The following is a 91,802-nucleotide window of genomic DNA, read 5'->3' as shown; positions in this document are numbered from 1 at the left end:
GGTGCGCAGGGCACTGGCGATCTTACGCGGCGAGAAAAGCCCGCCATCGGCATATTGGGCGAGACCCATCTCAAAAACCTCCGTTCGATCCACCAAGCATTATGACGCAATATAGCGTCAGAACTCGCGGATATCAATGAGGAGAACAGGGGAAGAGGAGATAAGAATCGGAGAATGATGCTGCTCGCAGATCGGGCGAACTGCTGATACAGGCGCTCAACCGTGCCTCGTACTCCCTGTTGTCGTCCTGCGCAGCGCTGTAAGCTCTGCTGGGCGGGCCAGGCAGGGGAGGCTCGGCCGCACTTGCGCCATCCCGTCCGCTCGGCGGCGGCGGTCTCGATAACAGTAGGAGTTTGCGTTGAAGTTAAGCTTCAGATCGTGGATCGTCGGTTCGGTTCCTTTCAAGAGCGCTTTTCAGGCGCAACATTTAGAACTGGTTGTTGCCGGGCCGCAGCAGGAATTTGTTGCTGCAGTCTTCTCGACTAGCCACCGATCACGGGGTTTGCAGCTTGCCGGTCTTGCGGCCAATGTCACCTCGATTTTGTCCTCTGCCATGCGCGGCGACGATGCGCAGTAGAGGGCCATCGGTCGATTTCCGTCACTAACTTCAAAGGTCAGCTTGGCCGCTGGATCGAGTCGAACGTGATCAGAAACCTTGCGGATGATGGCGGAGAACTTGCCCGCCGGCATATGGCTCCGGCCGTCCTCGTCGATATCCCAGAGCTGGATGAACATCTCCGACCAAGCTTCCGGGTTGGCGCCACAGTCGAGTGCCGAGAACGCGCCCGCCTTGACCTCGGTGACGTGGTAGCCCGCCTTCACTGGCTGCCCTTCGTACAGAAACACCAGCCGCGCTTCCGGCGCGGCCGCCAATCCATCGAGAAGCTGGCCAAGCGTGATATCGGAGGAAACGGCCTTGTCGATTGCGGTCATGTGCGCTACTCCTATTTTTCAATGATTCAAGGATTATTGAAATATGGATGAGCGTCAAGCCCTCACGTCATTCGCGGCCCTGTCGCAGGAAACGCGTCTCGCCATCGTCCGCACACTGGTCGCCGCCGGACCGGAAGGGCTGGCTGCCGGGCTGATCGCCGAGCGCATGGGCGTGTCGCCCTCGAATGTGTCTTTCCATCTGAAGGAACTAGAACGGTCGGGCCTGATCACGCAGCGACGAGAATCCCGTTCGATCGTCTATAGCGCCAGCTATGACGCGCTAGCCGACCTCGTGAAGTTCTTGATGGAGGATTGCTGCGCCGGTCATCCGATGATCCGCGAGGGTGTGCAGCGGCCCGATGGTTGCTGCAAGACAGATGCTGCCCGGAGCGAGGGCGACATCGTTGCGTAATCCAAACGTTCCCGTCGGCATCGTTGCCGCGCTCGGCCTGACCCAGATCATTGGCTACGGCACCCTCTACTACAGCTTTAGCATCCTGGCCCCCGGCATGGCGGCGGATCTCGGCATCACGGTCGCGCAGGTGTTTGCCATCTTCTCCGCGTCACTCTTCGTTGGCGGTTTGTCGGCACCCTATATCGGTCGGCAGATGGATGGCGTCGGCGCATCGACCGTCATGGCTATTGGCTCGGTGCTGTCCGCCTTGACCTTGATCCTCTGCGCGTGGTCGCCATCGGTGGCGATCTTTGCGCTGGCTATCGTCCTGTTGGAGATATCGTCCGGCATGGTCCAGTACCAAGCCGCGTTCGCGGCACTGGTCGAGGCCGATCCCCGGTCAGCGTCACGCAGCATCACTTATCTCACCCTGATCGCGGGATTTGCCTCGACGATCTTCTGGCCGATTGCCACGGCGCTGCTCGACTATCTCTCGTGGCGGGAAATCTACCTCGTCTATGCCGTGCTCAATCTTGCTGTCTGCATGCCGTTCCACGTCTGGATCATGCGGAAGGGTAAGGTGGCTGCGGCTGGCGGACTAAGGCCGATGCGCGAGCCTGTCGTCGGCGCCATTCCGCGCGAGCGTCGGCGCAGTGCGGTGATCATCGTGTCGGCTGCATTCGCGCTGATCAGCTTCACCCTTGGCGCGATGCTGGCGCATATGGTGCCGATGCTCGGTTCGCTCGGCTTCGGAGGCGCCGCCGTCGTCATCGGCTCCCTGTTCGGCCCAGCGCAGGTTCTTAGCCGCCTGATCAACATGATCTTTGGAACGCGCCTCGCACCGCCGGGCCTTGCGGTTCTCTCCGCGGTCTTCATGGTGCTGAGCGTCGTCATTCTGGCGCTGTCCGGCAACTGGCTCCCCGGCGCGGTCGCCTTCTCGATCTGCCTCGGTCTCGGATCGGGCATCAACAGCATCGCACAGGGCAGCTTGCCGCTCTACCTGTTCGGTTCGGATGGGTATGGTGCGCTCACCGGCAAGATGGCGGCGGCGAGACTGGTTGCCGGCGCTGCGGCCCCTTTCGCCTTCGCCGCGACGATGGAGCAGTTCGGTATAGGCGCATCACTTGTGCTAAGCGCGGCCCTTGGCTCAATCGGTATCGTAGCGTTTGTCGCGGTGGCAATGGCGACGAAGCGGAACCTCGTCGCCAGCATAAGCCTGTCAGATTGACCGCAGCGACACGCGCTTCTCAAGCTCGGCCGCCTGTTCTTTCCGCTCGCTGTAGCGGTCGGTGAGATAGGCGGAGGCATCGCGTGTAAGAATGGTGAACTTCACCAACTCCTCGCACACATCCACCACCCGGTCGTAATAGGACGAGGGCTTCATCCGGCCATCGGCGTCGAACTCCTGATAGGCTTTGGCGACCGAGGATTGGTTCGGGATGGTGATCATCCGCATCCAGCGGCCGAGAATGCGCATCTGGTTCACGGCATTGAAGGACTGGCTACCGCCTGAGACCTCCATGACGGCGAGCGTTTTGCCCTGCGTCGGCCGGACCGATCCGACCGAGAGTGGAATCCAGTCGATCTGGGACTTCATGATGCCGGTCATCGCGCCGTGGCGTTCCGGGCTCACCCAGACCTGCCCTTCCGACCATTGCGAAAGATCGCGCAATTCTTGCACCTTCGGGTGGCTCACCGGCGCTTCGTCAGGCAGCGGCAGACCCCTTGGATCAAACATGCGAACCTCACATCCGAGCCGTTCGAGCAGCCGGCGGGCCTCGAATGCGAGCAGGCGGCTATAAGACACTTCGCGCAACGAACCGTAGAGGATCAGGATGCGCGGCTTATGCGTCGAGAATGCCGGACGCAGGGCGTCGAGATCGGTCGAGTGCAGGTGATCGCCCTGCAATGCGGGAAATGTGTCAGGCAATGCGCTTTCCTTCCTGATCGAGAACCTGTTCACCGTCCTCCTTGAAGAACGGCCCCATGAAGGTGTCGGGCAGGATGTCGAGCACCGCTTCGGAAGGGCGGGCGAGCCGGGTGCCAAGGGGAGTCACGACAAAGGGGCGATTGATAAGGATCGGCGTTGCGATCATCGCGTCGAGCAACTGCTCGTCAGTCAGGTCTGGGTTGTCCAGACCGAGTTCGGCATAAGGCGTGCCTTTCTCGCGAATGGCTTCCCGAACGTTCAAGCCAGCGTCCGCGATCATCGTCGCAAGCTGCTCGCGCGTCGGCGGGTGCTGCAAATACTCGATGACAACAGGTTCGATCCCGGCAGCGCGGATCAGCGCCAGCGTGTTGCGGGACGTCCCGCAGGCGGGGTTGTGATAGATGGTCGCGTCCATGGTCAGTGCCTTTCGGTGGCGGTGGTTCTGGAGACGGCGGGGGCGGCCTCGTACCAGTCCTTCGAGCGGTTCACGATCCAGACGACCGACAGCATGACCGGAACCTCGATGAGCACGCCGACGACAGTGGCGAGTGCCGCGCCGGACTGGAAGCCGAACAGGCTGATGGCGGCGGCGACCGCAAGCTCGAAGAAATTGCTGGCACCGATCAGGGCTGATGGACCGGCAACGCAATGCCGCTCGCCGGTCATCCGATTGAGCAGATAAGCGAGCCCTGAGTTCAAATAGACTTGGATCAGGATCGGCACGGCGAGCAAGCCGATGACGGCGGGCTGGGCGATGATCTGTTCACCCTGAAAGGCGAAGAGAAGAACCAGCGTCGCGAGCAGCGCCACCAGTGAGATCGGCTGCAACCTCGCCAGCACGCCATCCAGTGCCCGCGTCGTACCGCCAACCGTGAGGCGGCGGCGGATGACCTGCGCGATAATGACGGGCACGATGATATAGAGGGCGACGGAGAGAACGAGCGTATCCCAAGGCACGGTGATGGCGGACAGGCCGAGCAGCAAGCCAACGATCGGAGCGAACGCGACGACCATGATGGCATCGTTCAGCGCGACCTGCGACAGCGTGAACAATGGCTCCCCGCGCGTCAGGTTGCTCCAGACGAACACCATAGCCGTGCAGGGAGCCGCAGCGAGAATGATTAGTCCCGCAATGTAGGAGTCGATCTGGTCGGCAGGCAGGTAGGGGCGGAACAACCAGCCGATGAACAGCCAGCCGAGCAGCGCCATGGAGAACGGCTTGACCGCCCAGTTGATGAACAAGGTCACGCCGATACCGCGCCAGTAGGTGCCGACCTGCGCCAGAGACCGGAAATCGATCTTGAGCAGCATCGGAATGATCATCAGCCAGATCAGGATCGCGACGGGAATGTTCACCTTGGCGATCTCGGCCGCGCCGATGATCTGGAAGAGGCCGGGCATGAGATGGCCAAGCGCCACGCCTACCACGATGCAGAGGAAGACCCAGATGGTCAGATAGCGCTCGAACGTGGACATCAGGCGGACTTTCCTTCGAGGCTAGTCGTGCCCTCCATCGCACCGATCTGGCGAAGCTTCGTCTCCAGCGCCATGCGGTCAATGGATTCCAGCGGCAGGCTGACGAAGGCCGCGATCCGGTTCTTGAGGAAACGCGCGGCCTGAGCGAAGGCGCGCTGGATCTCGATGTCCGAGCCAGCGACGGCGGCGGGGTCTTCGACACCCGAATGGGCGGTCATCGGATGGCCGATCCAGACTGGGCAGGCTTCGCCGGCGGCGCTGTCGCAGACGGTGAAGATGAAATCCATCTGCGGCGCGCCGGGGTCTGCGAATACGTCCCAGCTCTTCGACGAGAAACCCGTCGATGGATAGCCCAACGCTTCCAGTTCTTTCAGGGCATGCGGATTGACTTCGCCCTTCGGCTGGCTGCCGGCGGAGAAGGCTTTAAATCGTCCGCCACCTTCCCTATTGAGAATGGCTTCGGCAAGAATAGAACGAGCGGAATTGCCCGTGCAGAGGAACAGCACGTTATAGGTCTTATCGGTCATGGTCGTGGTCCGTGGTTAGGTCGGCGGCCGGGTAAGCCTCATGATGGTCGCTGACGATGGGCAGATGGAGGAAAGCTGGCGGGTCGCCAGCACGGCTGCGGGAACGCTGTCTCGCTGGACTTCAGAAAATCCGATGCGCGTGAAGAACGGTGCTGCACTCGTCGCGGCAAGGAAGACGTCGCCGGCATGGTCGAGACCCGCCACCACCCGTTCGACCAAAACGCCGCCCAGTCCTTGCCCCCGATGATCGGGAAGCACGACAACCGAACGGAGGAGAAAGTCATCACCGCAGCGCTCGACACCGAGGAAACCGATAGCCCGGCCATCCGATGACTGCGCCCTGAAGAAGGTGCGACCATGATCCTTGATGTCATCCGTTGGCAGATGCGCTTCCGTCAAGGCTGCCTTGAGGCCAGCGTCGTTGCCCTCAATTTGCTCCAACTTGATCGCGCTCATGACCGCTTCGCCTCCGGGGTGCAGCAGGGCGTCAACTCGGCGATGAGCGGGGCGCAAAGCTCCGTCGATCCACCGCAGCAGTCTTTCAGGAGGAACAGGGTCAATTCCCTCAGGCCGTTGAGGTCCGCCCGGTAGATGATCGACCGGCTCTGCCGCTCGCTCGTGACCAAGCCTGCTCGCGACAGCGTCGCGAGATGCGACGACATCGTGTTCTGTGGCACGTCGATGAGGCGGGCCAGTTCGCCTGCCGGGATACCGTCAGGCTCATGCCGAACGAGAAGCCGGAAGGTCTCCAGCCGCGTGGCCTGGGCCAAGGCGCCCAGCGCCGAGATTGCTGCGATGCTTTCCATACATCCAGATTATAGGATATATGGAGATTGTCAACTGAAGCGAGCCGAAAAGTCTGATCGGGCTGACCCACGCTTGGGTCCGCAAATGTCCGAACACTAGATGGCCGCATTTCTGATTTCGTCGCGAGAGCAGACTGTCAGCTGCTAACTCGGCGGTTCCCGAGGGCAAGTAGTAGGCCAAAAACTAGGCTTGAGTAAAACGACTAAGCAACGGGGTCGGCGGTTCGAGTCCTTTCAAGAGCTGGAAACTCAAGTTCCAGGCGCATGCGAATGAAGTGGCGGGGTTCATCGTTGTTCCGCTGGCGTCTCCACGGTACCCGCTCCTGCAAGAGGGGCACCGCATTGTCATGGCAGTTGCTGCGTCGATGCCTGAGGAACGAGGCCCATTCCATGCTGGTGAACTGCGAGCCCTGATCCGAATGGATCAGCACCTTATCCTTCGGTTTGCGTCGCCACACCGCCATGAGCAGGGCCTGCAATACGACGCCCGTGGTTTGGCGGCTCTGCATCGCCAGCCGATGACCCAGCAGGAATAGAGGTCGATGACGACGGCCAAATAGGCAAAGCCTTCGCAGGTCCGGATGTAGGTGATATCCGCGACCCAGGCCTTGTCCGGAGCGGCTACGTCAAACTGCCGGTCGAGCGTGTTGTCGATGGCGACCGCAGGCCTGGCTATGCTCGAATTGTGATCGAATGGTGCTCGTCGTAGACGAACTGCCGCACACCGTAATCGTAGACGAACTGCCGCACACCGTAATAGGCAAACTCATGAAAACGGCCATCGCCGACGTGGTGATAATGCGGCTTGCGGCCATCTACTAATGGAACAATCACGGAGCGCGGTTTCATCTCCCGACGCGACCGCTGGTTTCGAATAGGCGGGTCACGATCATGTCCGCAATCGGGATCGCCGAGGTCGCTGCGGGCGAAGGCGCATTGCAGACGTGGAGCATGCGGTCGGTTTGGGCGAAGAGGAAATCGTGGATGAGGGTGCCGTCGCGATGGACGGCCTGGGCGCGGATGCCGGCCTCGTGCGGCAGCAGGTCGGAAAGGGTTAGGCTTGGGCAGTATTTCCGGCATTCCTCCAGGTAGCAGCGTTTCCAGAGCGAGTTTCTGAGCTCGGTCATGGCGGATTTGCGGTGGGCGAGGACGGTTTTCCAGAAGCCGGGAAACCGGGCATAGTCGGCTATGTCGGACAGATTGACGGAGAGGCGGGGATAGCCCTCGCGGGCAAAGCCGATCACGGCGTTCGGGCCGACCGTCGGGCTGCCGTCGATCATGCGCGTCAGGTGGACGCCGAGGAAGGGCAGGTCGGGGTCGGGGATCGGGTAGATGAGGTGGCGCACGATCCGGTTCTTGTCCGCCGGCAGGCGGTAATATTCGCCGCGGAAGGGGACGATGCGGTGCTCGATCGCAAGGCCGGCAAGGAGCGCCAGCCGGTCCGATTGCAGCCCGGCGCAGGCCACCAGCTTTTTCGCGTGCCAACTGTCACCGTCTGTCGCGATGTCGACGGTATCGACCGTTTCGCGAAGGCCGGTGACGCGCGTCGAGAGGCGGATCTCGCCGCCGAGCGCCGCGATGCGCCGCCCCATGGCCCGGCAGACCTCTGCATAGCTGACGATGCCGGTGAACGGAACGAAGAGCGCGCCGTGGCCGCGGATATTCGGCTCCCGCTCCTTCAGGTCCCCTTCATTGATGCGATGGACCTCGATCGTATTCTGCTTTGAGCGTTCGTAGAGGGCATCCATGCGCTGCATCTCAAGATCGGACGTGGCAACGAGCAGCTTGCCGCAGACCTCGAAGCGGATGTTATTTTCCGCGCAGAACGCCTTGGTGGCCTCTGCGCCCTTGCGGCATAGCTCCGCCTTCAGGCTGCCGGGCGGATAATAGATGCCGGCATGGATGACGCCGCTGTTGTGGCCCGTCTGGTGCCGGCCGAGCGCGTCTTCCTTTTCCAGAAGGAGGAGGCTGCTGCCGGGATAGGTTTCGAGCAACCGCATGGCCGTTGCCAGGCCCACGATACCGCCGCCGATGACGCAATGGTCGTAAATCATGCCGAACTCTGGTTGCCGCGATTGGGTGCTGTGCGCGAGGAAGGCGACGGTAACCTTCTCGTGTGCCGAAAGCCACGTTGCCACCTTCGGCCAAAGGGAGGAGAGGGAGGTGGAAAGGGGGTAGACGAGGGTGGGCAGTCCGATGAATTTCGCCTTTCGCGCCAGTCGCTTCGGCCTTTTGCCCAAATGGTCGGAGCGGCGAATCAAACGCTATGCTTGCATCGTCGCCCATGCAGCCTGACCGCTGACGGTAAGGGTATCGGTGCGATTGCAGGGGCGTCAGATGATCTTCTTGCTGCTCGAAAGCTCGGCGTCTCTCGCGCTGAGCGCCTTTTTCGTCGTCCTGTTGCGCTGGCTGTCGGTGCCGCTTCATCTCCTCGATCTGCCGGATCACCGGAAGATTCATGAGGGCGCCGTTCCGCTGTGCGGCGGGATCGCGATCTTCATGGCCTTTTCCGGCATGAGCCTGCTCACCGCGAACGCGATGGATGTCGGGCCGGGCTTCTGGTCGGCGACGCTGCTCGTCGTCACGCTCGGGGTCGTCGACGATCGCTTTGCCCTGCCCGCACGCTTCCGTTTCGCCGCCCAGGTGCTGATCGCCGTGGCGCTGATCGCCGCGGAGGGCCTCGGGCCGATTTCGCTCGGGGACATGCTGCCGGTCGCGGGTATCGGCGGCCATGCCGTCCTCCTCGTCGTCTCAGTCGCCTTCGTCGTCGGGCTGATCAACGCCTGGAACATGGTGGACGGCGTCGACGGCCTTGCCGGAGGTAGTGCGGCGGCCACGCTCGTCTGGATCCTTCTGCTGGTGCTCCATGCGGGCGAGGACGGGCTCGTCTTTCCGGTTGCCGCACTGCTGGCGGCGGTCGGCGGCTTCCTCCTCTTCAACCTGCGCAGTCCCTGGCGCGCCCGTGCCTCCGTCTATCTCGGCGATGCCGGCAGCACGGCGCTGGGCGCGATCATCGCCTATCTGATCCTACGCCTGTCGGATGGCGCAGAAGGCCTGCCTTTCCCGTCCCTGCTGTGGCTGGTGATCCTTCCGGTTATCGATACGTTGAGCCTCATGGTGCGCCGCCTGCTCGATCATCGCAGCCCCATGTCGGCGGACCGCCGGCATTTGCACCATCTGCTGATCGATTCCGGCCTCTCGCCGGCGGCCACCTGCTACGTCATCGTCCTCATTTCCTTTCTGTGCGGCGGCATCGGCTATCTCGGGCTGCTGTTCTACGTGCCGGCGCCGGTGATGGTGGTCGGCCTGCTGCTCGTCGCCGCTGCCCACAGCGCCTTCGTGCTTGCCGTCGAAAGCGCCACGCACCGGTGGGGCCATCGGGCTGCACGTCCGTCCGTCAAGTTACAGGTGTAGGGAGGACCGCGATGTCGATTTCCGTACTGATCATGACGTTGAACGAGGAGAGGAACCTTCCCGCCTGCCTTGCCTCGCTGGACTGGTGCGATGATATCGTGGTGCTCGATTCCTATTCCACCGACGCGACGGTCGAGATCGCGCGGGCGGCCGGCGCGCGGGTCTACCAGCGGGTGCACGACACGGAATCGCACCAGCGCACCTACGGGCTGAAGGAGATCGAATACAAATACGCCTGGGTCTACACGCCCGATGCCGACGAGATTACACCGCCCGACCTGCGCGACGAGATGCTGGCGATCGCCCGCGATCACACGCGGCCCGAAAGCGCCTTCCGCATCCGCTACAAGAATATGTTCATGGGCCGCTGGATCAAGCACTCGAGCCTCTACCCGACCTGGATCACGCGGCTGGTGCGGCCCGATCGCGTGCGCTACGAGCGCGACGCCCATTCGCGATGCCTGACCGAGGGCCCGGAAGGCCGGCTAGAGGCGCATTTCATCCACTACAGTTTCAACAAGGGCATAAACGCCTGGTACGAGAAGCACAACCGTTACTCCTTGTCGGAGGCGCGCGAGACAGTAGTAAGCCTGCGCGAGAGGCGCGTGCCGTGGCGCGACGTCCTGAGCGGCGTGCCGGAGGTGCGCCGACGGGCGCTGAAGGAACTGTCCATGCGCCTGCCGTTCCGGCCGGCCGCGCGCTTCCTCTACATGTATGTGCTGCGCGGCGGGTTCCTCGACGGGAAGGAAGGCTACCACTACTGCCGGCTGCTCGCGGCCTACGAATACATGATCGTCATCAAGACCGAGGAACTGCGCCGCCGCGAGGAAGGCTTGCCGGTCTGATCGTTCGTCGCGGGCGGCAATCGCCTTCCTGCGACCGCCGTCGGGAGCGGGGAGACACGAGGCTCTCCCTTCCGGCGGTTGATCTTTTCGCACCCCCGCTTTCGGAAAGGAGGCCCGCCCGTGAACCTGCTGTTGACCTGCCTCCTCTGCCTGACGGTCGCGCTCCTTCTGCTGTGGGGCATGCTGGCGCCGGGGCGGATCTACCAGCTGCCCTTCCTCGTCGGCGTCATGGCCGTGAGCTTTCTGCTACCGCAGCTTCCCGGCCTGATGGACGACCGGTTCCTGCCGCGCGGCGCCTACGAGCGGATGGCCGCGTTCACGATCCTGTGCCTTGCGGCGGCCTGGCTCGGCTGGTCCTCCACGCAAAAGCCGGTCGCCTTCCTGCGCCGGAATTTCGGCGAGCGGCGGCTGTTGATCGTCTCCGCCGTGCTGTCGGTCATCGGCGCCTATTTCTATTTCAAGCTGAGCCGCCTGCCGGGCGACATGGTCGTCGGCGTGCAGATGAGCGGCGTGCCGGTGATCTACCTCTTCGTCGCGCGGCTCATGACCTATGGGCTTGCGCTCGGCGTTCTCTGCCTTGCGAGACGGACGTCGCTCTTCGCATTCTCTATCGTCGCCTTCGATCTCGTCTTCTATCTCGACCGCATCGTCGTCACCGGCAAGCGGGCGGAAGCCATCGAGCTTGTCGCCATCTTCGCCGTCGCCTTCTGGTTCCATAGGGGATGGCTGGCGCCCCGGACGATCGCGCTCGCCGGCGTGTTGCTCGGCACGTTCCTCATGAACAGCATGGGCGACTACCGGGCGATCACGCGGGCGAATTCCGGCCCGATCTGGCAGGACATCGGCCAGATCGACGTCTCCGCGAATTTCCGGGCGACGCTGCAGGAGGGCGGGCTGGAGGTGCGCAATGCGATCCTGCGCATCGACCATGCCGCGACCTCGCTGGAATTCGACTACGGCAAGTTCCACTGGAATCGGCTGGTGTTCAACTACGTCCCCTCCCAGCTCGTCGGCGAGGCGGCGAAGCGGTCGTTGATGCTGAAGACGCCGCCCATGGCGCGCGACTACAACGCGCTCACCGGGACGACGGAGACCGGCATGGCCGACGCGTTCCAGTCCTTCTGGTATTTCGGCGCGGCGAAATTCTTCCTGATCGCCTACCTGCTAGCGCGGCTCTGGGCGAGCGCCAAGGAGGGGCAAGCGGCGGGCCAGCTCGTCTACATGCTGTCCGCTGTGCCGGCGATGCATGTCGTCTCGCATCAGACCGACTGGGTGATCATGGCCTGGGTGCACATGGTGCTGTTCCTCGTGCCGTCGCTGGCGCTGGCGGTCGTCCCCGTCAGGCGCCCCCATGCCGATCCGCTTGCGCCAGGGAGGCTCGTCCATTCATGAAATCGCGCTATGACGATCCCGCTTTCAATGCTGCCGGCGTTGCGACGCCGCTTCTTGGCGGTCCGACCTTCGCGCTGCGGCTCCGGCTGATGCGGCTTGCCTGGCTCGTTACCTGGCGGTGCCTTGCGGCCTGGACGCCGTCGCCTTTCCATCCCTGGCGCAACCGTCTGCTGCGCCTGTTCGGTGCGAAACTCGATCCGACCGCCATCGTGCATGGCAGCACGGTCATCTGGTGGCCGGGCAATCTCGTGATGGGGCGCAATGCCTCGATGGGGCCGGGCGTGATCTGCTACAATGTGGCGCCGGTGACGCTCGAAGCTCTGGCCATCGTCTCGCAGCGCGCGCATCTGTGCACCGGCACGCACGACATCCAGCAGGCATCCTTTCCGCTGGTTGCGCGGCCGATCGTGCTGCGCCGCAAGGCCTGGGTCGCGGCGGAAGCCTTCGTCGGGCCGGGAACGGAGGTGGGGGAAGGCGCGGTGCTCGGCGCGCGGGGCGTGGCGGTCAAGGCGCTGGAGCCCTGGACGGTCTATGCCGGCAATCCGGCGCGCGCTGTCGCCAGCCGCCGGCCGGGCGATACCTGACCGGTTCAGGGGCAGCTATCGTTGGCGGCGGTCAAGCCGATGCTCGCGGCCGCCGGTCGATAGGCCTCGTAGAGGCCGACCGTCAGATGGGCGATGCGCGGCCAGGTGTAGTTCTCGAACACCAGCCGGCGGCCGTTAAATCCCATGGCCGTGGCTGCGAGAGGATGCAGAAGCACGTCGATCATGGCCGTGGCGATGTCCATCGGATCGAGGCTCACGACCGCACCCGCGCCGGCGGTCGCGACTTCCGGAAAATGGCAGGCATCGCTGATGACGACGGGCGTGCCGCAGGCAAGCGCCTCGGTGATCGCGATGCTGAACCCTTCCTGCCGGCTGGGCAGGCAGAAGCAGGCGGCCGCCGCGAAGGCCTGCAGCTTGGTCTCGCCATAGATCGGACCGACCATGAACACCCGCCTTTCGAGGCCGAAGCGGCGCACGAGATCGCGGAAATCGTCCTCCGCCCCGCCATCCGGCCCCGCGACGACGAGATCGACGTCGGGGCACTGCCGCGCCACCAGCTGGAAGGCATTCGCCAGCAGGTCGAGCCCCTTCTTGTAGTGCAGCCGCGACAGGAAGAGCACGAAGCGCCGCTCCACCGGCAGGCCGATCAGCGCTGGAAAATCCGCGGTGGACGGAAGGTGTTCGAATTCCTCGACGAAGATGCCGTTGGGGATGATCTCGGCTGGCGCCTTCAGGTGAAGCGGGCGCATCAGTTTCACCTCATCATGGTTGAGCGTGTGGAGGAAGGCCGCGCCGTCGAGCATCCGGCGGCAACCCAGGGCCAGCGCGAGGCGTTTTTTCCAGGGTTTTTGCGCGAGGCTCCAAGTGTCGAGCATGCCGGCGGGGCAGACGCAATAGGGCACGCCGCTGCGCGCCGCGATGGCCGCCGCGCAGGCAAGGATCGGTTCCCACACGCCGTGCAGATGCACATGCTGGGTGTCGGCGAGAATCCGCGTGAGGAAAGGGCGTGCCTTGAGGCACAGGATGGCCTCGACCGCGCCCGGCGGCGGCAGGATGTGCCAGACGACCTGCGGGAAGCCGGGGATCGCCGCGCCGAGCCGGGCGACGCGGGCAAGTGTGCGGTCGTCGGCTTGGCTCACCACGCGGACATCGTGGCCAAGGCTCGCCTGCGCGGCGGCAAGGCGCATGACCACGGCCTGCGGCCCGCCGCTGTCCGGGTCGATGGAGGTGATGACGTGGACGATCTTCATGGCATGGATCCATGCAGTCCCGAGAGAACGCCGAGGAGGCGGGCGCCGTATTTGTCGACGGTGTATTCCCTCGCCCGCAGCCGGGCATTCGCCGCCATGGTCGCCCGCAGATATTCGTTCTCCGCAAGGTAGCGCACCGCATCGACGATCGCCTGCGGATCGCGCTCCGGCACGATCAGGCCTTCCAAGCCGTCGCGCACGACGCTTCCCGTGCTGTGGGTGGTGATGATCGGAAGCCCCGAGGCCAGCGCCTCGTAAACGACGGTCGCCGATCCCTCGCAGAGCGACGGCAGCAAAAATACGTCCGCCCAGCGGTATTCCTCGGCAATCGCCGCGCGTGGCACGATGCCCCGAAGCTCGATCGCGCGGCTCAGCCGACGATGGACCGACGGGGGAAGCCGGTCGGGACCGGCCATACGCATGCGCACGGCGGTGCCGAGGCGTTCGGCGGCTTGCAGCACATAGGGCGAGCCCTTGCGCAGGCCGATCTCGCCGATCGTCAAGATGCGCAGCGGCCCCGGTGCGCGAAGCGTCGCGCTGGACCGGTCCTTCGCATCGACGCCGTAGGGGACGACGACGCAACGCTCCGCCGGCCCGCCTTCCGCGATGACATGGTCGCGCACAAACTCGGACGGGCAGACGATGCAGTCGGCCAATGCCCATTCGGCGCGCTCGCGGTCTGCGAAGGTCTCGGCATGCGGGTTGGGCAACGGCGGGCCGGCCCAATCGGGAAAGCGCCGCATCTCCTCGGCGAGAATGGCCTCCACGACGGCGCGCGGCGCGATCATCTGCTCGACGGCGACCCACAGGCCCTGCCGCTTTGCCGCCCACATCTGCTCCAGCGCATCGCCGCTATAGGCGTAGAGGCCGGCGGCATCGTGGAAGCCGCGCGCGGCGACGAGCGTCGAGAACTGGCTGCCGGCCCAGACGGCGTGAGACGTCTCTTCCGCGGCATCCCCGATGCGCAGGCGCCGGATGGCGGAACGGACGCCGAAAAGCGGAAAATCCGTGATCAGCTCCGGCGGCACGCCGCTCGGAACCCGCCCGACCAGCCGCTGCACCGGACGCGGCAGCAGGGTCGGGGGCAGCCTGCGCAGCAGTGCGGGCCAGCTCTTCGTGCCGCAGATATCGGTGAAGAAATGGCTGAGCCTTCCTTCCTTTGCCAGGATGCGCGCGACGGCGTAGTGCATGCGGGCGCCGAGTTGGCTGACGATGATGGTCCCGGTCATGACGGTCGCTGCTCCAGTATGACGGCCCCTGCGGGAGCGCGGCCGCGTTCGGCAAGCTCGGCGAGAAGGGTGCTCCAGGTGGTGAGCGCGCGGTCATAGGCATAGTCGGCTTCGAGCGCCGCCCTTGCGGCCACCCCCATCGCCGCGACCCGTTCGGGGGCGGCGGCGAGATCCGATATCGTGCGGGCAAGCGTCTCCGCTTGCCCGATCTCGATGGTCACGCCGCATTGCTCGGCGACGACGACCGCCGCGACGCTGCCTTTGGGATCGCCGATGAAAAGCGTGGGTTTTCCGGCGGCGAGGATGCCGTAGAACTTGCTCGGGATGATGCAATGCTCAAGGCAGGGCAGCAGGGAGACGACGTGCAGGTCCGGCACACCGAGGCTTTCGGCAAGATTCCTTGCCGGTTGCAGCGGCTTGAAGGCGACATTGGCAAGGCCGCGCTCCCGCACCGCGCTTTTGACGGACTGAAGCTTGTAGCCGCCTCCGACCATGAGGAAGCGGATATCCGGGTGGTCCTTCAAGAGGGTCGCCGCCTCGATCAGCGTGGCGAATTCGTGGGCGCGGCCGAAATTGCCGGAATAGCCGACGACGAACTTGCCCACATAGCCCCAGGCGGCGCGCAGAGGGTTTTCGTCCTTCGGGACGGGGCGGATTTCGGCGGCGTCGGACCAGTGATGCAGCACGCGGACGCACGCCGCCGGAACGCCCCGCGCCGTCAGATACTCCGCCATCCGTTCCGTCGGGCAGACGGTGAGCCGTGACCGCGCAATCGACCGGTCGCGCAACCACGCGGCAAGCCGCCCGAGAAACGGCGCCTTGCCGAGGAACCCGAGTTCGACCGCGGTCTCGGGAAACAGGTCCATGATCCAGTTGATCATCCGCCCGCCGCGCAGCCGGATCGGCAGTGCGCAGGTAAGCGAGATCAGCGGCGGATCGGTACACACGACGACGACATCGCCGCGCCGGATGTTCCGGGAGAGCCAGCCAAAGGCCGCGAGATGGAAGGACAGGTAATCGGCGGCGCGGCCGGACAGGGTGCCCCGGCCGAAACGCGAGGTGGAAAGCCGCACGACCTCCACACCGGAACAGGTTTCGCGGCCGGCGAGTATGGAGTCGCTGCCGTCGTGGAGGGTGCGGCTGGCGAGGACAGTGACCGCCCCTCCCTGCCGGACGAGGCCGAAAGCCAGCGCCGACACCATGCGGCTCGTCGCCGACTGGTCGGGATGGAAATACCGGTTGACAAAGATCGTCCTCATGGAGCCGCCCCGCATCGTTGGTCTTCAACGTGCGATCCTGCCAGCCGGCGAGCGGGCGGCAAGCTCTCCAAAGGCGCTAGGAGGAATGCCGCCTGCGCACCCTGCCTACGCCTTCCGCCCGAACGGCATGGACCTTCGGCGTAGGGGACGACGGCGTTGCCCAGCCGGCCGGCGACGGATCGCCTCCTGTCCCCCGAACGGCCACCTTGTCGGTCCACCCGTCCCATCGCTAACTCTCGGGCCGACGGGGTACGAAGCGTCGTGCCCGGCGTCTCCTCGTGCGAAAGCGGACCCATGTCTGATAAAACTGCCTTGATCATCGGCGTGACGGGCCAGGATGGCTCCTACCTGACGGAGCTGCTGCTCGCCAAGGGATACCGGGTGCATGGCCTAAAGCGTCGCTCGTCATCCTTCAATACCGCCCGCGTCGACCACCTCTATGTCGATCCGCGTTCGCCGGATGTGCGGTTCCACATGCATTTCGGCGACCTGACGGACGGCACGAATCTTTGCCGGGTGATCCAGGAGGTCTGCCCGGACGAGATTTACAATCTCGGCGCCCAGAGCCATGTGCAGGTGAGCTTCGAAACGCCGGAATATACCGCCAATACCGACGCGCTCGGCACGTTGCGACTGCTGGAGGCTATGCGTCTCCTGAAGGTGGGCGATCGCTGCCGCTTCTACCAGGCATCAACCTCGGAGCTGTTCGGCGGCATCGGCGAGACGCCGCAGCGGGAGGGAACGCCCTTTCATCCCCGCAGCCCCTACGCCGCCGCCAAGCTCTACGCCTACTGGATGACGGTCAACTATCGCGAGGCTTACGGCTTCCACGCCTCCAACGGCATCCTCTTCAACCACGAAAGCCCGCGTCGCGGGGAAACCTTCGTCACGCGCAAGATCACGCGGGCGGTGGCGGCGATCGAATGGGGGCTTCAGGACAAGCTTTTCCTCGGCAATCTCGACGCCCGGCGCGATTGGGGCCATGCGCGCGACTATGTCGAGGGCATGTGGCGGATCCTTCAGCAGGAGGTGCCGGACGACTATGTGCTGGCCACGGGTGAGGCTCATACCGTCCGCGAATTCGTCGAGCGCGCCTTCGATGTCGTCGGCAAGTCCATCGAATGGGACGGTACAGGCGTCGACGAGATTGGCTACGAGCGCAAGAGCGGCCGCGCGCTGATCCAGATCGATCCACGCTATTTCCGTCCGGCGGAAGTGGACATCCTGCTCGGCGACGCGCGCAAGGCACGAGACCGGCTCGGCTGGCGCCAGACCGTGTCCTTCGAGGACCTCGTCTCGGAAATGGTAGAATCGGACCTGCGCGTCATCACGAGGGAGGAAGGCCGCAATGATCTCCACGGCTGAAAAGGCCACGGTATCGTACGACCTGCGCGGCAAGCGCGTCTGGGTCGCCGGACATTCGGGCATGGTCGGTTCGGCGCTGCTGCGCCGGCTGAAACGGGAGCGTTGCGACATACAGGCGGTCTCGCACGGGGAGGTCGACCTGACGCGCCAGTTCGATACCGAGAACTGGATGCGCAAGGCGCGGCCGGAGGCGATCTTCATCGCCGCCGCGCGGGTCGGCGGCATCGGGGCGAATGCGCGCTATCCGGCGGAATTCCTGTCCGAGAACATGCTGATCCTCGTCAATGTCATCAAGACCGCGTCGGAACTCGGTGTCGAGAAGCTGATGTGCCTGGGGTCGAGCTGCATCTACCCCAAGCATGCCGAGCAGCCCATCCATGAGGACGCCCTGCTGACGGGCAGCCTGGAGCCGACCAACGAAGCCTACGCGCTCGCCAAGATCGCCGGGATCAAGCTCGCCGCCGCCTATGCGGAGCAGCACGGGCGCCGTTTCATCTCCGTCATGCCGACGAACCTCTACGGCCAAAACGACAATTTCGACCTCGACCATTCCCATGTCATCCCGGCGCTGATCCGCAAGATGCACGATGCCAGGGTCACCCATCGCGACAGCGTCGTCGTCTGGGGAACGGGCACGCCGAAACGGGAATTCCTGCATGTCGACGACCTTGCCGACGCCTGCGTGTTCCTGATGAAGGAATATGAGAGCCCCAAACCGATCAATGTCGGCTCGGGAGAGGAGATCTCCATCGGCGAGCTCGCCTTCCTGATCGCCGATATCGTCGATTTTCGCGGCCATATCGTCTTCGACGCCTTCAAGCCGGACGGCACGCCCCGCAAGCTGCTGGACAGTTCCCGTCTGCGCGCGCTCGGATGGTCGCACGAGACCGAGCTTCGCACGGGAATCCGGGATCTGTATCACCGGTGGCGGGACAGCGACCGCAAGCCGACCGGGCAGCAGGACTATCCCTGAACGTCCGCCGTATCGTTTTCAGCCAGCACCACCAGCCGCGCGAGCGCCGGCAGGGAGCCGACCTGCATCCGCCGCATGATCGCGGCGCGGTGCGCCTCGACCGTGCGCTGGCTGACATCGAGGTCCTGCGCGATCACCTTGCTGGGCTGGCCGGCGAGCACCCGGTCGAGGATTTCCCGCTGGCGTCCCGTCAGGCGCGCCAGCCGCGCCCTTGCCTCCCGCTGCCTTGTGCCCTGCATGTCCGTATTACGGCTGTGCGCCAGGGCCTTGGAAACGCACGCCAGCAAATCGGACGGCCCTATCGGTTTTTCGATGAAATCGGATGCTCCCGCCTTCATCGCCAGCACGGCCGTCGCGACATCGCCGGCGCCCGTGATCATGACGATGGGCAGCCTGACCCCGCGTCTGCGCAGGGTTAGCAGCACGTCCAGGCCGCTTATCCCCGGCAGCTTGACGTCCATGACGAGGCATCCGACCGACGCGTCGTCGAAGGCGGCGAGAAAGGTTTCCCCATCTGAAAACGCCTTCACGCGGCGTCCGTCGGCCTCGAAGGTTTCCTGCAAGGCTTCGCGGATCGAGCGGTCGTCGTCGATAACGAAGATCGCAGGCTCGGCGGATGGCGATGCCTGCGGCTCTTGCCGCGTGCCTTCGGGTTCTATCCCGCTGGCGTGCAGCAGAAGCTGGATTGCCTTCAGGAGATCGCCGAGGCTCACGGGTTTGGGCATGTGCAGGCAGTCTTCGGCCGAAAGGATACGCAATGTCTCCGCCGTGATATCTCCCGTCAGGATGATCGCGGGTATGTTGCGGCCGAGGATCGAGCGAAGTTCCTTGGTAACATCGATACCGTTGGCCTCGTTCGGCAAATTGTAATCGGCGAGGATGAGTGTGGGGACCAGGGTTCCGCTGGAGACGAGGTCGATCGCGGCGGAGCCGTTGTCCGCGGCATAGACCAGATGCTGTTCGTCGCGCAGCGCGATCTCGATCAGGCTGCGGACCTTCTGGTCGTCTTCCACGACGAGCACCGTGCCGCGCACCGGCGGGGCCTCCAGATTTTTCTCGACCGGCGTCCGTTCCTGCCGCGGATCCTCCTTGCCGAGCGCGACATGGATCGAGAAGACCGAGCCCTTGCCGGGGATGGAGCGGACCTGGATCTGGTGGCCGAGCAATGCGCTGAGGCGTTTGACGATGGACAGGCCGAGGCCAAGGCCGAGTTCGGCCTCTGCCCCGTCATTGGCCGCCTGATGGTATTCATCGAAGATAGCCTGGAGTTCGTGGGCCGCGATGCCGATGCCGCTGTCCCAGACTTCGATGGTGAGCGCATCCTTGTGGCGCCGGCACCCCAGCAGGATCTTGCCTTCCCGCGTGTATTTGAGCGCATTGGCCAGAAGGTTGCGGATCATCTGCTCCAAAAGGCGGGGGTCGGTGCGCACCAGCTGGCTCGATGGGACGAAGCGGAGGGAAACGCCTTTCTCCAGGGCGCTGTAGCCGAACTCATCGTTCAGGCGTTGCAGCACGTCGTTGATTTTGCAGGTTACGATGCGCGGATAGACCGTGCCCGCCTCTATCTGGTTGATATCGAGGAGGGCATTGAGCATTTCGGACATGGAGCCGAGCGTATCGCGGAAGCTCCTGACCAGTTTCTGGGGCTTCTCGCCGTCCACCGATTTCTCCAGCAGGCCCTGGAGCAGCACCAGCGATTGCAGGGGTTGGCGCAGATCGTGGCTTGCCGTGGCGAGGAAGCGGGATTTTGCCGCATTGGCGCGTTCAGCTGCCCGTTTCGCCCGGTCGAGCGCTTCATGGGCACGGTGCTGGGTGGACACGTCGGCAAAGGTGATGACCACGCCCTCCGTGCCGCCCTCCTGGGTTCGGTACGGCATGACGCGGCGCATGTACCAGGTGCCGTTCCCGGTCCTGACTTCCCGCTCCTTGGTGGTGCTGCCTTTCAGGACGGCGGCGGCGTCGCCGAGCAGCGTCGGATCGGGCACGCGCGCATTGAGGTCCGCCAGCGGCCTGCCGATATCGCCCATGATGACGTTGAAGATCGAGCGTGTCGCCGGTGTGAAATAGCGGATGTTCAATCCCGGATCGAGGAAGATCGTGGCGACATCGGTGCTGTATAACACGTTCTCGAGATCGTTCGCCGTCGCGCGCTGGCGTTCCAGCGCCTCCTGAAGCTGGGCGTTGAGCGCGGTCAGCTCTTCGTTCAGCGATTGAAGCTCTTCCTTGGAAGTCAGCAGCTCCTCGTTGGCGGATTGATATTCCTCATTGAGCGATAGGGTCTCCGAATTGATCGCCTTCTGCTCTTCCGCTGCATTCTCCAGGTCCCGGATAGCGGCCTGGAGTTCGGTGCGGGTGGTTGCCAATTCCCGCTCCAGCGTGCCCGACCGGTCGTCATGGCTGGGCTCCGGGAGATCACCCGCCTGGGAGGGCTGGGCGACGTCGAGGAAGCTGACGAGAAACAGCTCCTCGCCTTCGCTTGTGACCGGCTGCACCGCGATCTCGTAGCGCGAAAGGGTATCGGCTGCATCGTGGTAGAGACCGATCGCCAAGGTGCGGACCTTCTCCTGCTGGGCGCGGTGGAGCGCCGAGCGGAGCTTGGTGTGCACGCTGCGCGGCGTCATCGTGAAGAGGTCCTGCGTCGGATAGCCGGGCGCGATGCGCAGGTAGCGCTGCACGGGGCCGAGCGAATAAAGATACTCGTATTTCCGGTTGATCAGCACCGTGGCCGGGGCGTAGCTATCCAAGATCGTTCGGCGGGTGAGCTCGGCGAGCGCGGCCTGCCGTCCTGGGACTTGCCCCTGCTGCATAGGCACCCGGACATTGTCCGATGCATTGACGGCAAAGCCGTAGCGGCCGCGCTGGCCCTTCCGGCGGAAGATTCGTGCGGACTTGTCGATCACGTCGAAGCGGTTGGTTGCCGCCCCCACCGTTTCCGTATTGCCGAGCAGCAGGATACCGTTGTCGTTGAGGGCGAAATGGCAAAGCCCGATGACCTTCGCCTGCGCTTCCGGCCCGAGATAGATCAGGAGATTGCGACAGGAGATGAGGTCGATATTGGAGAAGGGCGGATCGCTGAGCACGTTCTGGACCGCGAAGATGATCGACGACCGAAGTTCCGAGGCAATTCGGTAGCCGTGCTCTTCCTGGGTGAAGAAGCGTTGCAGCCGCTCGGGCGACACGTCCGTCTTGATCGTCAGCGGATAGAAGCCGTCGCGCGCAAACGCGACCGCTTCCTCATCCGCATCGGATGCGAAGATCTGCATCCGGATATCGCGCCTGGTCTGTGAAATGCATTCCTGGACGAGCATGCCCAGCGAATAGGCTTCCTCGCCGGTGCTGCATCCCGCGACCCACAAGCGCAGCGTCCGCCCCGACGGATGGTTCGCGACAAGCTCCGGCACGACCTTCGTGCGCAGTCGCTCGAAAACCTCGGTGTCGCGGAAGAAATTCGTGACGTTGATCAGGATATCCGTCGCAAGCTGTGACAGTTCCAGCGGATTTTCCTCAAGCAGGCCGAGGTAGCGTGCCGCGTCGGAAGAAGCGATGCCGGCCATGGCCATACGCCGTTCCAGCCGACGATAGAGCGTTCCCTGCTTGTAGAGGGCGAAATCCTTGCCTGCCGATACGCGCAGCATGGTAAGGATCCTGTCCACGACCGCCTGTTTCGAGAGTGGGCCGGTGTCGGCGGTTGCGGACGCCGGCCTGTGCAGGGCCTGCGCGATGGCCGCAAGCGGCATGATATGTTCGGCCATTCCGGAATCGATCGCGCTCTTTGGCATCCCGTCATAGCCGGCTTCATCGGGATCCTGCACATAGACCCGCCCGCCCGCCTCGCGGATAAGCCGGATGCCGATGCTTCCATCGGTCCCGGTGCCGGACAGGACGACGGCCGTCGCGCGCGCGCCGTACTCCGCGGCGAGCGAGTTCAGCAGGAAATCATAGGGCATGCGCATGCCATGGCGGACGGGCGGTACGGTGAGACGGATCGTGTCGGCATGTACCGCGATGTAGCAGCCGGGCGGAATGATGAAGAGGTGATCCGGCTCCAGTCGTCGGCCGTCCTCGGCCTGCGCGACCGTCATGGTCGTGTGGCTGGAGAGGAGTTCCGCCAGCAGGCTCTCATGAACGGGATCGAGATGCTGGACGAGGATGAAGGTGTTGCCGCCGCCCGACGGCATGGCCTCGAGAAGGACGCGGCAGGCATCGAGCCCGCCAGCCGATGCGCCGATCGCAATGACGCGACCGACAGCGCTGCCGGAGCTATTATCAAAACCCGACGAAGCGCGTGAAAAGGGATGGCTCGAACTCATGGATGCAATCTCGGGGATTCTGCACACATTTTGAGCGGTCAATATGCATGTGTGGTGTTTGGGCACAGTATAGGCATCCCCGTCACGATTGCATACCCTCGGCTGTACGTATTTTCCGAGTCTGTTCGCGGGCAAATTTTTTGATATAGATTTACAGTGTGAAAAGTATCGATTGCAAAAATGACTGTTATTTTTGAACTCTCTATAATTGATACCGTGATGTGAAGTATTTTTATGCGGAAGTATTCGTTTCGGCGGAAATACGCTTTCTTGTTGTGAATCGTCAATTCTAGGGATTCCTGCTGTGGTTGAGGTCAGAGGAATAAATGGGTTGAGCCATGGGAAGGTCTTGAACGGGACCGCGCGGCTGCCGGCTTTCAAACGCGTCAATCCGGCGAAGACTGCCTTGGCAAATACGCGGGTCCTGGACATGATCGACGAACGGACACTCGATCGCGAGTGCCTTTCTCAAAGCCTTGTGTCGCACGGCCTCGACATGACGATCGTGCTCTTCAACTCCATTGACGCCTGGATGTCGAAATATGCCGAGGCATCGAGCGGTGTGCTGATCAATGTCGGCAGCCGCGACTGCACCGAGCCGCGCATCGAAAACGACATCCGCATGCTCGTTTCGCGGTTCCCGGATCTGCCGGTCATCATCCTTTCCGACAACCATGACCTGCGGCAGGTCCTCACGGCGCTGGATTTTGGCGTCAGGGGGTTCATTCCCTCGGCCGTGGGCATTTCCGTCTGCGTGAAAGCAATCTCGCTGGCGCTTTCCGGCGGCGTTTTCATTTCGACGGAGAGCTTGCCCGAACTGCGCAGGCTGATGTCGGCCGCCGACCAGCAGGAGCGCAAGCGAGCCGAAATCTTCACCTGCCGGGAAGAGGACGTCATCGCGATGCTCAAGCTCGGCAAGGCCAACAAGATCATCGCTTACGAGCTCGACCTGCGCGAAAGCACGGTCAAGGTTCACATCCGCAACATCATGAAGAAGCTCAAGGTCCGCAACCGGACGGAAGTGATCTTCAAGCTCAACGACCTCTACGACTGACCCCCTACGCCTATCGGTCATACTCCATCCACCAAGAGCGCGGATGCGCGCGCCGCGGAGCGGGCGATAGTGCCCAAAAGGCCGGAATGCAGAGGAGATTGCGATGGACGCCTTCATTCAGGACTTCGAGAACTCCGACAGGCTGCGCCGGCGTGCGCACCAGATCATCCCGGGCGGCGCGCATACCTATGCCAAGGGCGACGACCAATATCCGGTCCTGTCGCCGGGCTTCATCGTCAATGGCTACGGCTGTCATGTGTGGGACGTCGACGGCAATGCCTATATCGAATACGGCATGGGCAACCGGTCGGTCGGTCTCGGACACGCCTATCGTCATGTCGTGGAGGCCGTCGCGCGCCAGCTGGAATTCGGTTGCAACTTCACGCGGCCCGCGCGCATCGAGATCGAATGCGCCGCGACCTTCCTCCAGATGGTTGCGGGCGCCGACATGGTCAAGTTCTGCAAGGACGGCTCGGACGCGACCTCGGCGGCGGTGCGTCTTGCGCGGGCGGCGACGGGCAGGGACCTTGTCGCGCGCTGCCGGGACCACCCGTTTTTTTCGACCGATGATTGGTTCATCGGCACCACCGAGATGAATGCCGGCATTCCCGAGGCTGTCCGCGACCTGACACTTGGCTTCCGTTACAACGACCTCGACGACGCGCGCGATCTCTTCGCCCGCCATCCGGGAAGGATCGCCGCCCTCATTCTCGAGGCCTCGCGCGGGGACGAGCCGGCTGAGGGCTATCTGCAGGATTTGCAGGCGCTTTGCCACCGCAACGGCGCGCTGTTCATTCTCGACGAGATGATTACCGGCTTCCGCTGGGCGCGGGGCGGCGCGCAGGACTATTACGGGCTGCGGCCGGACCTCTCGTGCTTCGGCAAGGCGCTCGGCAACGGCTTCGCCATCTCGGCGCTCGCTGGCAAGCGTGAATTCATGGCGCTCGGCGGCATCGAGCAGACCGAGAAGCCCCGCGTCTTCCTGCTGTCGACCACCCATGGCGCCGAAACCCATGCCATGGCGGCGGCGATCGCGACCATGCATGTCTATGCGCAGGAGCCGGTCATCCCGCATCTGCGTAGCCAGGGGCTAAGGCTCAAGGCCGGCATCGAGCAGGCGATCGCCCGGCACGGCCTCCAGCGCTTCGTCGGTGTCACGGGCCATCCCGCCTGCCTCTCCTATTTCGCGAAGGACAGGACCGGCACGCCCTCGCAGGCGTTCCGGACGCTGCTATTGCAGGAAACCATCCGCCGCGGCGTGCTCGCGCCGTCGCTCGTGGTGAGCTACACGCACGGCAACGACGAGATCGACCAGACGGTGGAGGCCTTCGACGGCGCGCTCGGCGTCTATCGCCTCGCCCTCGACCGCGGCATCGAGTCCTACCTGGTCGGACGCCCCTCCGGCGTCGTCTTCCGCCGCTACAACACCGCGCCCGAGCCTTGCACCGGCGAGCCGGTGGCGAAGGCGAAGACCGCCTGACCTGTCCGAAAGCGGTAGGGCGGGCCGTCGATACGCCTTTCGGGTAAGTGCCGCCGTCTTTGTCGTCAATCGTGGTCCGCCCTGCCGCGCCGTAGCATCTCTTTCAGCAACGAAGCCGGGAGATGCGGACATGAAGGTGCTTGTGACGGGACACCAGGGTTATATCGGCGCCGTGATGGTGCCGATCCTCCTTCGGGCTGGGCATGAGGTGCACGGTTACGACAGCAAGCTTTACCGGCGCTGCGCCTATGCGCCGGGCGGGCCGATGACCGAGGTTCCCTCAAACCTGAAGGATGTCAGGGACATCACGCCCCAGGACCTCGAAGGCTTCGATGCCGTCATCCATCTCGCGGCGCTGTCGAACGATCCGCTGAGCAATCTCGATCCCGACGTCACCTACGACATCAACCACAAGGGTAGCGTGCGCGTCGCGCGGGCGGCGAAGGAGGCGGGCGTCGCCCGCTTCCTCTTCGCCTCCTCCTGCAGCAACTATGGCCTCGCCGGCGAAGACCTCGTCGCCGAGGACGCGCCGCTCAATCCGGTATCGGCCTATGGCCGCTCCAAGGTGATGGCGGAAGCCGATATTGCCGGGCTGGCGGATGCCGGCTTCTGCCCGGTGTTCCTGCGGCCGGCGACGGCCTACGGCCTGTCGCCCATGTTGCGCTTCGACATCGTGCTGAACAACCTTGTCGCCTGGGCCGTCACGCGGGGCGTCATCCTCTTGAAGTCGGACGGTACGCCCTGGCGGCCGATCGTCCATGTCGCGGACATTTCCGGCGCCTTCCTGGCAGCCCTCGAAGCGCCGTCGGAAGCGGTCTTCGCCGAGGCGTTCAATGTCGGCCGCACGGAACACAACTACCAGGTCCGCGACATCGCCGACGTCGTGGCGCGCACCGTGCCGGGCTGCCGGCTGGAATATGCCAGCGAGGCCGGGCCGGATGCGCGCTCCTACCGCGTCGATTTCGGCAAGATCGCGCGGGTCCTGCCGGCCTTCCGCCCGAAATGGGATGTGGTGGCCGGGGCCGAGCAGCTCCATGACGCCTATCGCGGCGCCGGCCTCACGCTTCAAGAATTCGAAGGCCCACGCTACCAGCGCATCGGCCATATTCGCGCGCTTCTCGCCAGCAACACGATCGATCGGAGTCTCAGATGGCGCCCGGCGGCCAAGGCTCCGGCGGATCTGCTGGCGGCGCGCGCCTGAGGGGTGGTGATGAACGAGGCGGCCCGGATTTATCCATCGGTGGGCGGCGCGGCCGACATCGGCGACGAACTCCACGCGCTCGTCTCCCGGCTCTTTCCGATCGGCCGCAGCATCACGGGCGAAGGCGTGCGCCGCACGCTCGCGATCCTGTCGGATGCTATCGACCTCGCGGTCCGCGAGGTGCCCACGGGCACGGAGATCTTCGACTGGACGGTGCCGCAGGAGTGGACGGTGCGCGATGCCTATGTCCGTGCGGCGAATGGTAAGGTTGTGGTCGATCTCGCCGCATCCAACCTGCATCTCGTCGGCTACAGCGAGCCGGTGGCGCGCCGCATGCCGCTTTCCGAGCTTCGCAGCCATATCCATACGCTGCCGGACCAGCCGGACCTCATTCCCTACCGGACCAGTTACTACAGCCGGAGCTGGGGATTCTGCATGGCGCACCACGATTATCTGGCACTGGAAGAGGGGGACTACGACGTCTTCATCGACACGACGCTCGCCGACGGCGCGCTCAGCTATGGCGAGGTCTTCCTGCCGGGCGAAACCGAGCGCGAGGTGCTGCTGACCGCCCATATCTGCCACCCGTCACTCGCCAACGACAATTGTTCCGGTCTTGCGGTGCTCGCGCTCGTCGCCAGGGCGCTTGGCCGGCGCCGCAACCGGTTCGGCTACCGTTTCCTCTTCGCGCCGGGCACGATCGGCGCGCTCTGCTGGCTTGCCGGCAACGAAGAGCGGCTTTCGAGCATCGACCACGGCCTCGTCGTCTCCTGTGTCGGCGACGGCGGCGGACCGGTCTACAAGCGCAGCCGCCGCGGTGACGCGACGATCGACCGAGCCATGGAGGCCGTCCGGTGTGACGGCCGCAAGGTGACGATGCTCGATTTCAGCCCCTTCGGCTATGACGAGCGGCAATTCTGCTCGCCGGGCTTCGACCTGCCGGTCGGCCTGCTCCAGCGCAGCGCCTTCGGCACCTTTACCGAATACCATACCTCTGCGGATAATCTCGATTTCGTGCGGCCGGAGCATCTTGCCTCCTCCTTTCGCATGATCATGGACATCGTCGATGTAATCGAAACCGATCGGGTGCCCCTGAATCTCTCGCCGAAGGGGGAGCCGCAGCTCGGGCGGCGGGGGCTCTACTCGGCGACCGGCGGCCACAAGACGACGTCGGATATCACCATGGCCTATCTCTGGGTGCTGAACCTTGCCGACGGCAGCCATTCCCTGCTCGATATCGCCCGCCGCTCCGGCCTGCCGTTCTCGGCTATCGCCGCCGCCGCGACGCGGCTTGAGGGTTGCGGGCTGCTCGGCGACGCTCAGGCGTAATGATCGGATTCCGCAAGCAGCGGCCAATTCCCATCCTTTTCCGACATCACGGCCGGTTTTGCCGGCCAGTCTATCGCAAGGGCGGGATCGTCGTATCGCGCACCGGCAGCGGACGCCGGATGGTAGCGCGCGGATATGAGGTAGCCGACGACGGCATCCTCCGTCAGCGACAGGAAACCGTGGGCGAAGCCTTCCGGAATATAGAGCTGGCGCATGTTGTCGGCGCTGAGTTCCGCCGCCGTCCAGCGGCAATAGCTGCGCGACTGCGGGCGCAGATCGACCGCCACGTCCCAGATCGCCCCCTTCAGGCAGGACACCAGCTTCACCTCCTGGTGCGGCGCGCGCTGGAAATGCAGGCCGCGAAGCGTGTGCTTCTCGACCGAGCGGGAAAGGCTGTGCTGGACGAAACGATGCTCGAGGGCCAGCGCCTCCATCTCGTCAATGCAGAAGGTCCTGGCGAAGGAGCCCCGCTCGTCTGTTATCGGCGACGCTTCGATCAGCCACACGCCGTCGAGATCGGTCCTGTTGAACAGCATCGGTTTGCCCTTTCCTGCCTTGCCCCGATCCTGACGGATGCAACCCGTCTGCCAAGTGCGGTTTCCGGCGTATTGCAAAGACCGGGGCGGTAGGATGGTGAACGTTCGCTTACGCGCGTTTCATAGAGCTACGCCTTTCGGACAGGTTCGGTGTTCGCAAGGTAGTATGGCAGGCTTCGTATTCCGCGCCTAATCTGGCACCCACGTCGAGAAACGGTCCCTTTACGGATAGGCTATCTTCCATCGCCTCCTCCTTCGGTTTGGACCGGGTATCTCCTTGGAGGCGTTGCCATGAGTTTTCAGGCCAGCCATTCGCTTGCACAATCTCACAGTCTCTCGCTCAGGCCGGCCTGCCGGCTGTGCGGCAGAACCTTGAAGCATACCGTCGTCGATCTCGGCATGTCGCCGCCGTGCGAAAGCTTCCGCCAGGAAAGCGAACTCGGCCTGATGGAGGCATATTATCCATTGCATGTGCGCGTGTGCGAAGAGTGCATGCTGGTGCAGCTGGAGGAATATGTCAGCCGGGAGAGCATTTTCGAGGAGTATGCCTACTTCTCCTCTTACTCCACGAGTTGGGTGGCGCATGCGGAGCGCTACTGCGACCGCATGATCGATCGCTTTGCGCTCAATGCGCGCAGCTTCGTCGTCGAGATCGCCAGCAATGACGGCTATCTCCTGCAGCACTTCGTGGCGCGGGACATTCCGGTGCTCGGTATCGAGCCGGCGATCAATGTCGCCGAGGTAGCGATCGCCCGCAACATACCGACAAAGACCGCCTTCTTCGGCAAGCGTTTGGCCAGCGACATGGCGGCAGCCGGCCAGAAGGCCGACCTGATCGTCGCCAACAACGTGCTGGCGCAGGTGCCCGACCTCAACGATTTCGTGGGCGGCATCAAGCGCATCCTCAAGCCCGAGGGTGTCGTGACGCTGGAGTTTCCCCATGTCGCGACGCTGATCGCGCAAAACCAGTTCGATACGATCTACCACGAGCACTTCTCGTATTTTTCCCTGTTCACGGTGCAGGTCGCCGCCCGGCTGCACGGCCTGGAAATCTTCGACGTCGAGGAACTGCCCACCCATGGAGGGTCGCTACGCGTCTATCTCGGCCATGCCGGACGCTCGGGCGTGATTAGTCCTGATGTCGCGGCTCTGCTGGAGCGGGAACGCCGGTCCGGTCTGCACGGCGTGGAGGCCTATACGTCGTTTGCCGCGCGCGCGCGCCAGGCCAAGCGCAACCTCCTCTATTTCCTCATCAGCGTGAAGGAGCGGGGGGCGAGCATCTGCGGCTACGGCGCGCCCGGCAAGGGCAACACGCTTTTGAACTATTGCGGGATCGGCACGGATTTCCTCGATTTCACCGTGGACCGCAATCCCTACAAGCACGGCCGGTTCACGCCGGGCATGCACATCCCGATTCTGCCCGTCGAGGCGATCGATCGCCACCGGCCGGATTACATCCTGATCCTGCCCTGGAACCTCAAGGCCGAGATCGTTGCCCAGATGCGCCATGTCGGCGAATGGGGTGCCAAGTTCGTCGTTCCCATTCCCGAGGTCGCCATCCTCGATCCGCTGGAGGATCTGTCATGAAGGTCGTGCTCTTCTGCGGTGGGCGGGGAACGCGCATCCGCGAATATTCGGAAGCCGTGCCCAAGCCCATGATCCCGCTCGGCGCGCAGCCGATCCTGCGGCATGTCATGCAGTACTACGCCTCCTACGGCCACGACGACTTCACGCTCTGCCTGGGCTACAAGGCCAATGTCATCAAGGACTTCTTCCTGAACTGCCGGCCGCAGACATTCTCGGATTGCATCGTGTCGGGCGAGGGGCGGGTCGAACTGCTCGGCGAGGCGCAGGAGCATTGGCGCATCGCGCTGATCGATACCGGCATCTGGCGCAATATCGGCGAACGGCTGTGGGCCGTGCGTGAACATGTGAGGGGAGAGCGCATCTTCCTCGCCAATTACAGTGACGGCCTGACCGACGTCGACCTCGACGACATGGTCGCCCGCTTCGAGGCGAGCGGCAAGCTCGCGTGCTTCCTCGCGGTGCGGCCGCCGCTCACCTACCATCTCGCCGATATCGACGATGCGGGCCGGGTGCGTGAATTCCGCTCGTCGGACACGTCGGAGATCTGGATCAACGGCGGCTATTTCCTGATGCGCAACGAGATCTTCGACTACATGCGCGAGGGCGAGGAGCTGGTTCTCGAACCCTTCGAGCGGCTGATCAAGGACGACATGCTGATGGCCTACAAGCACGAAGGCTTCTGGCGCTCCATGGACACGTTGCGCGACTGGCAGGTGCTGGAGGAAATGGTCGAGCGCGGCGAGATGCCGTGGGTCCGCCAGACGGAGGGAGAGCGCATATCCAGGCTGCGCAGGGTCGGCCGGCCATGAAAACGCTGCCCCTTGCTTCCACCGGGCATCGGTTGCGGGTCCTCTGCCTCGGCGCGCATGCCGACGATATCGAGATCGGCGCGGGCGGCACGATCCTTGGCCTGATCGCGGCCGGCGTGGAACTGGAGGTCCATTGGTGCGTCATGAGCGCGACGCCGGAGCGGGCTGCCGAGACGCGCCGGGCTGCCGCCGCCTTCCTCGCCGGTGCCGTGTCCACCACGGTCGAGGTCTGCGGGTTCGAGGACAGCTACTTCCCGAGCCAGAGCCGCGAGATAAAGACGTTCATGCTGGCATTGCGTGATAGGGTCGAGCCGGACATCATCTTCACCCACAGCCGCCGCGATGCCCATCAGGATCATCGAGAGCTAAATAAGCTGACGACGAATATATTCCGGGACCACTTCGTCCTAGAATATGAAATCCCGAAATGGGATGGAGACATCACGGAGCGCAATGCCTACGTGCCTCTGCCCCCGGGTGTCATCGATCGCAAGATCGATCTGCTCATGGAGCATTTTGCGACGCAACGGTCCAAGGACTGGTTCCACGCGGATGTCTTCCGGGGATTGGCCCGCATGCGCGGCATGGAGTGCCGATCGCCTTCGCTTTTCGCGGAGGCTTTCACGGTGCGCAAGATGGCCCTCGCATAGGGCAGACAGCACGGATCGACGCAGACCCAGACTCGTAATTCTGACCAGGAAATTAGTGAGGGGTACCATGGCGAGAGACGATGAAGCGGATTTCGACGAGGAGTCGATCGATATTTTCCGGACAAGGAATTCGATCGGCAGCGACCCGCGCGTCGAGTCCAGGGAGTACATCGACCGGCAGCAGCCTCAGCAATATGCCGCAAGCGACTATGCCGCAAGCGACTATGTCGCGATCTTCGACAAGCGGAACCTCGACCGGGAATGTCTCGCCAACAGCCTGCATTCGCATCGGATCGGCATCAGCGTCTTCACCTTTTCAGGGCTCGCCGCCTGGCAGCAGAGCAAGGCAAGCCTCGGCACCCTTCGCGCCAGCCTCGTCAACATCGGCAGCAGGAATGTCTCCGACCCGGACCTCAGGGACGAGATCACGCAACTCCTGACGACGCTGGAGCCGGTGCCGGTCGTGGTGCTCTCGGACAACCAGACGCTCGACCATGTGCTCGAGGTCATCGACCTCGGCGTCCACGGCTTCATTCCGAGTTCCGTCGATATCGACATCTGCATCGAGGCCATCGGGCTCGCCATCGCCGGCGGACAGTTCGTTCCGGCCAGCAGCGTGCTTGCGATGCGCGGCCTTCTCGGCAGCTATCCGCAAAAGGTCTGCGGCCGATCCGCCTTCACGGTGCGCCAGGCTGCCGTCGCCGAGGCGCTGCGCCGGGGCAAGGCGAACAAGATCATCGCCCGCGAACTCAACCTCTGTGAAAGCACGGTGAAGGTTCACATCCGCAACATCATGAAGAAGCTCGGCGCGACCAACCGCACGGAGGTCGCCTGCAAGGTCGGCGAGATCATGTCCGACGAGACCTATCAGAACAGCCGGGCGTGACCCGGCTCCCATAACAGGAATTCAGCCATGATCTGGTCAGAGAAACCGGCCGCCCCGGAGGAGTTCGTCCTTCCCCGGGTCCTTACCGTCATTGTCGAACGCCGGTGGCCCATCCTCGCCTGTCTCGTCGCGGGCGTGGCGATCGCGGCGGTCGGCTATCTCGACCAGCCGTCGCGCTACAATGCGGAGGCGGTGCTGGCGCTGGACATGCGCAAGTTCCAGGCCTTGCCGACGGAATCCGTCGTTTCGCCGCTGCCGCAGGAAAGCCCGGTGCTGCGCACCGAGGTCGATATCATCAGCTCCCGATCCATGGCCGAGAGGGTTCTGGCCGATCTGCAGGCGGAGGGTATCGATGCCGCCAAGGGCTTCGGCCTGACGGCGGAAAACGGGGCCGGCCAGGCGGCGCTGTCCGACCGTATGAACCGCGCCGGCATCGATCGCCGCGTCCTGCTCGACAACCTCATCTCCGGCGTCCGCGTCACCAATGACGGCCGTTCCTACACGATCTATGTCGCCTTCAGCGGCATGGAGCCCGAATTCACGGCCGCAGTCGCCAATGCCTATGCCGAGGCCTACATCAACTATCAGGTCGATGTGCAGACGACGGCGACGCGGCGGGTCAGCGACTGGCTCGGAACGCGCCTCGTCAGCCTGCGCAGCGAACTGGAGCGCTCGGAACATGCGGCGACTTTGTTCCGCGAGAACTCCGGTATCGCCAAGTCGAACGGCACGACCCTGCTGTCCCAGCAGATCGCCGGCCTGAACACCGAGCTGGCACGGCTGAGGGCCCAGCTTGCGGGATCGGTCGCGCGTCTCGCGACGGCCGTCGACATGTCGGATGGAAAAACCGGCCTTGCCCTTCCGGAGGTCCTGAATTCAGTGGCGATCCAGCAGTTGCGTACCGAGGAAGCCCGTCTCAAGCGCCAGCTTGCCGCGATCAGCGAAAGCGGCGCGGTCAAGAACCCGCAAATTCCGGAACTGACCTCGCAACTGGAGACGATCCAGGCGCAGATCGGCGCGGAGGTAGAACAGATCGTCGATAGCCTGCGTACGGAAATCGAGATCACGCGACGCCAGAAGACCGGTCTCGAGGCGAGCTTGAAACAGTTGCAGGCGGAGATGTCGAACGCCAACGAGGCGATCGTGCAGGCCGACCAGCTCGACCGCGAGGCCAGTGCAAACCGGGCGATCTACGAGAGCTATCTCACGCGCTACAAGCAGACGATCGAGCAGGACGGCATCGCGATGGCGGAGGCGCGCATCATCTCGCGCGCGGTGCCGTCCGGATCGCCATCCAGCCCAAGCGCCTCCGCCTGGCTCATAGGCGGGCTGGTGTTCGGCCTCGCGGCCGGTGCGGTTGCGGCGCTGCTTCTCGAATTGCGCGCCAGCTTCCAGCGCCGTCCCCATCCGGGCGAAAGCCGTGCCGTCGTCCCGCACGATCTTGGAATGCCGGAACGTCGTCCCTTCATCGCCGACTATCCCGGCCCGGCGTCCGAGGTCAGGAAACGTATGGAAACGCCTGTCGACAGGCCCTCTATCGTCGGGATGTAAGGTAAAAGCACCATGGCACGCATCCAAGCCAATCATCAGGCCCAGCGGCGTATTCTACGCCCAGCCGTTTTTGCCTGCCTCCTGCTCCTGGCGGCTTCGGTTGCGCCGGCAAGCGCCCAGAACCAGGGCTACACGGTGGCCAGCGGCGACGTGTTGCGCGTCACGGTCTATGGCGATCCGGGATTGAGCGGGTCCTTTCCCATCGGCACGGACGGTACGATCGGCTATCCGCTGCTCGGAAACGTCGCCGTAACAGGCAAGGGCGTCGACGAGGTTCGACAAGCCATCGATGCCGGGCTGAAGGAGCATATCGCCAACCTGTCGGTCGCGGTCGTCGTGGAAGCCTATGCGCCGGTCTTCGTCGTGGGCGAAGTCCAGAAGCCCGGGCGCTACGAGTTCCGTCCCGGCATGATCGCGCTCGAGCTTTTCGCGCTGGGCGGCGGGCAGAAAGAGGTGTTGGCGCAGGGCGACAATGCCGGCATGCGGCTTGCCGGACTGCGCCAGGACTATGCCGATCTCGGCGTGCAGCTTCTCGGGCAGGACGTGAAACGGGTTCGCCTCGAGGCGGAGCTGAACGGCCAGCCCTTCACCTATCTGCCGAGCGAGGAGATCGGCACTCCGGACCCGCGCATCGTGCGCCAGGTCGTGGATGCCGAGCGCACGCTGTTCGAGCTTCGCCGCGTGACGCTCGACGCCGAGCTGAAGAGCCTGGAGCAGCAGAAGCTCGGCTATCTCGACGAGATCGACACGCTGGAGAAGAGCGGCAAGCTGCGCGACGGCGAGCTCACCTTGCTGGACGAGGACGTGAAGCTCGCCCAGAGCATGGTGGAGCGCGGTTTGACGCCGAAGACGCAGCTGCGCGACAAGCAGCGGGAGATATCGGCGACCAACCGCGACGTGCTGGAATTCGGCTCCTTCCTCGCCCGCGCCCGGCAGAACCTGACGGTGATTGATGGCCGTCTCAAGTCGCTGCGCGGGCAGCGCCGCGGCGAGGTCGCGGCGGAGCTGCGCGAATTGAACATCGATATCCTGCGTCTTCGCCGAAAGATGACCTACAGCCTGCAGGCGATGGCCGAGGCCGGCATCGCCTTTGACAAGAAGGACGGAACGCGGCAGGCGGCCTACCGCTTCTCCGCTGTGCGGCTGGTCGATGGAAAGTACAGCGAAGTCACGGTCGGCCAGACCGATCCGGTGCGCGCCGGCGACATCCTGCGGGTGAGCCTTGTCCTTGATGAAGGCGACGTTGCGGAACGCTGAGGCCCTATCGCAGAACCTTGGAGAGAAGGGAGCGCATGCGCGGTACCGTGTCGGGCCGGTGCAGCAGATAGCCGAGCGGCGGCAGTACGGCGGTCGCCGGCGCCATGCGGAAGGCGAGCATCAGCAGCTTCCACGCCTGCCTGTTTCCCCGCAGCGCATGCGACACCGCCGACCAGTAGGCGCGCTCGGCAATGCCGCGCCGGGCGCGGCGGCGCAACGTCTCCGCCCCGTCGAGCCATCGTCCCTCATGGTGGAAGAAGCTTTCGGCCGCATCCGCCGTATGGCGAATGTGCAGGATCTGGTGCGCCCACAGGTCCGTCGACCGGTTCGCATCATGCGAACGGATGCCCGCCTGGATGCAATCCAGTTCGGCGACGGTTCCGTGCAGGGCAAGCCGCAGCCAGAGTTCGTAATCGTCGCTGTGCGGCAGTGCCGGCCGATAGTGGCCGGCGCGCTTCTGCACGCTCGTGCGCACGACGATGGACGGTCCCGGAATCTGGAAGACGCCGAGGCGGCAGAAACGCTCGATGAAGGCCCGCCCCGTCATCAGCGTGACCGGCGGGTCTCCGGGCTGCGCTTCGATGTCGGGGATCGGCACGTCGCCCCGGATCGCCACGTCGCGGCCGTAGGAAAAGGCGATGCCGCGATCCCGTTCCATGACGGATGTCGCCCGGCGCAGCGCGCCCGGCACCAGGAAATCGTCGGCGAAGAGCAGGAGAAAGTAATCGGCCCGCGCCCAGTCGATCCCCGCATTGAAGGAGGCATGCGGCCCGAGGTTTTCCGGCCGCAGCAGCAACTCCACCCGCGTGTCGCAAAAGGCGAGGCGCTCGGCGACCGCGACGCTGTCGTCCGTCGAGGCATTGTCGACGATCAGGACGCGCACATCGTGCATGTCCTGCGATAGCACGCTTTTCACGCAGGCGTCGAGATAACGGCCGTAATTGTAGTTCGGAATGACGACGTCGACGCTCGGCATGGCTCAGGCTCCCGATGTGACGAGAAACCGGCGCAGGCGGCGGGCATGGTCGCGGCCGGCGGCGAGCAGGATGTGCAGTTCGGCGAGGAACGGGTGGCGCGTGGCGAGCAGCCCGATCAGCCAGCCGATGCCGGCAAGGAGGATCGCGGCGCAAAAGCCGGGCAGGCCCGCATCCTGCTGCCCGGGCAGTGCCATAAGCACGACCGGCCCTGCCAGCGAGAAACCGGTGACGACGGCGCTCGGCATCAGTGCTGTGAGGAGGCCAAGCAGGGAAAAGCGAACGTGGCGATGCACGAAGATAAGCGCGACCAGCATCTGAAGGGGAAGCGAGACGAACTGGCTGAGCGCCATGGCCATCACACCGTAGAGACTGGCAGCGCAGAGAATGCCGGCCGCAAGGCAGCGCGAGATCAGGCTTGCCAGGAACACGTCCCGGTTCCGGCCGAGCGCCAGGAGAAGCGGCCCCGTCACGATGACGGGCAGCCAGAAGACGGCGGCAAGCGCCAGCACGCGCACGACCGGCACGGCCTCTGCCCATTGCGGGCCGAGCACGATGCCCACGATCGACGGTGCGAGAAGGGAGATCAGCGCCGCACCCGGCCAGTAGAGAACCGACAGATAGGCGAGCACGCCGAGATAGGTCTTCTCGATATCGTGCCCCTCCCGCACGCGACTTGCCAGCGCCGGGAAGGCCATGCTGTGGAAGGCCGACATGATGATGCGGTCGGGTATGCCGCACAGGGCATTCGACCGGTTGTAGAGCGCGACCGAGGTCATCGAGGCGATCCGGCCGAGGATCAACTGCGGCACGGTCTCGTGGATGCGCTCCACCACGAGTGCTGCCCCCTTGAACAGGCCGAAGGCCAGCACCTCGCGCCAGCGCGCAAGGCCGGGGCGGAAAATCGCCGCTGCGGGAAACGGCGAACAGGCAACGGCCAGCATCGTGAGCGTGAGCGACCCCGCAAGCATGCCCCATGCGAAGCTGACGGGACCGAAGCCGAGGATGGCGAGCGCGATCGTTACAAGCGCGGTCGTCAGCGAAACCGCCGTGCGGATGCAGGCGAGCGCGCCAAAACCCATCTCGCGTCGGAGCAGGGCGATGACGGGCTGGGCGAACGCCTCGGCGAGCCCCGCCGCCGCTGCGAGCAAAAGGAAGAAGGAGAGGTCCGGCGCGGCATAGAAGCGGGCAACGAGGCTCGACAGGGCGACGAGGGACGCCGCGATCACCACGCTTACGGCGACCTGAAGCGTCAGCGCGGTGCGCAGCGCCTCGGCATCGACGGTGCTGCGCTGGATGAGAAATTCCGGCGTGACGAATTCGCGGGCGGAAAAGGCGACCACGGCGATCGCGAGACCCGTCACCGCCTCGCCGATTTCGCCCGGCGTCAGGATGTGGGCCATGATCACCAGCACCGTGAAATTGATGAGCAGCGCGAAATACTGCTCCAGCGATGCCATAACATAAGCGCGTCGGACCATGCTGCTCACGCTTTCCGGAAAGGGCTGGGGGCTTCTGGTTTCTGGGGCATGGGCTTCACTCCGCCGGTTGCAACGAGGATAGGCGCATGGGGGACGGTGGCCACTTGTCCATTCAGCGTAGGGCATCCTGTGCAAGGGGTAGGGTTTTCGCGCTGCGAGCGACCAGCACCTGTGCGAGAAGCAGATCCTGCTGCCGGACAAGCTCCGAGCGGATCGCCGCGTTGCGCCGGGCAATTGCGTTTTCGGCTGCGGCGAGGTCGGTGAGCACACTGTCCACCTGCCGCAGGACCTCACCGACATCGAAGGTCTCGATATGCTGGCAGAAATCGGCCCGGCCGAATTCGGTCATCAGCTCGTCGTTTTTTTCCGCATAGCCGAGCGACAGCGCCGGCCGGTCGAGCTTGAGGGTGCAGAGCAGGTTGTGAAAGCGTGAGACGATGGCGATATCGACCTTCAGGATCTCATCCATGACCGCATGCAGCGAGACGGTGCGGGCAGCCGAAAGGTGGCCGTAGGCCCCGTTTTCCGGGAGTGCGGCAAGGATATCGTCAAGAGCCTGCTCGTCGGATGTGTCGCCCATAAAGAGGCGCACGTCATGCCCGTCGTCGAGCAGCCGGCGCGCGATCGCCGTGATCTTGTCCACATAGGTGCGGTAGATGGCGTCGCCATTCGCATGGTCGCGCTCCCAGCCCCGATAGCGCATGACGCCGATGCCGATCGTCGCGGGTTTTTGCCGCCGCTGCTTGTCGTCGGAGCGGACGGGCTCGCGCAATCCGAAGGCGAGGTCGGGGAAGCGGTGGTCCGAAGCGGTATCGATGCCCAGGCCCTGGACGTAACGGAGCGAGAAGTCGTCACGATAGGAGCGATAGCTGGCCATTCGCGCCGCGGATGTGAGGAACCATCGGCTGAGCGCGCCGCGGATCGGGCCGGCGCCGATGCTGACGAAGGCGATGCGGGCGCCGCGCAGCCGCGCGGCAAGGCACCACCAATAGATGATGAACGGCCAGCCGAACGGCGTTTCCTGGAAATCGTCGAGGATGCCCGTCCCGGGGATGACCATCACGTCCACGCCGCCGAGCACCCGCAGGATCGAGACCAGGCCGGTGAGCCGCCCGTGGATCCGTCCGAGCCTCCCATCGAACCAGCGCAGCAACGGGTGGACGAAGGCCGCGCCGCGAAGGCCGGTCACCTCAAGCGCGAAGCGCTCGCCGATCGCCACGGGATTGGAGCAGATGCACAACAGGGCCGCATCGGGGCACGCACGGCGCAGGAAGACGAGCATCGCTTCCAGCGAGCCGTCATTTCCCGAGTTTCCGGACCCGAACTGCCCGAGCAAGGCGATCTTCATGGAATGTCCACCGCTGTCGATTGGGATCTGAAGGGATTGCCAAAGCGGCCGCACTATCGCGCCGTGACGCGGTGCGGAAAACGCGGATATTCGGCGACCGGGCTTCCGCCGAAAGCGGTAGGGAGCCGGCCGCCTCCTGCGAAGGGCCGCTTGCGTCTTCCAAGGCCCAACTTCCGCGACCGCCCATCCGGTTGGACAAGGGAGGCAGAGGGCCGCCCATGAAGATCGCCTATTTCGTCCTGCCGCATCTCGGCGGCACCTATACCGTGTTCCGGCACCTGCGCGCCGGCCTGGCGCCTGATGGCATCGAGCTTTGTTGGCTCGGCCTGACGCCCGCCGGGCAAGGCCTTCCCGCCGGAATGGAGCGGGAAGCCGCGTTCGGCACGCTCGTCGAGGCAACCGCTTCGGACGATGGCAAGGGCAACGCCCGCCTTATGGAGCGGGCAATCCTGGCCGGTGGGTTCGACGGCGTCGTCGTCAACGTGCTCAGCGACCGGGTGCAGACCAATATCGTGCGCTATCTTCCCGCCGATCTCACGCGCCTGATGGTCGTGCACAACATCACGCCGGGGACCTATGCGGCGGCGGAGGCGATCCGACCATACGTGCATGCCACGGTCTGCGTCTCGGAGCGTTGCCGCGACGACCTCGTGAAACGCCATTATTTCCCCGTCGGGCGCACCTTCGTCATTGCTAACGCCGTTTCCCTGGAGGCCTTTCCCGCAACCGACCGGCCGCCGCGGCCGGTCGGGCAAGGGCTTCGCCTCCTGTTCCTCGGGCGGATCGAGGACGCCTCGAAAGGGGTCCTGTGGCTGCCCGATATCCTGAAGCGGCTGCCTGCGTCGTCGACATTGACGATCGCCGGCGACGGTCCGGATATCAAGCGGCTGAAGGCCGCCGTGCCGGGGGTGTCGCCGCGCGTCGTCTATGCCGGGGCCGTCGCGGCGGATGCCGTGCCGGCGCTGCTGGCCGCCCACGACATCTTCCTCATGCCGTCCCGCTACGAGGGCCTGCCGATGGCGCTGGTGGAGGCCATGGCCGCCGGATGCGTGCCTGTCGCCTCGGCGCTTCGCGGCGTCACGGATATGATCGTGGAGAATGGAAGCGACGGACTACTCTTTCCGGTCGGCGACACGGCAAGGGCCGCCGCTTTCGTCCGTGCGCTGGACAAGGATCGCGCGCAGCTTCACGGCCTTTCGCTCGGCGCGCGCCGCAAGGTCGCGGGTGCCTTCACGGTGGAGCGCATGGCGGCGCAATATGCGGCGGTACTGCGCGATATCGCGGTAAACCCGCCGCCGCTCGCAGCCCCTCTTGCGTTGGACGGCTGGTCGATGCCGCGCGGCCTGCGGGCCGGCCTGCGCACCTTCCTGCCACGGCCCCTGAAGAATTGGCTGCGGGGCGTTCGGGAGCGGCTTTGAACCGCGGTGCCGGCCAAAGGAGCGGACACGATGAGAACCATTGCCTTTTCCGCGCGGATGTGCCTCGTGCTGCTTGCCCTGGTGGCCGGCCACGCCGCGCCCGCCGGCGCCGAGGTACGCTTTCCGCTGCGCATCGCCGCCGCAGGCACCTATCTGGAGGACGCGGCGGGAAAACCCTTCCTGATCACCGGCGATGCGGCCTGGTCGCTGATCTCGGACCTGCCGGCGGAAGATGCGGATCTCTACATCGCCGATCGCAAGGCGCGCGGTTTCAACACCATACTGGTCTCGCTGATCGAGCATGAATTTGCCCGCAACGCGCCGAACAATGCCGCGGATATCCCCCCGTTCCTGGTGCCCGGCGATTTTACGCGGCCGAACGATCGCTATTTCGCCGATGCCGAACATGTGCTCGACGCCGCATTTCGGGCAGGCATGCTGGTCCTGCTGGCGCCCGCCTATGCCGGCGCGAACGGCGGGTCGCAGGGCTGGTATGCCGAGATGGCGGCCGCCGGTCCCGATGCGTTGCGCGCCTACGGGCGCTATGTCGGCAAACGCTATGCCCGCTATCCCAATATCGTCTGGGTGCAAGGCGGCGATTACGATCCGCCGGACCGCGCGCTGGTCGAGGCGCTGGCGGAAGGCATCGCGGAGGGTGCTCCCGGCGCGATGCAGACCGTGCACGGCAACCGCGACACGGCGACTGCCGCCTATTGGCCCGATGCCGGATGGCTGGCGCTCGATACGGTCTATACCTATGAGGATGTCGCCGCCGCCGTGCAGGCGCGCTATCGCGCCGGCCCGCATCGGCCCTTCTTCCTGATCGAAGCGCGCTACGAAGGCGAGCACGGGGTGGAGGCGGCCGAGATCCGCAAGATCGCCTATGGCGCCCTCCTGTCGGGCGCGAGCGGCCAGGTCTTCGGCAACAATCCCGTCTGGCATTTCGGCGGCCCCGCGCTCTACGACACGCCCGCGGGGTGGCGTGAGGCGCTTTCCAGCCGGGGGGCTGAGAGCATCAGCCATCTGGCGAGCCTGTTCGCACGTTTCGACTGGTGGAAGTTGAAGCCCGATGACGGGCAGCTCGTGCGCCATATCGAGGGCACACCATCTGCTTTTGCCATAGCGGCCGTTGCAGCGGACGGGACCTTTGTCGCCGTCTATACCGACGGCGTGGCTTTGTTCGAGCTCGATCTGTCCGGTCTCACCGCCTCGGCCGGAGCCATCGAATGGTATGACCCATCGACCGGAACGATGGTACTGTCGGATCGGGACGTCGGACACCGACAGCTGGTGGTTCCAGCGCGGAGGAACGCAGCAGATGCCGGAGATTGGTTTGCGATCATACGAGCAAGGAACGAATAAATTACCGCCGCATCCGCGTTATACTCGACCGGCAGGCCAAGCCGAAGACCATATGAATGTTGCAGACATAAGAATGCTTCGGGATACTCTGTAGCGGTCGGGCTATCAGCTTGCGGAGGGTGGAGCGGAGACGAAGCCCCGTCTCGCTGCTGGCCAGCCGCGCTTGATGCCCATACACGCAGCTTGGCGGTTGCTGAGATCTGCCGGAAGATAGGGATCAGCCAAGCGACCTGTATTCAACTTGAAGAAAAATACGCCGGTATGTTGCCGCCGGCGATGAAGAAGCTGAAGCAGCTTGAGGACGAGAATGCGCGACTGAAGAAGATCGCGGCGGACCTGACGCTGGACCGCGGGATGTTCCAGGATGTCATCCGCCGAAACCGCTGAGGCCTGCTCGCAAGCGTGAGGTGGCAAAGGGCTTGTGCCGGGATTGGATGATCTTGATCCGGCGTGCCTGGGGAGCGTTGAACTTCGATCGATCAGGCCGGACTGGAACGTCGTAGTCGGGAGATCTGTGAGACCCGTATCGCTATGGCTATCAACACGCGCATGTACTGCTGGAACGCGAGGGGTGGCGCACCAACATCAAGCGGCCCTGTCTTATCGGGTGGCTGGCGCGCTGGCCTTCGGGAGTTTCACATCGCGCGCCAATGCCTCATCAATTTCCACCGCCGACACCTGCAAAAACTGCCGCTTGGCAATCTTCACCGCGATTGCGGGAATCTCGAGATGGGTACCCACTCGCCGGTATGACGTGAAGCTCAGACCTTCGATCAGTTCCTCGTCCACAACGAGACGGTAGGTGCCGGCTTCCAGCGGCCCGACCAGGGAATTGAGGTTAAACGGATGCATGAAGGTGATTTCGGTTTCTGTGGTTCTTTCAGTCATTTCCGTTGCTTTCCAATTTGCGCCAGACTTGGCGAATGCGCTCTGCCTGTCCTCGCGCGGGGGCCCGCAGGCTTGCATGCCTATCCCGGGCGATTTGGGCTCACCGAGCCGCCCTCATTTTCCCAGACGTCGAGACCGATGTTGCGGTTCTTGCGTCGGGAGGCCAGAGAAAGAGGATATTTATCGGTGCTGATCATCGCCGCCTTTATCAGGCGCACGAGATGACGGACTTCTCCATTCTCCACGCCAGACTTGGCGAGAAGGTTCCGGGTCTCGTAGCCTGCGTCCTTGAGGATTTGTCGCAGAGCGGTTTGCTGACGGTTTCTATCCGTCAAGGCGCCTTTGAAGACTTGGATCACCATACCCATCCTTCAATCAGGATGTAGAGGATCATCGCGAGACTCGCCGCGGATAGTGCGTATCCGATCAGGTCTGCGAAACGAGGCTTGTTCTGGTGGCGGAAGATGGAAGACATGATGTCCTCCTTGCTTTGGGGCCAGGGTAATCAACCCTCAAACAGCAGCGCCCGTAAGATGGCTGCTGGAGCAATTACAATGAACCGCCTCCGCTGTATTGGCAAGAAATCAATTGCGTTCGTTTGGAGGCATCCGATGATGCTGTGGCGGTCCAGCGATAGGTTGTTTTGCTAAGCCAATGAAAATACGGAGGGATTTTGGTTTCACCCAGTGTTTCAAGCGGGAGGGAAACTTGGATAAAGTTCTGATCGCTTTGTTTATCTCAAAATAAAAATCAGAATTCTCATTTTCATGCTATGATCAGTTCAGATTTAAATCTCCGTTATCGGCAAAGTTTTTATGGAAAATTGAGTCGTTATACGGAAATATCCTATTTTTTTCTTTTTGAATCTGGCGAGGTTTCTCGCAGGTCGGCGTCGAAATCTTTATATTGAAGAGAGGCGTCATTCATGTATCGCAAGGATTTCCCATGAGTCTCAGTTTTCCAAACCAAAGCCGAAGCTATGATGAGGCCGGCAAACGAATCCGCTTCGTTGGTCATGACGGCATGTTTGAGATATCGTTCTTTGCGGGGTCGGACCTGTTTCCGGGAGTGACGTCGGAAGCCGGTTATCTCAAGGCTTTCGACGATGCTCGTGTCTCTGTCTACAACGCGGCGCGGCGCGCCTATTCCGGCGCTCGCAGGCCGATCTACGTCCTGACGCGCGCCGATTTCGGTTGATCCGCAGGATGCGCTAGCGCGCCTCGCCGCCCCTCAATCGCACAATGACCGCCGGGCTTTGCCTGGCCGGCTGCTTGGCCGCGTCCGGGCGAAGGAAATGTCATGGCCATAAACGAGAAGCGTGGCGTCGCAGACGCCGGCAATTCGCAAACCGCGATGGTGGAAAGGGTTGTTGCTAAGGCCGTAACCTACCCCGAGGCCGGTGCCAAATCCGTCCCCGAACCGCAAGCGATTGCCGGCGGGAAAGATGAGGGCGGCGTTCGCTCGCTTGCTTCCGGGTTCAGCCGAAGGTCGCGGGCACCGTGGAACGATCCGGCGCCAGTGCGCGAGGAATTGTTCGGAGTCGAAAGGCTTGAGCAGCACGCCGCGACCCTCGCGCTGGCACAACCGGTGACCCGGCAGCCGCCCTCGGTCCAGCCCCTGCACAAGAGATTGAAGAACAATGCGGCGGTCCTGCTTGCCGCCTATCGTGCCAGCGCCCTGGAGGTGGAGAACGAGCGCGGTGTCGTGCCCGCAGCGGAATGGCTGCTGGATAATTACCATCTGGTCGAGGAACAGATCCGCGAGATCCATGACGACCTGCCGCCCCACTATTACAGGCAGCTGCCCAAGCTCGCCGAAGGACCCTTCGCCGGATATCCGCGCGTTTTCGGCATTGCCTGGGCCTTCGTCGCACACACCGACAGCCATTTCGATCCTGAGACGCTCGTCCGTTTCATCGCCGCCTATCAAAAGGTCCAGCCCCTGACGATCGGCGAATTGTGGGCCGTGGCGATCACCCTGCGCATCGTGCTCGTCGAGAACCTGCGCAGGCTTGCCGACCAGATCACCGCCGGGCGCCGCATGCGTGCCGAGGCGGATGCGCTGGCCGATCAGCTCTTGGCGAACGAGGGTCGCGGCAGCGCGCTTGAAAAGGTCTCCGCCGACCCCTTGCCCGAGCTCTTCGCGGCCCAGCTTGCCAAACGGCTGCGGGACCAGGACCCCAGCACGACGCCGGCCCATGGCTGGCTGGAGGCGCGGCTGGCAAGGCAGGAGAGCTCGGTGGATGCCGTGGTGCGGCACGCCCAGCAGCGCCAGGGCGCGTCGAATGTCACGATCAGGAACATCATCACCAGCATGCGGCTGATCAGCGATGTCGACTGGGCCGATCTCTTTGAAAAGGTCAGCCTCGTCGATGCGCGCCTTTCGGCCGACGGCAGCTTCGCCCGCATGGATTTTGCCACGCGCAACCTCTACCGCAGCGCCATCGAAGACCTCGCCCGCGGCTCGGACCTGTCGGAGCTCGACATTGCCGGGCAGGCGGTGAAAGCCGCGCAGGCAGCACTGGTCGCCGGGGATACCGCTTCGCAAGCCGAACGCGTCGGCGATCCCGGCTACCACCTGATTGCGGAAGGGCGGCCGGCCTTCGAACGCACGATCGGGTTCCGCCCGCCCCGGCATCTGATCGCCGGGCGGCTGGCGGCGCGCACGGGCATTGCCGGCTATGCCGGGGCGATCGGCCTTGTGACGGCGATGCTTCTGGTCCTTGCGCTATGGCTGCTGTCCATCGCCGGCCTTTCCGCGCCCGGCATGATCGTCTTCGCCGTGCTGGCGCTATTGCCGGCGAGCGATATCGCGACGGCACTCGTCAACCGCTTCGTGGGCTGGAGCTATGGCGCGACCGGCCTGCCGGGGCTGGAACTCGCGCAGGGTGTCCCGCGGTCGTCGCGCACGCTCGTCGTCGTGCCGACGCTCCTGAGCAACCGTGCTGACCTGCTGGAGCAGATCGAGCGGCTGGAAGTTCATCATCTCTCGGGCGCGGGCGGCGACCTGAGCTTCGCCTTGCTGACCGATGGTAGGGACGCGCCGCAGGAGACCGTCGAAGGCGATGGCGCGCTTCTGGCGCTCGCCGTCGAGACCATCGCCGACGTCAATCGCCGGCACGGGCCTGGTCCGGCCGGCGACCGCTTCCTGCTTTTGCACCGCAAGCGCCGGTTCAATGCCGGCGAGACCCTCTGGATGGGCTGGGAGCGCAAGCGCGGCAAGCTGCACGAACTCAACCGCCTGCTGCGCGGCGCCACCGACACCAGCTTCATGGCGCTTGGCGGAAAGCCGCCGTCCGTCCCGCCGGACGTGCGCTATGTCATCACCCTCGACGCGGATACGAAACTGCCGCGCGACACGGTCCTGCGGCTGATCGGCAAGATGGCGCATCCCCTCAACCGGCCGCGCTTCGATGCAGGGCAGCAGCGGGTGGTCGATGGCTATGCGATCATCCAGCCGCGCGTCACCCCTTCGCTTCCCATCGGCCGCGAGGGCTCGCTCTATCAGCGGGTGTTTTCCGCGCCCGGCGGCATGGATCCCTATGCGGCGGCCGTTTCCGACGTCTATCAGGACCTGTTCGGCGAAGGTTCCTATACCGGCAAGGGCATCTATGACGTCGATGCCTTCGAGGCGGCGCTGGCCGGGCGCATTCCGGAGAATACCCTTCTCAGCCACGATCTCTTCGAGGGCACGTTCGCGCGGGCGGGGCTCGCCTCCGATGTCGAGGTGGTCGACGATTTTCCGGCGCGCTACGACGTCGCCGCCCGCCGCCAGCACCGCTGGACGCGCGGCGACTGGCAGCTGCTGCCCTGGATCTTCGGGCGGCGGGCGCTTCCCGCCCTCGGCCGCTGGAAGATGCTGGACAATCTACGCCGCACCCTCATCGCGCCGTCGACATTCGCGGCCCTCGCGGCCTGTTGCGCGATGCCGTTGCAGGCGGGGGTGGCGGGCGCGCTGCTGGTCGCTTCATGCATCGTCCTTCCCGCCTTCCTGCCGGTGGCCTTCGCCGTCCTGCCGCGCCGCAGCGGCCTGCAATGGAGCAGCCATGCCGTCAGGCTTGCCGGCGACATCAAGCTTGCCGCGATGCAGGCCGCGCTTGGCCTTTCCTTCCTGCCCGATCAGGCGTGGCGCAATTGCGATGCCGTGTTCAGAACTGCCGGCCGGCTGCTGGTGACGCGTCGGAAACTGCTGGAATGGACGACCGCCGCGACATCCGGAAACCGGACGCGGCTGACGCTTGCCGGCTTCTACCGTGACATGGCGGGCGGCACCGTCGTCGCGCTGGTCCTCCTGGCCGCTGCCGTCGCGTTTTCACCGGCCGCCTGGCCTTTGGCGCTGTTGCTGGTACTCCTCTGGTCGGCCGCGCCCGCCATCGCGCTCTGGGTCAGCCGGTCGCCGACGGCACGGCCGGGCCGGGCGCTTTCGGATGCCGATGCGGTGGAGCTCCGGCTCGTTGCGCGGCGCACATGGCGGTTCTTCGAAACCTTCGTCACGCCGCTGGAAAACATGCTGCCGCCGGACAATTTCCAGGAAACCCCGTTGCCCGCCATCGCCCACCGCACCTCGCCGACCAATATCGGCCTCTATCTTCTCTCGACGGTCGCCGCGCGCGACTTCGGCTGGGTGGGAACCCTTGAAGCGCTCGAACGGCTGGAAGCGACTTTTTCGACGCTCAAGCGGCTCGACCGGTTCAACGGACATTTCTTCAATTGGTACGATACGCGCGATCTGAGGACCCTTGCTCCACCCTATATCTCCTCCGTCGACAGCGGCAATCTCGCCGGCCACCTGATCGCGCTGGCGAATGCCTGTGAGGAGTGGGCCGAAGTGCCGCCGGCCGAAGACGGCCAAGGCTTCGGTGATACGCTGGCGCTCGCCCGCATGGCTCTTGGCGAGAAGGCTGGCAATCCTGGCGCCAGTCTGGCAGCCATTCTCGACGAGGCGGAAACCCTCGTGCGCGGCCCGCAATCCATCGAGGCTGCAACACCCGCATTGACGCGGCTTCTGGACAAGGCCTTGAAACTGGCTGAGCAGACAGCACCTTCCGATGGCGGTAAGGCCGCCGATCTTACCTTCTGGATCGGGGCGCTCGGGCGATCCGTCACGCAGTCCGCACGCGACCGGCAGGCGTTTCGCGATGATGTCGCCGCCGTGAAACATCGGCTTCAGGCGCTTGCGGACACCGCCCGCACCATGGCACTCGACATGGATTTCGCCTTCCTGTTCGACACCGACAGAAAACTTCTGTCCATCGGCTATTCGCTCGCCGACAACGGGCTAGACCCGAATTGCTACGATCTTCTCGCTTCGGAAGCCCGGCTTGCGAGCTTCTTCGCCATCGCCAAGGGCGATATCGGCACGCGGCACTGGTTCCGCCTCGGCAGGGCGGCGACGCCGCTCGGCAGCGGCTCGGCGCTGATTTCCTGGTCGGGCTCGATGTTCGAATATCTCATGCCGTCGCTGGTGATGCGCGCGCCGTCGGGAAGCCTGCTCGACGACACGAACCGGCTGATCGTGGCGCGGCAGGAGGCCTATGGACGGTCGCGGCATGTGCCGTGGGGCATATCGGAATCCGCCTTCAATGCGCGCGATATCGAGTTCACCTATCAATATTCCAATTTCGGCGTACCGGGGCTCGGCCTCAAGCGCGGGCTGTCGGGCAACATGGTCATCGCCCCCTACGCCACCGGCCTTGCGGCCATGGTCGATCCCCATGCCGCGCTCGAAAACTACCGGCATCTCGAATCCCTCGGCGCACGCGGCGTTCACGGTTTCTACGAGGCGCTGGACTTCACCCGCGCCCGCCTGCCCGAAGACGCGCGCGTCGAGATCATCCGCAGCTACATGGCCCATCATCAGGGCATGACCATCGTCGCTATCGCCGTCCTCCTGCAGGACGGGCGCATGCGGGCGCGGTTCCACCGCGAGCCGATGATCATGGCCAGCGAGCTTCTGCTGTCGGAGCGCATGCCGCGCGACGTGGCGATCGCCCGTCCGCGTGCCGAGGAGGTCAAGGCATCCGCCGGCATTTCGCTGAACCCGGCGCCGTCGGTGCGCCGGCTGGCGCTGCCCGTTGCCGGCGCGCCGGTCACGCATCTCCTGTCCAACGGGCGCTATGCGGTCATGCTGACGGCCTCGGGCGGCGGCTACAGCCGCTGGCGCGATATCGCCGTCACGCGCTGGCGCGAGGATGCGACCCGCGACGATTGCGGCGCCTTCATCTTTCTTAGGGACATGCAGACCGGTACGGTCTTCTCGCCCAGCCTCCCGGCGGCGGGCGACAGGGCCGAGGCCTCGGTGGTCTTCGGCGAGGACCACGCACAATATATCCGCCATGACGAGACGCTGACGACGGAGATGGATGTCATCGTCTCCGGCGAGGACGACGGCGAGGTGCGCCGCATCTGCCTCACCAACAGCGGGCGGCGGGCACGCGAGATCGAACTGACCTCCTATGCCGAACTGGTGCTCGCCACCCCGGCCACCGACAACGCGCATCCCGCCTTCGCCAAGATGTTCGTCGAGACCGAGCATCTGGCCGAATACGGCGCGCTCATCGCCACGCGGCGCCGCCGGGCGCCTTCGGAGGCCGAGATCTGGGCCGCCCATTTCGCCGTGGTCGAGGGCGATGCGATTGCCGATCCGCAATACGAATCCGATCGTGCCCGTTTCCTTGGGCGCGGCCGCACCATCGCCACCGCCGCCGCCATCCATGACGGGCAGGCGCTTTCCAACACCGCGGGAACCGTGCTCGATCCGATCTTCGCGCTGCGCCGCAGCGTGCGGATGCTTCCCGGCAAAGTGGCGCGCATCGCCTTCTGGACGGTCGTCGCGCGGTCGCGGGAGGAGCTTATCGAACGCATCGACAAGCATCACGACAGGAGTGCCTTCGAGCGGGCGAAGACGCTGGCCTGGACCCAGGCGCAGGTGCAGCTTCACCATCTCGACATGGATCTGGAGGAGGCGGCGGACTTCCAGCGCCTTACCGCGCCCGTCCTCTATGCCGACGCGCGCTTCCGTCCCGCCTCCGATGCCATTCTCGCCGTTGCCGGGCCGCAATCGGGCCTGTGGCCCTACGGCATCTCGGGCGACCTGCCGATCGTGCTCCTGCGCATCGAGGATAGCGAAGACCTTCCGCAGTTGCGCCAGATGCTGCGTGCGCACGAATACTGGCGCATCAAGCGGCTGGCCGTCGATCTGGTGATCGTCAACGAACGCGCCGCCTCCTATGTGCAGGATCTGCAGAACGCCGTCGAAGCCGCCGTGCGCTCCAGCCAGTCCCGCCCGCGTTTCGGCGACATGCCGGCGCAGGGCGCGGTGCATCTGCTGCGCGGCGATTTCCTGAACCAGGAGATGAAGAACCTCCTGAACGCGACCGCGCGCGTCGTGCTGTCGGCCCACCGTGGCCTCATCGCCGATCAGCTGGCGCGTCTTTCCGCCGACAGCGAGCGCCTGGCTCCGCTGCCGCCACGTTTTCCGTCGAAGCCCCCGGCCGAGATGGTCGCGCAGCCGGAAGACCTGGAGTTCTTCAATGGGCTGGGAGGCTTCGACAGGAATGGTACGGAATATGTGACCGTGCTGGAAAACGGCGCGACGACCCCGATGCCCTGGATCAACGTCATTGCCAATCCCGCCTTCGGCTTTCAGGTGTCGGCGGACGGCAGCGCCTATAGCTGGGCGGAAAACAGCCGCGAGAACCAGATCACGCAATGGTCGAACGATCCGGTCGCAGACCCCTCCGGCGAGGCGCTGTACATCCGCGACGAGGAGACGCTGGAGTTCTGGAGCCCGACGGCCCAGCCGATCCGGGATAACGGGCGGTATGTGGCGCGCCACGGCTTCGGCTATAGCCGCTTCGGGCATCGGGCGCACGGGATCGAAAGCGAGTTGCTCTCCTATGTGCCGCTCGCCGACCCGATCCGCATTTCGCGGTTGACGCTAACCAACCATTCGTCGCGGCCGCGCCGGCTGTCGGTCACGAGCTATGCCGAGTGGGTGCTCGGCACCCTGCGCGGTGTAAGCGCGCCGTTCATCGCCACATCCCTCGACGCCGGGACGGGGGCGATCTTCGCCCGCAATCGGTCGGGCATGGGGTTCCCCGGCCGCGTCGCCTTCGCCGATCTCGGCGGTCGTCAAACCGCATGGACCGCCGACCGCTCGGAATTCCTCGGGCGGGGCGGCAGCTCCGCGCGACCGGCGGCGCTTACAAGAAGAATGCCGCTCGGCGCTAAGGTCGGCGCGGGTCTTGATCCGTGTGCCGCATTGCAATGCACGATCGATCTCGAGCCGGGCGAAAGCATCGAACTCGTCTCCTTCCTCGGCGAGGCCACTTCGGCCAAGGAAGCCGACGCGCTGATCACTCGCTACCGCGCCGCCGATCTCGATACGGTTCTTGCCGACGTGAGCGCGCATTGGCGGACACTGTTGCAGACCGTGCAGGTCAGGACGCCGGACCGGGCGATGGATATCATGCTGAACGGCTGGCTGCTCTACCAGACGCTCGCCTGCCGCATCTGGGCGCGCTCGGCCTTCTACCAGGCCAGCGGCGCCTATGGCTTCCGCGACCAGTTGCAGGACGGCATGGCGCTGGCCTTCGCCCGGCCGGAGGAGACGCGGGCGCATATCCTGCGCGCCGCCGGACGGCAGTTTGCCGAAGGTGACATGCAGCATTGGTGGCTGCCCCATTCAGGCGCGGGCGTGCGCACGCGGATTTCCGACGACCGGGTATGGCTCGCCTTCACCGCCGCGACCTATGTCGGTACGGCCGGCGACGCGCCGATCCTCGATGAAGCCATCCCGTTCCTGGATGGGCCGGTCCTCGCCGAGGGAGAACACGATGCCTTCTTCCAGCCGACGCCCTCCGGCGAGACGGCCTCTCTCTTCGAGCATTGCGCCCGCGGCCTCGACCAGGCTGTCGCGCTCACCGGCAGGCACGGCCTGCCCTTGATGGGCACCGGCGACTGGAACGACGGCATGAACCGAGTGGGCGAGGGAGGTGAGGGCGAAAGCGTCTGGCTCGGCTGGCTGCTGATCCGTACGATCGACCTGTTCGCGCCGCTTGCCGAGAGCCGCGACCCAGAGCGCGCCGCGCGCTGGAAGGCACATGCGGAGAAGCTCAAGGCCTCCATTGAAGGGGAAACCTGGGACGGGGCCTGGTACCGGCGCGCCACCTTCGATGACGGCTCATGGCTGGGTTCGAAGGACAATGACGAATGCCGGATCGACAGCATCGCCCAATCCTGGGCGGTGCTGTCCGGCGTTGCCGATCCCGCCCGCGCCGCCACCGCCATGGCATCGCTGGAAACCCACCTGATCCGCAAGGAGGACGGCCTCGCGCTTCTCTTCACGCCGCCTTTCGATGCGACCCCACGCGATCCGGGTTACATCAAGGGCTATCCGCCGGGCCTGCGCGAGAACGGCGGCCAGTACAGCCATGCCGCCATGTGGGCGATCCTCGCCTTCGCCCAGCTGGGAGAGGGCGATAAGGCACACGATCTCTTCGCGCTGCTGAATCCGATCAACCATGCGAACACACCCGAGGCGGCAGCACGCTACAAGGTCGAGCCTTATGTGGTGGCAGCCGACGTCTATTCGGTCGCGCCGCATGTCGGTCGCGGCGGTTGGACATGGTACACCGGCTCCGCCGCCTGGATGTACCGCGCCGGCATCGAGGGTATCCTCGGCCTTCACCGGGAAGGCGCCGTTCTTGTCGTCGAACCATGCATGCCGAAATCATGGCCGCAGCTCGAGGCAAAGATCAGAATGGGGGATACGCACTACGAGATCCACGTTAGAAGGGCTTTGGATCGGCTACACAGCCTGCCATCTGCGGCGTTGGACGGCTTGCCTTTGCCTTATTTCGGTGGCCCGATACGCTTGCCCATGGATGGTTGCAAGCATGTTCTCGTGCTGATTGAATGAGGTAGCGATCAAGCTAGAAACCGCGTCAGTTCGGAATTTAACGGTGAGCCTGGTGTTCGAGGCTGGATTGCCCTGCTCGCTAGGGTCAGCCGGGCAGGGGAGGAGGGTGTGGCTTAATACCAGCTCCCCCACTCATCTGTTGATCCACCGGCTGAAGGTCAAGAACCGGAATTTCAACAAAAAAGGGAGTGTGAGCCTTACGGGTCGCAGGTTCGAGCTGGTTCAAGCCGAAGACGCCTAAATGGTATTTTCTTGAGCCATACGCGGCTCATGCGTAACGACCGCTTCGCGCCTCATCTCAGCCATTGAGCGCCTGGTTGCGCACGCCGGAAAGCGGACATCGCTTCCCACAAGGGTTTCGTCGCCTTAGCGCCAATAGGAGACATTGGGCAGTGGGGCCCAACACTATTTCCGGGGTCTATGCCGGAAAGCATCGACGAACGCCGAGAAGGCTGGCGACGGATTTCGACGGCTCGGATAATAGAGGTGATAGCCTTGGAAGCTCGGACACCATTCAGAGAGTACCCGCCCCAACCGGCCGCTCTCAACATGTCGCAAGACGAGGTCCGTCGGCACGTAGGCCAGCCCGATGCCGTCGAGTGCGGCGTCGATCGCTGGTCCGATGTTGCTCAAGGTGAGCTGACCCTCCACCCGCACGCTGAACTCGCGGCCTTCCCGCTCGAACTCCCAGGCGTAGAGCCCTCCAGAGGTTGGAAGCCGAAGGTTGATGCAGTTATAACCTGTCAGGTCCTGCGGAATTGACGGCAGCCCGTGCCGTTCGAGGTAGTCGGGCGAGGCAACGACGGAATACGACACGTCGGGTCCTATGCGCACGGCTACCATGTCACGGGCGACAGCCTCGCCAAGACGGACGCCAGCGTCGAACTGTCGCTCGACGATATTGGTGAATCCGTTGTCGACGGTGATCTCTACCGTCACGTCTGGGAAGTCCCGGAGGAATGCGGAAAGCCTTGGACGGAACACGAGCTCGACCGCGTCGTCAGGGCAGACGACCCGCACGTCGCCGGACGGCTTGTCGCGTAGCGCGCTGATGGCGCTGATCCCGGCGGCGATGCTCTCGAAGTGCGGCTGGATGCTCTCCATGAGGCGTTCGCCAGCCGCCGTGGGTGCGACGTCACGGGTGGTGCGGGACAGAAGGCGAATGCCCAACCGTTCCTCCAGCGCGCTGACTGTGTGACTGAGGGCCGAGCGTGTGAGGCCGAGCTTGGCGGCAGCACGTGTGAAACTCCGTTCCCTTGCAACTTCGAGGAAAGCTCTCATCTCGGTGAATTCGTCCCTCCGCATTGTTGAATCTCCTTCACCTCGACATGTAGATTATACCTTCTAGTCCATCAAAACCGCTTTGGCTATTTATTGCGGCAACTGCATAGGAGAGCCCGGAATGGCCATCGAACTGACAGCGAATGATTTAGTCTCGCCGGAAACCGCAGAAACGCCATGGGCGGCGGTGACCTGCCTGTCGCTCGTCACCTTTCTTCTGGTCGGATTGGAGTTTCTCCCGGTCAGCCTCCTGACCCCGATCGCCGGAGAACTGTCGGGATCGGAAGGACAGGCCGGATTGGCCATCACTATCTCGGGCGTCTTCGCTGTCGCCACAAGTCTCTTCGGCAACAGCTTTCTGTCGAAATGGGACAGGAAGGCAGTCGTCCTGCTTTACACTGGGGTTCTGGTCCTCTCCAGTCTGACAGTCGCCCTCGCTCCCGACTTCACCGTATTTCTCGTGGGTCGGGCTCTTGTCGGGGTCGCGATCGGCGGTTTCTGGTCGCTGTCGACGGCCATCCTCGCACGCCTGGCTTCGAAGTCAGACCTGCGGAAGGCAATCGCTCTGCTCCAGGGCGGCACCGCGTTCGCCATCGTTGTCGCGGCTCCTCTCGGCAGCTTTCTCGGCGGGCTGATTGGCTGGCGCGGCACCTTCCTGATCACGGTTCCGATCGGGCTTGCAGCCCTGGTCTGGCAATTCGCCGTCCTGCCAAGGATGCCTGCGACGGAAACCGTGTCGGTCAGCCGAATGCTGCACCTCCTGCGCAACCGCGCCTTCCTGATTGGTATGGCGGCGACGGGCCTCGTCTTCATGGGGATGAACGCGCTTTCGATCTATCTGCGTCCGTTTCTCGAAGGTGTCACCGGGGTGGAACTCAACACGCTCTCGTTGATGCTTCTTGGCGTCGGACTGGGCGGTTTGGCCGGGACCTCCCTGATCGGTTTCGTTCTGCGCCGACACCTGTCCGCCGCGCTGATCGGCTTGCCGGGAGCAGTCGCCTTGATCGCTCTCCTGCTGGTGGGCTTCGGGTCTTCACCTCTAGCCACCGCGGTCCTTCTCGTGCTCTGGGGATTCTTCTCGACCCCGACCCCGGTGGCCTGGAACACCTGGATGGCGAGGCTGGTCCCGGGTGAACTGGAAGCGGCGGGCGGTATGCAGGTCGCCCTGATCCAGTTGGCCATCGCAGGCGGGGCGTTTGCAGGCGGCGTTCTCTTTGACATCGCAGGCTGGTGGAGTGCTTTCCTTCTGGCCGCTCTCCTTCTCGCAGGCTCCGCCGCGTTCGGAGCGCTCGCTGGCCGCCGCGTTTGACCTCTCGACAATCTCGAACAGGAGAACATCATGTCTCAAGGAATCGAAAACAAAGTCGTCGTCATCACCGGGGCAAGCAGTGGATTGGGCGAAGCGACGGCACGCCATCTCGCCGAGCGAGGTGCCACCGTGGTGCTCGGTGCCCGGCGGCGTGACCGCATCGATACATTGGCGGACGAACTCAGCGCGATGGGATACAAGGCCAAAGCGGTCCAGACTGATGTGACAGACAGGCAGCAGGTCAGCAACCTGGTAGACACGGCGGTGAGCGAATTCGGCCGCATCGATGTCATGTTGAACAATGCCGGACTCATGCCGCTTGCCCCGCTCGAACGTCTCAAGGTGGACGAGTGGGACCGCATGATCGACGTCAACATCAAGGGCGTGCTCTACGGCATCGCCGCCGCGCTACCGCATATGAAGGCGCGGAAGTCGGGCCACATCATCAATGTCTCCTCGGTCTACGGACATGTTGTCGATCCCGGTGCCGCAGTTTATTGCGCCACCAAGTTCGCCGTCCGCGCGCTCTCCGAAGGGCTGCGCAAGGAAGTCAAACCCTACAACATCCGCACCACCATCATCTCGCCCGGCGCGGTCAGCACCGAGCTTCTCGAACATATCAGCGAGAAGGATATCCAGGCGGGAACGAAAGAGTTCGTCAGCCAGATCGCCGTTGGCGCGGACACCTTCGCCCGGACCGTCGCCTTCGCAGTGAACGAGACTGACGACGTCGACATCAACGAAATCCTGTTCCGGCCCACGGCGCAACCAGTTTGACAGGACCCGACCATGACGACGAAACCCTTGGCTATGACCCGGCGAAGGATCGTGGGCGGAGCCCTGGCAGCCGCGGCTTTGCCCTTTGCGGTACGTGGGCAGGACGGCCGCGATCCAGCCAGCCAGAAGTCGACCGACATCAAGATCAGGATGACCTTCAACGGCATGTCGATGACGGCCACGCTCTACGACAATCCGTCAGCGCGCGATCTGGTTTCGATGCTCCCTCTGGACCTGAGGATCGAGGACTTCGGTGGGAACGAAAAAATCGTCCATCTGCCGCGCAAGCTCACCGAGGACGGTAGCGGCCCGTTCGGAAACGAGCGGCCCGGCGACCTCTGCTACTTCAAGCCATGGGGCAATCTCGCCCTATTCTACGACGACTACCGCTGGGACGGCCTGATCCGTCTCGGCCGTTTCGCCGGGGGCTTCGAGCCTCTGCTCGTTCGCGGCGCATACCCCGTGCGCATCGAACGGATTTGAACCATCCACGTCATCATCCGAGAAGGAACAACTGAATGAAAAACCTCAAGATCGCACTTATGGCACTGACGCTAACCACATCCTCTCCAGCATTCGCCCGTGACAGCACGTCTGAGATAACAGGGACGTGGCGCATGACGTCGCTGCAAGTCACCGACGCGGGCGGCAAGAAGATAGAAATCCCCTATTCGGGCCAGGTCATCTTCTCCCAAGGCGGAACGCTCTCGGTCCAGGCGATGAACCCGGACGCCGCCGCGGATCCGACGCCCTACACAGCAAATGGCTACGAGGCATATTATGGCCCGGTTGAAATCGATGAAGCCGAAAAGACGTTCGCCATAACAGTGGAATCGTCGCTTGTCCGAAATCTCATCGGCCAGCGCATGGAGCGCAAGTTCGAGGTCGACGATCAACTCACGATCATGCCTGCCGATCCCAAAGAGGGTTGGCGCGTCACCTACGAACGGCTCTGAAAGGAGGGCCGCAATGAAAGGGAAATCGCAACAGAAGGAGGCGCTCGACTCGAACGAGGAGCGCCTCCTTCTGTAACCCGGACGACATCAAACGTGGACAATGGCAGGTGGCCCGGACGGGCACGTTCCTTTTTCAGCGCGCTGACAGTCGCCCCCTTGGATGGCTGCTATGGGCCAAACTCTGACCACATCGCGGGATGCCTAGATGTCCGCTATGCCATTCGTCGCTCCAACACCGGACATTCCGTTCACGGCCCCATATCAGCCATTCCCGAGGGCAGGTAGTTGCCCCTGTACGGAAATTCAGCGCGAACTTATCGGCCAAACAACGGGGTCGGTGGTTCGATTCCTTCACGAGCAGTGTGACCGCGAAATAGGACAAATGGCATCGGCAAATTGACTATCGCGAGCGATAGAGGTATGACTATATGTGGTCATTTTTTTCAGGAGGTCTCATGTCGAGTATTAGCGTTGCTGAGGCAAAAGCTGGATTCGCTGGACTTGTCGACGAAGCCGCGAAGGGCGAGTTTGTTACAATAACAAGGCATGGAAAACCTGCAGCGGTGATAGTAAGCGTTGAGGCTGCGGAGGCAGCAAAGAAGGCGCTGATGAAACCGAAGGCAAACTTTGGAGATTTCTTGTTGACCTTTCCAGGTGGAGTAGACCTTGACCGCGATCATTCCGATATGCGCGGCGCCGACCTGTGATCGCCTACCTGCTGGATACCAATATCATCAGCAAATTTGCACCTGACAAGAACCCGCCCTCTACCGCTGTTCGCGATTGGTTTCACCAGCAGGGTGCGGCCAATGCTCTATTCTTGTCAGCTATGACAGTGGCTGAGGTCGAGAAGGGACTACGTTCCCTCCATCGCCGTGGTGGTTTTGAACGTGCGAAAAGGCTTTCGCTCTGGTTAGATTTCATTACCACCACCTTTGATGATCGTATCTTGCCGATGGATGCTGTTGTGGCTCGCATTGCAGGAGCTATGGAAGATGAAGCGAGAGGAAAAGGCCAGAGCCCAGGGCTCGGTGACATTATCATCGCCGCGACGGCTCGCGCGTACAATCTGACGATTGTGACCGAAAATTTGCGGCACTTCGAACCTTTGAATGTGGCCGTAGACCTTCCGGCTTTTTTCAGGGCCGCTTAAAATAACCAATCTAGCGGTTCGCGCGAACTACGAGGCATAGGTTCGTATCTGTTCAAGAGCCTGCCGCAGGGCAACCGATGGTTTGACAAACTTTGCCATTGACTGATATCGTTACCCACCAAGGAGATTCAAATGGCGACGATGAACGTATCCCTGCCGGACCCCATGAAAGATTGGGTTGAAGCCCAAGCTAAGACCGGTCGGTATTCGAATGCGAGCGATTACGTCAGAGACTTGATCCGCAGAGATCAGGCCCGTACCGACAAGATTGCCGAGATGCAGCGGTTTGTTGATGACGGAATTAGAAGCGGTGTTGGGAGCCGTTCAGCAGACGAGCTGTTTGCTGCAGCCACCACGCGAGCCGAGATCAGCCGCGGACGCGCTTGATGCCATTCATCCTATCGGTCCAAGCGGAAGAGGATGTAATCTCAATTGCCGAAGAAGGCATTCGCGTCTTCGGAGCATTGGTTGCTAAACGATATCATGATGAGCTCTTCAATTTGTTGGAGCTAATTGCCGGCAATCCACGAATGGCGCGTGAGCGCCATGAGATTTCTCCGCCTGTTAGGATCCATCCCTTCAAGGCACACCTTGTAGTTTATCGCGTCAAAGAGGATGGAAGCGTCTTTGTGATCCGTATCAGGCATAGCCACGAGGATTGGGCAGCAGATTCGCTTTAGTAAATTGTTTTGTCGAGTTCATGACTTGCTGGTCATAAGTTCGAACTTCATCAAGAGCAATACGACTTGAATCCTCACTCCAACACGCCTCCGCTCACTTCTTCTCGATAGCTGGCTGTTCCCATCAAATTTCCGAAATGGACGGCATTAAGTTCCGGATTGGACGAAGTTGCAATCCGAATTGGACGCTTGTAAACTCCGGCCTGAACGCATCGGCAACCCTAGAATTTGGTAGCGATCAGGAGGAAAAATAGAGTGAAAGGGGAAAGTCCTTCTAACCTCCTTTATCCGAGAGGCGCAGCCGAGCGAATTAGAGTCGCGCTCAAAGATACGCCAGTCGTACTTGTGAACGGACCGCGGCGGTGTGGCAAGACGATCTTGGCTCGAACCCTGCTCCAGACAGACCGTCCGTATTTCACGTTAGATGACGAAACGACCTTACTATCAGCAAAGACCGATCCAGTCGGCTTCGTTCATCGATCGCGCTTGGTCGATCTGCGCGGTTGCGAATTCCCTTAGTCGTGGCGTGCCGACGACGCTGAAGGTGGTATGATCAAACGGAAGACCGGAAGGGCCGGGACACTATCGGGGACGGCCGATAGCAGGTCCGTCATCTCTTAGCTGAAAGATGTGCGCTTGACCTGACTACCGCGGTGTCTCATGCCGCAGTGTTTGCCCGCGAGTAGGCTCCAGGCGGCATTCCCACATGCCGATTGAAGGCAACGCTGAAGGCGCTTGTTGATCCATAGCCGACGCGCTGTGCGATGTCCGCCATGGCCATTTCTTCGCGGAGGAACTCTTTTGCCAGTGCCATGCGCCATCCGGTCGCATATTCCATCGGCGCAACACCAACTTCCTTGCGGAAGCGATCGAAGAAGGTCGAACGAGACATCGCAGCCTCCTGGGCAAGCGTCTCCACCGTCATGCTGCGACCCGGATCTGCGTGGATGCGTCGCAAGATCGGTGCCAACAGCGGATCGGCCATGCCCCGCAGGAGGCCCGGCGGCGCCTTGGCACTTGCTGCCGATCGTATCGCATCAATGAACAGCACTTCGAGCAACCGGTGAAGCACCATTTGGCGCGCGGCACGATCAGCCCTCGTCTCCTCGTTGATCATGCGGACGAGAGCCATCAGTCGCTCTTCGCCATGAACATGGACGACCTCCGACAGCAGAGAAACAAGCAGCGCTTTGTCATCCGAGCCGAAAGCACAATGTCCGACCAGTGCCTTGATCTCCGCCGGCGCCTCCGGGTCACCTAGACGGAAGACACCGGGACTGGTTTCCAGACGCTGGGCAAGTGCGCCGCGTGGTGGCGGCTCCAAGCTGCTCATCGTGAAGGAAAAGATCTTCGGGACCAGGACGAAGTCACCCTGAGTGAGCACCATTGGCTCACGACCGGCAATTGTCATCAGGCAACGACCCTCGACCACGGCGCAGTAGAAGGGGCTTCCGAGCTCCGTTCGCTCAACCAGCCACCGACCGCCGCCCGTCACCAGCTTTGAGATTGACGGGCTTGGCTTCAACAATGAAACCACTTCGGCGACCGGATCGGTCATGTTTTGGACTTCCGCTAAACACTATTGGACTTACGCATATAGCAAGTCCGGGTGATCAGGTCCATCTTCAGTCTAGTTAAATGTCAGGAGACGGAACGTGTCAAAGATCCTCATCACCGGTTGCTCGTCCGGTTTCGGCCTCGCCATCGCGCAGAAATTCTTGCACGCCGGATGGGACGTGGTTGCGACGATGCGCACGCCGCGCCACGACCTGCTTCCGCCGAACGACAGGCTCGAAATACTGCCGCTGGATGCCACCAGCGCGGACAGCATTGCTGAGGCGGTCGAAGCGGCCGGCACGATCGATGCTCTGGTCAACAATGCCGGCGTCGGCATGTCAATGTGCTCGAAGGTTCGGAGATGTCGAAGGTGCGCGAACTGTTCGATACAAACGTCTTCGGCGTAATGGCGATGACAAAGGCTGTCCTCCCGCAGATGCGGATTCGTCGCTCAGGCGTCATCGTCAACGTCAGTTCCGCCGTCACGATAAGGCCGTTGCCCGCGCTTTCGGTCTACAGCGCCAGCAAGGCGGCCCTTAACGCATTTACGGAGAGCCTCGCGCTCGAAGCGGCCCTACTTGGCATCCGTGCCAAACTTGTTTGCCCGGCTCGGCCCCGACGACCGGCTTCGGCAAGAATGCTGTCTCTCGCATGGGCATGGAAATTCCCGAGCCATATACCGCTTTCGTCAACGACTACATGACCGAGTTGCGTTCGGGCGCGCAAGTCACCACTGCGGATGCGGTTGCAAAGGCCGTCTGGCGGTCTGTGACAGAGATCGATGCGCCGATGAAGATCCCGGCCGGCGCCGACGCGGAAATCTCGTATCGCGAAGCGGGTCACTCGCTCGCCTGAACATCACCACCCGAATCCAGCTTGAAGGTCCAGACCCATGAACAATCTGATCAATCTCGCCAAGCATATTCCGACGCCTGAAGCCGCTCTGACCGTGGCCTACACGCCGATCCATCTCGCGATGCCGGGCCGCCAGCCGTTGGAACTGCGTCTGACTGCGCCCACAAGCGGCGACAAACTGCCGATCGTGCTGCTGTCGCATGGCTACGGACCTTCCAACTATATCCCGTCTAAGGACGGCTACGCTTCCCTTGTCCAGTTCTGGGCGGAAAGAGGGTTTGTTGTAATCCAGCCAACGCATGCGAGTTCGCGGGTCGGTGGTCTGCCGTCGGATGCGCCCGGCGCGCCGTTCTTCTGGCGTGAGCGGGTCGAGGAGCTGAAGGCAATCCTGGACCACTTGCCCGAGATCGAGAGACAAGCGCCGGCCGTTGCTGGGCAGATGGATCATACACGCATCGGCGCGGTGGGCCATTCCTTTGGCGGCCACACGGTCGGGCTCCTGCTTGGCGCACAGGTGAATGGTGAGGATTTTTCCGATCCTCGCATCTCGGCGGGTATTCTCCTGACAACGCCGGGACGCGGCGGCAACGATATGACCCCTGAGAGTGCTGCCCGGTTTCCGTTCTTCGACGTCGAGTTCTCGGCCCTGACGAGATACAGCCTCGTCGTTTGCGGTGATATGGACAATCCACATTTTACAACCCGCGGCCCTGATTGGCATGCGGACGCGTTCCGTGATGCGCCGGGCGCCAAAGCAATGCTGATGATGCACGGGGTGGGGCATGGACTCGGCGGGATCGCCGCGCTGGACGCAAAGGAAACAGAGACTGAAGCGCCAGACGTGCTGGAAGCAACACGGCGTCTCACGCTCGCATGGCTTCAGACCGCGCTCGGCGCGGACGAGCGCGCTTGGCCCCGCGCGTGCCTAGCTTTAGAGGGTGAGGCTGCACCGCTTGCGACGGTCACAGAGAAGCGCTGAACTGGCGAGGAGCTTGGGGTGCCGGCGCTCGACGCCGGGCCGTGGCGTTCGCAGATCACGGCAAGGAGAGCGCCGGGCATGCGAGCCGCTGCTTATTATCCATACCAAAAGTGCGCGTACTCGTATCTGACAGCCAGTACGGTACCCGCAGGCTTAGTCCTCATGCTCAGTGTGAATGTCTAGGATCAGTAGCGTGTTGGTGGGCGACAGCCGTGCGCTGCATTCGAGCGTCAGTATCTCATCTTCCTGACCACCTTGTTCCCTCGCGGCCCAATTACAACAGGTGTCCGGTTACGGTTTTCAGAATGCAGACCGCGCCAACGTTCGAGGCGATCCGGATCGAGGGTGCCACTCGCGATCGCGGCCTGGACGGCGCACCCCGGTTCGTGGGCATGGGTACAGTCGCGAAACCGGCAGAGTGCAGCTAGTTCTGTGACTTCAGCGAATAGCATGTCTATTCCGTCAGTGATGTCGCTCACATAGAGCGTTCTGATCCCCGGCGTATCGATCACCCAGCCACCGCCTGGAATGGCGTGCAGAGACCGCGCCGTGGTGGTGTGACGTCCCTGCGCATCATATTCACGGATGGTGCCGGTCTTCTGATTTGTGTCAGATCCCGACAGGGTGTTCACCAGTGTCGACTTTCCGACACCCGATGATCCCACCAATGCGACTGTCCGACCAATCCCGATCCAGGGTTTCAACAGGGAGATTGCGTCGGCTGAGCGTCCATTCAGTGCGACAACCGGCAGGCCGCGCTGCAGTGCTTCAGCCTGTGACTGAAACGAGCCGACATCCTGTGCAGTATCGGCTTTCGTTAAGACGATGACCGCATCGCTCCCGGCCTCGCGTGCCATGATAAGGTAACGTTCGAGCCGCGCCGGGTCAAAATCGGCGTTGCAGGAAGTCACAATGAATAGGGTATCGACATTGGCCGCGACCAACTGTTGCTGGCCGCGGTTGCTTTCCGGCCGTCGCTGAAACACGCTCTTCCGGTCGAGCCTGGTGACGAGCATGTCAGTCAATGGATCGGCAAGAACCCAGTCGCCGACAGCGAAATCAGCGGTATTGCTGTTTCCCGGCAATTCCAGGCCAACAGGTCCCCTCACATCGATCGCCTCGAGGCGTGCGCGGTGGACAGAAGCGATACGCCGGGGAACGAGATCAGCCTCACCGGGTCCGACTTGATCCGCAAAAAACGTGGACCAGCCGAGCTGTTCCAGTGACGAGGGAGTTGGGCCCGCTGTCAAGGTTTGTCGCGCCCACTTTGCACGATGCGTCTCGGCAGTGAGTTCGCATAGGCAGCGGCTTCCCCGGAATAGGGAAATTCGTCACCGATCTGACGATCGCCGTCGAAGACTTTGAAGGTCGGCCCCTCGAGCTCGACGATCTTGTAGCCGTTTACATAATCGAACTTTGGCGTTTTCCAGCCCATCGTAAACCCTTCAATCGGGCCACCATCTCAATTGCCGAAATGGTGGCGTGTATTACACCCGCGGAAGCTTGCTAGTATCAGGTGGATGGGAAAAAATCTGCAAAATGCGGTGGCTCCTCGATCAATTGGCAAGGCGCCCGATCCGAACCGATCGGGCCTGGACAGAACAAGGGAACGAGGCTTGCGCGTAGCTGACCAGAACGACAAATTACGAATGTCGCAGGGACCATTTCGCCCCCTGACCCGTTAGGAGCGCAAAGGTAGTGTTCAGCAGGAAGACGTTCATGTCCCAGCGTTTGAAAGTGAAGGAAATGGTGATGCAGATGTACGAGAAGAATCTTGTGCTGATAAACATTCTTCGTGATATCGCCGAAAACGAGACCTTGGGGAACTTTGCTCCGGGCGCGACCGAGGCTGAGATCGGTCGGTGTCTTACGGACAGGGCAACACGGCGGGCAGAAATTCTTGGCGAAATTCGTCAGGTCCTGCGTGAGGAAAACGTGGTGCACCGCGTGCAGGCATAGCCACGATCCAGCAGAAGCTGCCGGTAGGCTTTTGCCTCGCAATAGGGTAGCGCCGTCGCGCGAATAAACGATGGAGGCATTTGAAGGGGGCCGTCGTCGTAACCGGCCGCTTAGCGCGGGTCTTCTGCGGGCAGACAACCAAAACACGAATGCCGTGATTTTCTAAACTAATCGTTGACGTATTTGCTCACCTTCTATATACAGGGCTCATCGATCTTTTGCTTGCCGAGCTTTGTCTACCGCGCGATTGGCACCGCGCTTTAAGCGAACTTCCCTCTCAAAAATAGTCGGTTTTCATCTGCGCAGCACATGTTTCGCAGTTCCTCACTCTATGCTTTGAAAGGGTTCATCATGACCACTGGCACAGTAAAATGGTTCAATTCCACCAAGGGCTTCGGTTTCATTCAGCCTGACAACGGTGGCGCTGACGCTTTCGTTCACATCTCGGCCGTCGAGCGCGCCGGAATGCGCGAACTCGTCGAAGGCCAGAAGATTGGCTTCGATCTCGAGCGCGACATGAAGTCGGGCAAGATGTCGGCCTGCAATCTGCAGTCCGCTTAATCGATATCCGCTTCCCTTTGACCACGGATGTACTGGCACTGCCGGAAGCAACTATCAGTTTGAGGCCAGGCATCACGCCTGGCTTTTTACTTTTTGGCCTCATGGCCAAAGCGAGGAAGCTCAATGACAGAGAGATATAGTAAATCTCGCCAGCAGGCCGAGGCTGCCTTCGGCAACCTCCAGACGGAGTTCTTCGCCAAGAACAGTGCGGCGGAAGAGCTCCAATCCGTGGCTCAGGCGCGCGATGCTAAAACTATCAGGCTGCGCGAAGCGCGGCTCGCCAAGGAGCAAGCCGACAGGATGTCTGCAACATCGGTGCTGCTTGCCAAACGATCGAAGGCCAGTTGATCATTCCAATATCAACATCAGGATAAAAATTTGAGACACGCCAGAAACAACGAACTTACCGACCGACGCTCCGCTGCTTCGGACGCCAAGGCTTATCTTCTCACGGCCTACCGTGCAGCAAAGACCGCGGCAGAGCGGTCACAAGCCGCCAGACAAGCGGAGCGCATCGCGCTTGTTGAAGCCCGCGACGCACGCCATGCAGAACGGGAACGAGTCAAGAATGAGGAGCGCACTCGACGCGAAACTCTTGCGGTGCAAGAGCAGGCAGCCATCGAGGCCGCCGCCGCCGCCGAGATCGCCGCCCGACAGTCTGCCGAAAACGCCCGGATATCCCGGGTGGTTGAAGACGAGGCCGCCCGCAAGGCTGAACGGGACAGACGTTATGCTGCCCGAAAGGCTCGGCAGGCTTAACGTCGAGGCGCGCGCCTTCGAGTGAGTGAAGCCGTGGAAATATTGGGGCGTGATAGAGAGTCGCGCCGGAACTTACTCCTTTCTGAGGAGCCTCTGATGGCACCGGACACGAAAGAGTTGCAAGCAATCAACACCGCCTGGCAGATAGCCATCCAAGAAATCCTGCGTATGGTTATAAGGGACATGTACCATGGTGCTGGCGAGGCGGCCTTCAGCGCCCACATCAAGCGCATCGAGGAAGCGGCCGTCGATAGCATCCAGACCGACTTGAGGCTTCGCGGCACGAGCGAGTGGACGGAGATGCTCGTCAAGGAACGGGCCAGCAACTTTGTAACGACGCTGCTGACCTCCTTTACCTACGACCGTGCCTGACAGGATACACTGTCATTCGAGCCGCCAGATTCCGGATAAGCGGTACCGTTCGTGAACTTTCTCGGTTTGCGAGGTCGAACTGTGAGGTCCTGCCTAAATCACACCGGAGGGAACCAGCAGTAGGCTAAGCGGTCGGGCATGGATGAACATAGCGCAGAACGCCTCGCAGCCATCGTCAAGTCCTCCTTCGACGCGATTGTCAGTAAGGATTTTTCCGGCACGATCAACTGCAACCCTTTGAGGCTCCACAGCCGGTCCAAATCCGGGCCCGGAGGTCGTTTTTGACGCCAACGCGGTTCTCAATCTCGGCATGGCCTTCCACAAACTGGGCATGAATACGATGCGCTTCGGGGTCTCGGATGCTGGCAGCATATCAGTTACGTGGGGGCTGACGCGAGATCAGGCGGCGAACCGGCTGTGGCTTATGCCGAACTCTTGGCGCAAGAGGAGGGGTTCGGCGCTTTCGTCCTAAGTAAGATTGTGCCATCCGCACTTTCAGGAGAGGCGGAGTAGACCTTCACGGACGAGTGGATCATCTGGAAGCTGACAGCGCCGCTTGCGCGCATCCAGATCGGATTGGGTCTCGGCCTTGCACTGACTATGATCAGTGGGCAAGCTGACCAGATATCTGCATCATCTGCGCAGTTCGTCGAGCGATACAAGCCAAATCCGTTCAAAGAACCACTTTCATGGCACGGCGGTCCAAAATTAGGACTCCTTTAGCTCCCCGCCATCCGGCATGATAAGCACCGGACGTATATGGGTGTGAGTTGCAAATGACAGAAGCTGAAGAATCGCCGATAAGACCCGAAACGGTAGCTGATCTTCCTCATCTTGGGGAGGCTTTGGATGATGACCGCTTCCGACAATTCCTCGACCACGTCCCGTTCGGAGTTGCTGTTGCAGAACTCGCGCCAAACGAGGTGCTTGTATACGTCAATATCGAGTTCGAGCGTTTGATCGGGACTTCGGCGGAGGAGCTGCAGGGCAAGCCATGGTCATCGCTTCCGCTGGCGCGCTCGGTGAGTGGAGACCAGGATCTCGCGACTGCCATTGTGGCTGGGGAGGAGTACCTCGGGACGTTTGCGACACCTTGTGATGCGGAGCGGCCGTCGGATGTGGACGCCTGGTCAAATACGATCGTCGATGACGCTGGCATCCCACTCTTTCGGCTTGTCGCAATCGCCGCCACGAGTAGTGGCCAGACCGGGACTGACCTGGCCACCACGCTGGCGGAAAAGGATGTCCTACTCAAGGAGTTGCAGCACAGGGTCAAAAACAATCTCCAGATGATCACGGCGCTGATCCGGATGGAAGCCAGAAACGCACAATATCCGGATGAGGGTGAGCGTTTCAACCGACTTGCAGGCCGGGTAGACGCGCTGACGATCCTCTATCGTTCTCTCTCCGATACCAACGCGGAGGAGACTGTCGACCTTGGGACATATGTTAGCCAGATTGCCTCGGCGGTGATGGCCGCACATGCCGTTCAGGGCATTCGCCTCGACATGAAAGTCGACACATGGCCCGTCTCCGTCAATATCGCCATGCCGGTGGGTTTGGTAGTCAACGAACTGATGACGAACGCCCTCAAGCATGCATTCAAGGGGCGTGACCGCGGCGAGATTGTTCTGCGCTGTGTCGTGAATGAAGCGGGCTGCAGGATCTCGGTTGCCGACGATGGCATCGGTCTCAGCAATCCGTCCGACTGGCCGCGGCGCGGCAAGCTCAGCGCGATGATCGTACAATCGATCAAGCAAAACGCAAAGGCGGATGTTCAAGTGGATTCAACGCCTGGCTTGGGAATGAAGGTCACCATCGTCTTTGAAAAGCGGGACGCAAATTAGCTTTAGATCGGCATTTCGCTCCGGGGAGCTTGGATGCGAGGGGCAAAGCGGGACGACCGTCGCGCATCGCCCTATCTCAGACGGACTTCCTCGCCACCTGCTGTGCCACCAAAGCGGCGGCGGGCTGTGTTATCGGGTCCAACGGTATACGGCCGGCGCATTGCCTGGTCCAGCTGCTGGTTGCGCGTCGCAATCTTCGACGATGCTGTCGTCGGCGAAGGCGTTGCGGAGTGCCCGACCTTGGGGGTGGTCGCCGGCGTCTTTCAGAAAGTCACCCACTGACCATCGCGTCTCTAGCTCCGACTTCGAAATAGATCTTCAGATGTCCGCCCGACTGCAAGGCCAAACCGAAGACCTGACTGTCAGCCTTGAATGTCGCACGTGCGAAATGTTTGTCAGTCTCCGGATCCGTTTTGCAGAAGCCGTTTCAAGTCGAAGTTCAGAGATAGGGACGGTTTCGTCTTTCAGACGAGCGCGAAATACGCCGCTTCGGTTTCGAACGAAACCTGCGCCCGTGCGTTATCTGGTTTCCGGAGGGGCAGATTCATTCATGACGAGCGAAATTTCCAACCAAGTCGCAAGACTTGCATTCGATGCAACGGTGCGCCGCGCGGTTCAAGCCCTGCCCCAGCATCAGCCCGTCGCCACCGACGATCGCTTTGAGCAGCTACTCAGCCGTCTTTCCCAATCCGAGGGATCCAGTACAGAGTTGTCACAGGCTTCTCGGCAACCCGACGCGACGGAGCTTGTTCGCAATTAGCAGGGTCCTCGGTTCGCGTCCCTTTAAGAGCAAGGTCACCTACTCCGATAAAACGTGGATGACAATTCTTCAGACGGTGAGGCCTGGCATCAGAAAATCTGGACAGGCTCCTTGTGTATCACAGATCAAAGCGAGTTCGCTTTCAGACATGCCGGCAAGTATTCCAGTGCGAACAAGGCAGGAGGCGAGGTCCGCGCTGCCTGCGCCTACGATGTCGTGTTCAATGCTATCCCCGATGCAGAGAATCCGATCTGCGGAGGTACTCGAGATAAGGGACTGGGCGTGTTGGTATATTGCGGGGTGGGGCTTGCCGAACCAACGAACAGGACCACCCAGTGCCTCATATGCATGTGCGATGCTGCCGGCTCCTGGCGCTGTCCCGCCGCCGGCTACTAGTTTATGTCGATCGGGATTCGTACAATAGCAAAGTACCCCGCGTTCCGCGGCAGGTCTCAGTCGATCACGATAAGCCGAAAGCGGAATCCGCTCGGCTTCACTCCCCGAGATGATGACGATATCGGCGTCCTTAGCGTCCTCTGTGCTTTCAAAACCGAGCCTCTCGGCAAGATTGCGATCATTCCCGCTTGAAATGGTTAGGCACCGCGTGGCGCAGGCTTTCTGGGCGGTCTCGTCGGCGAGAATGCTATAGGCGACGTCGCCGGAGGTTAGGAAATGGTCGAATCCCGCTCTGTCAAAGCCGAGTTTGACCAAGCGCTGGGCGTTGTATTCGCCACTGCGGCCGGAATTTGAAAGGATGATGACGGATTTTCCGAGTGCCTTCAGATGACGCAATGCTGCATTGGCGCCGGGATAGGCACCTTCGTCGTCACGCAACACGCCGAACTGGTCGATGAAGAAAGTGTCATAGCGCGTCGCCAGGGCGGAAAGAGTGGTGTGCTGTGCAGCCTTCAAAGCCAGCGATCCTTTCCGGCAAGAACAAGGGAAGCAGTGCCGACGGAGGCTTCGGCCGAACGCGCCTTACAAAAGGGAACCGCGAGCGTGCTTTGCCGCATTCGCGTCCAGGCCGGATTGGTTGCCCCCCCGCCGACCGTGCGCACGGACAACAGTTTGGGGCCACCCAATTCAGCCAGCCGATCATAGCCCGATTTCTCGATGCTGGTTATTCCCTCGAGAATGGCCTGGAAAAACGTGACATCATCGGCCGGGCGAGGGGCCAGGCGAGGCGGATAGCTGGGGTCGCTGACAGGAAAACGCTCGCCCTGTGTCGCCAGCGGGTAGTATGAGAAACCGGTCGAAACATCCGGTCGCAGTTTCGGTGTCATGGATTTCAGTTGGTCGTCATCAAAGAACTTCCGGATGACTGTGCCACCCGAGTTCGACGCGCCGCCGGCAAGCCAGAAGTCGAGAATGCGGTGCGAGTAGATACCAAAACCGGCTGCGTTTATGGGCCGCGCGCATGCAAGCTTTAAGACCAGAGTCGATCCCAGTGCGGTGACGCCATCGCCGACTGTTGACGCGCCGGTCGCCAGGAAAGACGCGCAGCCATCGGTCGTGCCCGCGAAATAGCGGCAATTCGGTGGCAGGCCGAGCGCGCGCCCCATTTCTGTTGTCATCGAAAGAGGGGAGCCGGCTCGTTTGACGACAGGCAAGAAGGCAATGTCCATTCCGCAGGCTTCCAACCAGTCGGGCCAACACTCAGCAGCAAGATCGTAGCCCGTCTTGAGCGCATTGTTCTCGTCGCTTGTCGCGCTCGCGAGACCAAGGCTCATCAGGATCCAGTCGGCTTGGTGTACGATTGCGTGGACGCCAGGCTGCCGAGACAGGTAGACCGCACGCGCGAGCGCCGACGTCGCCCCCCGCGCTGGGCTATCCGCAGGCGCCTCCATGTCGATGCGCTCGACGATGGTGTGGTCGGGGCACGGTTCGTTGTACATCATTGCGTCGCCGATCGGCTTTCCCCGGGGATCGATTGCGACGACCGTCCCGGACGTACCGTCAACGGCAACGCCTTCCAGCGACGCAAAGGTGTTGCGGGCGGCAAGTTCCGCAAGGCATGACTTTGTGCCGCTCCACCAGCTTGCCGGCGACCGTGCGGCTGCGGCGCCCGAGAAAGGATAGGAGGCGATGTCGACCAGATTGCCGTCGCGGGAAAGCAGGGCGGCTCGCACGCCAGAGGTGCCGAGGTCTATGCCAAGTGCGATGGCGGGCTTTCTTTCGGTGCTCATGCCTGCTTGCTTGCCTTGCGGTCTAGCGCCTGACGATATTGTTCTGCCTCCCAGTGGGTCAGTTCGTGTTCCTGATCCGGGCTGAGGTAGGCCACCGATGCGCCCTCTGGAATACGGGAGACAACTTCCGCGAGGCAGCGCGCCATCACGCGCCCGCCCGCGGTAAGTTCATTGGCCAGGAGGACGCCATGGCCGGGCGCAACTAGCATTTTCGGAACCGGAAGACCCCTTATATGACGTGCCTCCTTATAGGCATTTACCGTCTCTCCATCGGAAAGCACCCCGATCTCGGTACCAAGGAAGATGACGTGATCCGGATAGAGGGAGCCGCGCGTCGCCACCGCCACGTTGGCCTGGCTGAGTGCTGTCTTGTGGCTGCCAAGATCCTCGGCGACGTGAAAATCCGAACCCGCGGCCAGGGCACCCAACGCAGTCGGATGGGTCTGCAAAGTCTCGCGTTCTCCAACGGTCAGGGCGACAGTGACGCGGGCGATGCGCTCGCGCACCTCCTCCACCGTTTCGCCGGTTACGATGATGCCGTGGTTGTAGAGGATCAGCACGTCCGGTCGTTTATCGGCAATGCGGTCAATCTCGTAGGCAAGTGGCGTGCCGGGGCGACGGTACGGGACTGTCGCCCAGGTCAGGTCGGGGAGTTCCGCCATATGTTCCGCAATGACGGCCTCCCGGTTTTCGAGCACCGAAAGCGCAATTGCGTTGACGCAATGATAGTGCGCAACAACGGCCTGTGGCAGGGCGGCGTGAAAACTGGTCTCGATGGAGGGACGAAGGCCGGAGGCATTCAGCGTCGAGACAATAAAGTCTGTTGCCTTTTCGGCGCTTGCTTCGCCGGCCCGGAGTGCCGCGACCAGCGGAGCCACCGTTACCGGCACCATGATGTCGCGCTCGCCTGCATGGGCAAGCCAGGTACCGGACGCCTTTACCCACATCATACCGTCGCGCTTGAATGAGGTGTTGCCGCCGGCACCTTGCGTCTTCAGAACGTCACGGCCGATGTCTCGCGAAAGCCTGAGAAATGCGTCGAAGGCCGGAATGTCTTCCGCCCGAATGCCCGAAGCCATGCTGGCCTCCTCCTCTAGAAAAGCCCGCCGCTCATCGCGGTGATGTGCAGCGCGGTGAGCAAACTATTTTGTCAATCGTATTGATATGATTGCATATCGTCAATCGTGAAGAAAATTCGTCACATATCTTGATAGATCCGTCTTGTTGTGATTATCTTTGTTCATCGGCGAGGGAGACGTCGGGAGGAGTATTCGTGAACGATACTGAACGTCACAAGGCCATCGTCGACCTCTTGCGCGAGACGCCTTTTGCTTCCGTGCGCGATCTTCAGGAGCGCCTCGGCGCCTCTCCCGCCACCATCCGTCGCGATATTGACAAGCTCCACGAATTGGGCCGGGCCCGAAAGGTTTATGGCGGTATTTCCGCCAGCGAAGCGGGCGATAGCGGCCGGCTCTCGGCCAGGCCCTATGACGAGAACCGTGATATCGCGGTCGAGGCGAAGCGCGCCATCGCCGCAGCCGCAGCTAACTTGGTGCGCGACGGCGATTCTCTCATCATCCATGCCGGATCGACCTGCTATCAGCTGGGCACGCTGCTTGCGCGGCGCAATCTGCGCGTCTGGACCAATTCGATGCCCCTCGCCGCTTACCTGGGCGAGCATGGTACCTGCCAGCTTTCCGTTGCCGGCGGCGAGCTGTACCGCGAGCCCGGTATCATCCATGATCCGTCGGGGGGCTCCCCAAGCTTTTTCGCATCGCGTTTCTTCGTCGGCACGCAGGGCATCAGCAGCAAGGGGCTGCTTGAATCTCATCCGCTGCTCGTCAAGGTGATCGGTGAACTGGCGGCCTGCGCGGACGAGATCGTGCTTCTCGCCGACAGCCGGAAATTCTCGATCCAGCCGCGAAACGTGGCTCTTCCTCTGTCGCGCATCGGCACGATCATCACGGATGACGGCCTGACGGACACGGCAGCCAAGATGCTGGAAGATGCGGGCGTCACGATCCAGATCGCAAAGACGGGAGGGGTGAATTGAGCGGGTCTCCCATCGCCGTCTTCGATCTCGGCAAGACCAATTCCAAGCTGTTCGTCGTCTCGTCGGAGGGACGGGTCATCGACGAGGCGCGAACACGCCCGGTCTGGCGTGACGAAGGGGATCTGCGCGTGCTGGATGACGCGGCGCTGTTCGGTTGGATGACGGCCGAACTGGCCCGGGCCGTCGCAGCGCACGGTGTCGACCGCATCACGTTTTCCGGTCACGGCTGCACCTTCGCGCTCGTTGCCGGCGGGTCGCTCGTCCACCCCATCCTGGACTATGAACAGGAGCCGCCGGCAGAGATCGCCGCCGGCATCGATGCGATGGCGCCGGACTTCCAGGAGACGTTCTCGCCGCCGCTCCCCTTGGGCTTCAACTATGGGCGACACCTGCTCTGGCTGAACGAACGCGATGGGGACCTGATTGGGGGGGCGGAAGCCATTCTTGCCTATCCGCAATTCTGGACCTGGAAATTCGCCGGCCGTCCCGTCTCGGAGGTCTCCTATCTCGGTTGCCATTCCAACCTGTGGGCGCCGCTGCGGGATGATTTCAGCAGTCTTGTCGACCGCATGGGCTGGCGTAACCGGATGCCGGAATTCGCAAAAGCCGGTGACGTCGTCGGCACCCATAAGGTGACGCTCGACGACGGGCGCAGCGTGGAGATCGCGGTCCATAATGGCGTGCATGACAGCAACGCGGCGCTCTACTTCTACCGCTCGCTCGGCTTTACGGATTTCACTCTGGTCTCGACCGGTACCTGGGTGATCATCTTCAATCCCGCAAGTCCTCTGGAAAGGCTTGATGCCGACAGGGACATGCTGGCCAATGTCACGGTCAATCACCAGCCGGTCGCGACCATCCGCTTCATGGGCGGCCGGGAGTACGATGTCGCCAGCGGGGGCTGGACGAAACCAGTGTCGGCCGAAGCCGTTGCCAGGGTCATAGCCGTAAAGGCGTTCGCGTTACCGTCCTTCGCGCCGGGCGGGCCGATGCCGGGACACGAGGGCCGCTTCGTCGGCCCGGTGATCGCGGGCGAGGAACGCGCAGCCGTCGCCATTCTTTATGTGGCACTGATGACCGACCTGTCGCTTGATCTCATCGGGTCTGAAAATGCCATCGTCATCGATGGCGGCCTGGTGAAGACGGGGCTTTACGCGTCCGTGCTTGCCGCTCTTCGGCCGGGGCAGACGGTGCACACGAGCGCCAACCCGGAAGGCAGCGCCTTCGGCGCGGCGGCGCTCGTCTTCGATGCAATCGGTGACAATCCCTTCGTCAACGATTGCGCCGTGGCCGAACCGGCGTCCATTCCCGGCCTCGACGAATACCGGCTGCAATGGCGGCACCATGTGGATGCCATGGCATCGGCTGAGGCCGTTTCGCGAGAGGAGACGCGCGCATGACGGCGACGGTCAACGAACAGCGCCCGCTTCTGGAGATGCGCGACATCAGCAAGACCTTCGGAGCCTCGAAGGCGCTGTCGCAGGTGAGTCTGACGGTTCGAGCCGGCGAGGTTCACGCGCTGATGGGTGAGAACGGTGCGGGCAAATCGACGCTGATGAAGATCCTGTCGGGCGCCTACACGGCCGATCCCGGCGGCTCAGTGCTGATTGAGGGCCTGCCGGCGACGCTCGGCGATCCGTTGAAAGCAAAGGCCTATGGCATTGCCGTCATCTACCAGGAGCTTTCACTCGCGCCGAACCTGACCGTCGCGCAGAACATGTTCCTCGGCAACGAGCCGTCGCGCTTCGGTCTGGCCGACCGTGCGGAGATGCGCCGTCGCGCCGATCCCATCCTCAAGCAGCTCGGTATCGATTTCGATGCCTCCCGCCGTGTCGCGGAGCTGTCGCTTGGCGAGCGGCAGATGGTGGAGATCGCACGAGCTCTGACGACCAATGCCCGCATCATCGTCATGGATGAGCCGACCACCTCGCTCACCAGCCGGGAAACGGAAAAGCTGTTCGATGTCATCGCCCGACTCAAGGCCGACGGCATTGCCATCATCTATATTAGCCACCGCATGGAGGAAATCTACCAGCTCTCCGACCGGGTGAGTGTGCTGCGCGACGGCGCCTATGTCGGGACGCTGGACCGCGCCGATCTTTCCGCCAGCAAGCTGGTCTCGATGATGGTCGGGCGCGATCTATCCTCCTTCTACAAGAAGGAGCACCGTCAGGTCACGGGCGAGCGCGCGGCGGTGCTCGCCGTCAGGAACATCGGCGACGGCGTCAAGGTGCACGACTGCTCCTTCGAGGTGCGCGCGGGCGAAGTACTTGGCATTGCCGGCCTTGTCGGCTCCGGGCGCACCGAACTGGCGCGGTTGGTCTACGGTGCCGATCCTCGGACCACAGGCGACGTGGTGCTGAACGGCAAGTCGATTTCGGTCACATCGCCGCGCGACGCGCTGGACGCGGGCATCGCCTATCTCACAGAGGACCGCAAGGCGCTCGGCCTGTTTCTCGACATGTCGATCAGCGACAACATCAATATCGGCGTCATCGCGGCGGATGCGAAGGTCGGCGGCGTTCTGGATTTTGCGCGGGCCAGGGAGCGCGCAGCGCAGGCGGTGAAGGCACTTTCCATCCGCACCGCCGGCACGCAGGTCAATGTCGGCGCGCTGTCTGGCGGCAACCAGCAGAAGGCGCTGCTTGCCCGCCTGCTGGAAACCAGGCCGAAGGCCATCATCCTCGACGAACCGACGCGCGGCGTGGACGTCGGCGCGAAATCCGAGATCTACCGCATCATCGACGAACTCGCCCAGAACGCCATCGCCATCGTCGTCATCTCCAGCGATCTGCCGGAAATCCTGGGCATCGCCGACCGTGTGCTCGTCATGCGGGAAGGGCGCATTGCCGGCGAGGTGAACCAGCCGATCGAGCAGGAAGCGATCATGGCATTTGCCACCGGCACGACCGGCACCGCGGCCTGAAGCAGAAACCAGACAGACGAAGACGGGAACGGACATCATGACTGCAGGCGAAACCGAACAGACCCGGATGGACAAGCTGAAGTTCCGCTCGACGTTGACGGCGCTTGGCATGCTGCCGGTGCTCGTGCTGCTGGCCGTCGGCTTTCATGTGCTGAGCGGCCGGTTCCTCTCCGTCAACAACCTGTCGATCGTCATGCAGCAGGCATCGATCAACACGGTGCTGGCCGCCGGCATGACCTTCGTCATCCTGACCGGCGGCATCGACCTCTCCGTCGGGTCAATCCTCGCGGCGTCTGCCATGATCGCCGTCATCGTCTCGCTCGTGCCTGACCTCGGCATGCTCGGCGTTCCCGCGGCGATCGCCGCCGGCCTTGCCTGCGGTTTCCTCAACGGCGCCATCATCGCCTGGCTCAATCTGCCGCCCTTCATCGTGACGCTCGGCTCGCTCACCGCCATCCGCGGCGTGGCACGCCTCCTCGGCAGCGACACGACCGTGTTCAACCCGGACCTGCCGTTCGACTTCATCGGCAACGGCTCGCTGTTCGGCGTTCCCTGGCTCGCCATCATCGCCATCGCCACGATCATCGTCTCCTGGTTCATCCTGAAGCGAACCGTGCTGGGCACCTGGATCTATGCCGTTGGCGGCAACTCCGAAGCCGCGCGTCTGACTGGCATACAGGTGCCCCTGGTGCTGCTTTTCGTCTATTCGATGTCCGGCCTGCTTTCGGGCCTTGGCGGTGCGATGTCGGCTGCCCGCCTCTATGCGGCCAACGGCCTGCAGCTCGGCCAGGCCTATGAACTCGATGCCATCGCGGCCGTCATTCTCGGGGGCACCAGTTTCGTCGGCGGCGTCGGCTCGATCTGGGGCACGTTGATCGGGGCGCTCATCATCGCCGTGCTCTCCAACGGCCTCATTCTCGTGGGGGTCTCGGACATCTGGCAATACATCATCAAGGGCTTGGTCATCATCGTCGCCGTCGGCCTCGATCGCTACAGGCTCAAAGGGCTTAGCCGGACGTGAGGTGCGGCTGAAAGAACCGGTTACAACCGGAGACAACGGCGTGAGAAGCGCCACCAATGGAGGAAAACATGCGTCTTATGTCCAAGCTGCTCATCGGCACCGCCATGGTCGCCGCACTCACCATGCCCGCCGCCGCCAAGGACCTCAACAAGATCGGTATCTCGGTCGGCCTGCTCGGCAACCCCTTCTTCGTCGCCACGATCAAGGGCATCGAGGACCGCGCCAAGGAAATCAACCCGAATGTCGAAGTCACCTCGGTTTCGGCCGACTATGACCTCAACAAGCAGGTTTCGCAGATCGACAGCTTCATCGCCGCCGGCGTTGACATCATCATGCTGAACGCCGTCGACGCGAAGGCGATCGCGCCCGCCGTCAAGAAGGCCCAGGCCGCCGGCGTCGTCGTCGCGGCGTTCGACGTTTCCGCTCCTGGCGCCGACGTCACCGTCATGACCAACAACGTCAAGGCCGGCGAAGAGGCCTGCAACTACATCGCCGAGAAACTTGGCAACAAGGGCGACGTCGTCATCATCAACGGCCCGGCATCCTCGTCGATCCTTGAGCGCGTGCAGGGTTGCAAGGAAGCGCTAGGCAAGCATGCCGATATCAAGATCCTCTCCGACGACCAGAACGGCCAGGGCTCGCGCGATGGCGGCCTTGCCGTGATGCAGGGCCTGCTCACCCGCTTTGACAAGATCGATGCCGTCTTCGCGATCAACGACCCGACCGCGATCGGCGCCGAACTTGCCGCCAAGCAGCTGAACCGCAGCGAGTTCTTCTTCACCGCGGTTGATGGCGCGCCGGATATCGAGAAGGCGCTTGCCAGCGGCAATTCGATGATCAAGGCATCCGCCTCGCAGGATCCCTATGTCATGGCCGGTGAGGCGCTGAAGCTCGGCGTCGAAGTTCTGAACGGCAAGAAGCCGGCCGAGCCCGTTGTGCTTCTGGATCCGCAGCTCATCACGGCTGACAACGTCAAGGATTACAAGGGCTGGACCGCAGCCCGCTAAGCCTTCCTCCCCGACGGCCGGGCGCGTCTCGCGAGAGCGGCGTGTCCGGCCGATCACGTTTCATTCCTTCCTTTCAGAAAGCTGCCGGGATCATGTCGAAAATCGGTGTTCATTCCTTCGTCTGGAGCGCAGGCTCTTCGCGTGACGAGCTCGAAAAGGCCCTCGAGAACACGCACAGCCTCGGCTACAAGCTCATCGAATTTTCCTATCTCGATCCCAAGCAGGTCGATGTGAAATGGCTGGCCGGCCGCATCCGGGAACTCGGCCTCGACGTGGCGATCAGCATGGGCCTTCCGCCTGAAGGCGACATTTCCAGCGACGACGCAACCGTCGTCGCCAACGGCACCGATATTCTCGACAGGGCAGTGGCGCTGGTTCGCGATCTCGGCGGCACGAAGCTCGCCGGCATACTGAGCTCCGCCCATGGCAAGCAGGAACACGCGCTGACACGCAAGAGCTGGGACACCAGTGTCACGGCGCTTTCCAAGGTGGCGGACCGCGCTAGGGCCTCCGGCGTCACACTCAATCTGGAGATCGTCAACCGCTTCGAAAGCAATATGCTCAACACCGCTGCACAGGGCATGGCCTATATCCGCGATACGGGCGCATCAAATGTACTGCTCCACCTCGACACGTTCCACATGAACATCGAGGAGGCTGATGTCGGCCTTGCCATCCGTCACGCGGCTGACAAGATCGGCTACATCCATATCGGCGAAAGCCACCGTGGCTACCTTGGCACGGGCACTATCGATTTCGCGGCGATCTTCGATGCACTGGTGGCGATTGGCTGGGACGACTACGTCACCTTCGAATCATTCTCCACGACGATCGTCGACAAAGATCTATCGCTGAAGACGGCGATCTGGCGCAATCTCTGGAGCGATAATATGGCACTCGCCCGCCATGCCCATTGGTTCATTAAGTTGGGCCTTGAGACTGCCCGTCTAAAGGGCGAGCTCGTTTCCCAAGCCCACCTACCCGTCTAGCGGTTCAGATCTCATTTGATAACCTACCAGCCATCGCTTGTAATGGCTGTACGATAGATGTCTAATGAAAAGCTGCAGTCGGATTTCTGAACCTCGCCGGGTTTGCTGGAGGCTCCAAACTTTTGAGAAAGTGGAGCCGGTACGAGCAAAACAAAAAACGTATTCTCACCGGAAGTCCGCGCCCGAGCAGTGCGGATGGTTTTGGATCACCAACGCGAATATTCCTGCGATGGTAGCGTTTGATCGCCGCCAAGATCGGTTGAACGGCGCAGACGCTCCATGAATCGAATTATCCGTCGAACAGGATGGCGCCAGAGTCCGTGTCACCATGCAGGATATGGATGATGACCACCTTCTCGGGTTCAACGCGGTAGAAGATCAGGTACTTGCCACGAATGCGCCGACGTACACCGTGACGCTCGAAGTCGGGGACGAAGGCGAAGCTATTAGAAGCATCAAGGAGACCCTCGCACTTGCTCCGCAACTCTCGGACAAACGACAGCGCGCGCCGGGATCATCTTGAGCGATATAATCGGCGATCTGCTCAAGGTCGTTTTCCGCCCAGCTGGAAAACGCAAGGATCATGCAGGTTTCTCGGCCTTGTCTGCCATCGTTCGGTATTTTGGCGTCGAGACGATCGAATACATCGCGCGCCGGCTTTGTTCGTCCAGCGTCCGCTGGATTAACCAATAATAATCATTGGCTTGGATTTTAATGGACAACGATCATGAGCCTAGCGAACCCAGGCCCAGAAGCCAATCGCGAACGCCAGCGGCCCTCGGCGTCAGGGGGCGAGCCTTGCGGTAGACGAGGAAGAAATCGTTCGTGGTGGTCTGGGATTCGTTAAACGGGCGCACCAGGGCGCCGCTCGCGACGAGGTCTCCGACGGAATGCTGCCAGCCGAGGCCTATTCCCGCCCCGGACAGCACGGCGTGAACCACCAGGATATAGTTGTTGAATGTCGAGACGCCCCCCGGCAGGGTGTAGCTCAGCCCGTAAGGGGCGAGGAAATCCCGCCATGTCGCGCCTTCGTGATAGTGGCTGTCGAGATGCAAGAGATTGTGGGCCGGAAGATCTGCAAGCGATGACAGCGGGCCGTGCTTTTCGAGATAACCCGGACTGCAGACCGGAAACATCGTTTCCGCCGTGAAGGGCAGCACCTCGTAGCCTTGCCAATCCACTCGACCATTCGTGATCGCCATAGAGACGCCATCTGCCGGTAGGTCCAGTTTCTTGTCGGAATTATAGAGCTGCATCTCGATGCGCGCATCGTGGCTGGGATAGGTCGATATCCGCGGCAGGAGCCAGTAGGTTCCCACGGTGATCGAGGCATAGACCTTGATGTCGGATGCCGCGGTCGAATGGATTTCGATTGCCGTGCGTTCGATCTGGTCGAGCCCGCTTTCCACCGAACGAAAGAGCTTCTCGCCGTCGTCGGTCAACTGCAGCTGGCGATGTTTGCGGTGAAAGAGTGAAGCGCCCAATCCCGTTTCGAGCTGCCGTATCGAATGGCTGATTGCCGCCGGCGTGACGTTCAGTTCCTCGGAGGCCTTCGTGAAACTTTGCAGCCGAGCGGCGGCGTCGAACACGTAGAGCAGGTTCCCCGAGGGGATGAAGCGACGCATATCTCGCATGAGCTGAATTCATCCAAACATGAGTATTTTTGCCAGTCACAGCGGGCCTTCTTTGAACTAGCTCTATTCGACAGTCAAATCCTGTTTGCAGAATATCCAGCTGTCCGGGAGGGGGTTTAACATGGAGATGCTTCACGCGGACGCTATTCGCAAGACGTTCGGCAATCTCGAAGTCCTGCGCGGCGTCAGCCTGACCGCCAACAAGGGCGACGTGATTTCGCTGATCGGCGGAAGCGGTTCGGGCAAGTCGACTTTCCTTCGCTGTCTCAACTGTCTGGAGCATCCGAGCGGCGGCGAGATCCGGGTGAACGGCGAGGCGATCGCCTTCAGACCCGACGGCTACGGCAACAGGGAGCCGGCGTCCAAGGCACAGATGCGCCGCATCCGCGCGCGGCTGGCCATGGTCTTCCAGAGCTTCAACCTGTGGAGCCACATGACGCTCCTCGAAAACGTCATCGAGGCGCCGGTTCATGTGCTGGGCGTTGATCGAAAGCAGGCGGTCGACGAGGGACTGCGGCTGCTCGAACGCGTCGGCCTCTACGACAAGCGCGATGCATATCCGGCCTTTCTCTCGGGCGGCCAGCAGCAGCGCGGCGCCATCGCCCGCGCTTTGGCGGTGCAGCCGCTCGTCATGCTGTTCGACGAACCGACCTCCGCGCTCGATCCCGAACTCGTCGGCGAGGTGCTGAAGGTCATCCGCAAGCTTGCCGAGGAAGGCAGGACGATGATCCTCGTCACCCATGAAATGTCCTTCGCGCGCGATGTCTCTAACCAGGTCCTGTTCCTGCATGGCGGTGTTGTCGAGGAAGCGGGAGCGCCGGCAGATGTTTTCGGCAACCCCAAATCCGAGCGCCTTGCGCGTTTTCTGGGAAGCTTCCACTAACAGCCTAAAAAAGGGGAATGACGTGAAAAAATACATGCTTGCAATGATGGCCGGTGCCCTGCTCGCCCTGGGTGGCACGGCGCATGCCGAAAAGACGCGCGTCGGCTTCGCGCCTGAAGCCTACCCTCCGTTCTGGGTGGCGGACGCGAACGGCAACTGGACAGGCTGGGAAGTCGAGATCATCGATGCCGTCTGCGCCGAGGCCAAGCTCGATTGCGAGCGCGCGCCGGTCGCCTGGGAAGGCATCATTCCGGCTCTGCTCGGCGGCAAGATCGACATGATCATGAACTCGATGCGCATCAACGACGAGCGTCGCAAGGTCATCGATTTCTCCGACAAGTACTACGAGGTCCCGACCGTCGTTGTCGCGGCCAAGTCCGCCACTGTCGACACGACACCCGAGAGCATGGATGGCAAGGTTATCGGTGTGCAGGTCTCGACAGGCCAGCAAGCTTACGCAGAAAAGAACTTCGGGGCGAGTGCGTCGGAAATCCGTGGCTACAACACCCAGGACGAGGTTTACCAGGACCTCGCCGCAGGCCGCATCGATGTCGCAATCGACGGTGTGGTCGCCATGAACGAGTTCCTCAAGTCGGCATCCGGAGCCGAGTGCTGCGAATCCAAGGGTGTGCTCAAGCGCGATCCCTCGACGCTCGGAGAGGGATATGGCGTCGGACTGCGCAAGGGGGATGATGCGCTCAAGGCGAAAATCAACGGTGCCATCGCGGTCATTCGCAAGAACGGCACCTATGACGCCATCACCAAGAAGTATTTCGATTTCGACATCTACGGCGGCGACTGAGGCTTAGGCAGGCTTCGCCTTTCCACGGAAGATGCTGGAGAACGACGATTAAAGAACTGTTCGACATGATCTGGTCTCCCGCCGGCGGCAGCATTGCGCTGCTGACGACGGGAGGGTGGGGAAGCGCCATGCTCGTCGGCCTGGCGCGTTCACTCACCATCGCGCTTGGCGCCTTCGCCCTCGGGCTGGTGATCGGTATAGTCGGTGCGCTGGGCAAGCTCTCGGGCGGTGCCGTGACGCGCCAAGCCCTCGACCTCTACACCACGATCGTCCGCTCGGTGCCCGAACTGGTGCTGATCCTCGTCGTCTACTTCGCCGGCGCCGACATCATCAACGGCATCCTGACGACCCTCGGCCAGGCGAAGATCGACTTCAACGGTGCGATTGCCGGCATTGTCGTACTGGGCGTGGTCCAGGGTGCCTATTCCACCGAGGTGATCCGCGGCGCCATCCTTGCGGTTCCGAGCGGCCAGATCGAGGCGGCGCAGGCCTATGGCATGTCGTCGTGGCTGACGCTTCGCCGCATCACGCTTCCTGCCATGCTGCCCTTCGCCTTGCCGGGGCTTTCCAACCTATGGCTGATCGCGATGAAAGACACTGCTTTGCTAGCCGTTCTCGGTTTCGGCGAACTGACGCAGGTAACCCGTCAGGCGGCCGGTACCACCAAGGCCTATTTCACCTTCTTCTTCGCGGCCGGTTGCATGTATCTGCTCGCTACGATGGTCTCCAACCTGCTGTCACGCCGGCTTGAAGCCCGGGTAACGAGGGGCGTGGCCCATGTCTAGCCGGCTGGATGTGAGTGTTCTTGAAGCGCAGGCCCGCGACCGGCGCCGGTGGCTGGATGCCGGGACGCTGACGCCCGTTATCGCCGCGCTTCTCCTGGGTACCTATGCGGCGCTGCAGATGCGCTGGGACTGGCTCGTAACCTATTATCCCCTGCTGCTGCGCGGCCTCGGCATGACCATGCTTCTGGTGGTCGTCACCAGTTCGCTCGGCATGCTGCTGGCGATCCCCATCGGTCTGGTGCAGGTCGTCGGCCCGAGATGGCTTGCGTTGCCGGCGCGTGCGTTCTGCACCGTCATTCGCGGAACCCCGCTGCTCCTCCAGCTCTGGCTGCTCTATTACGGGCTCGGATCGCTGTTTCCGCAGTTCCCCTGGATCCGCGACTCTGCCCTCTGGCCTATCCTGCGGCAGGCGTGGCCTTATGCGTTCCTCGGCCTCACCCTTTCCTATGCCGCCTACGAGGGCGAAGTCTTCCGCGGGGCCTTCAAGGGCGTGCCGAAAGGCCAGCTCGATGCGGCAAGGGCCTACGGCATGTCTGGTTTTCTGACGTTTCGCCGCATCTGGCTGCCGCAGGCCTTCAAACGGGCGATGCCGACGCTCGCCGGCGAGACGATCCTCCAACTGAAGGCGACCCCCCTGGTGGCGACCATCACGGTCATCGATGTCTATTCGGTGGCAGCCCAGGTGCGCCAGCAGACATACCTGACCTACGAGCCTCTTCTTCTGATTTCCGCCGTCTACATTCTCATGGCGATGGTCATCACCAAGGTCTTTGCCCGGCTCTCCCGACAGGGCCAGGACAACACCGCCTTTTCCAGATCCTGATTTCAAAGAGCAATCCAATGCCACTCACTCTGGCCAAGAGCCTCAAAGCGCGACTTCGCAGCGACCAGCCTATTTTCGGTGCATGGGTCGGCATTCCCCATCCCACCGTCATCGAACTGATGGCGCGGTCGCAGTTTGGCTTCCTGCTTCTCGATGGCGAGCATTCGCCCATTGGCGTGCAGGATCTGGCAAGCCTTTTGCCGTCTGCGGAACTGCATGGGACGCCCACTATCTTTCGGCCGTGGTCGAAGTCGGCAGCCGAAATCAAGGCCGCGCTTGATGCTGGCGTATCGGGCCTCATGGTGCCGATGATCGAGACCGCCGAGGAAGCCCGCGCAATCGTTGCCGCAGGCAAATACGCGCCGGCTGGCATGCGAGGCATCGGCCCATGGCGGGCATCCGGCTACTACGAGGCTTTCGAGACCTATCTTGCCGAAGCCAATGACGCCACGACCCTGATCCTGCAGCTGGAAAGCGCCAAGGGCCTCGCCAACCTGGAGGACATCCTGGCCGTCGAGGGGTTCGACGTGCTGTTCGTCGGACCCGCCGACCTCGCGTCGTCCCTCGGCCTGCCGATTGGCCGGTCCGGGCGCGAGATGCGTGATGTGCTGCAGCGCACGGCCGATGCCGTAAAACGCGCGGGAAAGCTGGCGGCCATCGACGTGTCGGCGATCTCGGCCATTCCGGAACTGACCGAGATGGGCTATGGCCTCTTCACCATCGGCTCGGACATGGGGTTCATCCAGGCGTCCGGCCGCGGCCTGGTCAGGGATTTGGCAGCGTTTTCGACAGGGCAGGGCATATGATCGATCTTGAGGATGCACGGCAAATCGTCGGCGCGCGCAATGTCATCGACGCAACGACGCTACATAACCGGCCACAGGATTTCTGGACCAACACCCCGACGCAGGCGCTTGGCCTTGTAAAACCTGCCGACACGGTCGAGCTTTCCGCGATTCTGGCGCTCTGCCACAAGCATTCGCAGGCGGTCATCTTCGAGGGTGGGCGCACCAACCTCGTCGGCGCCACGCAATCGGATGGCAAGACCTTGCTGATCTCGCTCGAGCGCCTCAACCATATAGGCGCGCCCGACAGCAAGGGCATGACGATCGAGGTCGGTGCCGGCGCTGTGGTCGAGGCCGTCCAGCAGCGTTGCACGGCCGAGGGCCTGCGTTTCGGTCTCGATTTCGGGGCGAGGGGAAGCGCGATGATCGGCGGGGCGCTCTCCACCAATGCCGGCGGGTTTCAGGCCCTGCGGTATGGCGTTGCGCGTGATCAGGTTCTCGGGCTCGAATGCGTGCTTGCCGATGGGACGGTGCTGAGCCATCTGACGCCCTACACAAAGGACAATACCGGCTACGACTTGAAGCATCTCTTCATCGGATCCGAAGGCACGCTGGGCGCCATTACCCGGGCCGTGCTCAAGCTGCATCCGGCGCCGCGGTCGGTCAACACCGCGCTGCTCGCCTTCGAGAGCTTCGACGCGGTCGCCGAGACGCTCGGGCTGATGCGTCGCGATCTGCACGGCACGCTGTCGTCGTTCGAAATCATGTGGGCCGAATTCTTCCATTTCAATGTCGACGCGCTTCTCGGCGGCCGCTCGCCGATCGAAGGCCGGTATCCGTATTACATCGTGTGCGAATCCGAAGGGTTCGATCCCGAGGAGGACGCCCGGCTTTTCGAGCGGGTGGTCGGCCAGGCGCTGGAAACCGGTCTTATCGCCGATGCGGTGATCGCGACCTCGTCGCGCCAGCGCTCCGAGCTGTGGAAGATCCGCGAAGATTTCGAAGCCGAGATGCTGCTCTTCAAGACCATGGTCGACTTCGACGTCTCCCTTCCCGTTGCCAGCATGGAGGCGCTCGTCAACGAAGTGCAGCGCCGCCTCGATGAAGAGGTGCCGGATAATCTCGGGCTGCACGTCCTCGGTCATCTGGGTGACGGCAACCTGCATGTCACGACAGGCCTGCCGACGCCTCAGGGCAAGGGCAAGGTCCGCGCGCTCGTTTATGCCCTCATCGCAGGTTACGGCGGATCGATTTCCGCCGAGCACGGCATTGGCGTTGCCAAGCGCGATTACCTGCATCACTCGCGCACGCCGGCCGAACTCGCTACCATGCGCCTCCTAAAAGGCGCACTCGACCCGAAAGGCATCCTCAATCCGGGCAAGGTCATCTGACGCTGTCAGGTAAGGTCACAGCACCGGATGGCGAACCGTCCGAAGCCGAACTGTATGGAAGAACAATGGTCAGATCGCCGCTCGACAGGATCGTGAACACCGATGATCTGGAGCAGGCCGCGCGTCGCTATCTGCCCCGGATGCTATACGACTGGATTGCCGGCGGCGCGGGAGACGAGCGAGGTCTTTCAGACAATAGAACCGCCTTCGACCGGTTCCGCTTCATGCCGCGCTACCTGCGCGATGTCGCCAACTGCTCGATCTCGAAGAACGTGCTGGGGCGCAGCTTCGCGGGTCCGCTGGGCATCGCGCCGATGGGGTACTCCGGGCTGTTTCGCCCGCAGGCTGAGCTATTCTTTGCTGAGACCGCCAAGCGTTTCGACGTCCCCTACATCATGTCCGGCGTCAGCGTGTCCTCGATGGAGGCGGCCGCGCGCATCGCCGGCGAAAACCTCTGGTACCAGATCTATACGACGGCCGATGAGACCATCAATCGCGACATGATCCACCGAGCGGGAGCCTGCGGATGCGGCGCGCTCGTCATGACCGTCGATATTCCGGTCGCAGCGAAGCGGGAGCGCGACATCCGCAACGAGATCGATATCCCGCCGAAATTCACGCCCAAAACGGTCTTAGACGGTTTGCTCCATCCGGCCTGGACCCTGCGATATCTGCTTGCGGGGGGCCTTCCGGTCATGGAGAACTGGGCGCCGTATCTTCCCAATGGGGCCTCGGGGCTCGAGGTCGCAAAGTTCTCTATCCAACACGGCTATGCCTTGCAGACATGGGATCATCTGCGGCAGTTCCGCCAGCTCTGGCCGCGCGCGCTTGTCATCAAGGGAATCCTGCATCCCGAAGACGCGCGCATGGCGCGCGAAGCGGGCGCGGACGCCATCATCGTTTCCAATCACGGCGGACGACAGTTTGACCGCGCCGTCAACTCCATCGACTGCCTCCCTGCCATTCGCGAGGCTGTCGGAGCGGATTTCCCCATAATGTTCGACGGTGGGGTGCGCCGCGGGTCGGATCTTCTGGCGCTTCTGTGCTGCGGTGTGAATTATATCTTCGCCGGCCGGCCCTTCCTCTATGGTGCGGCGGGCTTCGGCCAGGGCGGCGTTCACCGGGCGATGGAGATCTTCAACGACGAGCTTGCTGGTCTGATGCGGCAGCTCGGGTGCCTCAACCTCGAGTGTGCCGACCTCGAAGCCTTCATGCTCGACAATCTTGAGGAAACCAAACGCTACTCGTCCCTTTGATATCCGCTCGCCTTTCCATATCCCAACATCGGACCGCTGATAGGCCTCAATGTCAGGTGCGGTGATGCGGAGGAAGTAATCGGCATTGCCGCCAACGGACCAGCACCCAAGGATCTCGGGAATGCCCCGATCACCCGCTCGAAGCGCTCGAAATCGCTATGCCGGTGGTTGGCGAGAGTGACCTCGACCATGAGGCTCGCGACCGGGGCAATCTTGCGAAGCGCGATACAGGCATGATAGCCGGTGACAATCCAAGCCTTTTCAAGCTTGCGCAGCCGCATCCAGCAGGGCGTGGGCGAGAGGCCGGCCTTTTCTGCCAAAGCAAGTTTGGTAATGCGGCCATCGCGCTGAATCGCATCGAGAATTCTGAGGTCGATGGCGTTTAACTTCTTTCTCGCTGGACCTTAGCGGCCTCGGCTTCCATCTCGGCAATATCCTGGAAGCGATCGGCAATGCGGGCATGGGGTCGGCCGCCATCAGCGGCGCCGATTGCCACGACAATCTCGTCCGGACCAGGCGCATCGGCAATCAGGAAGTTGGCGGTCAGGAAGTGCGAGCGTTTGCCGCTCTCGCTCTTGTGCATCATCGGCAGCGATAGAAGCGCGCCGGGGCCGTTGCGGGTATTGGCGAATTCCAGGTAGTTGGTGCCGCCGATCGCCTCGCGGAACGGGTTGCCGAAGCGGAGCGTGTGGATCATCGCCGAGGCGTGCTCGATCTCGCCGTTGATGCCCGTTGCCGCCGCCTTGCCACAGGCCTCAATCTTGTCGGCGTCCATCTGCCGCAGCAGGCGGCTGGTCATCTCATGGCTGAGTTCGCCGGCAATGCGGATGATCTCCGGCCGCAGGTTCTCGACAAAACCACGTCCTGCCCAGGGGTTCTGGATCACCGCGGCAACGACGACCATGGTCACCGGACGCGGAGCCGCCTTGCCGCCCTCGACGAGGGTCTCTTCCAGGAAGGTCGAAATTTTTCTGATGCCGAGTGTCATGCCTTGCGCCGATGCGAAATGTTGAAACTCGCAGAAGCCTAGCGGCTAAACGGTGAACGTCTTCCTCTGTTCGGCGGAACTGCGTGGCCTCGGCTTCCATCGAAACGGAGTAGATTTCCGCTGAACGCGCGCGCATGATGCGGTCAGTTGGAGGGCGAGGCAGTTTGAATCAGACGTTTCAGATATTGGCGCTGCGCGACGTCGCAAGCCAGATCAACAGCGGCGGCGATCTCCAGACGGTGCTGCAGCATCTGATCGCGGCGGCCTGCCGCCATGCCCAATGGTCGCTCGGTTCGATCATGGGGATCGATGCCGCGCATGGCTATGCCTATGTGATCGTCCGCCACGACCCGACGCTGATTGAGCGGCAGCTGCCGGACAGGTGGGAGCTGGCGACCAGCCCGTCGTTGATCGCCCTGAAGCGCAACGAGCCCGTCTATATCCGCGACGCCCGCGAGTCCGTCGAATTTCCCGGCTACCGCAAGGAGGCCTTCGAGCGGGACTACCGCACCGTTCTCGTGATGCCGATGAACTGCAAGGACGCTGAGGGCCGGCCAATGGTGCTGAGCGTCATCTCGCGCCAGATCACCGAAGTCTCCGAAGACGACCTCGCTTTTCTCGGGGCGATTATCCATATGGGCGCCATCGCCGTCGAGCGCGAACATCGGCTGGAAGCCGAGAAGCGTGCGGCACAGCGGCTTGAGCGGGCCTTGCAGGCGCATACCTCGTTGCTTGAACATGTCTTGAGCGACGGCGCCGTCGCCCCGCTCTCGGCCATGGTCGGAATGATGCTACCCAATCCGACCATCGTCGTCGATTTCACCGCCAATCAAGTCATCGCAGGGCGTTCGCCGAATGCCCTCTATGACGAGGCTTCCTGGCAGGAGGTAGCAGCCACGACGCTTGCCCGGCCGCTGATGAAGGCGGCGCGCGAGGCGGTCGATTGTGGCACGACCGATGCTGAGAGCTTGTTTCTCGATGACGGCGCGCAACGCTTCAAGATTTCTGCGCGCATCGAGCCGCTGACGGTCGATAATCAACTGGTCGGCGCATTGATCATCTTCCCGACCTCGCGCGAATTCAGCGACCTCGATCTGTTGATGCTCGACAGCGCCAAGTTTGCGCTCAGCGTGCAGATGATGCGCAGCTTCATCCGCTTCCGGTTCGAGACCCGCACCCAGACCGAGCTGTTCTTCGAGATCGTCGAAGCCCGGTGGCGCAATGCCGGCGACGTCGCACAGCGCGCCCAACGGTTGGGCCTGAATTTTGCGCAGCCGCAGCAGATGATCGTCGTCGATTTCCCCGACAAGACCAAGGCTTTCGGTGGTGCTTCCGTCGATGTCGAGCATACGCTCGCCCGCATCATGCAGCAGGCTTCGCTGCAGGCAAACCTGATCGCCATCGATGGCGGTGTCGTCTGCCTCGTGCCCTATGATGCCAGCAAAAGGCAGGAGCGGACGGTCAAGCTGACGCGCCGTATCGCCGAGGAGCTTGGCCGCTATTTCGACGAACCGCCTGTTGTTGTCGCGGGCAATCGCTGCGCGGCGCTTTCCGATTATCCCGCCGCTTGGGAACGCTGCAGCCGGATGATCCGCATCGGCCGTTCCTTCGGCCTGACGGGTGCTGTTTCTGCGCAGGATTTCGGGCCGCTTCCGATGCTGGTGGCGGCCTCTGAAGCGGGCGATGTCCGCAGCTTCGTTCAGGAAAGCGTCGGCGTCATTGCCGAGCATGATCGCGAAAACGGGACGCCCTATCTCGAAACACTCTCCACCTATCTGCAGGAGGGCTGCCGCAGCCAGGCCTGCGCCGATACGATGGGGTTGCATGTGACGACGCTACGCTATCGCCTGTCGCGCATTCAGGAGCTGTTCGGCGTCGATGTCGACACACCCGAGAAGCGCTTTGCCGTCGAGCTGGCAATCCGCCTGCACGGCGTCATCGACAACCGCGTCAGTGCTGAAAAGTAACTCTTCCCCCGGCTCTATCCTGGTTTCCAGCGCTTTCGCGCGGCCATTTTCGGTCTCCTACGGATCGCAGCAGAAGTTTTCCACTCGCTCCGTCGAAGCAAGGGAAGAACGGCCGAACCGGCAGCGCTAGCCTCCCATCAACAACGACAGGGAGGCGAGACAGCATGGCGGAGACAGCGGCAAAGGCGGATGCGCCGATTGACCCGATCGCCCTGCGCCGGGCCTTCGGAACCTTTGTGACGGGCGTCACCGTTATTACGACGCGCGACGAGGACGGCACGCCGCGCGGCATGACCGCGAATTCCTTCACCTCGGTCTCGCTCGATCCGCCGCTGCTTCTGGTTTGCGTCGCGAAATCGGCATCCAGTTATCAATCCTTCACCAATGCCGGACGCTTCGCCGTCAATATCCTGCATGAAGGCCAGGTGGATGTGTCGGGCACCTTCGCCTCGAAATCTCCCGACAAGTTCCAGTCGGTCAATCACGATCATATCCATACAGGCGCGCCTGTCCTGACTGACAGCCTCACTTGGTTCGACTGCACGACCTATAACACCGTCGATGCCGGCGATCACTCCGTTCTGATCGGCCAGGTTCGCGCCTTCGGCACCAGCCCGTCCGCGCCACTGGGTTTCTGCCGGGGCCGCTATGCCAGCGTCAAGGATCCGCTGCCATCGGGCTGGCTCGCCTCGCATGGGATGATCATCGGCTATCTGATCGAGGCGGGCGACGGTCTGCTGCTGCGCTCGGATGGCAAAGGCGGCTGGGTGCTGCCCTCGGCTCGCCGTCGCAAGGCAGACAGCCAGTTGGTCGTCGAAGGCGGCGATGCGCTGCGTCTCGTTCCCGAGGAGACGTTCCTCTACTCCGTCTTCGACGTTGCCGATAGCGATCCCGGCTATCTCGTCTACCGCGCCCGGCTGGCGGGCGAAGGCGCCGACATCAGCCTGCCCGCCGATCTCCGTTTCTTCCCGATCGACGATCTGCCCTACGAAGCGATCGCCACCCACGAACTGCGCTCGATGCTGCGCCGCTATGTGCGCGAGCGGCAGGCGGGCCGCTTCGGCATCTATATGGATTCAGACGATGGCGGCCGCGTCGCGATGATCGACGGCGAAGCCCACGCCTGGACCCAAGCCTCCCAAGACCAAGGACAATGAGATGAAGACGTCAGTCAGCTCCATCGAAGGCTCGCGCCAGGGCCTGTTCATTAACGGCGAATTCGTGTCGCCGAAGAATGGCAACTATATTGCCAGCTACGATCCGACCACGGGCAGGCCATGGTACGAATTGGCGGAAGCCGATGCCGATGATGTCGCGGCGGCCGTTGCGGCCGCAAATGCCGCCTTCCGCAATCCAGCCTGGCGGCGCATGACGCAGACCGACCGCGGCGCATTGGTGCGCAAGCTCGCAGAACTCGTCCGCGCCAATGCCGATACGCTTGCCGAAATCGAGACACGCGACAACGGCAAGCTGCTCAAGGAAACCCGGGCGCAGATGCGCTCGATGCCGGATAGCTATCACTACTTCGCCGGCATGGCCGACAAGCTGCAGGGTGACACCATCCCGATCAACCGGATGGATACGCTGAACCTCAACCTGCGCGAACCGCTCGGCGTCGTCGGCATGATCACGCCGTGGAATTCGCCGCTGATGCTTTTGACCGGTACGCTGGCACCGTGTCTGGCGATCGGCAACACCGTCGTCATCAAGCCGTCGGAACACGCGACCGCCTCGACGCTGGCGCTCGCCGAACTCATCCATGAAGCAGGTTTTCCGGCCGGCGTCGTCAACGTCGTCACCGGTACCGGCAAGAGCGCCGGCGAAGCGCTGACCCGCCATCCGGGCGTCGCCAAATATGTCTTCACCGGCAGCACCGCGACCGGCCGCCGCATTGCCGGAAATGCCGCGCAGAACTTGGTACCCTGTTCAATGGAACTCGGCGGAAAATCACCGCATGTCGTCTTCGGCGATGTCGAGATCGAGCACGCCGTCAACGGCGTTGTCTCGGGTGTCTTTGCCGCGGCGGGGCAGACCTGCGTTGCCGGTTCGCGCTGCTTCGTCGAAGCCAGCATCTACGACAAGTTCATCGATGCGCTTATCGCTCGCACCGCCCGCATCACC

The 91,802-nt window shown here is 62.6% G+C and carries 82 protein-coding genes and 5 pseudogenes; 57 read left to right on the top strand and 30 right to left on the bottom strand.

Annotated elements, in window-relative coordinates; translation table 11 throughout:
- Window positions 1–414: 414 nt before the first annotated feature.
- Entirely contained in the window at window positions 415–933 is a 519-nt protein-coding gene (locus tag ACOZKU_RS07350) for a DUF6428 family protein (protein WP_421578306.1), read from the bottom strand.
- A gap of 43 nt (window positions 934–976) precedes the next feature.
- Between ACOZKU_RS07350 and ACOZKU_RS07345 the strand changes: the two genes are divergently transcribed.
- Both ACOZKU_RS07345 and arsK read left to right on the top strand, forming a co-directional pair.
- A complete protein-coding gene (locus ACOZKU_RS07345; protein WP_421578305.1) occupies window positions 977–1,345 on the top strand; it encodes an ArsR/SmtB family transcription factor in 369 nt (122 codons plus the stop codon).
- Window positions 1,311–2,555, top strand: a complete 1,245-nt coding sequence (gene arsK, locus ACOZKU_RS07340) for an arsenite efflux MFS transporter ArsK (protein WP_421578372.1) — start codon at window positions 1,311–1,313, stop codon at window positions 2,553–2,555. Before ACOZKU_RS07345 ends, arsK begins: the two co-directional genes overlap by 35 nt.
- On the opposite strand, the gene arsH is transcribed toward arsK, so the two are convergent.
- From arsH to lhgO, 8 genes and pseudogenes are all read right to left on the bottom strand, one after another.
- Window positions 2,547–3,275, bottom strand: coding sequence for an arsenical resistance protein ArsH (arsH, locus tag ACOZKU_RS07335; RefSeq protein ID WP_421578371.1), 729 nt, complete (start codon window positions 3,273–3,275; stop codon window positions 2,547–2,549). The genes arsK and arsH overlap by 9 nt on opposite strands.
- Window positions 3,250–3,672, bottom strand: a complete 423-nt coding sequence (arsC, locus tag ACOZKU_RS07330) for an arsenate reductase (glutaredoxin) (protein WP_421578304.1) — start codon at window positions 3,670–3,672, stop codon at window positions 3,250–3,252. The genes arsH and arsC overlap by 26 nt, the downstream gene beginning before the upstream one ends.
- 2 nt (window positions 3,673–3,674) lie before the next feature.
- Entirely contained in the window at window positions 3,675–4,733 is a 1,059-nt protein-coding gene (gene arsB, locus ACOZKU_RS07325; protein ID WP_421578303.1) for an ACR3 family arsenite efflux transporter, read from the bottom strand.
- Window positions 4,733–5,260 (bottom strand): arsenate reductase ArsC, encoded by a 528-nt coding sequence (locus ACOZKU_RS07320; RefSeq protein WP_421578302.1) that lies wholly within the window; start codon window positions 5,258–5,260, stop codon window positions 4,733–4,735. The genes arsB and ACOZKU_RS07320 overlap by 1 nt, the downstream gene beginning before the upstream one ends.
- Before the next feature lie 15 nt (window positions 5,261–5,275).
- Complete coding sequence (arsN2, locus tag ACOZKU_RS07315) at window positions 5,276–5,716, bottom strand: arsenic resistance N-acetyltransferase ArsN2 (RefSeq protein WP_421578301.1); 441 nt, start codon at window positions 5,714–5,716, stop codon at window positions 5,276–5,278.
- The gene (locus tag ACOZKU_RS07310) at window positions 5,713–6,066 is read right to left on the bottom strand and encodes an ArsR/SmtB family transcription factor (RefSeq protein WP_421578300.1); all 354 of its coding nucleotides are present in this window, start codon (window positions 6,064–6,066) and stop codon (window positions 5,713–5,715) included. The genes arsN2 and ACOZKU_RS07310 overlap by 4 nt, the downstream gene beginning before the upstream one ends.
- A gap of 251 nt (window positions 6,067–6,317) precedes the next feature.
- Window positions 6,318–6,826 (bottom strand): annotated as a pseudogene (locus ACOZKU_RS07305) (DDE-type integrase/transposase/recombinase); the annotation flags it as partial.
- A gap of 85 nt (window positions 6,827–6,911) precedes the next feature.
- Window positions 6,912–8,117, bottom strand: coding sequence for an L-2-hydroxyglutarate oxidase (gene lhgO / locus ACOZKU_RS07300; RefSeq protein ID WP_421578370.1), 1,206 nt, complete (start codon window positions 8,115–8,117; stop codon window positions 6,912–6,914).
- A 286-nt stretch (window positions 8,118–8,403) separates the two neighbouring features.
- Here lhgO and ACOZKU_RS07295 point away from each other — a divergent pair, with 286 nt between their 5' ends.
- The 4 genes from ACOZKU_RS07295 to ACOZKU_RS07280 all read left to right on the top strand — a co-directional run bounded on the left by ACOZKU_RS07295 (window position 8,404) and on the right by ACOZKU_RS07280 (window position 12,301).
- Window positions 8,404–9,480 (top strand): MraY family glycosyltransferase, encoded by a 1,077-nt coding sequence (locus ACOZKU_RS07295; RefSeq protein ID WP_421578299.1) that lies wholly within the window; start codon window positions 8,404–8,406, stop codon window positions 9,478–9,480.
- A gap of 11 nt (window positions 9,481–9,491) precedes the next feature.
- Complete coding sequence (locus tag ACOZKU_RS07290) at window positions 9,492–10,325, top strand: glycosyltransferase family 2 protein (RefSeq protein WP_421578298.1); 834 nt, start codon at window positions 9,492–9,494, stop codon at window positions 10,323–10,325.
- A 120-nt stretch (window positions 10,326–10,445) separates the two neighbouring features.
- Complete coding sequence (locus ACOZKU_RS07285) at window positions 10,446–11,717, top strand: hypothetical protein (protein ID WP_421578297.1); 1,272 nt, start codon at window positions 10,446–10,448, stop codon at window positions 11,715–11,717.
- Window positions 11,714–12,301 carry a putative colanic acid biosynthesis acetyltransferase gene (locus ACOZKU_RS07280; protein WP_421578296.1) on the top strand — a complete coding sequence of 196 codons (588 nt, stop codon included), beginning with the start codon at window positions 11,714–11,716 and terminating at the stop codon, window positions 12,299–12,301. The genes ACOZKU_RS07285 and ACOZKU_RS07280 overlap by 4 nt, the downstream gene beginning before the upstream one ends.
- Before the next feature lie 5 nt (window positions 12,302–12,306).
- Here the strand turns inward: ACOZKU_RS07280 and ACOZKU_RS07275 are convergent, their stop codons facing one another.
- The 3 genes from ACOZKU_RS07275 to ACOZKU_RS07265 are packed head-to-tail and all read right to left on the bottom strand — an operon-like array spanning window position 12,307 to window position 16,000.
- Window positions 12,307–13,512: a glycosyltransferase gene (locus ACOZKU_RS07275; protein WP_421578295.1), complete on the bottom strand. Its 1,206-nt coding sequence runs from the start codon at window positions 13,510–13,512 to the stop codon at window positions 12,307–12,309.
- Window positions 13,509–14,741 (bottom strand): glycosyltransferase family 4 protein, encoded by a 1,233-nt coding sequence (locus tag ACOZKU_RS07270; protein WP_421578294.1) that lies wholly within the window; start codon window positions 14,739–14,741, stop codon window positions 13,509–13,511. Before ACOZKU_RS07270 ends, ACOZKU_RS07275 begins: the two co-directional genes overlap by 4 nt.
- Entirely contained in the window at window positions 14,738–16,000 is a 1,263-nt protein-coding gene (locus ACOZKU_RS07265; protein WP_421578293.1) for a glycosyltransferase family 4 protein, read from the bottom strand. Before ACOZKU_RS07265 ends, ACOZKU_RS07270 begins: the two co-directional genes overlap by 4 nt.
- Before the next feature lie 294 nt (window positions 16,001–16,294).
- Here ACOZKU_RS07265 and gmd point away from each other — a divergent pair, with 294 nt between their 5' ends.
- Together gmd and ACOZKU_RS07255 are read left to right on the top strand one after the other, a co-directional pair.
- Window positions 16,295–17,365, top strand: coding sequence for a GDP-mannose 4,6-dehydratase (gmd, locus tag ACOZKU_RS07260; RefSeq protein ID WP_421578292.1), 1,071 nt, complete (start codon window positions 16,295–16,297; stop codon window positions 17,363–17,365).
- On the top strand, window positions 17,349–18,338 hold the full coding sequence (locus ACOZKU_RS07255) for a GDP-L-fucose synthase family protein (RefSeq protein ID WP_421578291.1): 990 nt from the start codon (window positions 17,349–17,351) through the stop codon (window positions 18,336–18,338). Before gmd ends, ACOZKU_RS07255 begins: the two co-directional genes overlap by 17 nt.
- Here the strand turns inward: ACOZKU_RS07255 and ACOZKU_RS07250 are convergent.
- Complete coding sequence (locus ACOZKU_RS07250) at window positions 18,329–22,648, bottom strand: chemotaxis protein CheB (RefSeq protein ID WP_421578290.1); 4,320 nt, start codon at window positions 22,646–22,648, stop codon at window positions 18,329–18,331. The two genes, ACOZKU_RS07255 and ACOZKU_RS07250, sit on opposite strands and share 10 nt — an antisense overlap.
- Window positions 22,649–23,054: 406 nt before the next feature.
- Between ACOZKU_RS07250 and ACOZKU_RS07245 the strand changes: the two genes are divergently transcribed.
- The 4 genes from ACOZKU_RS07245 to ACOZKU_RS07230 all read left to right on the top strand — a co-directional run bounded on the left by ACOZKU_RS07245 (window position 23,055) and on the right by ACOZKU_RS07230 (window position 27,712).
- Window positions 23,055–23,702: a LuxR C-terminal-related transcriptional regulator gene (locus tag ACOZKU_RS07245; protein ID WP_421578289.1), complete on the top strand. Its 648-nt coding sequence runs from the start codon at window positions 23,055–23,057 to the stop codon at window positions 23,700–23,702.
- Window positions 23,703–23,805: 103 nt separating this feature from the next.
- On the top strand, window positions 23,806–25,182 hold the full coding sequence (locus ACOZKU_RS07240) for a glutamate-1-semialdehyde 2,1-aminomutase (protein WP_421578288.1): 1,377 nt from the start codon (window positions 23,806–23,808) through the stop codon (window positions 25,180–25,182).
- A 130-nt stretch (window positions 25,183–25,312) separates the two neighbouring features.
- Window positions 25,313–26,383: an NAD-dependent epimerase/dehydratase family protein gene (locus ACOZKU_RS07235; RefSeq protein WP_421578287.1), complete on the top strand. Its 1,071-nt coding sequence runs from the start codon at window positions 25,313–25,315 to the stop codon at window positions 26,381–26,383.
- A gap of 9 nt (window positions 26,384–26,392) precedes the next feature.
- Complete coding sequence (locus ACOZKU_RS07230; RefSeq protein WP_421578286.1) at window positions 26,393–27,712, top strand: DUF4910 domain-containing protein; 1,320 nt, start codon at window positions 26,393–26,395, stop codon at window positions 27,710–27,712.
- Here ACOZKU_RS07230 and rfbC read toward each other — a convergent pair.
- Window positions 27,703–28,248 (bottom strand): dTDP-4-dehydrorhamnose 3,5-epimerase, encoded by a 546-nt coding sequence (gene rfbC / locus ACOZKU_RS07225; protein WP_421578285.1) that lies wholly within the window; start codon window positions 28,246–28,248, stop codon window positions 27,703–27,705. The two genes, ACOZKU_RS07230 and rfbC, sit on opposite strands and share 10 nt — an antisense overlap.
- A 291-nt stretch (window positions 28,249–28,539) precedes the next feature.
- Between rfbC and ACOZKU_RS07220 the strand changes: the two genes are divergently transcribed.
- The 6 genes from ACOZKU_RS07220 to ACOZKU_RS07195 all read left to right on the top strand — a co-directional run bounded on the left by ACOZKU_RS07220 (window position 28,540) and on the right by ACOZKU_RS07195 (window position 34,988).
- Window positions 28,540–29,835 carry a methyltransferase domain-containing protein gene (locus ACOZKU_RS07220; RefSeq protein ID WP_421578284.1) on the top strand — a complete coding sequence of 432 codons (1,296 nt, stop codon included), beginning with the start codon at window positions 28,540–28,542 and terminating at the stop codon, window positions 29,833–29,835.
- The gene (locus tag ACOZKU_RS07215; RefSeq protein ID WP_421578283.1) at window positions 29,832–30,644 is read left to right on the top strand and encodes a glucose-1-phosphate cytidylyltransferase; all 813 of its coding nucleotides are present in this window, start codon (window positions 29,832–29,834) and stop codon (window positions 30,642–30,644) included. Before ACOZKU_RS07220 ends, ACOZKU_RS07215 begins: the two co-directional genes overlap by 4 nt.
- Entirely contained in the window at window positions 30,641–31,294 is a 654-nt protein-coding gene (locus ACOZKU_RS07210; protein WP_421578282.1) for a PIG-L deacetylase family protein, read from the top strand. The genes ACOZKU_RS07215 and ACOZKU_RS07210 overlap by 4 nt, the downstream gene beginning before the upstream one ends.
- A gap of 67 nt (window positions 31,295–31,361) precedes the next feature.
- On the top strand, window positions 31,362–32,180 hold the full coding sequence (locus ACOZKU_RS07205) for a LuxR C-terminal-related transcriptional regulator (protein WP_421578281.1): 819 nt from the start codon (window positions 31,362–31,364) through the stop codon (window positions 32,178–32,180).
- Between the two features lie 27 nt (window positions 32,181–32,207).
- Complete coding sequence (locus ACOZKU_RS07200) at window positions 32,208–33,731, top strand: GumC family protein (protein WP_421578280.1); 1,524 nt, start codon at window positions 32,208–32,210, stop codon at window positions 33,729–33,731.
- Between the two features lie 12 nt (window positions 33,732–33,743).
- Complete coding sequence (locus ACOZKU_RS07195; protein ID WP_421578279.1) at window positions 33,744–34,988, top strand: polysaccharide biosynthesis/export family protein; 1,245 nt, start codon at window positions 33,744–33,746, stop codon at window positions 34,986–34,988.
- 4 nt (window positions 34,989–34,992) lie between these two features.
- Here ACOZKU_RS07195 and ACOZKU_RS07190 read toward each other — a convergent pair whose 3' ends face one another.
- The 3 genes from ACOZKU_RS07190 to ACOZKU_RS07180 form a co-directional block, all read right to left on the bottom strand.
- Window positions 34,993–35,964, bottom strand: coding sequence for a glycosyltransferase family 2 protein (locus ACOZKU_RS07190; RefSeq protein WP_421578278.1), 972 nt, complete (start codon window positions 35,962–35,964; stop codon window positions 34,993–34,995).
- Between the two features lie 3 nt (window positions 35,965–35,967).
- Window positions 35,968–37,443 carry an oligosaccharide flippase family protein gene (locus ACOZKU_RS07185; protein ID WP_421578277.1) on the bottom strand — a complete coding sequence of 492 codons (1,476 nt, stop codon included), beginning with the start codon at window positions 37,441–37,443 and terminating at the stop codon, window positions 35,968–35,970.
- A 112-nt stretch (window positions 37,444–37,555) separates the two neighbouring features.
- Window positions 37,556–38,791, bottom strand: coding sequence for a polysaccharide pyruvyl transferase family protein (locus ACOZKU_RS07180; RefSeq protein WP_421578276.1), 1,236 nt, complete (start codon window positions 38,789–38,791; stop codon window positions 37,556–37,558).
- Between the two features lie 218 nt (window positions 38,792–39,009).
- Between ACOZKU_RS07180 and ACOZKU_RS07175 the strand changes: the two genes are divergently transcribed.
- The 3 genes and pseudogenes from ACOZKU_RS07175 to ACOZKU_RS07165 form a co-directional block, all read left to right on the top strand.
- The gene (locus ACOZKU_RS07175; RefSeq protein WP_421578275.1) at window positions 39,010–40,209 is read left to right on the top strand and encodes a glycosyltransferase family 4 protein; all 1,200 of its coding nucleotides are present in this window, start codon (window positions 39,010–39,012) and stop codon (window positions 40,207–40,209) included.
- A 30-nt stretch (window positions 40,210–40,239) separates the two neighbouring features.
- The gene (locus ACOZKU_RS07170) at window positions 40,240–41,571 is read left to right on the top strand and encodes a DUF4038 domain-containing protein (protein ID WP_421578274.1); all 1,332 of its coding nucleotides are present in this window, start codon (window positions 40,240–40,242) and stop codon (window positions 41,569–41,571) included.
- A 189-nt stretch (window positions 41,572–41,760) separates the two neighbouring features.
- Window positions 41,761–42,164 (top strand): annotated as a pseudogene (locus tag ACOZKU_RS07165) (transposase); the annotation flags it as partial.
- Window positions 42,165–42,171: 7 nt separating this feature from the next.
- On the opposite strand, the gene ACOZKU_RS07160 reads toward ACOZKU_RS07165, so the two are convergent.
- Window positions 42,172–42,459, bottom strand: a complete 288-nt coding sequence (locus ACOZKU_RS07160) for a hypothetical protein (protein ID WP_421578273.1) — start codon at window positions 42,457–42,459, stop codon at window positions 42,172–42,174.
- Between the two features lie 80 nt (window positions 42,460–42,539).
- Complete coding sequence (locus ACOZKU_RS07155; RefSeq protein WP_421578272.1) at window positions 42,540–42,821, bottom strand: hypothetical protein; 282 nt, start codon at window positions 42,819–42,821, stop codon at window positions 42,540–42,542.
- Window positions 42,822–43,404: 583 nt separating this feature from the next.
- Here ACOZKU_RS07155 and ACOZKU_RS07150 point away from each other — a divergent pair.
- Entirely contained in the window at window positions 43,405–43,656 is a 252-nt protein-coding gene (locus ACOZKU_RS07150; protein ID WP_421578271.1) for a DUF1488 family protein, read from the top strand.
- A 102-nt stretch (window positions 43,657–43,758) separates the two neighbouring features.
- Window positions 43,759–52,380 (top strand): GH36-type glycosyl hydrolase domain-containing protein, encoded by an 8,622-nt coding sequence (locus ACOZKU_RS07145; RefSeq protein WP_421578270.1) that lies wholly within the window; start codon window positions 43,759–43,761, stop codon window positions 52,378–52,380.
- Window positions 52,381–52,785: 405 nt separating this feature from the next.
- On the opposite strand, the gene ACOZKU_RS07140 is transcribed toward ACOZKU_RS07145, so the two are convergent.
- Window positions 52,786–53,685, bottom strand: coding sequence for a LysR family transcriptional regulator (locus ACOZKU_RS07140; RefSeq protein ID WP_421578269.1), 900 nt, complete (start codon window positions 53,683–53,685; stop codon window positions 52,786–52,788).
- A gap of 97 nt (window positions 53,686–53,782) precedes the next feature.
- On the opposite strand from ACOZKU_RS07140, the gene ACOZKU_RS07135 reads away from it, so the two are divergent.
- From ACOZKU_RS07135 to ACOZKU_RS07095, 9 genes are all read left to right on the top strand, one after another.
- Window positions 53,783–54,970, top strand: coding sequence for an MFS transporter (locus ACOZKU_RS07135; protein WP_421578268.1), 1,188 nt, complete (start codon window positions 53,783–53,785; stop codon window positions 54,968–54,970).
- Between the two features lie 30 nt (window positions 54,971–55,000).
- Window positions 55,001–55,747 (top strand): SDR family oxidoreductase, encoded by a 747-nt coding sequence (locus ACOZKU_RS07130; protein ID WP_421578267.1) that lies wholly within the window; start codon window positions 55,001–55,003, stop codon window positions 55,745–55,747.
- A 12-nt stretch (window positions 55,748–55,759) separates the two neighbouring features.
- Window positions 55,760–56,230 carry a cyclophilin-like fold protein gene (locus ACOZKU_RS07125; RefSeq protein ID WP_421578266.1) on the top strand — a complete coding sequence of 157 codons (471 nt, stop codon included), beginning with the start codon at window positions 55,760–55,762 and terminating at the stop codon, window positions 56,228–56,230.
- A 35-nt stretch (window positions 56,231–56,265) separates the two neighbouring features.
- Window positions 56,266–56,703, top strand: coding sequence for a lipocalin-like domain-containing protein (locus ACOZKU_RS07120; RefSeq protein ID WP_421578265.1), 438 nt, complete (start codon window positions 56,266–56,268; stop codon window positions 56,701–56,703).
- 455 nt (window positions 56,704–57,158) lie between these two features.
- A complete protein-coding gene (locus tag ACOZKU_RS07115) occupies window positions 57,159–57,410 on the top strand; it encodes a type II toxin-antitoxin system Phd/YefM family antitoxin (protein WP_421578264.1) in 252 nt (83 codons plus the stop codon).
- Entirely contained in the window at window positions 57,407–57,856 is a 450-nt protein-coding gene (locus tag ACOZKU_RS07110) for a type II toxin-antitoxin system VapC family toxin (protein WP_421578263.1), read from the top strand. The genes ACOZKU_RS07115 and ACOZKU_RS07110 overlap by 4 nt, the downstream gene beginning before the upstream one ends.
- Before the next feature lie 132 nt (window positions 57,857–57,988).
- Complete coding sequence (locus tag ACOZKU_RS07105) at window positions 57,989–58,243, top strand: type II toxin-antitoxin system ParD family antitoxin (RefSeq protein WP_024271439.1); 255 nt, start codon at window positions 57,989–57,991, stop codon at window positions 58,241–58,243.
- Complete coding sequence (locus ACOZKU_RS07100) at window positions 58,243–58,536, top strand: type II toxin-antitoxin system RelE/ParE family toxin (RefSeq protein ID WP_314093709.1); 294 nt, start codon at window positions 58,243–58,245, stop codon at window positions 58,534–58,536. The genes ACOZKU_RS07105 and ACOZKU_RS07100 overlap by 1 nt, the downstream gene beginning before the upstream one ends.
- 255 nt (window positions 58,537–58,791) lie before the next feature.
- The gene (locus tag ACOZKU_RS07095) at window positions 58,792–59,055 is read left to right on the top strand and encodes an AAA family ATPase (protein WP_421578262.1); all 264 of its coding nucleotides are present in this window, start codon (window positions 58,792–58,794) and stop codon (window positions 59,053–59,055) included.
- A 139-nt stretch (window positions 59,056–59,194) separates the two neighbouring features.
- Here the strand turns inward: ACOZKU_RS07095 and ACOZKU_RS07090 are convergent, their stop codons facing one another.
- Window positions 59,195–60,094, bottom strand: a complete 900-nt coding sequence (locus ACOZKU_RS07090) for a cupin domain-containing protein (protein ID WP_421578261.1) — start codon at window positions 60,092–60,094, stop codon at window positions 59,195–59,197.
- Window positions 60,095–60,191: 97 nt separating this feature from the next.
- On the opposite strand from ACOZKU_RS07090, the pseudogene ACOZKU_RS07085 reads away from it, so the two are divergent.
- Window positions 60,192–60,948 (top strand): annotated as a pseudogene (locus ACOZKU_RS07085) (SDR family oxidoreductase).
- 37 nt (window positions 60,949–60,985) lie between these two features.
- Entirely contained in the window at window positions 60,986–61,927 is a 942-nt protein-coding gene (locus tag ACOZKU_RS07080) for an alpha/beta hydrolase family protein (protein ID WP_421578260.1), read from the top strand.
- A 230-nt stretch (window positions 61,928–62,157) separates the two neighbouring features.
- Here the strand turns inward: ACOZKU_RS07080 and rsgA are convergent, their stop codons facing one another.
- Both rsgA and ACOZKU_RS07070 read right to left on the bottom strand, forming a co-directional pair.
- Window positions 62,158–63,177 (bottom strand): ribosome small subunit-dependent GTPase A, encoded by a 1,020-nt coding sequence (rsgA, locus tag ACOZKU_RS07075; protein WP_421578259.1) that lies wholly within the window; start codon window positions 63,175–63,177, stop codon window positions 62,158–62,160.
- A complete protein-coding gene (locus tag ACOZKU_RS07070) occupies window positions 63,174–63,362 on the bottom strand; it encodes a hypothetical protein (RefSeq protein ID WP_421578258.1) in 189 nt (62 codons plus the stop codon). The genes rsgA and ACOZKU_RS07070 overlap by 4 nt, the downstream gene beginning before the upstream one ends.
- A 284-nt stretch (window positions 63,363–63,646) precedes the next feature.
- Between ACOZKU_RS07070 and ACOZKU_RS07065 the strand changes: the two genes are divergently transcribed.
- The 6 genes from ACOZKU_RS07065 to ACOZKU_RS07040 all read left to right on the top strand — a co-directional run bounded on the left by ACOZKU_RS07065 (window position 63,647) and on the right by ACOZKU_RS07040 (window position 67,425).
- On the top strand, window positions 63,647–63,886 hold the full coding sequence (locus tag ACOZKU_RS07065) for a hypothetical protein (RefSeq protein WP_421578257.1): 240 nt from the start codon (window positions 63,647–63,649) through the stop codon (window positions 63,884–63,886).
- Between the two features lie 351 nt (window positions 63,887–64,237).
- A complete protein-coding gene (locus ACOZKU_RS07060) occupies window positions 64,238–64,447 on the top strand; it encodes a cold-shock protein (protein ID WP_112547310.1) in 210 nt (69 codons plus the stop codon).
- Window positions 64,448–64,570: 123 nt separating this feature from the next.
- Window positions 64,571–64,795, top strand: a complete 225-nt coding sequence (locus ACOZKU_RS07055; protein ID WP_421578256.1) for a hypothetical protein — start codon at window positions 64,571–64,573, stop codon at window positions 64,793–64,795.
- 30 nt (window positions 64,796–64,825) lie between these two features.
- Window positions 64,826–65,206 carry a DUF6481 family protein gene (locus tag ACOZKU_RS07050; RefSeq protein ID WP_421578255.1) on the top strand — a complete coding sequence of 127 codons (381 nt, stop codon included), beginning with the start codon at window positions 64,826–64,828 and terminating at the stop codon, window positions 65,204–65,206.
- A 96-nt stretch (window positions 65,207–65,302) separates the two neighbouring features.
- On the top strand, window positions 65,303–65,578 hold the full coding sequence (locus ACOZKU_RS07045; protein ID WP_421578254.1) for a hypothetical protein: 276 nt from the start codon (window positions 65,303–65,305) through the stop codon (window positions 65,576–65,578).
- Window positions 65,579–66,354: 776 nt separating this feature from the next.
- Window positions 66,355–67,425, top strand: a complete 1,071-nt coding sequence (locus ACOZKU_RS07040) for a sensor histidine kinase (protein ID WP_421578253.1) — start codon at window positions 66,355–66,357, stop codon at window positions 67,423–67,425.
- 829 nt (window positions 67,426–68,254) lie between these two features.
- Here the strand turns inward: ACOZKU_RS07040 and ACOZKU_RS07035 are convergent.
- From ACOZKU_RS07035 to ACOZKU_RS07025, 3 genes are read right to left on the bottom strand one after another with little or no spacing between them, the layout of a single operon-like run.
- A complete protein-coding gene (locus ACOZKU_RS07035; protein WP_421578252.1) occupies window positions 68,255–69,097 on the bottom strand; it encodes a TIGR01459 family HAD-type hydrolase in 843 nt (280 codons plus the stop codon).
- Entirely contained in the window at window positions 69,094–70,371 is a 1,278-nt protein-coding gene (locus ACOZKU_RS07030; RefSeq protein WP_421578251.1) for an FGGY-family carbohydrate kinase, read from the bottom strand. Before ACOZKU_RS07030 ends, ACOZKU_RS07035 begins: the two co-directional genes overlap by 4 nt.
- Window positions 70,368–71,450, bottom strand: coding sequence for a class II aldolase/adducin family protein (locus tag ACOZKU_RS07025; RefSeq protein WP_421578250.1), 1,083 nt, complete (start codon window positions 71,448–71,450; stop codon window positions 70,368–70,370). Before ACOZKU_RS07025 ends, ACOZKU_RS07030 begins: the two co-directional genes overlap by 4 nt.
- 194 nt (window positions 71,451–71,644) lie before the next feature.
- Between ACOZKU_RS07025 and ACOZKU_RS07020 the strand changes: the two genes are divergently transcribed.
- From ACOZKU_RS07020 to ACOZKU_RS06995, 6 genes are all read left to right on the top strand, one after another.
- Window positions 71,645–72,424 (top strand): DeoR/GlpR family DNA-binding transcription regulator, encoded by a 780-nt coding sequence (locus ACOZKU_RS07020; protein ID WP_421578369.1) that lies wholly within the window; start codon window positions 71,645–71,647, stop codon window positions 72,422–72,424.
- Window positions 72,421–73,824, top strand: coding sequence for an FGGY-family carbohydrate kinase (locus tag ACOZKU_RS07015; protein ID WP_421578249.1), 1,404 nt, complete (start codon window positions 72,421–72,423; stop codon window positions 73,822–73,824). Before ACOZKU_RS07020 ends, ACOZKU_RS07015 begins: the two co-directional genes overlap by 4 nt.
- Window positions 73,821–75,350 carry a sugar ABC transporter ATP-binding protein gene (locus ACOZKU_RS07010; protein WP_421578248.1) on the top strand — a complete coding sequence of 510 codons (1,530 nt, stop codon included), beginning with the start codon at window positions 73,821–73,823 and terminating at the stop codon, window positions 75,348–75,350. Before ACOZKU_RS07015 ends, ACOZKU_RS07010 begins: the two co-directional genes overlap by 4 nt.
- Before the next feature lie 37 nt (window positions 75,351–75,387).
- On the top strand, window positions 75,388–76,371 hold the full coding sequence (locus ACOZKU_RS07005) for an ABC transporter permease subunit (protein ID WP_421578247.1): 984 nt from the start codon (window positions 75,388–75,390) through the stop codon (window positions 76,369–76,371).
- 68 nt (window positions 76,372–76,439) lie between these two features.
- Complete coding sequence (locus tag ACOZKU_RS07000; RefSeq protein ID WP_421578246.1) at window positions 76,440–77,378, top strand: ABC transporter substrate-binding protein; 939 nt, start codon at window positions 76,440–76,442, stop codon at window positions 77,376–77,378.
- Window positions 77,379–77,470: 92 nt separating this feature from the next.
- Complete coding sequence (locus ACOZKU_RS06995; protein ID WP_421578245.1) at window positions 77,471–78,367, top strand: sugar phosphate isomerase/epimerase family protein; 897 nt, start codon at window positions 77,471–77,473, stop codon at window positions 78,365–78,367.
- 289 nt (window positions 78,368–78,656) lie between these two features.
- Here ACOZKU_RS06995 and ACOZKU_RS06990 read toward each other — a convergent pair.
- Window positions 78,657–78,952: pseudogene (locus tag ACOZKU_RS06990) on the bottom strand (type II toxin-antitoxin system RelE/ParE family toxin).
- On the opposite strand from ACOZKU_RS06990, the gene ACOZKU_RS06985 reads away from it, so the two are divergent.
- The gene (locus ACOZKU_RS06985; RefSeq protein WP_421578382.1) at window positions 78,887–79,060 is read left to right on the top strand and encodes a hypothetical protein; all 174 of its coding nucleotides are present in this window, start codon (window positions 78,887–78,889) and stop codon (window positions 79,058–79,060) included. The pseudogene ACOZKU_RS06990 and the gene ACOZKU_RS06985 sit on opposite strands and share 66 nt — an antisense overlap.
- Window positions 79,061–79,092: 32 nt before the next feature.
- Here the strand turns inward: ACOZKU_RS06985 and ACOZKU_RS06980 are convergent, their stop codons facing one another.
- The gene (locus ACOZKU_RS06980; RefSeq protein ID WP_421578244.1) at window positions 79,093–80,001 is read right to left on the bottom strand and encodes a LysR substrate-binding domain-containing protein; all 909 of its coding nucleotides are present in this window, start codon (window positions 79,999–80,001) and stop codon (window positions 79,093–79,095) included.
- Window positions 80,002–80,122: 121 nt separating this feature from the next.
- Between ACOZKU_RS06980 and ACOZKU_RS06975 the strand changes: the two genes are divergently transcribed.
- The 7 genes from ACOZKU_RS06975 to ACOZKU_RS06945 all read left to right on the top strand — a co-directional run bounded on the left by ACOZKU_RS06975 (window position 80,123) and on the right by ACOZKU_RS06945 (window position 86,726).
- Window positions 80,123–80,884, top strand: coding sequence for an ABC transporter ATP-binding protein (locus ACOZKU_RS06975; protein WP_421578243.1), 762 nt, complete (start codon window positions 80,123–80,125; stop codon window positions 80,882–80,884).
- A gap of 22 nt (window positions 80,885–80,906) precedes the next feature.
- Window positions 80,907–81,686, top strand: coding sequence for a transporter substrate-binding domain-containing protein (locus ACOZKU_RS06970; protein WP_421578242.1), 780 nt, complete (start codon window positions 80,907–80,909; stop codon window positions 81,684–81,686).
- Window positions 81,687–81,751: 65 nt separating this feature from the next.
- Entirely contained in the window at window positions 81,752–82,471 is a 720-nt protein-coding gene (locus tag ACOZKU_RS06965; protein WP_421578241.1) for an ABC transporter permease, read from the top strand.
- Complete coding sequence (locus tag ACOZKU_RS06960) at window positions 82,464–83,294, top strand: ABC transporter permease (protein ID WP_421578240.1); 831 nt, start codon at window positions 82,464–82,466, stop codon at window positions 83,292–83,294. The genes ACOZKU_RS06965 and ACOZKU_RS06960 overlap by 8 nt, the downstream gene beginning before the upstream one ends.
- A gap of 17 nt (window positions 83,295–83,311) precedes the next feature.
- Window positions 83,312–84,100, top strand: a complete 789-nt coding sequence (locus ACOZKU_RS06955) for an HpcH/HpaI aldolase family protein (protein ID WP_421578239.1) — start codon at window positions 83,312–83,314, stop codon at window positions 84,098–84,100.
- Entirely contained in the window at window positions 84,097–85,470 is a 1,374-nt protein-coding gene (locus tag ACOZKU_RS06950; RefSeq protein ID WP_421578238.1) for an FAD-binding oxidoreductase, read from the top strand. The genes ACOZKU_RS06955 and ACOZKU_RS06950 overlap by 4 nt, the downstream gene beginning before the upstream one ends.
- 65 nt (window positions 85,471–85,535) lie before the next feature.
- Window positions 85,536–86,726, top strand: a complete 1,191-nt coding sequence (locus ACOZKU_RS06945; RefSeq protein ID WP_421578237.1) for an alpha-hydroxy acid oxidase — start codon at window positions 85,536–85,538, stop codon at window positions 86,724–86,726.
- Window positions 86,727–86,759: 33 nt separating this feature from the next.
- Here ACOZKU_RS06945 and ACOZKU_RS06940 read toward each other — a convergent pair.
- Together ACOZKU_RS06940 and ACOZKU_RS06935 are read right to left on the bottom strand one after the other, a co-directional pair.
- Window positions 86,760–87,103, bottom strand: a pseudogene (locus ACOZKU_RS06940) (Lrp/AsnC family transcriptional regulator); the annotation flags it as partial.
- Window positions 87,104–87,108: 5 nt separating this feature from the next.
- Window positions 87,109–87,714, bottom strand: a complete 606-nt coding sequence (locus tag ACOZKU_RS06935; protein ID WP_421578236.1) for an amino acid synthesis family protein — start codon at window positions 87,712–87,714, stop codon at window positions 87,109–87,111.
- Window positions 87,715–87,878: 164 nt separating this feature from the next.
- Between ACOZKU_RS06935 and ACOZKU_RS06930 the strand changes: the two genes are divergently transcribed.
- The 3 genes from ACOZKU_RS06930 to ACOZKU_RS06920 all read left to right on the top strand — a co-directional run.
- Window positions 87,879–89,681, top strand: a complete 1,803-nt coding sequence (locus ACOZKU_RS06930; RefSeq protein WP_421578235.1) for a helix-turn-helix domain-containing protein — start codon at window positions 87,879–87,881, stop codon at window positions 89,679–89,681.
- A 164-nt stretch (window positions 89,682–89,845) separates the two neighbouring features.
- The gene (locus ACOZKU_RS06925; RefSeq protein ID WP_421578234.1) at window positions 89,846–90,838 is read left to right on the top strand and encodes a flavin reductase; all 993 of its coding nucleotides are present in this window, start codon (window positions 89,846–89,848) and stop codon (window positions 90,836–90,838) included.
- Window position 90,839: 1 nt separating this feature from the next.
- A partial coding sequence (locus ACOZKU_RS06920) for an aldehyde dehydrogenase family protein (protein WP_421578233.1) occupies window positions 90,840–91,802 on the top strand: 963 nt, incomplete at its 3' end.

Source organism: Shinella sp. M31, assembly GCF_049199205.1.
Lineage (GTDB): Bacteria > Pseudomonadota > Alphaproteobacteria > Rhizobiales > Rhizobiaceae > Shinella.
This window is presented reverse-complemented; position numbering and strand designations above follow the sequence as displayed.

Bases quoted from the DNA above. Each gene is read 5' to 3' on its own strand.
- ACOZKU_RS06950 (WP_421578238.1), top strand. From the start codon at position 84,097: ATGATCGATCTTGAGGATGCACGGCAAATCGTCGGCGCGCGCAATGTC.
- ACOZKU_RS07125 (WP_421578266.1), top strand. From the start codon at position 55,760: ATGACGACGAAACCCTTGGCTATGACCCGGCGAAGGATCGTGGGCGGA.
- ACOZKU_RS07140 (WP_421578269.1), bottom strand. From the start codon at position 53,685: ATGCGGAGGGACGAATTCACCGAGATGAGAGCTTTCCTCGAAGTTGCA.
- ACOZKU_RS07310 (WP_421578300.1), bottom strand. From the start codon at position 6,066: ATGGAAAGCATCGCAGCAATCTCGGCGCTGGGCGCCTTGGCCCAGGCC.
- arsB (WP_421578303.1), bottom strand. From the start codon at position 4,733: ATGTCCACGTTCGAGCGCTATCTGACCATCTGGGTCTTCCTCTGCATC.
- ACOZKU_RS07345 (WP_421578305.1), top strand. From the start codon at position 977: ATGGATGAGCGTCAAGCCCTCACGTCATTCGCGGCCCTGTCGCAGGAA.
- ACOZKU_RS07200 (WP_421578280.1), top strand. From the start codon at position 32,208: ATGATCTGGTCAGAGAAACCGGCCGCCCCGGAGGAGTTCGTCCTTCCC.
- ACOZKU_RS07150 (WP_421578271.1), top strand. From the start codon at position 43,405: ATGAGTCTCAGTTTTCCAAACCAAAGCCGAAGCTATGATGAGGCCGGC.
- ACOZKU_RS07290 (WP_421578298.1), top strand. From the start codon at position 9,492: ATGTCGATTTCCGTACTGATCATGACGTTGAACGAGGAGAGGAACCTT.
- ACOZKU_RS07065 (WP_421578257.1), top strand. From the start codon at position 63,647: ATGTCCCAGCGTTTGAAAGTGAAGGAAATGGTGATGCAGATGTACGAG.
- arsC (WP_421578304.1), bottom strand. From the start codon at position 3,672: ATGGACGCGACCATCTATCACAACCCCGCCTGCGGGACGTCCCGCAAC.
- ACOZKU_RS07045 (WP_421578254.1), top strand. From the start codon at position 65,303: ATGGCACCGGACACGAAAGAGTTGCAAGCAATCAACACCGCCTGGCAG.
- ACOZKU_RS07155 (WP_421578272.1), bottom strand. From the start codon at position 42,821: ATGGTGATCCAAGTCTTCAAAGGCGCCTTGACGGATAGAAACCGTCAG.
- ACOZKU_RS07190 (WP_421578278.1), bottom strand. From the start codon at position 35,964: ATGCCGAGCGTCGACGTCGTCATTCCGAACTACAATTACGGCCGTTAT.
- ACOZKU_RS07215 (WP_421578283.1), top strand. From the start codon at position 29,832: ATGAAGGTCGTGCTCTTCTGCGGTGGGCGGGGAACGCGCATCCGCGAA.
- ACOZKU_RS07090 (WP_421578261.1), bottom strand. From the start codon at position 60,094: ATGACCGATCCGGTCGCCGAAGTGGTTTCATTGTTGAAGCCAAGCCCG.
- arsN2 (WP_421578301.1), bottom strand. From the start codon at position 5,716: ATGAGCGCGATCAAGTTGGAGCAAATTGAGGGCAACGACGCTGGCCTC.
- ACOZKU_RS07120 (WP_421578265.1), top strand. From the start codon at position 56,266: ATGAAAAACCTCAAGATCGCACTTATGGCACTGACGCTAACCACATCC.
- ACOZKU_RS07080 (WP_421578260.1), top strand. From the start codon at position 60,986: ATGAACAATCTGATCAATCTCGCCAAGCATATTCCGACGCCTGAAGCC.
- ACOZKU_RS06945 (WP_421578237.1), top strand. From the start codon at position 85,536: ATGGTCAGATCGCCGCTCGACAGGATCGTGAACACCGATGATCTGGAG.
- ACOZKU_RS07210 (WP_421578282.1), top strand. From the start codon at position 30,641: ATGAAAACGCTGCCCCTTGCTTCCACCGGGCATCGGTTGCGGGTCCTC.
- ACOZKU_RS06995 (WP_421578245.1), top strand. From the start codon at position 77,471: ATGTCGAAAATCGGTGTTCATTCCTTCGTCTGGAGCGCAGGCTCTTCG.
- ACOZKU_RS07170 (WP_421578274.1), top strand. From the start codon at position 40,240: ATGAGAACCATTGCCTTTTCCGCGCGGATGTGCCTCGTGCTGCTTGCC.
- ACOZKU_RS07130 (WP_421578267.1), top strand. From the start codon at position 55,001: ATGTCTCAAGGAATCGAAAACAAAGTCGTCGTCATCACCGGGGCAAGC.
- ACOZKU_RS06975 (WP_421578243.1), top strand. From the start codon at position 80,123: ATGGAGATGCTTCACGCGGACGCTATTCGCAAGACGTTCGGCAATCTC.
- ACOZKU_RS06965 (WP_421578241.1), top strand. From the start codon at position 81,752: ATGATCTGGTCTCCCGCCGGCGGCAGCATTGCGCTGCTGACGACGGGA.
- ACOZKU_RS06980 (WP_421578244.1), bottom strand. From the start codon at position 80,001: ATGCGAGATATGCGTCGCTTCATCCCCTCGGGGAACCTGCTCTACGTG.
- ACOZKU_RS07235 (WP_421578287.1), top strand. From the start codon at position 25,313: ATGAAGGTGCTTGTGACGGGACACCAGGGTTATATCGGCGCCGTGATG.
- ACOZKU_RS07160 (WP_421578273.1), bottom strand. From the start codon at position 42,459: ATGACTGAAAGAACCACAGAAACCGAAATCACCTTCATGCATCCGTTT.
- ACOZKU_RS07220 (WP_421578284.1), top strand. From the start codon at position 28,540: ATGAGTTTTCAGGCCAGCCATTCGCTTGCACAATCTCACAGTCTCTCG.
- ACOZKU_RS07070 (WP_421578258.1), bottom strand. From the start codon at position 63,362: ATGGGCTGGAAAACGCCAAAGTTCGATTATGTAAACGGCTACAAGATC.
- ACOZKU_RS07205 (WP_421578281.1), top strand. From the start codon at position 31,362: ATGGCGAGAGACGATGAAGCGGATTTCGACGAGGAGTCGATCGATATT.
- ACOZKU_RS07135 (WP_421578268.1), top strand. From the start codon at position 53,783: ATGGCCATCGAACTGACAGCGAATGATTTAGTCTCGCCGGAAACCGCA.
- ACOZKU_RS07275 (WP_421578295.1), bottom strand. From the start codon at position 13,512: ATGAAGATCGTCCACGTCATCACCTCCATCGACCCGGACAGCGGCGGG.
- ACOZKU_RS07175 (WP_421578275.1), top strand. From the start codon at position 39,010: ATGAAGATCGCCTATTTCGTCCTGCCGCATCTCGGCGGCACCTATACC.
- ACOZKU_RS07295 (WP_421578299.1), top strand. From the start codon at position 8,404: ATGATCTTCTTGCTGCTCGAAAGCTCGGCGTCTCTCGCGCTGAGCGCC.
- ACOZKU_RS07100 (WP_314093709.1), top strand. From the start codon at position 58,243: ATGCCATTCATCCTATCGGTCCAAGCGGAAGAGGATGTAATCTCAATT.
- ACOZKU_RS07040 (WP_421578253.1), top strand. From the start codon at position 66,355: ATGACAGAAGCTGAAGAATCGCCGATAAGACCCGAAACGGTAGCTGAT.
- ACOZKU_RS07115 (WP_421578264.1), top strand. From the start codon at position 57,159: ATGTCGAGTATTAGCGTTGCTGAGGCAAAAGCTGGATTCGCTGGACTT.
- rfbC (WP_421578285.1), bottom strand. From the start codon at position 28,248: ATGCTGTTCAACAGGACCGATCTCGACGGCGTGTGGCTGATCGAAGCG.
- gmd (WP_421578292.1), top strand. From the start codon at position 16,295: ATGTCTGATAAAACTGCCTTGATCATCGGCGTGACGGGCCAGGATGGC.
- ACOZKU_RS07055 (WP_421578256.1), top strand. From the start codon at position 64,571: ATGACAGAGAGATATAGTAAATCTCGCCAGCAGGCCGAGGCTGCCTTC.
- ACOZKU_RS06955 (WP_421578239.1), top strand. From the start codon at position 83,312: ATGCCACTCACTCTGGCCAAGAGCCTCAAAGCGCGACTTCGCAGCGAC.
- ACOZKU_RS06960 (WP_421578240.1), top strand. From the start codon at position 82,464: ATGTCTAGCCGGCTGGATGTGAGTGTTCTTGAAGCGCAGGCCCGCGAC.
- ACOZKU_RS07270 (WP_421578294.1), bottom strand. From the start codon at position 14,741: ATGACCGGGACCATCATCGTCAGCCAACTCGGCGCCCGCATGCACTAC.
- ACOZKU_RS06935 (WP_421578236.1), bottom strand. From the start codon at position 87,714: ATGACACTCGGCATCAGAAAAATTTCGACCTTCCTGGAAGAGACCCTC.
- ACOZKU_RS07060 (WP_112547310.1), top strand. From the start codon at position 64,238: ATGACCACTGGCACAGTAAAATGGTTCAATTCCACCAAGGGCTTCGGT.
- ACOZKU_RS07105 (WP_024271439.1), top strand. From the start codon at position 57,989: ATGGCGACGATGAACGTATCCCTGCCGGACCCCATGAAAGATTGGGTT.
- ACOZKU_RS07180 (WP_421578276.1), bottom strand. From the start codon at position 38,791: ATGAAGATCGCCTTGCTCGGGCAGTTCGGGTCCGGAAACTCGGGAAAT.
- ACOZKU_RS07145 (WP_421578270.1), top strand. From the start codon at position 43,759: ATGGCCATAAACGAGAAGCGTGGCGTCGCAGACGCCGGCAATTCGCAA.
- ACOZKU_RS07025 (WP_421578250.1), bottom strand. From the start codon at position 71,450: ATGGCTTCGGGCATTCGGGCGGAAGACATTCCGGCCTTCGACGCATTT.
- ACOZKU_RS07265 (WP_421578293.1), bottom strand. From the start codon at position 16,000: ATGAGGACGATCTTTGTCAACCGGTATTTCCATCCCGACCAGTCGGCG.
- ACOZKU_RS07185 (WP_421578277.1), bottom strand. From the start codon at position 37,443: ATGGTCCGACGCGCTTATGTTATGGCATCGCTGGAGCAGTATTTCGCG.
- ACOZKU_RS07030 (WP_421578251.1), bottom strand. From the start codon at position 70,371: ATGAGCACCGAAAGAAAGCCCGCCATCGCACTTGGCATAGACCTCGGC.
- ACOZKU_RS07320 (WP_421578302.1), bottom strand. From the start codon at position 5,260: ATGACCGATAAGACCTATAACGTGCTGTTCCTCTGCACGGGCAATTCC.
- ACOZKU_RS07005 (WP_421578247.1), top strand. From the start codon at position 75,388: ATGACTGCAGGCGAAACCGAACAGACCCGGATGGACAAGCTGAAGTTC.
- ACOZKU_RS06925 (WP_421578234.1), top strand. From the start codon at position 89,846: ATGGCGGAGACAGCGGCAAAGGCGGATGCGCCGATTGACCCGATCGCC.
- ACOZKU_RS07350 (WP_421578306.1), bottom strand. From the start codon at position 933: ATGACCGCAATCGACAAGGCCGTTTCCTCCGATATCACGCTTGGCCAG.
- ACOZKU_RS07250 (WP_421578290.1), bottom strand. From the start codon at position 22,648: ATGAGTTCGAGCCATCCCTTTTCACGCGCTTCGTCGGGTTTTGATAAT.
- ACOZKU_RS07195 (WP_421578279.1), top strand. From the start codon at position 33,744: ATGGCACGCATCCAAGCCAATCATCAGGCCCAGCGGCGTATTCTACGC.
- ACOZKU_RS07240 (WP_421578288.1), top strand. From the start codon at position 23,806: ATGGACGCCTTCATTCAGGACTTCGAGAACTCCGACAGGCTGCGCCGG.
- ACOZKU_RS07230 (WP_421578286.1), top strand. From the start codon at position 26,393: ATGAACGAGGCGGCCCGGATTTATCCATCGGTGGGCGGCGCGGCCGAC.
- ACOZKU_RS07010 (WP_421578248.1), top strand. From the start codon at position 73,821: ATGACGGCGACGGTCAACGAACAGCGCCCGCTTCTGGAGATGCGCGAC.
- ACOZKU_RS07255 (WP_421578291.1), top strand. From the start codon at position 17,349: ATGATCTCCACGGCTGAAAAGGCCACGGTATCGTACGACCTGCGCGGC.
- arsK (WP_421578372.1), top strand. From the start codon at position 1,311: ATGCTGCCCGGAGCGAGGGCGACATCGTTGCGTAATCCAAACGTTCCC.
- ACOZKU_RS07000 (WP_421578246.1), top strand. From the start codon at position 76,440: ATGCGTCTTATGTCCAAGCTGCTCATCGGCACCGCCATGGTCGCCGCA.
- ACOZKU_RS07280 (WP_421578296.1), top strand. From the start codon at position 11,714: ATGAAATCGCGCTATGACGATCCCGCTTTCAATGCTGCCGGCGTTGCG.